At 35.6% G+C, this 86,364-nt stretch carries 77 protein-coding genes, 2 tRNA genes, 1 CRISPR repeat array and 1 riboswitch; of the genes, 41 read left to right on the top strand and 38 right to left on the bottom strand.

The annotated features are described in order from the left end of the window. Positions 1-303: 303 nt before the first annotated feature. The 14 genes from QZ136_RS11085 to QZ136_RS11020 form a co-directional block, all read right to left on the bottom strand. Positions 304-741, bottom strand: a complete 438-nt coding sequence (locus QZ136_RS11085; protein WP_291403486.1) for a cytochrome c — start codon at positions 739-741, stop codon at positions 304-306. 39 nt (positions 742-780) lie between these two features. Continuing rightward, positions 781-2,382, bottom strand: coding sequence for a PLP-dependent transferase (locus QZ136_RS11080; protein WP_291403484.1), 1,602 nt, complete (start codon positions 2,380-2,382; stop codon positions 781-783). Between the two features lie 9 nt (positions 2,383-2,391). Continuing rightward, the gene (locus QZ136_RS11075) at positions 2,392-3,666 is read right to left on the bottom strand and encodes an amidohydrolase/deacetylase family metallohydrolase (RefSeq protein WP_291403481.1); all 1,275 of its coding nucleotides are present in this window, start codon (positions 3,664-3,666) and stop codon (positions 2,392-2,394) included. 171 nt (positions 3,667-3,837) lie between these two features. Continuing rightward, a complete protein-coding gene (locus QZ136_RS11070) occupies positions 3,838-6,903 on the bottom strand; it encodes a PQQ-dependent sugar dehydrogenase (protein ID WP_291403480.1) in 3,066 nt (1,021 codons plus the stop codon). A gap of 148 nt (positions 6,904-7,051) precedes the next feature. Continuing rightward, positions 7,052-7,765 (bottom strand): DUF1080 domain-containing protein, encoded by a 714-nt coding sequence (locus QZ136_RS11065; protein ID WP_291403478.1) that lies wholly within the window; start codon positions 7,763-7,765, stop codon positions 7,052-7,054. Between the two features lie 135 nt (positions 7,766-7,900). After that, complete coding sequence (locus QZ136_RS11060) at positions 7,901-9,253, bottom strand: nucleotide pyrophosphatase/phosphodiesterase family protein (RefSeq protein WP_291403476.1); 1,353 nt, start codon at positions 9,251-9,253, stop codon at positions 7,901-7,903. Positions 9,254-9,263: 10 nt separating this feature from the next. Next, positions 9,264-10,472 (bottom strand): metabolite traffic protein EboE, encoded by a 1,209-nt coding sequence (gene eboE, locus QZ136_RS11055; protein ID WP_291403474.1) that lies wholly within the window; start codon positions 10,470-10,472, stop codon positions 9,264-9,266. Beyond that, complete coding sequence (locus tag QZ136_RS11050; protein WP_291403488.1) at positions 10,469-11,635, bottom strand: 3-dehydroquinate synthase; 1,167 nt, start codon at positions 11,633-11,635, stop codon at positions 10,469-10,471. Before QZ136_RS11050 ends, eboE begins: the two co-directional genes overlap by 4 nt. 30 nt (positions 11,636-11,665) lie before the next feature. Beyond that, positions 11,666-12,547 carry a UbiA-like protein EboC gene (eboC, locus tag QZ136_RS11045; RefSeq protein ID WP_291403472.1) on the bottom strand — a complete coding sequence of 294 codons (882 nt, stop codon included), beginning with the start codon at positions 12,545-12,547 and terminating at the stop codon, positions 11,666-11,668. 4 nt (positions 12,548-12,551) lie between these two features. After that, positions 12,552-13,535 carry a TatD family hydrolase gene (locus QZ136_RS11040; protein ID WP_291403470.1) on the bottom strand — a complete coding sequence of 328 codons (984 nt, stop codon included), beginning with the start codon at positions 13,533-13,535 and terminating at the stop codon, positions 12,552-12,554. Positions 13,536-13,552: 17 nt separating this feature from the next. Next, entirely contained in the window at positions 13,553-14,422 is an 870-nt protein-coding gene (locus QZ136_RS11035) for an EboA domain-containing protein (protein WP_291403468.1), read from the bottom strand. An 89-nt stretch (positions 14,423-14,511) separates the two neighbouring features. Continuing rightward, on the bottom strand, positions 14,512-14,886 hold the full coding sequence (locus tag QZ136_RS11030; protein ID WP_291403467.1) for a transmembrane 220 family protein: 375 nt from the start codon (positions 14,884-14,886) through the stop codon (positions 14,512-14,514). A gap of 111 nt (positions 14,887-14,997) precedes the next feature. Then, entirely contained in the window at positions 14,998-15,513 is a 516-nt protein-coding gene (locus QZ136_RS11025) for a ferritin-like domain-containing protein (protein WP_291403465.1), read from the bottom strand. 337 nt (positions 15,514-15,850) lie between these two features. Continuing rightward, on the bottom strand, positions 15,851-16,678 hold the full coding sequence (locus QZ136_RS11020; RefSeq protein ID WP_291403463.1) for an MBL fold metallo-hydrolase: 828 nt from the start codon (positions 16,676-16,678) through the stop codon (positions 15,851-15,853). Positions 16,679-16,800: 122 nt separating this feature from the next. Here QZ136_RS11020 and QZ136_RS11015 point away from each other — a divergent pair, with 122 nt between their 5' ends. From QZ136_RS11015 to QZ136_RS11005, 3 genes are all read left to right on the top strand, one after another. Then, complete coding sequence (locus QZ136_RS11015) at positions 16,801-17,343, top strand: hypothetical protein (protein ID WP_291403460.1); 543 nt, start codon at positions 16,801-16,803, stop codon at positions 17,341-17,343. A gap of 95 nt (positions 17,344-17,438) precedes the next feature. Beyond that, positions 17,439-18,326, top strand: coding sequence for a carbon-nitrogen hydrolase (locus QZ136_RS11010; protein ID WP_291403458.1), 888 nt, complete (start codon positions 17,439-17,441; stop codon positions 18,324-18,326). A gap of 1 nt (position 18,327) precedes the next feature. Then, entirely contained in the window at positions 18,328-19,365 is a 1,038-nt protein-coding gene (locus QZ136_RS11005) for an agmatine deiminase family protein (protein WP_291403456.1), read from the top strand. Between the two features lies 1 nt (position 19,366). On the opposite strand, the gene QZ136_RS11000 is transcribed toward QZ136_RS11005, so the two are convergent. Then, positions 19,367-19,858, bottom strand: a complete 492-nt coding sequence (locus QZ136_RS11000) for a polymer-forming cytoskeletal protein (protein WP_291403454.1) — start codon at positions 19,856-19,858, stop codon at positions 19,367-19,369. A 243-nt stretch (positions 19,859-20,101) separates the two neighbouring features. Between QZ136_RS11000 and QZ136_RS10995 the strand changes: the two genes are divergently transcribed. The 7 genes from QZ136_RS10995 to QZ136_RS10965 all read left to right on the top strand — a co-directional run bounded on the left by QZ136_RS10995 (position 20,102) and on the right by QZ136_RS10965 (position 26,141). Beyond that, positions 20,102-20,950, top strand: a complete 849-nt coding sequence (locus QZ136_RS10995; RefSeq protein ID WP_291403452.1) for a M23 family metallopeptidase — start codon at positions 20,102-20,104, stop codon at positions 20,948-20,950. 5 nt (positions 20,951-20,955) lie between these two features. Then, positions 20,956-21,318, top strand: a complete 363-nt coding sequence (locus QZ136_RS10990) for a polymer-forming cytoskeletal protein (protein WP_291403450.1) — start codon at positions 20,956-20,958, stop codon at positions 21,316-21,318. A 180-nt stretch (positions 21,319-21,498) separates the two neighbouring features. Then, the gene (gene pafA / locus QZ136_RS10985) at positions 21,499-23,178 is read left to right on the top strand and encodes an alkaline phosphatase PafA (RefSeq protein WP_291403448.1); all 1,680 of its coding nucleotides are present in this window, start codon (positions 21,499-21,501) and stop codon (positions 23,176-23,178) included. A 215-nt stretch (positions 23,179-23,393) separates the two neighbouring features. Further along, positions 23,394-24,215, top strand: a complete 822-nt coding sequence (locus QZ136_RS10980) for an ion transporter (RefSeq protein WP_291403446.1) — start codon at positions 23,394-23,396, stop codon at positions 24,213-24,215. Positions 24,216-24,268: 53 nt separating this feature from the next. After that, positions 24,269-25,360, top strand: a complete 1,092-nt coding sequence (locus QZ136_RS10975) for an amidohydrolase family protein (protein WP_291403444.1) — start codon at positions 24,269-24,271, stop codon at positions 25,358-25,360. A 23-nt stretch (positions 25,361-25,383) separates the two neighbouring features. After that, a complete protein-coding gene (locus tag QZ136_RS10970) occupies positions 25,384-25,782 on the top strand; it encodes a (deoxy)nucleoside triphosphate pyrophosphohydrolase (protein WP_291403442.1) in 399 nt (132 codons plus the stop codon). Between the two features lie 62 nt (positions 25,783-25,844). Beyond that, positions 25,845-26,141, top strand: a complete 297-nt coding sequence (locus tag QZ136_RS10965) for a Dabb family protein (RefSeq protein ID WP_291403440.1) — start codon at positions 25,845-25,847, stop codon at positions 26,139-26,141. A gap of 46 nt (positions 26,142-26,187) precedes the next feature. On the opposite strand, the gene QZ136_RS10960 is transcribed toward QZ136_RS10965, so the two are convergent. Beyond that, a complete protein-coding gene (locus QZ136_RS10960) occupies positions 26,188-28,635 on the bottom strand; it encodes a TonB-dependent receptor (protein WP_291403438.1) in 2,448 nt (815 codons plus the stop codon). 187 nt (positions 28,636-28,822) lie between these two features. Here QZ136_RS10960 and QZ136_RS10955 point away from each other — a divergent pair, with 187 nt between their 5' ends. From QZ136_RS10955 to QZ136_RS10940, 4 genes are all read left to right on the top strand, one after another. Continuing rightward, positions 28,823-29,740, top strand: coding sequence for a metallophosphoesterase (locus tag QZ136_RS10955; protein WP_291403436.1), 918 nt, complete (start codon positions 28,823-28,825; stop codon positions 29,738-29,740). Between the two features lie 166 nt (positions 29,741-29,906). Further along, complete coding sequence (locus QZ136_RS10950) at positions 29,907-31,241, top strand: hypothetical protein (RefSeq protein WP_291403434.1); 1,335 nt, start codon at positions 29,907-29,909, stop codon at positions 31,239-31,241. 51 nt (positions 31,242-31,292) lie between these two features. Beyond that, on the top strand, positions 31,293-32,597 hold the full coding sequence (locus QZ136_RS10945; RefSeq protein WP_291403432.1) for a VCBS repeat-containing protein: 1,305 nt from the start codon (positions 31,293-31,295) through the stop codon (positions 32,595-32,597). A gap of 228 nt (positions 32,598-32,825) precedes the next feature. Then, entirely contained in the window at positions 32,826-34,220 is a 1,395-nt protein-coding gene (locus tag QZ136_RS10940) for a serine protease (protein ID WP_291403430.1), read from the top strand. 285 nt (positions 34,221-34,505) lie between these two features. After that, positions 34,506-36,731: direct repeats of the CRISPR family, unit length 36 nt; unit sequence ATCTACAATAGTAGAAATTAAAAGGGTCTCTTAAAC. A gap of 179 nt (positions 36,732-36,910) precedes the next feature. Here QZ136_RS10940 and cas2 read toward each other — a convergent pair. From cas2 to QZ136_RS10915, 6 genes are all read right to left on the bottom strand, one after another. Continuing rightward, complete coding sequence (gene cas2, locus QZ136_RS13460) at positions 36,911-37,183, bottom strand: CRISPR-associated endonuclease Cas2 (protein ID WP_363245245.1); 273 nt, start codon at positions 37,181-37,183, stop codon at positions 36,911-36,913. A 4-nt stretch (positions 37,184-37,187) separates the two neighbouring features. After that, positions 37,188-38,162, bottom strand: coding sequence for a type V CRISPR-associated endonuclease Cas1 (gene cas1 / locus QZ136_RS10935; protein ID WP_291403428.1), 975 nt, complete (start codon positions 38,160-38,162; stop codon positions 37,188-37,190). Then, a complete protein-coding gene (gene cas4 / locus QZ136_RS10930) occupies positions 38,156-38,716 on the bottom strand; it encodes a type V CRISPR-associated protein Cas4 (RefSeq protein ID WP_291403426.1) in 561 nt (186 codons plus the stop codon). Before cas4 ends, cas1 begins: the two co-directional genes overlap by 7 nt. A 62-nt stretch (positions 38,717-38,778) precedes the next feature. After that, the gene (gene cas12a, locus QZ136_RS10925; protein ID WP_291403424.1) at positions 38,779-42,795 is read right to left on the bottom strand and encodes a type V CRISPR-associated protein Cas12a/Cpf1; all 4,017 of its coding nucleotides are present in this window, start codon (positions 42,793-42,795) and stop codon (positions 38,779-38,781) included. Positions 42,796-43,218: 423 nt separating this feature from the next. Next, positions 43,219-43,566, bottom strand: coding sequence for a hypothetical protein (locus tag QZ136_RS10920; RefSeq protein WP_291403422.1), 348 nt, complete (start codon positions 43,564-43,566; stop codon positions 43,219-43,221). Between the two features lie 26 nt (positions 43,567-43,592). Continuing rightward, a complete protein-coding gene (locus tag QZ136_RS10915) occupies positions 43,593-44,129 on the bottom strand; it encodes a hypothetical protein (RefSeq protein WP_291403420.1) in 537 nt (178 codons plus the stop codon). Positions 44,130-44,230: 101 nt separating this feature from the next. On the opposite strand from QZ136_RS10915, the gene QZ136_RS10910 reads away from it, so the two are divergent. Next, the gene (locus QZ136_RS10910) at positions 44,231-45,085 is read left to right on the top strand and encodes a WYL domain-containing protein (RefSeq protein WP_291403419.1); all 855 of its coding nucleotides are present in this window, start codon (positions 44,231-44,233) and stop codon (positions 45,083-45,085) included. A gap of 684 nt (positions 45,086-45,769) precedes the next feature. On the opposite strand, the gene QZ136_RS10905 is transcribed toward QZ136_RS10910, so the two are convergent. The 3 genes from QZ136_RS10905 to QZ136_RS10895 all read right to left on the bottom strand — a co-directional run bounded on the left by QZ136_RS10905 (position 45,770) and on the right by QZ136_RS10895 (position 47,617). Continuing rightward, on the bottom strand, positions 45,770-46,564 hold the full coding sequence (locus QZ136_RS10905) for a Fic family protein (protein WP_291403417.1): 795 nt from the start codon (positions 46,562-46,564) through the stop codon (positions 45,770-45,772). A gap of 870 nt (positions 46,565-47,434) precedes the next feature. Then, positions 47,435-47,506 (bottom strand) — tRNA-Glu (locus QZ136_RS10900). A 34-nt stretch (positions 47,507-47,540) separates the two neighbouring features. Further along, a tRNA-Met gene (locus tag QZ136_RS10895) sits at positions 47,541-47,617 on the bottom strand. A gap of 107 nt (positions 47,618-47,724) precedes the next feature. Between QZ136_RS10895 and era the strand changes: the two genes are divergently transcribed. The 10 genes from era to metF all read left to right on the top strand — a co-directional run bounded on the left by era (position 47,725) and on the right by metF (position 61,131). Next, entirely contained in the window at positions 47,725-48,603 is an 879-nt protein-coding gene (gene era / locus QZ136_RS10890) for a GTPase Era (RefSeq protein ID WP_291403415.1), read from the top strand. A 261-nt stretch (positions 48,604-48,864) separates the two neighbouring features. Next, the gene (gene der / locus QZ136_RS10885) at positions 48,865-50,166 is read left to right on the top strand and encodes a ribosome biogenesis GTPase Der (protein WP_291403413.1); all 1,302 of its coding nucleotides are present in this window, start codon (positions 48,865-48,867) and stop codon (positions 50,164-50,166) included. A gap of 14 nt (positions 50,167-50,180) precedes the next feature. Then, the gene (locus QZ136_RS10880; RefSeq protein WP_291403411.1) at positions 50,181-50,369 is read left to right on the top strand and encodes a hypothetical protein; all 189 of its coding nucleotides are present in this window, start codon (positions 50,181-50,183) and stop codon (positions 50,367-50,369) included. Positions 50,370-50,576: 207 nt separating this feature from the next. After that, positions 50,577-52,790 carry a TonB-dependent receptor gene (locus tag QZ136_RS10875; protein WP_291403408.1) on the top strand — a complete coding sequence of 738 codons (2,214 nt, stop codon included), beginning with the start codon at positions 50,577-50,579 and terminating at the stop codon, positions 52,788-52,790. A 114-nt stretch (positions 52,791-52,904) separates the two neighbouring features. Beyond that, on the top strand, positions 52,905-53,714 hold the full coding sequence (gene murQ / locus QZ136_RS10870; RefSeq protein WP_291403406.1) for an N-acetylmuramic acid 6-phosphate etherase: 810 nt from the start codon (positions 52,905-52,907) through the stop codon (positions 53,712-53,714). A 15-nt stretch (positions 53,715-53,729) separates the two neighbouring features. Beyond that, positions 53,730-54,296 (top strand): hypothetical protein, encoded by a 567-nt coding sequence (locus QZ136_RS10865; protein ID WP_291403404.1) that lies wholly within the window; start codon positions 53,730-53,732, stop codon positions 54,294-54,296. A 108-nt stretch (positions 54,297-54,404) separates the two neighbouring features. Beyond that, on the top strand, positions 54,405-55,142 hold the full coding sequence (locus QZ136_RS10860) for a Bax inhibitor-1/YccA family protein (protein WP_291403402.1): 738 nt from the start codon (positions 54,405-54,407) through the stop codon (positions 55,140-55,142). Between the two features lie 152 nt (positions 55,143-55,294). Then, positions 55,295-55,396, top strand: a riboswitch (SAM riboswitch). Between the two features lie 159 nt (positions 55,397-55,555). After that, the gene (gene metH, locus QZ136_RS10855; protein ID WP_291403400.1) at positions 55,556-59,230 is read left to right on the top strand and encodes a methionine synthase; all 3,675 of its coding nucleotides are present in this window, start codon (positions 55,556-55,558) and stop codon (positions 59,228-59,230) included. 380 nt (positions 59,231-59,610) lie between these two features. Then, entirely contained in the window at positions 59,611-60,015 is a 405-nt protein-coding gene (locus tag QZ136_RS10850) for a four helix bundle protein (RefSeq protein ID WP_291403398.1), read from the top strand. 159 nt (positions 60,016-60,174) lie between these two features. Further along, positions 60,175-61,131, top strand: a complete 957-nt coding sequence (gene metF, locus QZ136_RS10845) for a methylenetetrahydrofolate reductase [NAD(P)H] (protein ID WP_291403396.1) — start codon at positions 60,175-60,177, stop codon at positions 61,129-61,131. Between the two features lie 211 nt (positions 61,132-61,342). On the opposite strand, the gene QZ136_RS10840 is transcribed toward metF, so the two are convergent. From QZ136_RS10840 to QZ136_RS10830, 3 genes are all read right to left on the bottom strand, one after another. Further along, complete coding sequence (locus tag QZ136_RS10840) at positions 61,343-61,477, bottom strand: hypothetical protein (RefSeq protein ID WP_291403394.1); 135 nt, start codon at positions 61,475-61,477, stop codon at positions 61,343-61,345. Between the two features lie 468 nt (positions 61,478-61,945). Further along, positions 61,946-62,224, bottom strand: coding sequence for a hypothetical protein (locus tag QZ136_RS10835; protein ID WP_291403392.1), 279 nt, complete (start codon positions 62,222-62,224; stop codon positions 61,946-61,948). 924 nt (positions 62,225-63,148) lie between these two features. Continuing rightward, complete coding sequence (locus QZ136_RS10830) at positions 63,149-63,343, bottom strand: hypothetical protein (protein ID WP_291403390.1); 195 nt, start codon at positions 63,341-63,343, stop codon at positions 63,149-63,151. A 448-nt stretch (positions 63,344-63,791) separates the two neighbouring features. On the opposite strand from QZ136_RS10830, the gene rsgA reads away from it, so the two are divergent. The 4 genes from rsgA (at position 63,792) to QZ136_RS10810 (ending at position 66,796) form a co-directional block, all read left to right on the top strand. Further along, entirely contained in the window at positions 63,792-64,712 is a 921-nt protein-coding gene (gene rsgA, locus QZ136_RS10825; RefSeq protein ID WP_291403387.1) for a ribosome small subunit-dependent GTPase A, read from the top strand. Then, a complete protein-coding gene (gene dtd / locus QZ136_RS10820; protein WP_291403385.1) occupies positions 64,709-65,161 on the top strand; it encodes a D-aminoacyl-tRNA deacylase in 453 nt (150 codons plus the stop codon). Before rsgA ends, dtd begins: the two co-directional genes overlap by 4 nt. Positions 65,162-65,170: 9 nt before the next feature. Continuing rightward, entirely contained in the window at positions 65,171-65,497 is a 327-nt protein-coding gene (locus QZ136_RS10815; RefSeq protein WP_291403383.1) for a nucleotide pyrophosphohydrolase, read from the top strand. Between the two features lie 138 nt (positions 65,498-65,635). Further along, positions 65,636-66,796, top strand: coding sequence for a hypothetical protein (locus QZ136_RS10810; RefSeq protein ID WP_291403381.1), 1,161 nt, complete (start codon positions 65,636-65,638; stop codon positions 66,794-66,796). A gap of 26 nt (positions 66,797-66,822) precedes the next feature. On the opposite strand, the gene QZ136_RS10805 is transcribed toward QZ136_RS10810, so the two are convergent. The 6 genes from QZ136_RS10805 to QZ136_RS10780 form a co-directional block, all read right to left on the bottom strand. Then, a complete protein-coding gene (locus tag QZ136_RS10805; protein WP_291403379.1) occupies positions 66,823-67,536 on the bottom strand; it encodes a 2-phosphosulfolactate phosphatase in 714 nt (237 codons plus the stop codon). 15 nt (positions 67,537-67,551) lie between these two features. Beyond that, the gene (gene gcvT / locus QZ136_RS10800; RefSeq protein ID WP_291403377.1) at positions 67,552-68,628 is read right to left on the bottom strand and encodes a glycine cleavage system aminomethyltransferase GcvT; all 1,077 of its coding nucleotides are present in this window, start codon (positions 68,626-68,628) and stop codon (positions 67,552-67,554) included. Positions 68,629-68,705: 77 nt separating this feature from the next. Continuing rightward, a complete protein-coding gene (locus tag QZ136_RS10795) occupies positions 68,706-69,305 on the bottom strand; it encodes a ribonuclease HII (protein WP_291403375.1) in 600 nt (199 codons plus the stop codon). 29 nt (positions 69,306-69,334) lie between these two features. After that, positions 69,335-70,579 (bottom strand): PP2C family protein-serine/threonine phosphatase, encoded by a 1,245-nt coding sequence (locus tag QZ136_RS10790; protein WP_291403373.1) that lies wholly within the window; start codon positions 70,577-70,579, stop codon positions 69,335-69,337. Between the two features lie 69 nt (positions 70,580-70,648). Then, complete coding sequence (locus QZ136_RS10785; RefSeq protein ID WP_291403371.1) at positions 70,649-71,731, bottom strand: glycosyltransferase; 1,083 nt, start codon at positions 71,729-71,731, stop codon at positions 70,649-70,651. A 31-nt stretch (positions 71,732-71,762) separates the two neighbouring features. Beyond that, positions 71,763-72,737 (bottom strand): hypothetical protein, encoded by a 975-nt coding sequence (locus tag QZ136_RS10780; protein ID WP_291403369.1) that lies wholly within the window; start codon positions 72,735-72,737, stop codon positions 71,763-71,765. 97 nt (positions 72,738-72,834) lie between these two features. On the opposite strand from QZ136_RS10780, the gene ruvC reads away from it, so the two are divergent. Next, the gene (ruvC, locus tag QZ136_RS10775) at positions 72,835-73,404 is read left to right on the top strand and encodes a crossover junction endodeoxyribonuclease RuvC (RefSeq protein WP_291403368.1); all 570 of its coding nucleotides are present in this window, start codon (positions 72,835-72,837) and stop codon (positions 73,402-73,404) included. Between the two features lies 1 nt (position 73,405). Here ruvC and QZ136_RS10770 read toward each other — a convergent pair whose 3' ends face one another. The 4 genes from QZ136_RS10770 to rsmA form a co-directional block, all read right to left on the bottom strand. Next, positions 73,406-73,798, bottom strand: a complete 393-nt coding sequence (locus QZ136_RS10770; protein ID WP_291403366.1) for an HIT family protein — start codon at positions 73,796-73,798, stop codon at positions 73,406-73,408. Positions 73,799-73,834: 36 nt separating this feature from the next. Further along, positions 73,835-74,308 carry a transcription elongation factor GreA gene (gene greA / locus QZ136_RS10765; RefSeq protein ID WP_291403363.1) on the bottom strand — a complete coding sequence of 158 codons (474 nt, stop codon included), beginning with the start codon at positions 74,306-74,308 and terminating at the stop codon, positions 73,835-73,837. A 167-nt stretch (positions 74,309-74,475) separates the two neighbouring features. Next, positions 74,476-75,411 carry an NAD(P)-dependent oxidoreductase gene (locus QZ136_RS10760; protein ID WP_291403361.1) on the bottom strand — a complete coding sequence of 312 codons (936 nt, stop codon included), beginning with the start codon at positions 75,409-75,411 and terminating at the stop codon, positions 74,476-74,478. Between the two features lie 9 nt (positions 75,412-75,420). Continuing rightward, positions 75,421-76,200: a 16S rRNA (adenine(1518)-N(6)/adenine(1519)-N(6))-dimethyltransferase RsmA gene (gene rsmA / locus QZ136_RS10755; RefSeq protein WP_291403359.1), complete on the bottom strand. Its 780-nt coding sequence runs from the start codon at positions 76,198-76,200 to the stop codon at positions 75,421-75,423. A gap of 182 nt (positions 76,201-76,382) precedes the next feature. Here rsmA and pdxA point away from each other — a divergent pair, with 182 nt between their 5' ends. The 11 genes from pdxA to QZ136_RS10700 all read left to right on the top strand — a co-directional run bounded on the left by pdxA (position 76,383) and on the right by QZ136_RS10700 (position 85,887). After that, positions 76,383-77,438: a 4-hydroxythreonine-4-phosphate dehydrogenase PdxA gene (gene pdxA / locus QZ136_RS10750; protein WP_291403356.1), complete on the top strand. Its 1,056-nt coding sequence runs from the start codon at positions 76,383-76,385 to the stop codon at positions 77,436-77,438. A 160-nt stretch (positions 77,439-77,598) separates the two neighbouring features. Beyond that, entirely contained in the window at positions 77,599-77,976 is a 378-nt protein-coding gene (locus QZ136_RS10745) for a hypothetical protein (protein ID WP_291403354.1), read from the top strand. 134 nt (positions 77,977-78,110) lie between these two features. After that, complete coding sequence (locus QZ136_RS10740; RefSeq protein ID WP_291403351.1) at positions 78,111-78,644, top strand: DUF177 domain-containing protein; 534 nt, start codon at positions 78,111-78,113, stop codon at positions 78,642-78,644. Positions 78,645-78,662: 18 nt separating this feature from the next. After that, positions 78,663-78,854, top strand: a complete 192-nt coding sequence (rpmF, locus tag QZ136_RS10735) for a 50S ribosomal protein L32 (protein ID WP_291403349.1) — start codon at positions 78,663-78,665, stop codon at positions 78,852-78,854. 14 nt (positions 78,855-78,868) lie between these two features. Beyond that, complete coding sequence (gene plsX / locus QZ136_RS10730) at positions 78,869-79,804, top strand: phosphate acyltransferase PlsX (RefSeq protein ID WP_291403347.1); 936 nt, start codon at positions 78,869-78,871, stop codon at positions 79,802-79,804. Between the two features lie 15 nt (positions 79,805-79,819). Further along, on the top strand, positions 79,820-80,806 hold the full coding sequence (locus tag QZ136_RS10725; protein ID WP_291403345.1) for a beta-ketoacyl-ACP synthase III: 987 nt from the start codon (positions 79,820-79,822) through the stop codon (positions 80,804-80,806). A gap of 74 nt (positions 80,807-80,880) precedes the next feature. Beyond that, positions 80,881-81,360: an acetyl-CoA carboxylase biotin carboxyl carrier protein gene (gene accB, locus QZ136_RS10720; protein ID WP_291403343.1), complete on the top strand. Its 480-nt coding sequence runs from the start codon at positions 80,881-80,883 to the stop codon at positions 81,358-81,360. A gap of 94 nt (positions 81,361-81,454) precedes the next feature. Next, entirely contained in the window at positions 81,455-82,795 is a 1,341-nt protein-coding gene (gene accC / locus QZ136_RS10715) for an acetyl-CoA carboxylase biotin carboxylase subunit (RefSeq protein ID WP_291403341.1), read from the top strand. A 140-nt stretch (positions 82,796-82,935) separates the two neighbouring features. Continuing rightward, positions 82,936-83,814: a twin-arginine translocase subunit TatC gene (gene tatC / locus QZ136_RS10710; RefSeq protein WP_291403339.1), complete on the top strand. Its 879-nt coding sequence runs from the start codon at positions 82,936-82,938 to the stop codon at positions 83,812-83,814. A 10-nt stretch (positions 83,815-83,824) separates the two neighbouring features. Continuing rightward, the gene (rpiB, locus tag QZ136_RS10705) at positions 83,825-84,259 is read left to right on the top strand and encodes a ribose 5-phosphate isomerase B (protein WP_291403337.1); all 435 of its coding nucleotides are present in this window, start codon (positions 83,825-83,827) and stop codon (positions 84,257-84,259) included. Between the two features lie 26 nt (positions 84,260-84,285). After that, positions 84,286-85,887 carry a M28 family peptidase gene (locus QZ136_RS10700; RefSeq protein WP_291403335.1) on the top strand — a complete coding sequence of 534 codons (1,602 nt, stop codon included), beginning with the start codon at positions 84,286-84,288 and terminating at the stop codon, positions 85,885-85,887. The last annotated feature ends 477 nt before the right edge of the window (positions 85,888-86,364 follow it).

Genomic DNA, 86,364 nt, shown 5'->3' with positions numbered 1-86,364 from the left:
CTCCGTAATCACACCAATCAAATAAATCATGGTTCAGACAATTTAGTTGGTTAGTAGTTAGTTGGTTAGATGGTTAGAAAGAGTTATCCGTTGTCAGTTATCAGTTATCAGGCTAGCGACATCTGATACCTGTGACTTAGGGACTCATAGCCATTTCTTGAAAAATTTATGTAATCACGCATCTCCGTAATCACACCAATCAAATAAATCATGGTTCAGACAATTTAGTTGGTTAGTTGGTTAGGCTAACGACATCTGTTTACCCGGTGGCTGAGGTTCTCGAAGCCATTCCTTATTCCCGCCCTACTCCCCCACAACCTTAAAAGGATTCTTCTGCTGATCAAATGGCTTCGACAAATCACGCACATACTCCACCAATTGCCACAATTGCTCATCTGAAAGTGTTGACTTAGAGCCTGGCATCACGCCTCTACCTTCACGTATCTTCCAATATATTGCTCCATCACTTTGTGCTTTGAACCAATCTTGCTTAAAATTCGGGACTTCCTGATCTGTATGCTCTAATGGATAGCCTTGTCCCTGTGTACCATGACACTTAATGCACTTCAAATTATATATTTCCTGTGCTTGCGGAAGCGTTAATGGCTCCAAATTATAGGGATTGTAGAGGGAGTCCGTCCACCCAGGCGCTGTCCAAGGTTCTTGAACCTTTTTATTTGTGCTGCTAATTAAGCCTAAACCAAGCACAATTACCAACAACAGAGAAAAAACTCGAGCCATATCTATCTAATTATTAAAATTAAGCCCTAGGCGAAAATATTATCCCTTGGAACGAGACGATCCTGCGGGACGATAATCGTGGCGTGTAGCGCTCCATTCGGCATCTCCATACTCACTCAGACTAACTTTTCCCTGCATGCTATTACCATCTGTAGTGCCATTAAAGGTGAAATTAATACGCACTCCATCTTTGGTATATGAACTTCTAATTAAGACTTCCTTTCCATGGATCGTGCCATCTAAATCTCTAGATCCAATGCTTGCAAAATGCGTCCCAATCAATGCATTGCCCTTTTGCTCAATCATTAAGGTCTGATCAACAGTGCTTGCAGAAAACTTCATTTTTAAATCCCATTGGCCGCTAAGATTAAATTCCGCAGCTGCAAGATCCTTCTCCATTTTTGGTGGATTGATAAAAATTTCTTGTAGCCTATCTGCAATAATTTTTTCATCCCCTGCTCGCAAGGATGCCATAGCAACACTAATATTGGGCTGCAAATTAGGTGGGAATGGCAAAAAGCTTCCTGCACCACTAACTGCAATGCGAGGTGTTCCATCCCATAAAAGTTTTTCCATTTCTTCACCTGTTAATGGAATGAGGGACTGATCCCATTTGACTTGAAGTGATGGTGCCCGATTTGAGCGAGCTTTTGGCTCATTGATTTCGGTACTTAGTCCCTGAATACCTCCCAAACGCTTCTCAATATGCTGCGCCCAAGAAATCCATGTCTTCCACTCTCCTGCATGATCACGCTTAAACCACATTTCTACGGCGGCAAGCATGCCCATGATTTCTTCACGTCCGACTTTAAATCCGCGGCCAAAGCCATGATGTGGACCAGCATTTATTCTAGAAGCAATTACTAAATCCTTACGCCCTAACAATAAACCCGCACATTGTGGTCCGCGGAGGTATTTACCCCCACTGTAAGCCACTAAATCGGCACCTTGCACCACATGCGGATTAGGTAATTCTAAACCCTCAGCTGCTGCATCCACCAAAATTGGAACGCCCAAAGGCTTTGCCACTGAAGAAATTTCTTTGATAGATAAAGGGCCATTTTCAGATCGTGCACCGGCTAGGACAAGAATCATGGCGGTGCGCGGACCAATGGCCAATTTTAGATCCTCAAGGCTAGAAACCTCCACCATGCGAACACCCACAGCCTTTGCTGCAGCATCATAAGCCGAACGAGAATAGGCAGGAATAATCACCTCATCCTTCATTCCTGTCAGGTTAGGAATCATCCAAAGCTTATCAGGGTCGCCACCAGTTACACAGCCAGCAGTTCCCGCAGTTATTGCCGCCGATGCCCCAGAGCTTACAAAGCCAAATTCCGTCCCAGTTAATTGCCCTAATCGTTCTCCCACCGCATCCATCAACTCATCAATCTGAACATATTCGCGAACGGCATCATCCATGGCTTGTTGCACCTCAGGTAAAATCTGACTTGCACCCACCACCGTAACCGTTCCACGAGCATTAATCAATGGCTTTACACCAATGGCTTCATAAATGCTCTTTTTGTTTTTTTGTTTAGGATCATCACCCGCGGCAAAAGCAGAAGATACGCTAGCTCCTGAAACTACGCCAGCCAATGGCAAAACGCCCAATCCCTTAATTAATTCTCTTCTTTTCATAACAATATTTTAGAGACTTGGCAATCCACCAACAACTTTTGGCAGTGGACTCGTCAAACCATTTAAATCATAAAAAACTCGTCCGCCTTTGATAGTAGCCTCACATTCAAAGCGCTGCTTACCCTCCAAACGCTGACCTATCTGATCAAACACTCCAAATTTTCCTTTTCGGATGCGTAAAATAGTCACATCACCTTCAGAACCTACTGATAGATTACCCAATTGCTCTCTATGAATTACTTGAGCAGGCTTCCACGTGACTGAGTTGATAATGGCTGGGACTTCCATTCCCAAGGTCAGGAATTTATTCATCACATTTAAAATGTCTTTCATCGCCGAATTCATACTTCCACCGTGATGATCGGTACTAATTACATCAGGGAAAAACCCTGCTTTTGCTGCAGGAATGGCATGTTGGAAGGAGAAGCTTGCAGCACCATGACCAACATCCCAAATAACCCCTCTTTGACTCGCTTGAAAGACAAAAGGCCTCAATTTACCCGTTTTCGGGTCTGTAATTGCCTCACGATCTTTTCCACCACCACCAAAAGTATGGGTGTAAATATCTCCTGCACGGAATTTCTTCATGGTTAGCTCTTCAAGCGATAACCCACCACCACCAAAATCTACAATCACAGGTAAATTTCCAGCCAATGTTCCAGCCTCAATCGCTCGATCAATTGGAACCCAATCAGGTTTATTATAATGAGCAACCTTAAATCCTACAATGTGTTCTTTGTGCTTTAAAGCCATATCGGCACTTAATTTTGCATCCATATCGGCATTATCTTGCTCAATTGCACCTCCTGCCATTCCCTCACCCACAATATTTAAAAAAGATAGAACACGTGTCCTAGAACGGTCAATTGTTTGATCCTTAAATTTCTCAAAATTCCTCCATCCAGCACTTCCTGCATCCACCACCGTAGTTACACCCACACGAAAAGTGAAACCGTCAGGCTGATTGGCATAATAACTGTTTCTTAAATACTTGTCAGGTTCTGTACCCGCAAAATTATGGGTATGCATGTCGATGATTCCCGGAGTGACATATAAGCCTTTGGCATTCAGTACTCTAGCACCTGAATTAGGATCAATATTTTTAGAAATCGCGGCAATTTTTCCTTCCTTGTTAATCGCTACATCCATCAACTCATTGATCTTGTTTTTGGGATCAATAATATGCCCTCCCTTAATTATTATCGCATATTGTGAATCGCCCGATTGAGCATTAACAATCTGTACCAACAGGAGGAAAAAAAATAGAATCAGGGCTTTTCTCATGATTTAAAGGGTATTTTAATGGATTTTGCTTGGATATGAGGCTTCAATTAATTTTTTATTAAATATAAGGAAAAATGCCAGCGACATTTATAATATTACAATGAGATTAATCTAAAAAAAACATATAAAATATTGATTATTAGTGATTTATAAGATTTTTGTTAAAAATATTTATTTGCTCTTATTAGAAAAATAAATCCAATCTAAATGAAATAAATTCTGCTTTTTATCAGATTTACTCTTAAAAACAAAATATAAATCATGAACACCTTTTGTCTCTAAGGCATTGATATTAAGCTCTTTCCAAGGCTTTGAATCCTTTGCTATAGCTGAAGGAATCTCCATTTCACCAATCACGGTCCCATCTATTTTACCTATTCTCACTTCAATATTTCCTCCCGCCAGAGGCTCAACACGGAAAAGCATTTGCTTTACAAGATTCAAATCAATTTTATTAAAGCGAATGTAAGTCTCATGATTTATTGCTCGAGCATAGGCTAAATTTTCAGTGGGATATGTCGCAATTCGTACATTTCCTGCATCAAAATCTTCAGCTTGTACTAAAGGACTCCTCAAAGTAATATGATTACGACTTTGGAGGGATTGAATTCCATTTGCTCCCAAATCGGTATAGCTTACATTCAAAAGGTAAGAACCCTCATTCCCTTTGCCAACATGATCTTTTAGCTCTATCACATCCGAAATTGGCCGTTTAATACTCGATTTATCTGATAAAGAAAGAATATAATCGACAATTTCTGCCGCATCATCTTTACTCAAATTGGGATGCGGAATCATGGCACGTTCGCCCCATGCACCACCTCCACCTTTAATTATTTTTTCGGAAAGCATGGCCTCAACTCCCTGCTTACCAGCATAGCGTTCGGCTATGGCGAGATACGAAGGACCAACTGAAGCTTTATCCAGCGAATGGCAGGCTCTACAATCTAAATTGGCAGCTAATTGTTGTCCCTTCACATATTTTAAGCTATTTGAGGACTGATTTTGTGTTAACACTACAGCTACATCTTTGCCGCGCGCTAGATAGCCATAGGTGATATTCAACCTGTTTTCATCGATATTTTTATCTTCTAAATCAGTAATTTTCACTTCATAATCGAGCAGCACATTATCCCAGTAAAAACTTCGGTTTGCATTGGTAAATATTTGAATTTCAGGAGGGGTATTTCCAACAAAAACTTGTGAACTGGTCTCGCTCATACCTCCTTTATCGTCCTTTACAACTAATTTTACAGTATAAACTCCAGGTTTTGTAAAAGTATGATTCGCACTAATTCCTTCATAAATGGCATTTTCAACGCTCCAAGTATAATTTAGTTTATCATCTCGGTCGTGGTCGAAAGTTTTCTTGCCAGAAAACTGGACTTTAAAAGGTGCAGCTCCATATTGTTTGTCGAGTTCAATTTCAGCAATAGGATTTCTATTCCCTTCAACATATTCAATTCGAACTAACCGAGCATCCATATTTTTAGAAAACCAATTGGTGCCGTATTCCAAAACGTATAGAGCACCATCGCGACTAAACTGCATATCCACAGGAGCTGCAAAGGTATATTGCTTTAAAAATGGCTCCACACGCAAATAATTACCTTTTTCGTCAAAGCTTACAGCCATTATCCAACCGCGAATCCACTCATAAATGAATAATTTCCCATTATAATAATCATTCAATTTGTAGGGTGCATTTGGGAAAAGATCACCATAATAAACCGGTCCCGCCATTGCCGAAGCACCTCCATTCCCTAAAATCGGAAAATATTTAGAAGTTTTCTTCCCATACCAAATCATAGCAGGCTGTGCTTGAGGTAAAATACGCTCTCCAGTATTATTTGGCGAGTCATTTATGGGCTTTGAAGGATCTTTTTTAGGCCCTTCTTTCTTCGTTGCAAAATCATATTTCGGGAAAGCCTGATTATTCCCGAGAAAATATGGCCATCCATAAAAACCAGGCGCTTTTGCCTGATTTATTTCATCAAAACTCATTAATTCACCGTCTTGGCTCGGGACTTTCGTATCTGGACCCACATCACCCCAGTATAAATACTTGTTTTTTTGATCTACACTAAAGCGATAGGGATTACGGGAACCCATAATGTAAATTTCTGGCCTTGTTTTGGGATTGTCTTTAGGGAATAAATTACCCTCTGGAATAGCATAAGTCCCATTATCTAAAGGCTTAATCCTCAATATTTTACCTCTCAAATCATTGGTATTTGCAGCGGTAGCTTGATCATCGGCCAAGGCACGCCCCGGACGCTCATCTACTGGAGTGTAACCCTCAGTTTCTTCGGCATTGGTATTATCTCCGGTAGATAAATAAAGTAAACCATCTGCATCAAAGGAGATATAACCTGCTGAGTGACAGCAATATTTACGTTGAGTTGGTATTTCTAATAAAATCTGTTCGGAAGCTTTTGCTAAACTATCACCATATAATTGAATCCGTGATAGGCGATTTACAAATTTATCCCCGGCAAGGGAATAATAGAAATAAACCCAATGGTTTTCACCAAAATTAGGATCAATCGCCACTCCTAAAAGCCCGTCTTCAATGCCACTAAACACGTCAAAATTAGAAATCAACTTGATTTGCTTAGTTGCTCGATTATAGATCTTCAAGCCTCCCTTCCTTTCAGCCAATAAAACATCATTATTGGGAAGAATTGCCATCCCCAGGGGTTCATCTAAGCCTTCTACCAAAACTGTTCGAGTGTACCTAGTGCTATCGGGAACAGTTAAAGTTTTTACAGTTGAATAATCGGGATTTGAGCTTTTTGAAACATTTTGGATCAGGATTTTTGCCAATTGATCTTCACTAAAATCAGAATTTAAACGAGTAATCCAGGACTTATCTTGGGTCCATACTTCCGCATCCGACTTATCTGCCCAAGATTGTAGCCAAGGCCATTCTTTTTGCAGCAAGCTTGTATCTACCATGGTGATCACACCCCCACCAGCTTCCAAATAACGTTTTAGCTGAGGCAATTCTTGATATCCCATTTTATTGAGAGCCGAAAAAGGCAGAAAAATGACGTTTACTTTGGATAGAGAGTCTTCATGTAAATATTTTTCACTGTCGGCAGCTAATAATTCCCAGCCATTTTTCAAGGCCAAATTTTTCAATTTCTCGGCTTGCTCGCCTTTAATATCTTTAGAAAAATAAAGGATTTTGATTGATTTTTTAGTTGGAGAACAAGCCCCGATAATTAAAATCATTAAAAAGAAAAAGTAATGCCTCATGAAATTTTTGTCTATTTCAGCCTGAAATTTATTCGTATTCTAAGCCTTTAATTGCAGATGACCCAAAGAATTAGAATACGAATATATGAAATAGCCTTCTAGCTAACAATGAGCTAAAAACAGATTATTTTAATAAAGCGGCAGTCTCCTCTGCAGAAGTTACGCCCGGCGCCAACTCAATAATCTTAAAATTACGGAATTCAATTTTTGCACCTTCGGCCTCCAAGCAGATATAGCCTTTCTTTTGGGTCGATTTACTGATGCCATTCACAAATTTACCATTCACAGAAAGTTTGATTACCCCATCAACGCATACCACATCATAGGTGTTCCACTCCCCTTTACCCTTGGCGCGATTCTCAATAGATTTGCTACGCTCTCCTCTAGGATTATCAGGTGTAGTTTTAACCCCCTGAACTCCAAAAAGCTCTCCATGAACGTATGCAATAGGAGGTTTTTGTCCATCTCTAAGATTTAAATTCACCCAATCTAATTCAAGCATTTGTACCTCTACTCCGTCTGGTAAAGGATTATCCCCTTTGGGATTGGCTCCACTCCACACAAATACCCCCGAATTACCTCCCGGCTCTAAATGTTTCCATTCCACATGTAGTATAAAATTTTCATACTGCTTTTCTGATCGAGCAACACCAATCGGCATTCCCGTAGAAAATAAAGTACCATCTTTTTTTACAGTCCAGGTTTCCTTGGTAGTATTCACATCCACCCATTTTAAAGGAATTTCCTTTGCCTTAGAACCTGAAATTACCGCATCCATGGATTTGGAAGTACCAAATTCAAAAAGAACCTCTTGCGAGAAAGTGATGTTGCTAATCATTAGCAACACGAAAGAAAAAATTAGTGTTTTTTTTATCATTGTATTTATTGTCATCTGTAGTCTGCCCTCTAGTAAGTGTTCTCACCGTACTACTCAACCCACCCCCCAGTAATTCTAAATAATATAATATACGAATTATTTCCCTAAAATCCTAATAATTAGGTCAAAAACGGTATCTGCAGAGATAATTGAGCTTTCTAAAGGATCATTTGTGATTAAAACAGGCTGGTATTCTGCACTTACACCTACTGTACCATGTGAACCTTTTACTAAGGTAGCATCCAAAGGAATAACATCCATCACATACCTAAAACCAGCCTTTTTCCTTAATAATTTATATCCAGCTCTCAGTTTGGAACTCATAAACATCTCCACAGGATCGTACCCAGGCTTCTTATGAATATCTACACAACGTGCATAATCGGGAGCTTTTGCATCATCAAGCCAGAAATAGTAAGTGAACCAGCTATCTTGATCAGCCATCAGGACTAAATCGCCCGAACGTTCATGATTGATGTGAAAGTCTTTTTGCTCCTTTGAATCTAAAATACGCTCAACTCCTTGAACACCTTTTAATAATTTCATCACCTGCTCCTTTACGGCAGGATCATTAATATACACATGTGCAATTTGATGATCAGCCACCACAAATGCCTTCGAAGCTCCTGCATCCAATAATTCTAGTCCGCGCTCCTCTCTGATGGCCAATAAACCATGCTCCCTAAATATTCGGTTAAGATGGATAGGATTATTAACTGGCGAAATTCCATATTCTGAAAGGAGGATAATTTCCGCTCCTTTATTTTCATAGAAAGTGATGAGCTTTTTTAACACCTCATCAATTTCATTTAACTCTTTGTGGATTTTTGATAAATCGGGCCCGAATTTCTGCAGACAATAATCCAAATGTGGCAAGTAAATTAAGGTCAATGTGGGATCATATAGATCATCTGTAATCATGGAAGCATCAGCAATCCACTGAGTAGATTTTATATTTGCTCCTGGTCCCCAGAATTGAAATAACGGAAAGTCCCCCAACTTCTCTTGCAATACATCTCGTAAGCTTGCTGGATGGGAATAACAATCTGGCATTTTCCTGCCATCAGCCAAGTAATTTGGTCGAGGGGTAACAGAATAATCTGCCGATGAATACATATTATACCACCAAAACATTGTTGAACAGGTAAAATTGGGATCTTCCTTTTTTGCTGTCTCCCAAATTTTTTCACCCGAAACAAGTTTATTGGATTGCTTCCAAAATTTAACCTCACAATCTGTACGATCATACCAACCATTCCCAACAATTCCTGTCTCAGATGGCCATTTACCCGTAACATAAGTGCTTTGCGCTGAAGTAGTTAGAGCCGGAAAAACGGGTTCTATTCTAGATAGATGCTTTCGCTTGATATAGTCACTCAAAAAAGGTGTATGCTCTCCAATTACTGAGCTTGAAAGTGCTACCACATCAATTACAACCGTTTTTTTCATGATCTAGAATTTATATCAATTGTTCTTTAACCCAGTTCAACTCTCTAATAATGCTGCTTGATATAGGTATTTTCAAAGCTTTAGGAAGTACCTCCCAAGTATAGGTTTCTACCTCTAAATGAGTGCTTAAAGGGTTATTTTTCTGAATCTTTAAGACCTCAATAATATCATCTTGAGTTGATTGTAAGAGTCCGAGGTCTTTTGCAAAAATAGGCACATGGAAATGCGCTCTCCACTCTACAACCTCCTTATTATCAGCGTCTTGTATCGCATCTGGCAAATCCCGATAGCGTATTAATGCCTCATCAGCTTTCCTCGCTACCACTTGATGCAGATAGGTTTTCTCATTATAACTCGAGAAAGCTTCAAAAATATCAGTCTTTAAATCATGCTCTACTGCTAAATCCGCTTTTAAAGCCGCACTAATTTGAATTTTCCCTGTTTTTATTCCTTTTTCATGAAGTTCAGTCAATACATCGCCATGATTTTCATATCCAATTGCAAAATGACAAATATCATAGCATAAACAAATATGCTCTTTCATGCAATTTTCTACCCCTAAATCACTCAAATTCAAAGACTTAGCTAGAGTTGACCTAGCCATCGGTAGAAGTATATTTTCATACCAATCGATAAATTCTCCCCCCGTTTCTAGGAGTCCGTCGGGTTCTGGCTCAATATCCAAATGCATGCTTATTCCGCGCTCACTTTTAATCTTATAAAGTTCTCCAGCGACCTCAATAATGTGTTTTGTTGCCTTTTCTTTGGCTTTCTGGGTTAAATCATCTGTAGAAAACCAATGTCTATAGCTTAATGGAGAAGTAGAAATACCACCTTCCATTCCCTCAGGCAATAACTCGGCTAAAATTTGGAACAATCGCAAGGTATAATCCACGCGTTCTTTGCTTGTCCAGTCGGGAGCATGTACCTGATCTTTCACCACTACATGATGGAAATCCCCATAAGGGAAACCATTCATCGTAAAAACATAGGCTTGCTGTTGGTTCAGCCAGCTTTTAAAGCTTTTTAAGGCTTCAGAATCAAGCAAATCAATACTGGCAGAATTAGACAAGCGCAAACCAATGCCCATGGCTTGATTAGGAGAAAATTCTTTTTTTATTACCGGAAAATTTAAGTCCAAGGACTCAAAATGATCCTTCCAGCTCTCTCCAGCATGAATATTTGTACAATAACTTAAATGCGCTGAATTGAGTTTCATGAATATTTAAGAAGAGTTTGCGATGCTTTTATAAGAATTTCAGGATCTATTTCATGCACTTCTAAGCCCTCCCCAATATTTTTGAGAAGCATAATGGTTAACTCGCCTCCAAGGTGTTCTCTAAACTCTTCTAAACCTAATAAAATAGGCGAGTGAGAATCATTTACCTCCATGAGTGGATGAATGATATCAAAGCCTAATTTGATTAAAAGGTTAATAATTCGCTGGCAATCCGAATCAGATAAAGAACCTATCAAATTGGAATAAACTGAGTCTAAGGCAATTCCCATAGCTACTGCCTCTCCATGTAGGACTTGAAAGTTAGAAAGTTGCTCCAATTTATGTGCACTCCAATGTCCAAAATCTAAAGGTCGCGAAGAACCTTTTTCAAAAGGATCGCCACTGGCAATATGATTCATGTGCAATTCAGCGCATTTATAGATCAGGTAATTCATGCTTTCCTCGTCACGGGAAGTTAATTTTTCAGCATTCTCCTCAATCCAGGTGAAGAATTCGGAATCCTTGATAAGTGCTACTTTTACTGCCTCAGAAATTCCTGACCTATAATCCCTATCGGACAAGCTTTTGATGAAAAAATCATCATTAAAAACCGCTATTGGCGGAGCGAAAGTCCCAAGAAAGTTTTTCTTACCAAAATAATTAATTCCATTTTTAACACCCACGCCCGAATCATTCTGGGATAAAACGGTGGTAGGAATGCGAATATGTCGTATCCCACGATGCGCCACTGCCGAAGCATAGCCTACTAAATCGAGTACTGAACCGCCACCAATAGCCGCAACATAGGAGTGTCGATCAATTTTATATTTATTGATTAATTCTAAAATCTGATCAAAATACAGGGTATTATTTTTTAATTGCTCACCACCCGGTAGGACTAAAATTTCGGGAATTAGCTCAACAGCTTGATGAATTTTGAAATAATTTTTAATCTTCTGCTGTAACTCATCACCAATACCTCCATCCACAACAAAAAAGATTTTACGCACAATAGCATCACCCTTCAAAAAATCATTCAATAATGTATTTGATGGCTCAAAAAGTCCGGAGCTAAAAAAAACCTTATACTCAAATTTTACATGGAAAGATTGTTGTAGGTAGTTCATTTTCGCTTTGCGCTTACAAAATTTTGTTCTTAATATTTTTTAAAGGTCGTTAAAGATAATCGTCAATTAAGTAACGGCAAAACGTTTTGACAACCAAATGGAAAGTGGCAATAAAATTACGATGAAAAAGGCCAATCCTAAGGAGCCAAATACTGCCGCCCATGCGGCATCCATTAAAATCAGTGATATCACTCCAGCCTTTACTGCTAGTCCGATGTTTTTACCTATCGGCTCCTGAATTGCCCTAAAAAGGGGCCTGAATATCATCCAAGCAAAGGGTACAATAAATATCAAGGCGAGAAGTATTTGTTCTTTTTGCCATGCAAAAAAGAGCATTACCCCTATGACCAATGCATATAAAAAAGCGCCTAAAAATAGTTTGTTTTTATTGGAACCGTGCACCTCCCCCCGACTAATTATGGTAATAGAGAAAATGTAAATGAGATGCACAACAGCTATAATATACGAATTATTTAGCGAATATGCAATTATACTGACTCCAAGTAATAGGTTTAAGCCACGGCATATACCCATGTTTAACGGACCGATAAAGGGATGATGTTTCGAAAATTTATTATAAACCAGGGCGCAAACAGCGATTAAAATCGCAATTATTCCTGAAAGCATGGAATATAAAAATGCACTTGCAATACCAAAAACGAGCAAAAAGAGACCTAAAACAATGGCTTCACTCAGTTTAACTGCACCACTTGGAATTGCCCGCTCAGGACGTTCGATTTTGTCGAGTTCAAAATCAAAAACATCATTAAAAACGATTCCTCCACCGTATAATCCAATGGTTGATAAGCACAATAGGATTATGGCTAAAAAATCTATTTCGGGTCCAAAAATATACCCTGAAATGGTAATTCCCGCCAAAACATCTGCCACTGAAGTCACGATATTTGCCGGCCGCATCAGGCGAAGAAAATGAAAAATCTTTCCCAAATTTTTAGCTAATGATGATGGATGATTTATCTATGCGGGGCTGCTGACCACCACGTAAAACGGTATTCCCCTCAAATTTCTCGCTTTGGTCAATAACTTTCGGACTAGCAAAATCGCTTTCGTCAATTTGTCCGCTTTGCGCAAATGCCGCAATGGCATTAGAATAAGTGATTTTTTTAATATCCTCATCACTAATTCCCTTCAATTTCATGAGAGCAGCTGTTTTAGGCACAGCAAGAGGGTCACTAATTCCCCAATCAGCAGCAGAATTAATCATAATGCGTTCAGATCCATACATTTTTGTGACCTCCACCATGCGCTCATTTCCCATTTTAGTAAATGGATAGATGGTGAATGCTGCCCAAAAACCACGGTCTAGAACTTCCTTAACCGTTTCTTCATTATTATGATCTACAATCACCATTTTGGGGTCAATACCATGCTCAATGGCGATATCCATGCTTCGCTGCGTTCCTTTTTTCTTATCGCGATGTGGCGTATGAATTTGAATTGGCAATCCGGCTTCTTTTGCCAATTCTAACTGCATTCGGTAATATTTATCTTCAGCAGCGGTTTGATCATCAAAACCTATCTCACCAATACCCACAACCCCCTCTTTATAAATGAATAAAGGAAGTATTTCCATCACCTGCTCCGCAAGTTTTTCATTATTTGCTTCACGCGAATTTAAGCCTATGGTGCAATAATGTTTAATACCAAATTGCGAAGAACGGAAACGCTCCCAACCTACAAGGCTACTATAATAATCGCGAAAGCTATCAATACCCGTGCGAGGCTGTCCTAGCCAAAATGCAGGCTCAATTAAAGCCACAATTCCAGCATCGGCCATAGCCTGATAATCATCCGTAGTTCTAGAACTCATGTGAACATGTGGGTCGAAAAATTTCATCCCCTTAATGCTATCCAAATTCATTGGCTCTATAACACCTAGAGGCCTTTTCTCTTCAAATGAATGACTACAACACATATTTTCTTATTTTAATTTTATGCTTCAGGAGCCAAATTGCTCCAATTCAATTCTTTATTTTCTATTGCTTTTATAAGTTCGGGGAAATTGTTTAAGAGTAGTTTCGCCGGACTAAAATCAGAATGGTAAATGGTTAAAGCCGCAGCTTGTCTATCTTTTAAATTTCCATTTTCGAATAATCTCTTTAAATCTTCCAAGAAATTTACATCGAGAAATTTACTCGTTAAACGCCATAAATGAGGGTTTATACTTCGATGTGCCGCCCAACGTTCATGTGCATAATCCTGCAAAGTAGTTGCGAGTTCAGCATTGGCACCTTCATCAATACCAGCAATTTTATTCAAATCTTTATCGGTAAAAAAAGCTTTAAGCACCAGCTGATTCCAAGCCTTCTCATCAAGATATTTTGCAGGATAAGGATTATGATACATGATAGACTCCAATACCAGACCGATATTACTTCTAATACCTTCGGCACATCTCATTTTCCAATCTTCAGGCCAGGCAAATAAAGAAATGGAAGAATACAAGGCTACAAGCTCTTGAATTTCAGCCGCAAGAAATAAATTATCGATTGTCTTTAAGTATTTTTCCTTGTCGGATGGGTCGATATGTAAGATAAGGCAAGTCCGCGCTAATTTATCGGCAGTCCAAGCAGACAAGCTAAAACCAGGTTTTAATCTTTCAATTTCAGCCTCTTGTGCTGCCGAGATTATAATTGGTGATTTACCAGTCTTTCGTGGCATCATCGCAAAAGCGGAATTGATAGCCAAGGTATCTAGCGATAAGAATTTATCGCTCAGCCAGCTCCACGCTTCTTCATTAATATTAGTACGGGTCAAATCCGTTAAGAGTGACCTAAATCTTTCTGAATCGTAATCAAACATGCCCACAAAATTGAATATTGGTAGGAATTAAATATTGCGAAATCTAATAAAAATTAGCAAGAATTGCTTAAAAGAAGAGGAAAATTAGATCAAATTCCGCCCGAAACAAAATAATTTAATGCGAGTGCTGCTGAAATAATCAGCAATCCGAAAAATTCGCGTGTTTTTTCAATATATGGCTTTTTGGCTTGCATGCTTTCGGTAATACTTGGTGTACTATATTTGGTAATCCAATCGCGTACACCATCCTTTGCAAAGAACAAAATCAAGGCATAAATCAAGTAAAAAGCAATTAGAAATAGGTATCCCATGGGATAATACATACCAAATGCGGCTGCTCCGCAAAGTATAGAGGCCGCCATATAAATCGGTAGCCAAAGCCAAGAATCAGTATCGTTTATATTGAACCAAGCAAAGACAAGGAAAGAAAGGCAAAAAATGATGTTTAGGACTATCAAAACCATAATATACAAATAAATTCTGATACGAAGATAGAAAATCGGCGAAAAAGAAATTCAATAAGAACAAAGAAGGCCTTAATTCCTGTTGGAACAAGGCCTATCTCTGCAAAAAATTTAAACCATCACATTGACCTCAGCCATAGCAATTTCTGTTAATTTAACATCTGCAGCTTTCTCTTCAATAAGCGATTCATTTAATAACTCCTCTGCGCGAGTATGCTCCATGAGCTTGGCATAAGTTAATAAACAACCATAACTTGCTATTTCATAATGCTCAATTTTTTGAGCTGCTGCAATAAGTGCTGCATCCAAAACTTGTCCCGATTCAAAATTGTCAATAATCTCTTCAGATTCTTCTAACAAGCCTTGCATGGCTTTACATTTTTTTGAGCGCGGCGACAAACCGATACTTTGAAAAACTTCTGTAAGCCGCTCAACTTGATGCTCAGTTTCTGTTAAATGCTCATCAAATGCATGCTTTAAATTGGCATTTGTGGTTTTAGACGATATCTTTTTAAGACCCTTTAATAATTGCTTTTCCGCACCTAGGATATCCCTTAATTCATCCACAAATAATTCATGAAGGTGTGCATTGGGCATATCAGACGACATTTGCTTTTTGGTTTCCATTTGCTTAAATTTTAATTGATAAATTAATCGTATCAAATAATAGGCTCTTGGGATAAAAAATAACGATAATGCCAAATTGATGGCCGCTTTTTTACCGAAAGAGAAATGCAATAAATTAATTAGGCAATAATCCAAAGAATCAATATTGAACGAAAAAGATTGAATCTTAATGCCAAAAATCGAATATTGGCTATCACCAATCACAAAGGAATAACATGCTATAAATTGAAATGTTCTATTTTATTTCAATTCTTTTTCAACAAAAGCGCATTTAAATTGGGATAAGCAAAATGGAAAATGACAATAAAAATCAGGAGAATTTTAAAATTCTAAAAAATTAATCAAACAAGGAAAATTGAACAGATTTACTGTTTTTAGGCCTTGGATTAGCCGAAACAGTGGAATTATGAAGATGAAATATTTCACTTTCCTGATCTCTGGAAGCAACAATAATTTCAGTTTTCTGAGATTTACTCTTAAACAATTCCGACACTAACTCTGGCCGATTATTGTCTTTTGAAAGATGTGAAAGTAACAAATGGCTCATGTGAAGTCCGTGTGAGCAAAACAAATCAAGCGCCTGAAGATTTGAAAGGTGACCATAATCACTTCTAATTCGGGCTTTTAAATGATGTGGATATCTACCCTTATCGAGCATTTCATCATCATAATTTGCTTCCAAAAAGGCAGCATCACAGCTTGAAAAATAACGAATAAGATTTTCACAAGGCGTGCCTATATCAGTAAATACACCAAGCTTCAAGCCATTACAGGTCACAATAAAACTGTGTGGATCAGAAGCATCATGAAACTTAGTAAAAGAAGTAATTTCTAGTCCGCCAATTTGAACAACCTCATGTGCCACAAAACTTCTTACAAGATGACTTTCCAAATCAATCCCAGAGTTTTTAAGGGTTCCCTCTGTAATAAAAACTGGCAATTGGTACTTTTTGGCTAGGACTGAAATCCCACGAATATGATCAGAATGCTCATGAGAGACAAAAATTGCTCTTAATTTACTCATCGATAAACCTAAGCGTTCCATTCTTTTCTCTGTCTCACGACAGCTAAGTCCCGCATCTATAAAAATTGCATCATGCTGATTTTCAACATAATAACAATTCCCATTACTCCCCGAATTTAATGATGTAAATGATAAAGCCATTCTTAGTGGGACAATAGATCTGCATCGATCAATTTGTGCGTTAAAATTATACAAAAAGCATCAAAGACTTCCCTTTAATGTGATTATATTCGCATTGATCAATCATTTTATATTGTATTTATATGAAAATTAGTATCCGAATTTTATTCATTTTTTCCATTTCAATGCTTAGTCAGGTGGTAAATGCACAAGAAAAGCGACTGATAAATTATACAGAAATAAGTGCATTAATTCACAATAGCACTTCATTGAGTGGGAATCCCTCGTTTAGAGGCTTGAGAACACGTACAGGGATTACGAAATTATTGACTAATCATGTGGGACTTGGTTTGGCATTAGGGACAGATAATTACCGTAAGGCAAATGGTGCAAGTTATAATACATTACCCATTACAATAAACGGATCTTATTATTTAAACCCTGAGCTAATCGGCTTAAAACTAGATATTTATGGGGGATATGCTGTAAAATTATTCGATAATTTCAATAAAGGGATGACGGCTGGCGCTGGACTTTCCTACTCTTTTCCAGTCAACAGTAGATTGAATTTGGGCCTACAAACGGGATATAATTATCAAAAAATCGATTTCCCAGCAAATTATAGATTGGGCGAGAGCTTTGATTTGGGAAATATAAGATTAGGCATAGGCTTAACCTTTAAATAATATACAAACAATTTTAGCGGGGGCTTTGAAAGCGCTGAGAGGAATAAAATAAAATCACTAATTTTGCATTTTTAAAGCTCCTATACCATTTTAATATGTCAAAAAGCACTTATAAGATAGCTGTACTGCAGCTAAACCTAAACGATATTGCAGAAAACAATTTAAAAAAATGCATTTCCTGGGTGCGTGAGGCTGCAAAAAAGGGAGCAGAAGTTATTTCTCTGCCAGAATTATACAGTAGTCATTATTTCTGCCAGACAGAGGACACCGACAATTTTGCTTTAGCAGAACCACTTTATAGCACCTCATTTATCGCATTTAGCGCATTGGCTAAGGAATTGGGAGTTGTGATTATCGTTCCTTTCTTTGAAAGAAGAATGGCAGGTATTTACCATAATAGTGCCTATATTATTGATACAGATGGTACAGAAGCAGGATTATACCGAAAAATGCATATCCCAGATGACCCTCATTTTTATGAGAAATTCTATTTTACCCCTGGGGATATCGGATTTAAGACTTTCCCGACCAAAAAAGGTAAAATTGGGACTTTAATATGTTGGGATCAATGGTATCCTGAAGCAGCTAGATTAACGGCTTTGCAAGGTGCTGAGGTATTATTTTATCCTACAGCAATTGGCTGGCATCCTTTAGAAAAGGAACAATACGGCGAAAAACAACATGGCGCTTGGATGAATGTGATGAAAGGGCATGCGGTGGCTAATGGAGTTTATGTGGCAGCAGCAAACCGCATCGGATTAGAAAAATATGTACCTGGAACTGAGGGAATTCAATTTTGGGGATCTTCATTCATCGCTGGTCCGCAAGGCGAAATTCTAGCTCAAGCATCTCATGATCAAGAAGAAATACTCATTGCTGAGGTAGATTTAAACCTACAGGAGAATGTGCGCCAAAATTGGCCATTCTTTAGAGATCGTAGAATTGATGCCTTTGGCGATATTACCAAAAGAGCAATCCTTTAAAATGAGTACACAAAGAAGATTTCCCGCCGAGTGGGAAAAGCAGCAAGGAATATTATTGTGTTTCCCATACAATGGAAATGACTGGCCAGGAAAATTTGCTGCCGTGCAGTGGGCATTTGTTGAATTCATTAAAAAAGTGGCCACTTTTGAGGAAGTTTTATTAGTGGTTGCCGATAAAAAGACGAAAGAAAAAGTGCATGAAATGCTCGAAAAAGCACATGTAGCACTAGATAAAGTGTCTTTTATCCTACATAAAACCAATAGAAGCTGGATGCGTGATTCTGGTCCGATAATCGTTAAAAATGGATCAAAACGGGAAGCTTTGAATTTTAATTTTAATGGCTGGGCGAAATATAAAAACTTTAAACTAGACAGGCATGTGCCAGCTGTTGTATCCTCCTTTCTAAATATTCCATTAAGCCAAGTTATATACAAAGGCAAAGCTGTTATTTTGGAGGGTGGAGCTATTGATGTAAACGGTAAAGGCACTTTACTAACTTCTGAAGAATGCTTAATGCATCCTGATATTCAAGTTAGAAATGCAGGATTCACAAAAGAGGATTATGAGGAAATTTTCAAAGAATATCTAGGCATAAGCAATGTTATTTGGCTAGGAGATGGAATTGCTGGTGATGATACCCATGGACACATTGATGATTTAAGCAGATTTGCGGATGAAGAAACTATCATCACGGTAGTTGAAAAAGATAGTAAAGACCTCAATTACAAGGCATTACAAGAAAATTTAGAGCGACTACAAGCCTCGAAATTAGAAAATGGTAAATCTCCAAAAATTGTCGAATTGCCAATGCCTAGTCCGATTTATTTTGATGGCCTCAGATTACCAGCTAGCTATGCTAATTTCTTAATCTTAAATAAATGTGTGCTTGTGCCGGTTTTTAATGATGCGAAAGATGCAGAAGCTTTGAACATTATCGCGGGCTGTTTCCCTGGCAGGACTATTATTCCAATTAGCGCAATAGATTTTATTTGGGGATTTGGAACCCTCCATTGTTTAAGTCAGCAAATACCCGAATAGTTTATTTCTTTTTAGAATTCTGACTAGTTTTTTCTTCAATTAAAAATGGAGTAGCAGCACTGCCTACTTGCATATTTAATTTAAGGCGGTTCTCCACTTTTTCAATTAAATCGCGTTCATCTATTGCACCATCAATACGAATAGAGCCATTAATGATAGCTCCAGGCTCAATCATTATAGATTTAGCCAAAATATTGCCTGTAATTGTTGCTGTGCTCTTAACCTCTACATATTCTGTTGCACGTATATCTCCAAACACCTTACCACTAATTACACTTGTACGTGAAATAATATTACCAGAAATTTCTGAAGGAGCTGCAATATCTACCTCTTTCAAAGAGAAAATATTGCCAAATAATTTTTCATCAAGCATAATAGAACTTGACGATATAAAATTATCATCTACTTTGATGATGGTGGTATGAAAATCTGCTACGGCTTCCTTTTTTTTATCCTTTTTCCCAAACATATTCTTTATAAAATCTATTGCCATAAAGGTTAATAATTTTCTGTAGAACGCGATTAAGGCGCATTAAACATAATTTTTTGACTTATTATGTAATTTTTACTGTCAAATTTTCGGCAAAGTAATAAATTCATTTTAAAAAAGCTTATTTTTGCCAGTTCAAATAACACACACAATTTAAAAAAAACGAATTGTTTTATTTTATAAAGCAGTTCTAACATTATATAAGTAAAAGGTATTCAGAAAGAAAAATTTCAAAAATATTAACCTATGATATTTTCAAAATCAGACTTCAGTACCGTTTTAATAGTTGGATCAAATACCGGGGAAACAAAGTCTTTGCGTGTAAAAACAAAACACATTAAAAGATTTAGGCATTATGCATTTTCAATCGGTATTACAATTTTATTATTAACGGGAACAATCATCCTACTTTCATTAGAGATTGGTAGACATAAGGAAGAAAAACTTGCATACAGCAGAGAAATTGCACGTTTAAAAAGCAAATTACCTGCACCTACAGATACTACAGAAGCTAAAAATTACATCCAAAATATAGAGGATAAACTCAAAAAAATTAATGGATACCTTAAAAAAAGAGGTATAAAAGGCTTTTCCACTAATGATATAGGTGGAAATAACCAAGGTAGCGAGAGCTTAAGCATTGAAGAAACATTTGCATTTTATGATGAACGCTTAACAGATGTTTTGGTGGGTGTAGCCTTTACACCTATAGGATATCCTGGCGCCTACATTATCAACTCAAAATTTGGTTACAGGAGTCACCCAGTAAGACGAGGCAGTATTGAATTTCACTCTGGATTAGATTTCAAAGGCCGTAAAGGCGATGCTGTGAAAAGTACGGCAGATGGGAAAGTAATTTTAGCCGGTTGGTTTCAAGGCTATGGGAAATGTGTAAGAATACGTCATAAAAATAATTTAGAGACACTTTACGGACATTTATCGAAAATAAATGTGAAGGAAGGACAAATGGTTACAAGCGGACAAGTAATTGGAAAGGTGGGCTCAACGGGTCAATCAACTGGCAATCACTTACATTATGAAGTTCGTAAAAACGGTAAGCCTGTGAATCCACGTAATTACCTGAATTTAAATTAATCAAAATGGCAACAAAAAAATCTACAGCAACCCCCACTTTGATTAGTAAAGGATGCGTAATTGAAGGCAAAATTGAGTCTGATGTTTTCTTAAGAATCGACGGCAATGTAAAGGGTGAAGTTTTTATCAACGAAGGTATAATTGTTGGTGAATTAGGAACTATTGATGGCAATTTAAATGCGCGCGAAGCCGTTATTTATGGAACAATTAACGGGACCATAAAAGCAGATTCTATTCAAATAAAAAGCACTGGTAAAATACAAGGAGAGTTACACACAAATAACCTACAAGTAGAAAAAGGCGCTATTTATGTTGGGAATGTGTACATGGATAAATTCCAGTCGAAAAAGGAAATTAACAGCCTTTAATCCTCGCTTAATCAGATATTCCTTCTTAAATGTAAAAACAACAATTTCGTATTGTTTTCTTTACATAAATCCTGAATTTAAAATCGGATATTTAGGTATTATTTGAAAAGATTAATTGAGCTTTAAAACACGTTTCTAAGCTTAAATTTTCTTAGCATAAAATCTTATTTCTGAATTCACATGAAAATCAAAATTCTGTTTTCCGCATTATTTCTTCTGTCTAGCATTTCTATAAATGCTCAACAGAATAAACCAAAAAGTCAAGTAAAAAGCACTGATATTCCGCGCCCTAAGTTAGTTGTGGGTATCATGGTAGATCAAATGCGCTGGGATTATCTATACCGTTTTTATGAGCGTTACAGTAATGGTGGCTTTAAAAGAATGCTTAATGAAGGTTTTTCATGTGAAAATGCATACATAAACTACATTCCTAGTGTTACAGGCATTGGCCATACAACAGTTTATACCGGATCAGTTCCTGCAATTCATGGTATAACCGGTAATGATTGGATTATTCAAGAAACAGGAAAAACAATGTATTGTGCAGAAGATACTACGGTCTCAACTGTTGGCAGTAATTCTAAGTCTGCAGGGCAAATGTCGCCAAAAAACATGTTGGTTACTTCCATGACGGATGAGTTAAAGCTCGCAACTAATTTCAGATCAAAAGTGATATCAATCGCATCCAAAGATAGAGGAGCAATTTTACCTGGTGGACATACGGCAAATGCTGCTTATTGGTATGATGGAAGCTCAGGCAACTGGATTACCAGTACTTTTTACATGGATAAATTACCTGATTGGCTTATTAATTTTAATAATCAAAAATATCCAGAGAAATACTTAAAACAAGACTGGAACACACTATATCCTATAGAAACATATATCCAAAGCACAAAGGATGATGCTCCTTATGAAGGTAAATTTGCTGGCATGGATCGCCCAACTTTCCCTGTTAAAACCTCAGAAATGCTAAAAAATGGCCTAGGCATACTTACCAACACACCACACGGTAGCTCATTAACTCTTGATCTTGCCAAAGCAGCTATTGATAATGAAGGATTAGGCGCTGATGCAATCACTGATTTTCTTGCCATTAGCGTTTCTTCACCCGATTATATCGGTCATCAATTCGGACCAAACTCAGTTGAAGTGGAAGACACCTATTTACGACTTGACCGCGATCTTGCAACATTTTTTAATCACTTAGACAGCAAAGTTGGAAAAGGAAATTATACTGTTTTCCTCTCTGCAGATCATGCAGTACAACATAATTCGGCATATCTTGCTGATAATAAGATCAATACGGGAGTTTTTGAAAGCTCTAATGTGCTAAAACAGTTAAATATTGTTTTAGAAGAAGAATTCAAGGCAAAAAACATCGCCAAAAGCTTTAGTAATTATGCTGTAAGCCTTAATTATGAAGCTATTAAATCGAATGCTTTAAATGAAAGTGCTATTAAGAATACCTGCATAGCATTTCTTAAAAAACAGGCTGGCGTTGCCTTTGTAGTGGATATTGCGAACGTTCAAAATGCCACAATCCCCGCTGTTTATAAAGAAAAAATAATAAATGGCTACCACCCCGAGCGAAGTGGAGTTATTCAAATAGTATTGGAGCCTTCATGGTATTCAGGATCATCTCAGAGATCTACTGGAGCTACCCATGGCACTATGAACCCTGCTGATACGCATATCCCCATGGTATTTATGGGTTGGGGTATTAAACAAGGGAAAACGAATAATCCTTATAATATGACCGATATTGCTCCAACAATTACTGGACTGTTACGTATTCAGGAGCCTAATGGAAATATCGGAAGAGCTGTAAATGAGGCAATAAATAATAATTTAGATTGATAAAACAATCAAAAATTACTGATAAAAAGCAACAATTCTTAAATGATTGTTGCTTTTTGTTCTTTAGAATTACATTTTATTGAAAAAAATCAGTATATTATTTGAGTTCGATGGTTAAATGTGAAACGCTAGGATTGATAAAAATAACAATTAAGCCTTTCAAACATCAATTCCATCATACAAATTCTTGAGCTTTAAATTGTCTAGTATCAAAAATGACCATCAATAATAGGGAAGAATTAAGAAAAAAAATCTACACTATCGTATTCGAATCGGATACACGAAAAGGTAGATTGTTTGATCTGATTTTACTCTGGGTAATTCTATTAAGTATTATTTCTGTCTTTCTAGAGAGTGTCGCCAGTTTCCGTGAACGGTATTTAACAGCAATTCAAATCCTGGAGTGGCTATTTACTATTTTATTTAGCCTTGAATATGCGGTTAGGATTTATAGTAGTAAAAAACCTTGGACTTATATTTTTAGTTTTTACGGATTAATTGACTTCATTTCATTTATCCCCAATTACCTTAGTTTAATTTTTCCCGGTGCACAATATTTAATGGTAATTCGTGCACTGAGGCTGCTGAGAGTATTTCGTATTCTTAAATTAAGTAGATTTATAAATGAAGGCAATGTTTTAAAAAATGCGCTAAAGGCTAGTGTACATAAAATAACGGTATTTATTTTAAGTGTTATTACCCTCGTAACTATCATTGGTACATTAATGTATATAATTGAAGGGGAAGAAAGCGGATTTACTAATATTCCAATCGCCATTTATTGGGCTATAGTAACCATCACCACTGTTGGCTATGGCGATATTTCACCGCAAAGTCCGCTAGGGCAACTCTTAGCAAGTATTTTAATGATTGTTGGATATGGTATCATTGCTGTACCAACCGGAATTGTAACAGTGGCTATTGCAAAAGCAAGTGAAGACTCAAAGGAAAAATGCAGCTTTTGTTCAAGTATAATACAAACAGAAAAAGCAAATTACTGCGCAAACTGTGGCAAAGAATTAAATCCTAAGAAATAAAAATTAATAGCTTAAATAACATCGCTAAAAACTAAAACATGAATATCTTCAAAATGAAATCTGTATATCTGGTATTATTTGTTTTACTCAGCCAGTATAGTCTCGCACAAAATGAGAAAAAGTCAATTGATTTTGAAAGCTATAATCCCCCATCAAGCCTAGTTGTTCCTGAGCATGTTTTAGGAAGATCAAAATTCCCATTTATTGATGTTCATAACCACCAAAACAACATGTCAACTCAAAATTTGGGCAATTTATTGGCTGAAATGGATAAGCTAAACATGAAAATCATGGTTAATTTGAGCGGACGAAGTGGCGATTATTTAGCATCAGCAGTCAGGAATATCCAGCAAACTGACGCTAAACGCCTAATTGTATTTGCCAATGTATCATTTTCGGGTATTGGAGAAGCAAATTGGGCTGAAAATACGGTTAAACAGCTCGAAAGTGATGTAAAAGCAGGAGCTCAAGGATTAAAAATATTTAAAAGTTTGGGCTTTTCTGTAAAGGATAATAAGGGAAATCTGGTGGCTGTAGATGACCAAAGACTAGACCCAATTTGGGCTGCTTGTGGAAGACTCGGAATTCCAGTTCTTATTCATAGCGCAGATCCCAAACAATTCTGGGATGAACCCAATGCACAAAATGAGCGCTGGCTAGAACTATTAACCCAACCCGGAAGAAAGCGCAGTGCTTCAGATGGATTCTCGTGGGAAGAGTTAATCAAACAACAACATAATCTTATTAGAAGACATTCGAAAACCAATTTTATTATTGCTCACTTTGGCTGGTACGCTAATAATTTAGCTTACCTAGGCACTCTCCTTGATAGTTATCCAAACATGAATATTGAATTTGGAGCCATCATCGCAGAACTTGGTCGCCAGCCCCGAATGGCCAAAATATTTTTTGAAAAATATCAAGATCGGATACTCTTTGGAAAAGACAGTTGGGTACCATCAGAATATAGCACTTATTTTAGAGTGCTTGAGACTGAAGATGAATATTTCCCATACCATAAAAAGTATCATGCTTATTGGAAAATGTATGGTATCGGCTTAAGCGATGAGGTATTAAAAAAGGTGTATTATAAAAATGCAATTCGAATAATTCCGGGAATTGACAAGACACAATTTCCTGATTAACAGAATTTTATATATCAACACCAATGCTACTCGTTACCTGCGCTATCATTCTAAACAATCAAAATAAGGTGCTTGCTTGCCAAAGAAGTGCAAACATGCACCTACCATTAAAATGGGAATTTCCTGGTGGCAAAATGGAAGAGAATGAAACAGCCGAAGATTGTTTGATTAGAGAGATTAAAGAAGAACTCAATATTGAAATTCAGATTTTAGAACAGAAAATTGCAAATGATCATCATTATTCAGATAAATCTATCCGACTTATCCCATTCATTTGCAGGCACTTAAGCGGTGAGATTTCGCTAAAAGAACATAAAGATTTTAGATGGTTGGATAAAAGTAATTTGCTCGATTTAGATTGGGCAGAAGCAGATTTACCCATTCTAAATGAATATTTACAAGCAAATTGCAATCAACCTTAATAATTTAAAATATAATCTTCGTTTGGGCTAGATCACTATATTTGCGGCAAACAAATAAATATATGATCGCACACCACGTTTTATTTTGGCTTAAAGCTGATATCACTGCCGAAGAAAAAAATGCCTTCCAAAAAAGTCTGGCAACACTAGAGAAGATTGAAGTAGTTAAATTCTTTCATTTAGGAACTCCTGCACCTATTGAGCGTGCTGTAGTTGACACAAGTTATACTTTTAGTCTGTTTTTAGCTTTCGATGATATGGGAGCACATGATGTTTACCAAGTCCACCCACTTCACAAAGCATTTTTAGATGAATTTAGAGTATTCTTCGACCGAGTTGTTATTTACGACGCTCAGTAGAATTCGCAAATATTAATACGAGTAGGGGTAAAATCTCTGCTCGGAATTAAAATTCCTTCTCGCCAAATTCACTACCTGGCAACTTAATCTTATTCTTTAACTTATTTAGGTTAAAGCTCAAATTAATCATCAATACATCAACTTCATAAACATAATTAGTTGTTGTATAAAAATCAGGTGCTGAGGTACTTATGCGCTGTTCATTGCTTTTAAGCAAACCCATATCCATATTTTGCCATTGCAGCAAGGCTGTTAATCTACCGGCCATAAATGTTTTTTTAATGGAGGTATTGGGATTATAAAAACGCGAATCTTCACCCTGAACTGTAGGTCTTGCTGATAAATAATTAATATTCCCTTGAAGGCTTAAACTAGAGCTTAGCTGGAAATTAATATTTGCATTGATGGAATTCACCCAAGCAGAATTACGTTGAAAATTTGGATAATTAAGCACCAAACCACTTAAAGTGCTTTTATAAACATTGGTACCAAGGTAGAATTGAGCCCATTTCGCGGGATTATAATTTAAGCCCAATTCAATTCCTAAGCGACTAGCCTTATCGGCATTGGTATAAACACGATTCAAAATGGTATCAGCATACACACTATTTACCCTTTGGATAGGATTTTTAATATCCTGATAATAAACTGTTGAAAATATATTACCATTACTAAAGTTTTTTGAAATACCAGCTTCCGCCAAGTAAATAAATTCTGGTAGAAGGTTTGCATCTCCTCGTTCAAGTGTTTCGGAGTGCTCCCTTTCAGGGATGGGATTCAACTCAAAATTATTGGTCCGCTGCACTCTCCTACTTAAGCCAACTTTACCTTTCCAACTATTCTTGAAACTATATAATAAACTAGCAGAGGGAAATAAATTATGCAATTTCAATTTATAATCATCAGTAGATAAAGACTTTACATTTAAATCGCGCATGGAATATTCATATCTTAATCCGCCAACAAACTCCCAATTATTAGACTTTCCTGAATATTGACTGTAAAGTGAGTGAATGTGATTATTGGCCTTCACATCACCAGAAAAGGCCTGATCCTTAATAAAATTAGCCGAGCCTAAGTCTTTTACAGAATAAATAAACTGACCGTCTTGCTGATCTAAGCGATATTGATAACCGCTTTCAAGCTTGCCATTACCAAGAGTCAAATTATGGTCTGCCTTAAATCTAAAGCCTGTAAGTGGGTTTTTATAAGTACTTAATGTGTTTTGAACCGTATCTTGAAGCTCGATATTTCTGTTTTTTGTAGATCCCTCTAATCCCGCATGCTCCACCAAAGCAGAAACATTTACAAGCGAATTTTTATTAAATTTATGCGAATAATCCAAATTACCTAAAATGAAATTACCTTGCTTATTTTGTGTATTGGCATTAAAATAATTACTGCGTCCGATAATTTGGCCATTTGCCAATACAGTATTTAGATTGTTATAGTAAATATCGGCTACACGATCTTGATACTTATGTCCGGCGAAAAATCCCACAGAAAATTGATCTTTTAACGATGGAGTAAAGCTTAGGTTAAACCTTCCACCATAATTATATTTATCAAAACTACGCTCCCCTTGAGATGGGAAAAGAGTTTTCTTAGTTCCAATAATGGTAAATACATCGCCATCTCTAAAGCCGGCATTATCGTTTCTTAAATAGTTGGCCCCGGCAGACAAATCCCATTTACCTTTTTTATAGTTATAGCTTAAATCCGCACCATAGCGTTGTTGCTTTTCCGGGTTCCCGTAATCTTGAACTGAGGGTAATCCACCTTGAATATTAGCTACAAAAGCGCTACTATCATCTGCCCCTTTTTTTGTAGTGATATTAATGATACCACCCTTCCCATCTGGATCATATTTAGCAGATGGTGCAGTAATTAATTCAATATTCTCAATTGAATTGGCTGGCAGCTGACTTAAAATTGTAGCGGCATCGGTTAGTATGGGCTTACCATTTACTAAAACTAAAAAGCCTTTTGATCCTCGAAGCGAAATTTCCCCCTGACCATCAACAGTAATTGAAGGCATATTTTTAATCACATCAATGGCTGTACCGCCCTTTGCGGATTCAAATTGTTCAGCTTTATAAACCTGTTTATCAATTTTATTAAGGCTCTGTAATTGCTGACCAGTAACTTTAATTTCTGCTAAAAACTTCTGATTGACAGATAATTCTATTTTTCCAATATTCAATTTTTGACCTGCTAATAAGGATAGACTTGCCGATTTATAAGTGTTATAACCAACAAACTGTGCTTTAATAAAATAAACCCCAGCCGGCAAATTTGAAAACTTAAATTTCCCTTTTAAATCTGCAACTTGCCCGCTAACCAGGCTAGAATCCGGTAATTTAAACAAAGACACGCTAGCAAATTCTAAGGGAGCATTAACAGATTTATCAAAAGTAAATCCTTCAAGAGAAGAATTTTGAGCAAATAAGTCGGTAGAAACAAAAACGAACAAGAAAAAAAATATTTTTTTCATATAAAATATAAAGAATGGCACAATGAAAATATTCTGCAAGAATAGGCTATTCAAATGAATTAGGGATTATAATCAGGCAAGAAAAGATGTAATATTTATGTGTTTATTTATAAATAATAGGTTGGATTATTAGCTAATTTTGCAAAGCGCAAAAGACTAATTACATTAGCTTTAAACCAACAACATTATGAGAGTCCTATTTTTAAGTCTGATTTGCCTACTTTTTGTAAGCATAAGTTTTGCACAAAATAAAAAATTTGAATTCATCGCTTTTGGCGATATGCCCTATCGAATTCCGAATGATTACCCTCGTTTTGAAAATTTAATAAAGCAAATAAATAGTGAGAAACCAGCATTTAGCGTGCATGTTGGCGATTTTAAATCGGGCTCTACACCCTGTTCTGATGAATATTTCAAAAGAATATACGATTATTTTGGGACATTTACAAATCCACTAGTTTACACGCCTGGTGATAATGAATGGACCGATTGTAACCGTAAAGCGGCAGGCGAATATAATCCCATAGAACGCTTAGCATTCTTGAGAAAAATGTTTTTTAGTTCTAAGGAGAGCTTTGGACACAAGAAATTAGCCTTAAATAGTCAGGCAGAAAACCCTCAATTTTCTAGCTACGCTGAAAATGTATCTTGGGAATATGGCGGTGTTCAATTTGCTACGGTACATTTGGTTGGGACGAACAATAATTTTAAGGAAAGCGGAGACAATACTGAATTTATTGAGCGTGAGAAGGCTAATTTAGCTTGGCTTGAAGAATTATATGCGAAGGCGGCAGATAAAAAAGGACTTGTTATGTTTACTCAGGCAGACATGTTTTACATGGGGACTGGCTCTTCAGGTTTTGAAAATATTAGATTAAAATTAGCTGAGCTCAGCAAAAAATATGAAAAACCAGTGCTTTTAGTCAACGGCGATTCACACCGATTTATCGTTGATAAACCATTATTAAACGAAGACAAAAGATCGACGATTTTGAACTTTACCAGATTACAGGTATTTGGTGATGCCGACATGGCTTCCGTAAAAATAATGGTTGACACTAACTTAAAAGAGCTTTTTACCTTCCAAGAATTATTAATGAATTAACTAGATTGAAAAAAGCAAAACAAAAAAATTGCTTAAAAAGCATCAATCTTGCCAAAAAGCATTAAAAAAATTAAAAAATACGTTACTTACGTTACAATCACGCATTATCACATAATATTTTATTAAATATTCATTTTTTTTTTATTATTTGTGGTAAACCTATTTAATGTCGACCGCAATTAAATTAAAATTCTTATTTATTTTATTGATTCTTTCTCAACAAGTTTTTGGGATAGAAGGGTATTTTACGTGGGTTAATCCGCAAACAAAACTACGTGTTCGAATTAGTCCCGACACCTATGAGCTTTTTAGTGAACAGGAAAATGGGCCTTGGAAAAATGAAGGAAAAATAAAGTTAGATCCTAAAATTTTCAATCATCTCCCTAAGCAAATAATGAATAATTTTTTCAGTATTGATGATGGAAAGAAAATAAAATTAACACTACTAGGAACAGGGCAAGTTTATGAATACACACCTACAAAAAAAGAATTAATCAGATTAGACAATACCTTTCATAGTGGTTATAATTTTAATGCAACACAATTTATTAGAAAAGGTTTGCTCTATAGCATTGGTGGTGAAGGCTTCTGGAGTTTTAATTCCACAATAAGCTATTTTGATGAAAAAATCAAAGAATGGGAAATACTTAGACCCAAGAATAAGGGCCCAGTAATTATAGCAGATGGTTATCAAGGTTATAGCACTAGGCAAGATGCGTTTTATTCGGGTGCTTCTTTACAGAGAAACTACCTAGAAACTGAAGAAATTAAGTATCAAAATGATTTATATTTATTCGATTTCAAAGAAAATAAATGGCAAATCTTAGGTAAGATAAATGAGGATTTACCCTATAAAAAAACAGGTGAGGTATTTTGGACTGGGGAATTATTTTTACACTTCGCAAACCAGAATATCTATATTATCGATCCCCTAAAAAATCAGGTTTACCTCCATCAAGACAATAAGAAAAATCTAATCTTAGGATATAATCCAACTTTAGATCAGGATACATTAATCCTTTTTAAAAGCCATAATGAAGGACCCGTTTTAAAATTATCTATCTCTGAAATAAAAAAGAACTCGACTTATTTAGGCAAATTTTATACAAATGGCATTTCATGGTATTGGTATTATATCGGACTATTACTGATAATTATCATCATGACAATTTTGAAATGGAAGCGTAAAGAATCAATTGAGGGCGATGAACTCATATTTACAGAACTGGAGAAGAGATTCTTAAATAAATTATTAGATCTTAAGCCTAATGAATACTTAAACACCTTTGAAATTAATGATATTCTTGATGCAAGCGATAAAAGCCAAGAAAATCAGCGCAAAATCAGGTTTAATGTAATTGGACAAATAAATAAAAAACTTAAGTCAAGATACAATTGGGATAATGCCATCGAAAGAAAACCTTTACCAGAAGATAAAAGACTGACAGTATATATGTTAGATCCCTTGGTATTGGCTGAACTGAAAAGGTTGATGAGGTAAGGTTCTTGCTTAGCCAATTTAAAATCCCTTAAAAAATCTAAATTTGTAATCATGAAAAAACTTAAATATCTACTCTTAATTACATTAGCATTTCAAACAATAAGCTCATGTAAAAAGACAAGTGAAAAAGAAATTGTTAAAGCCCCCCTTGTAATTACACCTCCTGAAACACTTAAAACTGTTTACCCTCTTAAAACATTAGACTCATTATCTAGCATTAACAAAACCACATCTTGGTATAACACGAATAAATCTTTTGACCAATTGTTTAATGTACATCAATCATTATATTGGGGCTTCGAAGCAACGGCAAATGGTTTAATACCTTATAATACAAGAACTACAAGCACGTGGTCTGCTAACAAAAGCTATTATTGGAATGATTTAGGAGCATATTTATACACTGATTTAACAGGTGATGGAAAAAAGGATTTATGGGCTTATTATTGGAAAAACCCATGGCCAACCAATGCACCTGGCTTACATCTATTTTCAGAATATGAATCCTCTTCAAGTAGTTATGATCTTCAACCTGGATTAGTGCAGGTTCGAAAAAATGTACTTGCCGACTTAAATAATGATAAGAAAAATGAAATTGTATTATTTTCATCTGGTTATGATGCCATGCCCTTTCCAGGTGATGTAATAGGTATTTTTCATGTTGACCAAAAGCAATACCAATATTTAACAAATGATATTGGCTATTTTCATGGTGGCGCAACAGGAGACATCAATAATGATGGCTTAGTAGATATTGTGGCTTATTCTGGAGGCAGTGCTGTAATTCCTGTACATCCAACAGCATATATCAATAAAGGGAATGGGAATTTTGAACTATCAAACCACCTGTTCAAAGGATTTAATACATCAGACGACAATTATTATACAGTAGAATTATTTGATATCAATAAAGATGGCCTCTTAGATTTATTTTTGGGAGGATCTGGCAAATTAAATATCATTATTCAAAAAAATAAAGAATTTGTCCGTCAAGAATTTATAGCTATTCCATTAGCAAAAGACTTAGAAGTAATAGATATTGCCTTTTTAGATTTTAATTGGGATGGTAATATGGATGTATTAACAATGAGTAATAAAAATGGCTACCAAGGATATGAATTAAATTTATTCCAAAATACAGGAACAGCGTTTATTGACGCAACAAGCAAGTATTTTACTTCCAATTCTGGGCTGGGTAAAAACTCTTGGATCAAGTGGATTCATCTATTCGATTACGATAAAGATGGAGATATTGATGTTGTTGGAGATGGTTTATTTGGAGATTTAATGGGCACAAAGGGCAGGAAAATTTGGTGGAAAAATAATAGCGGAAAATTTGTTCAAGTGATGGAATAAAACCAAAATAAAGAATAAATTATCACACACCAGTGAATTAAATAATTCCCAGTCTTAGCAATTTTTCTTCATAAGCTGGGATAATATAGCCAACACAATAATAACATTATATAAACTTGCGTTTAATTTATTTACGTAAATGATAAAGAAACATAATTTAATGATTCGAAATTCGATTTGATTAAATTTGTCTCTTCTTAATTTATTTATTTATATTAAATGTATAACATGTTTAAACCCTCTTTTCTCTTTTTATTCATTTTAATTTTATTCAATTCTTGTAAAAAGACAAGCGTACCTGAAGTAGTAAGTGCAACAAACGAATTATATGCAATTGGCCAGTTTGAAGGCCCTATGACCTGTACCGCTACTTTTGTTGAGATCCCCAATAGTAGTCCCGATGCTCCAGCCATAGTCATTACCAACGGACACTGTACCAATGAAGTGTTCCAGGACAATGAAATTCAAGTAAATAAGGCGATGAATGCCAGTATTGTTTTCAAAAAACTAAACGATATTCCTGAAAGTCAGTATGTTAGAGTCAATACCAAAAGCATTTTATATGGAACTATGAAAGGCACAGATTTGGCAATAGTAGAATTAAATATTAGCAATAAAGATTTAATTGCAAAGGGAATAAAGCCTTTAAAAATTGCAGATGCTTATCCAGCAATTGGTGCTAAAATTGAAGCCTATGGATACCCGCTTTCATTAACACCTGTTTATTTAAGAAAAAGCGAGGATGTTCTTGGTCCCTCATCTAATATTTCTGAGTTTATTTGGATGTGGAGGGGCTTATTTTCAAGCAATTTCAAGGATATTTATCCTGGAAGTTCAGGCTCGCCTGTTTTTGCAAATGGAGGAAAATCTATCTTTGGTATGATTAATACCACTACTATTGGCGCTACCGGCGAATGTGAATTAGGTGCTCCTTGTGAACTTGGTATCGGGAAAACGCCAACTGTAAAAGAAAATACTACCTACATTATTGATGCAACTAAAATCAAGAATTGCTTTAATAGTCAGGGTGTATTTGATATCAATTCGGCTTCATTTCCTTTTGAAAAACCAAGTAATTTCAGAGTAAACATGAAATTCTTCTTTAGAAATTTTAGTTCAAATAGTGTAGGTAAAGATTTTGAAATTGAAGTTGAAAATCCATCGAATACAGCATATAAATTAGAATCATTCCTGCAATTTGATGCAAATAATAAATCTGGATTCATCAGCAATAATAGCTCAATTATTAGTGGAAAAATACCTAGTACAGAAGGCTATTATGTTGTTTCGGTGATGAAAGACAACCGCTTCGACCAAATCAAATACCTTACGTTCAAGGTTGATTTAACTGGTCCATCAACTAGCTTAATTGAAATTGAAAGAGTTAAATTAGAATCGGGAGGTTTTAACGTAAGACCAATCTTCAAATACCCTGAATTAACCCAATTTGACTGGAAATACGGTCCCGAAAACTCATGCAACTGCAATGAGCTTAGTAGCTACACTTCTTTTAATAGAATTCCTACTCAAGTTAATGCCAATGAGCTTCCATTTAAGTTCTGCATTATTGGATTTGATTTGGCGGGGAATAAAAGTGGGATTAAGGAGTTTGTGCTGAGGTAAATGAGCATATAGCTCCATCTTCTAGTATTTTGATATGAACCCAAATCAATAATTAATGTTATTGGTTTGGGTTTGTTTCATTTTAGAAAAATTGGACTGGGTTGTGGAATGGGATTTATATTAGCATGGATATGCTATTTACCACTAGTGCATCTAAAATAGTGGGAATTAAATTGGGGTCGAAAATAGTATCTTAAACCAACGCACCGCTACCTATCTACGATAGTAGAAATTAAAAGGGGGGGGGCTCTTAAACCACCTTCCCAAGGATAGACAGGACTCCGAATCTACAATAGTAGAAATTAAAAGGAGCTCTTAAACAGCTTATGCGTGCCGAGAACTATTAGTAATCTACAATAGTAGAAATTAAAAGGAGCTCTTAAACAAATTGCAAGAGAAAAGACTTGTAATTATCTACAATAGTAGAAATTAAAAGGGTCTCTTAAACAATAACAGGAGGCACGCTCTTTGGTGTAGTATCTACAATAGTAGAAATTAAAAGGGTCTCTTAAACGTTTCCATGTGTGTAAAGTTTAAAAGATTATCTACAATAGTAGAAATTAAAAGGGTCTCTTAAACATTGAAAAAGGAACGCACGAAGCTATTTATCTACAATAGTAGAAATTAAAAGGGTCTCTTAAACCTTCAAGAAAAAGCGAAGGTAGCAAACATCTACAATAGTAGAAATTAAAAGGGTCTCTTAAACGCATTATAATTTATATTTTAGCAGGTATATCTACAATAGTAGAAATTAAAAGGGTCTCTTAAACTTGCTTTTAGCTTGTTGGCTTCATCTTTATCTACAATAGTAGAAATTAAAAGGGTCTCTTAAACGGGTTTGGTTCTGTTTTTCCCCTATCGTATCTACAATAGTAGAAATTAAAAGGGTCTCTTAAACTGTATCTCGTGTAATCAGCTTGTGTTGCCATCTACAATAGTAGAAATTAAAAGGGTCTCTTAAACGGTTTGTAGAATTATAAGGAGTAAAACCATCTACAATAGTAGAAATTAAAAGGGTCTCTTAAACACCAAAGCGAAATTGAAACACATTTATATCTACAATAGTAGAAATTAAAAGGGTCTCTTAAACCTGGATCAATGCCATGATAAGCCTTCAATCTACAATAGTAGAAATTAAAAGGGTCTCTTAAACAACATTAACGTGAAATGGATGAATGGATTATCTACAATAGTAGAAATTAAAAGGGTCTCTTAAACGAGGAATGTAGGTGGTACATTTACCTTCTATCTACAATAGTAGAAATTAAAAGGGTCTCTTAAACTTTACTGTTTCTTTTGCCATAACTTGTATCTACAATAGTAGAAATTAAAAGGGTCTCTTAAACATCAGCTCTTATTGCAGTAAATGAGATATATCTACAATAGTAGAAATTAAAAGGGTCTCTTAAACGGTACAGATGGTACTGTATTGACATCCAATCTACAATAGTAGAAATTAAAAGGGTCTCTTAAACTATTTGAGATACCGCTGGAGTATTGCTCTATCTACAATAGTAGAAATTAAAAGGGTCTCTTAAACAACCAAAAGTCACCGTTAGGGTTAGGGATCTACAATAGTAGAAATTAAAAGGGTCTCTTAAACATTAAGCAAATCACTCTCACGTTTTGAATCTACAATAGTAGAAATTAAAAGGGTCTCTTAAACCATTGTCTCTTTCTCCCGAACCTAAGTTATCTACAATAGTAGAAATTAAAAGGGTCTCTTAAACCATGGCTTGGAGTAGTTTAGCATCTAATATCTACAATAGTAGAAATTAAAAGGGTCTCTTAAACCCGCTTTTAGAATTGCTTTTTAGCTCATTATCTACAATAGTAGAAATTAAAAGGGTCTCTTAAACCTAAATATTCTGCCGTACGTAGTGCCAATAATCTACAATAGTAGAAATTAAAAGGGTCTCTTAAACCTGTTAACAATTAATTCCGTAATTACTGATCTACAATAGTAGAAATTAAAAGGGTCTCTTAAACCTTGACAAAATATGGGATTTAGGATTACGATCTACAATAGTAGAAATTAAAAGGGTCTCTTAAACCAATTAAATCGGGTTGAAATGACCAGTGCATCTACAATAGTAGAAATTAAAAGGGTCTCTTAAACCTAGTAATTATCTACTATCGCCTTGTAATCATCTACAATAGTAGAAATTAAAAGGGTCTCTTAAACCTCTTTGAATAACTAAAGTGCCATTTACAATCTACAATAGTAGAAATTAAAAGGGTCTCTTAAACCTCATTAGGATAAAACTGGTTAGAATAAGTATCTACAATAGTAGAAATTAAAAGGGTCTCTTAAACCTCTCTGTATAAGCAAATAAGCACCGCAGGATCTACAATAGTAGAAATTAAAAGGGTCTCTTAAACCAACAATTAATAATACTAACCTACCTGCATCTACAATAGTAGAAATTAAAAGGGTCTCTTAAACCGTTTGATGTCCTGGTGTGATCATTCGGATCTACAATAGTAGAAATTAAAAGGGTCTCTTAAACCTCTAAGACTGACAAAAAGTCTTAAAAATCGATAGTTTTAATACAAAAACAACAGGTTTGAATAAAATATTCATTCGATTTAAAAGAAATTTTACATTTTGTCAGAAATAAAAAAATTAAGACTGAGGTTTGCATATCTACAAAAGTAAAAATCACAAACAGCTCAAAAGTATATTAAAACTAGAACAAAACCAAATTTTCATCTTGATGTTTAGCGTAACCATATTTTGTAATAGTACAATTAGCACTCATTTGGAATATCATGATGCTATCGGTTTCAGTAAATTTTTTTGAATAGTTATTCTTAATTTCAATTTGTATTAAATTGAGAATTCTACTGCTGTTTTTAATTTCAAACAGAGAATATTGCAATCTATGTCCAAATTTCCCTAAGTATTTAGAAAAACTGCTTCTTGTTTTATTACTGCTTATGTCATAAGATATTAAAAGCATTATTTTAATTTTTATTATCTATTATATCAAAAAAAGGATAATCTGTTATGGGTTTCTCTCTAATAAAAGCTCTGTAATAATCTCTACAATAATAAAAGATAGCGTCTTTATGTTCAAGAATTGACAGTAACAACCAGCGAGTGTATTCTTTCGCTTTATCTGGCTTTAACATATACTGGTTGCGCACTATATCAAAATCGTCATCCTTGATTTGTCCCAAATTATAAGAATTTCTTAATTGCCTATCAATTATACATCTAAAAGGTTCAATAATGTCACAAACTAAACTTTTCCGTTGATAAAAATTTTGATGATAAACTCCCTTATATAAATCAAAACCGTAAAGTGTAAGCATATTTTCTATCCAATAAAACAAAAATGTATAACCGATATCCATTAAAACATTCATTGCATTTATTTTTGATCGGGGTCTTCTTCCCTCCCAATTGGTATTCTTGAAGTACGCTGAAAAAAACACTTTACTTGCCACACCTTCAGTACCTAAAATTTCTTTCCATTCATGCGTACTTTGTATCTTTTCTTTATATGTTTCAAGTTGAACAATTGCCTCTTTTTCACTTAAACCTTTAATCCTAATATTTTTTAAAAGCTTAAGCTGATTTGATATTTTATTGACAACCAATAACTTAGCAATATCTTTGTTGCTATACAGGTATTGTCTATAACGTAATAAAAAATTTCCTTCGGTAGCTGAATTCCAGTAACCAATCATTCTGAAATTTCCGCCCAAGTGGAAAATAGGAAAGCCATGCTTTTTACTTTTTTTTAGCAAAACACTCGTAATTGAGCAGTTTCCAACAATCCAGAGTGACAAAATACGATAACATGTATCTTGTAAAATCACCTTATCCTCCGAATCTTTTACTATCAAATTGTCATTTTGAATGGCAAATTTTTGGCTTTCAATTGCAAAAACTACAACTATTCTTTTCTTATCAAAATCAGGAAAACTTAGCATAATGATGCATCGCACAAAAGGTTATAAATACATTTTACGCATTTAAATTTGTTGGCACTAAACCCCTTTCGCAACAAGGAAAATTCATTGATTTCTTCTAATGTATTTTCAAATTTTTGTTTCATTATTCTGTTATTTTCAGGCAGTTGAATAGGATACATTCTATTTTTAGAAAAATCATACAAGGCCATTTCTTTCACTTGATAACCCATTTCAGCGAGCCCAAAATATTGGGCATATAATTGAAAAATAAAGCCATCATAAATAGTTTTGATGTTGTTTTTACGCTCGGTAAGTAGCCCCTTTTCAATATCAAAAACATCTATTTTGCCAAATAATTGATATTTTACAGAATAAACTTCAAAATTTTGGAGCACATTTTTTTTATCAGAATATCTTTTGTTATCAATATTTATATGTGCCGCCTTTCCTTTTGTTTGCACTTCTCCTTGATACACTAATTCATCCCTATTTTGATACATTTGATGATTGTAAATAGAGCGTGGACAAAAAATAAAATCGTTGATGTAGGAAATGGGTATGTAATTTTCCATGAAAGATTTAATAAAACCGTGCAGAGGCAACCAAGCACGGTTTTATTGAAAATAACGTAAATTTATTGCTGCGTATACTGCAACCATTCTTTGTTAGAAATTGCAAGATTTAGCTTCTTTAATTCTTCTGCAGATTGGGTTTTATTAACTTGTTCTAAAATCCATAATCCCTTCTTAGCAATATGATATGCACCGTTGGCATCAGCATCTTTAGGCAAATTATCATCCGCTTTACGGCTATCATAGAATATTCCCTGAGCGTTCTTAACAGGCGAAATCAAATAATCCTCATCAGTACCCGTTACGCTATTTCGCATTTGTAGAGTCAACTTAAATAAGTTTAATAATTCTTCAAAAAATAATTTGTCATTTTTTGAATCCAGTTGAGTTTTAATACATTCTCCATTACCATAAATGATTTGATGTTTGCCCATAAAATCTTCAAATAATTCAGTTAGCAGAACTGTTTTACTATCCCAATTACTGTTTTTCTCAGTATTTCTGAAAGTGATGATCCTTTCGCCATGTGTACAAATTGTCCAATTCTGTTGTGTACCCTCAGCTTTGGGATTAAAATTAGAATAGTTTTTAACTTCAAACTCAAAATAAGTCCCGTTAAAACGGATAGAATCAAACTTTTCAAAAAACGATTTGGCTTTTTCTACATTTTCATATTTAGTGAAAAAATAATTCACAAAGCCAGTAGTCGGGTCAATTTTGGAGGTGTTCCAAGCTGGCACATAAAATATAAAACCTGATTGTTTACCCATTTTTTGAAAACTCTCAAATTTATTGGTCAATTGTAAAGCACTGTACAAACCACCAAGCTCTTGGGCTTGTTTGTTTTTCAAAACCAAATAATTTAACTTATCAATCAACATTTTTTCTAATTTCTGATAGATTTGTTTTTCAACTTTAAACCGACCTCGTTTAAATCCAAAGTTCAAATCCTCCATTACCACTATAGCATTTTCCACAACCATCATTGTTGCAATTTTATGCACAACCTGACTAATGTAACCTTCTTTTAGATCTTTAATATTTTCGATGGTACCCCAATTTTTACGAGCTTTATCTCGCTCCAATTCTTTATTATGCAATAAGGTATGGTAATGAGTTTCATGTTTATCAACCTTTATGACATTTAAGCTTTCTTGTTTCAAAATATTACCCTTTTGATCTATTAGCGTTAAATAAACCAAGTGTCGCTCGCCTCTATCTAACCCAATAATTTTAACTTCAGGATTATTTTTCAAATATTCCAAAACCGTTTGATTGATATCTTTATTAGGTTTTTTGGGTTCTTTATAATTCTGAATTATAGATAAATGAAACTGAAATTTATCTTCCGTAAAACGTTTGTCTTTAATTAAATCATATTCATACGTGTTTTTCGCTTCGGGGGTTAATGGGTTTTTGGCATTAATCGGTCGGTTAACTTTGTGTGTAATTATATTTTTAGGGCTAATTGACGCTTTTCTATAAAATATTTCAGCTGTTCCGATATCATAAATGTTTTGATTTCCCTGCATTAATGCTTTAAAATATAAAGTATGCAAATTGTCTTTTCCTCTTTTTTGTAATTTCCTTAATCCATTATCTAAAGAGTCTGAGAATGATAAATCTTTATTTGATATTTTAAACAAAAATAACGGGTTATTGGATCTATTTGTAACATCCTCAAATTCAATTTTACTTATTGGAAAATATGAAAACGATTTTTCATTTGTCAAATCTTCTATTACTTTGATTGGTTCTGTAAAAATTTTGAAATTTATATCCTTATAAGTTTGAGATTTGGGAACTCTATGTAAGGAAAGAATTGTTTGTTTTAAGTTATTTATAATTAAATTGTTTGCGTTATTAAAATCTTCAAAATTTAACAGCTCATTAACAAAAAATGAAAATTTTTCATTGACTATTTTAAATAAGCCCGATGGTGTTGGTTTAATATCACCATTTTGTTTGTTAATATAAATATCAAATTCATTTAAAATATTTTTATTTTTTTCTTTTGCAAAGTTATAAATAACTTCAAATAGATTATTTTTATCGTCTTCATAATTCCCGACATAACTATTCCCAAATACTGAAGCAGATTTTAATTGGTAATAATCCATTCTTTCAAATTCACTTAAATCATTTTCTGTAATTTCAGATTTTAAATGACTTCTAAATAATTTAACATCATTTGAGATCCCTAAAAAAAAATCGTATTCACCGATTTTATTTTTCTTTCTAAACAAATACCCTCCTCCCTGTGTTGCATTATCTGAATTTTCTGTTTTACTATCTACCCAACCACCCAAAAAATTATTTTTATTCTCGAAGTTTAATTTAATTTTTTCGGTGCTATATGGCTTTTGAGTTACATAATTTCGCACCATATTATACAGTGGTATTAGTAAATTTAACGTCTCATAATAGTTGTCAAACACATCATAAAAGGCTGTGTCTTTTTCAGTGATACTTTCTGATTTTAATTGCAGAGGTTTTATAAAATGCACTAATTCCATAATAGAATCCAAAAAGAACTTAAGATTATCTATCAGAATTTGGTCTTGTTTCAACTCATCTTCATATTCAGAAGCATTTTCCAAAATACCTTGAATACATTGGTATTTTGCACTTATGTTTGCTAATAAATCAAACGTTTTATCACTATCCTCTTCATTTTTGGCAATAAAATAATTTGTGAAATAATCTGCAATACAATTTGGAGTGAACTTTTTCGATAAGTCAGAATTATCATCCAAAGAATTCATGTAGTCAGATACTACTTCTTGTAAAAAAGCAATAGAAAAATAATCCTGCTTTGTATAAATAGCCTTGGCTTTGTCTAAGCTTTCTCGTTTCTTTTCATTTGCTTTTAGGTATTCAAGTTCAAATTTAGGATTGATTAAAGTTTCATATCTATAATTCAATGCACTTGTAAAAACAGAAAAATCACCAAATAGCTGTTGCGAGATAGCAGTTAGATTATTGTCGTTTTTAAGATAAATTTTATCAATATCAAAGCTAGAAAGGTTTTGTAATAATTGCTTGATGAGTTGCAATAAATTCTGACTAGTATCTTGACCCTCAATGGTATAACTTAGTAAGTTAACTTTATAAAAATCAAAGACTGCTTGTAATACTTGTTTTCCATCTTTAAAGGCATCTGGCAAAAAAGAAAGTGAAATTCTATCACTTAATATTTGTTTATATAATTGCTTTAATTTGGGAAGACGATCTTTTTTATCTTTATTTTGATTGTACAAATTAACAATTTCGTTCAATCCTTGCACTTTAGATTTCCCTTCTTCAGCTGTTCTGCCACCAATAATATTATTGTAAACAGTAATGCCTTTTTGGGATAAAACTTCATTAAAATAATCCAATTCAAACATTTCATCAATAGACTTTACGTTTAAATACTTTTCGAATTCTTTATAAACATTAGAAATTTGAGGATGTAATTCAAGCACTTGATTAATTTTCGCAAATGATTTAGCATTTTCTAAAAATTTGGGCAAGTTTTCATGTATCAATCGATAAGCTATTGCAGTAGAATTAGCTTCAGTAGAATACATGTTTTTCCTGTTTTGATGAAAACCTGTAAAGTAAGTGGTGAAAGTTTTGAATTTGTCGTCAAAATAAATTTCTTTTTTATCTTGATTTGCAAACCACTGTTCAAGTTCAACAGTAATCAATTCTTTTTTATCAAGAATTGCAAAAATGCCTTTAGCATCGCCCTCTGAAAAAGATTTAACAATTTCTTTTCGCAATGCATCTTGTACTTTTTTTAGTTCATCCTTAAATTTTGGATCTTTCTTGCTTTCTACGCTTTGATTATACAAACAATCATAATCACTCAAAAAAGATAATTTAACCTTGCTTAAAGCTAGATCAATAAAATATTTATGAAACTCATCAATCGTACCCTTCATTTCTTTATAACTCTGAGCTCTTTGTTCGTCTTGAGATAACAAGCCTTTTTCCTTAATAAAATCAAGTGTTTTTCCTTGAGGTATAAGTTCAAAGCGTAATGTCTTAGATAATTGATATTGATTTGTAAATCTTTTTAATAACTGATTCATATAATTTATGATTGATTTTATTTGTTTATTGACTTGTTTTTTGGATAAAAACCTGATGCTGAGTACTTATTGTATTGACTCATACTTTAAGCGAGGTATTGCAGTTTACACTCATTAACACCTCTAAATATAGAAATTTAATTATTTTTTAATTAAAAAATTAGCTTTAATTAAGTTTATTAATCCTTTTCGTTAAATTCTAAACACATGAGCACGAAGCACATCAATATGCCATTGTAAAGTTCGCTCACTTAAAATTTAATTTTGATTTGATCTTGAAGGCTCCTACTCATAAAATTTTTGAAATCCGAGAAATTTTCAGTATATTGAATTGTTGCCTTATCAAAATACATTAGAAACAACAGTAGCAAATAAGGAACAAAAGCTATTTCTAAATTGATTGTTAATAAGGCACACTGAGTATTAATTTCTACAATCAATCATAATGGTCCCTACCGTATTCATATAAACATCATTTACCCTCTTATCATTCTTATAATGATGCTTTAAATCTTCTTGTAATTCCTTGTAGGCTTCCTCATCTACGGGATTTAAGATTTTAACATTTATTAGTCGGCCTAGCGGCATAACTTGATACAAACCATCATTAGTCAACTTTGAATGATCCTTAGCATCTAAAATTCCATAGCTATCATAATCAGTTTGTAATGATTCAACAAAAGAATCGGTTAAATTGTATAGCTCTTTTTTACTTTGTGAACAACTTAAAAGTGAGCCTATTAAAAGGGCAAAAAGAATCTGTTTTTTCATGTTTTTTTTAAAAATTTTACTAAGAATTAAAAATTATATCCTAAACCAATTTTAACACCACTAAAATTATCGACACCGAAATATGGCGACCATCTATCCGCATTAATTTGAGCAAAGGCACCGATTAATGCTTTACTATCAAGCTTCTGTGCAGTGTACCAATAGCCATCTGGAGCCAAAATTTGTTGCCTGTCATAGCCATTGTAGTATTTCATTCTAGTTGCAAAACCAAGCTTTGCCGCTATTGTGAAATATTTGGATATGCGACTACCTATTAGTGCGTAAACACCCAAATTATCGGCTTCAATAATTTCATAAATATCCTCTCTATAGGTATTTGGACCGATCGTTTCGCTGTAATCTTTACCAACAGCGCCCTTGCCGATATAACCAACAAAACCAGCACCATAGACTAATTTTTCGCCCGTCATAAAATCGAAACCTACTTTTTTCTTAGTTCCATAATACATGGTCACATTGCTCGTGTAGATTTGCTGAGCATCAATTGGCTCCACCATCACCATAACAGACAGAATTATTAAAATTGTTGCTTTCTTCATCATTTATTTTTATTTGATGCAATGAAACATCAAAATATTGACAATTTGGGTCAATCGTTTTAACCTAAAAGAAAATTGACCTAAATTGTCAGAAAATTAGAGCCATGTACAACCAACATAAAATTCTACGCGTTTTTCAATTAATTAACCTCTTAAAATCCAAGCCACTAAAATCAATTCGAACGCTTGCCAAAACACTTGAAATTGATAGCAGAAGCGTATATCGTTATTTTGATTTATTACGTGAATTAGGTTTTCAATTAGAAAAAGATAGTTTTAATCGCTTTTGTATTCTTTCTGATGAAATAGAGGAAGGCTTTACATTTACCGCCGAAGAATCTATTTGGCTTAATGAACTGATTTCAACTTCGGGGAATGGCCATGCTCTTAAAGACGGACTTCTCAAAAAGTTATATGTTAACTCCGAAATAAAAATTCAAGGAAAACAACTTTTCAAAGCACATTTGTCAAAATTAGTAGAACAAGCAAACCTTGCCATTCAAACAAAGCATCAAATTTTACTCCAGAAGTATCATTCAGCTAACTCGCAAAACATTGAGGATCGATTAGTGGAACCCATTCATTTTACAGACAACTATCAACACATAGTGGCATACGAGGTGGAATCCAATACCATCAAGCACTTTCATATTGAACGAATTACAGGGATTGAAATTTTAGAGAAGTCCTTTCAATTTGAAAGCCAACATCGAATAAGCGAGACAGATGTATTTGGTTTTGGGGAAAGTGGAAAGACATATGAAATACATTTATCTCTTAGCTTAAGAGCTTATTTGTTTCTAAAGGAGGAGTTTCCACTAACAATTCCATTTATAAAATATGATAAAAAAACAGATAATTATACGCTAAAAGTCAGTGTTAATAACCTATTACCTGTTAAAAGATTTGTAGAAGGTTTAAAAGAGGATATTACAGTTATAAGTCCAATATTTAATTAATTGCAATGATTTTGGCTTGGGTAAAATTAAAAGGACATGAGTTTGTTATATAAATGGTCTAACAAAATGCGCCACTGTCCACTATCCCTAGAGTTCAGCGAAACGGTCTCTAAGGATTAGCAAATATTGAGAGTCTTCAGACTCGATCCTATTTATAAATTCAGGATTAATTTTAATAAAAAAAATGCCCATTTTAACCTTTTAAAGAGCTTTTTTTACAAAGAACAAATCGTTTTTCTATTCTATATTTCCGAAGTTCATTGCGAAAATTCGAGTAAATCTAGGGGGCGACAAAAAATAGCTCCCGCAGATTTAGCAGATGAGCGCAGATAAGCATTTATTGGCCTAAAAGCATGATTTAGGAGAAAGAATATACCAAAAATTTCCCACATTTCCAAATCAAAGCACTAAATGCGTTCTCCTTAATCTTTAAATTGTAGATCATAGGAGTCTGGAGTACCTTCTCATTTGCCAAGCCGGATATTGCTTTGGGTTTGAATCATGAATTAATAAAATTGATCTGAGTCCAAACCGTTTTTTACATTAAATGATTTCATCTGAAACCAATTTCAAGAGTCAAATAGCTTAAATGAAGTGATAAAATATATTAATTATGTTTAGGGTAAAATAATAAAGAATATAGATTCTTTAAATAATTGTCACATCAAAAATCAATAACAAAGCCTAAAACATAAAATTAAAGCCACTTCCCTTATTAAAATTAGTATCCGACTGATATTTTTCAATTTCAGAATTTAAGTGTTTTTCATATTGAGATTTCATGAAATTTCTAAAATAGGAAATATCGTTTTTTTCTCTCGTATCAATTAAAGATTGGTAATACTGATTTTTATCTTCGCTATAGATAAGCGCCAAAGGCAATTGATAAAAGGCTTGTATGTAGTTCATAAGTAGCCTAGACGTTCGTCCATTCCCATCATAAAATGGATGAATACTTACTAAATTAAAATGCGCGTCAAAAGAAAGATTAATCTTCTCCTCCATTGAAAGATTTTCCTTCATTTTTGAATTAATCATTTCCACCATTTGATGGGTTAATTTTTCAACTTTATCAAAATTGGGGAAATAAGAACCCACCCCTGCAGTCACATTACCCTTCCTAAACATTCCCTTAGAATTGTCAACTTCACCTAAAATAGTCTTGTAAATTGTACCCGTATTTGCCATCACTAAAGCATGTATTTGCTGAATCAAAGAAACTGAAACAGCTACTTGAGTTTTTGCTGTACTCACAACAAATTGAATAGCTTTAAAATGATCCTGAACCATGAGCGAATCATTTAGTGGTTTACCTTGGGGAGTTAAACCATGATCTAATAATATTTGGGATTCTAGTTCTGTTAAAGTTGATCCTTCAATTTTAGTAGAGTGATGACTAATAGCTATCAAGCTAAATTTCTCGAAATTTAAAATCCCACTCAAATCCAAGCTTTGATATTTTTTTATGAGTGAGTCCATGTTAGCATCAATTAATTTATAAATATCAGCTTTTCAGAGAATTAAACCAAATCGCAGGCCAAACCAGAAAAACATATTCTCATTTTAAACCCCACAAAAGCAAAAAACCCGCTCTAATCTCGTAAAGCGGGTTTTATATTCCTTAGGAGGCCCTAAAAGCAATAGCTAGGATCTAAGACCATTGGCTTGGGTCTGAGATTGAATCTTATTATACAAATACAAGAGATACAGTCCCTTTAACTTAGAAACAACTGCTGATAACATCAAGAACTCTCCGATTTTTCGCTCATGATGAATAACCAATACTAAGCCAAAAACAAAAGCTACAATAGCGAATAAAAAATTGATAAACATTTTAATTTTGATACGTTTAAGACTCATAAATTTGTATATTTTGTTTTTTACGATTGGGCTAGGCGACATCTAAATAAATTGTGACGGCACAAGGTATGTCAAAACTAACTATCCTCAGGCAATCAGCCGACTCTCAGAAATCTCGGAAGCATTAATAATAGCAAAAGATCATTCTGATGTATTTTGTTTCTTAAAATTATTAAAAATTTCTTAAAAAATAAAAATATAACTAAGATTAAATTTTAGAATAATTTATGTTCTGGAAAATATTAAACGGATTAAAAAACACGATGTAGAGACACACGGCCGTGTGTCTCTTATAAATTTTACTGTTTCGAAAATATTAGACATGCGATTGTGTGTATTTATTGTTATAAATATTAGACACACGACCGTGTGTATCAACGAAATTTTATTTATAATAAATATGAGACACACGGCCGTGTGTCTCTACGACGCCATTCCCAAACCCCACAAACGCAAAAAACCCGCTCTACTCTCGTAAAGCGGGTTTCGTAGCCCGTAGGGGAATCGAACCCCTGTTTCCAGAATGAAAATCTGGCGTCCTCACCCCTAGACGAACGGGCCATTAAAGATTGAAGCGTCTTTCAGCTTCTCAACCTGGGTAGCGGGAGCCAGACTCGAACTGACGACCTTCGGGTTATGAGCCCGACGAGCTACCAACTGCTCCATCCCGCACTCTGACAATTTATTGCTTCAATCGTTAAACCGTTGCTTTTAAATTGGACTGCAAAGATATATTTCGTTTCTTTGCATTGCAAATATATTTTAAAATAATTTTTTTCATGTCGCATAAAGCCGGATTTATTAGTTTGATTGGGAAACCAAATGTTGGTAAATCAACCCTAATGAACGCCTTAGTAGGAGAAAAACTGTCTATAGTCACTCCAAAGGCACAAACTACTCGTCACAGAATTTTAGGCATTGTTAATGAACCCGACTCACAATTAGTCTTTTCGGATACCCCCGGAGTGATAAAACCGGTGTATGGAATGCAAGAATCGATGATGAGTTTCGTAAATGGCTCCTTAGTCGACGCAGATATCATCTTATTTGTGACCGACATTAACGAAAAGTACGACGAAAATGATGTGCTTGAGAAATTAGCAAAAACTAGCTCCCCTATCGCAGTGATTATCAATAAAATAGATAAGTCAAACGAGGATGTGGTGAAAGAAAAAATACTTTATTGGGAAGAAAAACTTAAACCTAAAGCCATTTTTGCTGTTTCGGCCCTCCATGACCATAATGTACCTGCAGTCATGCAATTCATCATGGATAATCTGCCAGAACATCCACCCTATTATGATAAAGACACGCTAACCGATAGAAATGAACGCTTCTTCGTCTCAGAAATAATCCGCGAAAAAGTGTTTAAACTCTACGATAAAGAAATTCCATACAGTACTGAAGTCATTATTACTTCGTTTAAAGATGAAGCAAAGATTATTCGTATAAGCTCCGAAATTATTGTTGAACGCGATTCACAAAAAAATATCATTATCGGTAAAGCCGGCGAAATGCTGAAAAAAGTAGGTACATACGCCCGTAAAGACATGGAAGAGTTCCTTCAGAAAAAAGTGTTTTTAGAAATGTTTGTCAAGGTGATCCCCGATTGGAGAAATAGAAAGAACTATTTGAAGAGTTTTGGGTATGATGATTAGAGGGGAGATGGGAGATGTGAGATGTGAGATATGAGATGTGAGATGTGAGATGTGAGATATGAGATGTGAGATATGAGATATGAGATATGAGATGTGAGATGTGAGATGTGAAATATGAGATGGGAGATGTGAGAGTGAAGTTAATGGAGATTAAACCATCAAAAAAATCTTTTAAAAAAATAAGAAATAATTTAAAAATTAGAGTAACCAGTACTGAGTACTAAATACTTTGTACTAATTACTTTGTACTAAATAAAAAAAATGAGCAATATCGTAGCAATAGTAGGTCGCCCGAATGTGGGAAAATCGACTTTATACAACAGATTAACCGAAACCCGCAAAGCGATAGTTGACGACTTCAGTGGTGTGACCCGTGATAGGCATTATGGGGTTGCTGAGTGGACCGACAAGCATTTTACAGTAATTGACACTGGTGGCTATGTTGCTAACTCAGACGATGTATTTGAGGCCGCTATACGTGAGCAAGTAGTGATAGCCATTGAGGAAGCTACCGTAATTCTTTTTATGGTGGATGTGGTAACAGGTATCACCGACCTAGATGATGATATCGCTAAATTATTACGCCGCAGCAAGAAGCCTGTTTTTGTAGTGGTCAATAAAGTGGATAATAACCAAAGAATTACGGATGCAAGTGTATTTTACGGTCTTGGACTAGGCGAAATTTATCCCCTTTCATCCATGTCGGGTTCAGGCACAGGCGAACTGCTAGATGAAGTTATTAAACACTTCGAACCAGAAGATGAAAATGAAAATCAATTGCCTAAATATGCAATTGTTGGTCGCCCAAATGTGGGTAAATCATCCCTAATAAATGCTTTAATCGGCCGCGATAGAAATATTGTAACTCCGATTGCTGGGACTACCCGCGACTCAATACACATTCATTACAATCAATTTGGGCATGAATTTATGCTTATTGATACCGCTGGTCTCCGTAAAAAAACTAAAGTCAAAGAAAATATTGAGTTTTATTCGGTGATGCGTACCATCAAAGCATTGGAAGAAGCAGATGTTGTGATTTTAATGATTGATGCTGTAGAAGGCATTGAATCACAGGATATTAACATCTTTCACTTAGCTGAGAAAAACAAAAAAGGAATTGTTATCCTCGTAAATAAATGGGACCTTATCGAAAAAAACACTAAAACAACTGGTGTTTTTGAAGAACAGATCTATCAAAAAATCGCTCCATTTACTGATGTGCCCATCGTATTTACGTCCGTTGTTGAGAAGCAAAGAATCTACAAATCATTAGAGGCCGCATCAAAAGTCTATGAAAATAAACTTAAAAAGATCCCAACCTCCAAATTGAACGATGTGATGCTTCCAATCATCGAAAATTACCCTCCACCGGCAGTGAAAGGAAAATACGTGAAAATCAAATATGTGACTCAAATTAATGGCTCATCACCTATGTTTGCCTTTTTCTGTAATCTCCCACAATACATTAAAGAACCTTATAAGCGCTTTGTGGAGAATAAATTACGTGAACATTTCGACTTCAGTGGAGTGCCAATTCAAATATTCTTTAGACAGAAATAAAAGCAAATTAAAACATGAAAAAAATCTTATTTCTAATTACTGCAATAGCCTTGTTTTCTTACGCTTGTAATAATACAGATCAACAAACAATTGACAAGCAAGATTCACTTCAGGAGGCTGCTGCCGCCGATTCAATGCTTAATTCAGCAATAATGGCTGATTCTTTGATGCAAGACAGTCTTAAAAAAGACTCTATCAAATAATACAATCCTAAACCATTCATTTTTAGGCGATAAATCTAACTTAAGGTCTATCGCCTATCTACAAATTGCTTGAAATTATCATCCAAAAGCAATATTTGAACCTAAAAACAAGATTTAGAAATTATTATTAATAATCATTCTAAATAATTTGATTTTTTCAAATTCTCGTCGTATCATTGCGGACTATTTAAAATTAGTCTAAATAAAATGATACGAATATCTACGGTACTTTTAACCAGTTTACTTATAAGCGTTAGTCTTTTTGGTCAAGACAAAAAATCTACTGAAGCCCCTAAACTTTCAGACAGCACCATCATTGAGATGCCACAGATCATGATAATTGGTAAACGCGATGGTTTAATCAGTAAAACTCCAGGTTCAGCAATCATTTTAGGTTCACGAGACATCAAGCAATTTGCTCCACTTACATCCAATGAGCTACTTCGTAAAGTGACAGGAATTAATGTGGTGGATGAAGAAGGTGCGGGACTTAGATTAAATATTAGTATTCGCGGATTAGACCCTGACAGAAGTCGCAATATACTTATGCTTGAAGATGGTGTTCCCATTGCATTAGGCCCATATGGCGAACCTGAGATGTATTTTACTCCCTCGATCGATAAAATGTCGGGAATAGAAATATTAAAAGGCAGCGGACAAATTCTGTTCGGTCCGCAAACCATAGGCGGTGTAGTAAACTTTTTCACAGCAGACCCTCCATCATCCGAAGCAACTAGAATTAAATTATCAGGCGCAAAAGACGGTTATTTTTCAGGCTTTGCATCTTATGGAAATACCATTGGAAAAACCGGATTTTTAGTTTCTTACCTTCATAAGAGAGCCGATGAACTTGGAATGACGAATTTCAGACTTAACGACCTATCAGCGAAAATAAAAATCGAACTCAATGAAAAATCAAATCTTGGAATCAAATTAGGATTTTATGATGAGCAATCAAATTCAACATACATCGGTTTAACCCAAACCATGTTCGATCAAGGTGAGCAAGACTTTGTGAGAATGGCGGGCTTTGATAATTTACCCATCAAGCGACTTTCTGCAAGCACTACCCACCAATTCCAATTCAATGAAAATATAAGTCTCAAAACTACTGCATACGCCTATACAACAAGCCGCAACTGGCAAAGACAGGATTTTTCATTCAATTCATCCGCTTCCAATAAAACAGGTGTTATTTGGGGAAATTCTAGCATAGCAAATGGCGCTGTTTACATGCTCAACTCTACGGGAAACCGTAACCGCCAATTTGAAGTCGCGGGTATTGAACCCCGCCTAAGCATCAATCATAATTTCCTCAATATTAAAAATGAGCTGGAAACAGGGATTCGCTATCTCTACGAAAAAGCAGATGAACAATTTGTAGTGGGCTCAAATGCTAATACTTCCGATGGACTTTTACGAGATAAAGAAGTTAGAACAGGAAACTCATTCAGTGCTTATGCACAAAACACCTTCAATATCACAAAAAAACTATCCCTAAATGCAGGTTTACGCTTAGAAAACTTTGATTATGAGCGTCAAATTTTACGTGGAAGATATCGCATCAATAATGTAAATAATGTGATTAGAGATACGAATATTGTTTCGAGCGACAATACTTTTGCGCTTATTCCGGGTGCTGGATTTAACTATGCAATAAACGATGAAATAAATTTATTTGCGGGCGTGCATAAAGGTTTTGCCCCTCCACGCATCAAAGACGCCATTACTGCCGAAGGTGTGCCATACAATTTAGATGCTGAACTAAGCACCAATTATGAGCTTGGTACACGTATAGCTATCGGCAATGTGCTTAGTGCCGAGTTTACGGCCTTCATTCTTGATTTTCAAAATCAAATCATTCCCGTGTCTAACTCCTCCGGAAATTTAAATGCAACTGGAGTTATCAATGGCGGACAAACCATGCATAAGGGTATAGAAGCAGGATTTAAGTTTGATTTTGGCAAAATTATTGGCTCTAGAAGTTCTTACACTTTAGAATCAAGCTTCACTCTCCAAAACTCAATTTACAGCAGTGATCGATTTATTGCGACAGGTGGGAAGGCCGTGAATGTTAAAAACAATACCCTACCCTACTCAGCCAATGTGATGATATGGAATGCTGTGGGAATGAACCTTTTGAATGGCTTTGGCTTCAGGCTCTCTGGAAATTATATCGGCGAGCAGTTCACAGACGAATTAAACACTGTTGGAGCTTCTGCAAATGGTAGAACAGGGCAATTAAAAAGCAGATATATTATTGATGCAAATGCTTTTTATCGCATCCCAAAGACCAATGCGAGCTTAAACCTTGCTGTAAAAAACCTGAGCAATGAACGATACATAAGCACAAGAAGACCTGAGGGAATTCGAGTGGGCTTACCTAGATTAGTGACTGCGGGATTTGAAATTAGTTTTTAATCCGATCAAAATCGACTATAAACCCGTTTCGAAATTTCGGAACGGGTTTTTTATTTTCAAATAATTATCAGCTACAAGATAATATTCCGATTTTAGTCCCAGAAAATATTAACAATGAAAAGAACTACAGAACAAGATTCAAATTACACAGACTTAGATAAAATGTCGGTAGCCGAGCTTCTAGCAGGCATAAACAATGAAGATAAATCGGTTCCATTAGCTGTTGAAAAGGTTATTCCAGCCATTGAGAGCTTAGTAAATGTAATTGTAGAAAAGATTAGTAATGGGGGTCGCCTATTTTATATTGGTGCAGGCACTAGCGGCCGTCTTGGAATTTTGGATGCTTCTGAATGCCCTCCAACCTATGGTGTTCCATTTGATATGGTGGTAGGTATCATCGCTGGTGGCGATAAGGCCATCCGTAAAGCAGTGGAGAATGCAGAAGACAATGCAGAACAAGCATGGAAAGACCTTCAAGAATTTAATATTTCTGATAAAGATGTGCTCGTTGGAATTGCGGCTTCAGGAACTACGCCCTACGTAATTGGCGGATTAAAAAAGGCGAATGAAAATGGATTAGAAACGGGTTGTATTGTTTGTAATGCTGGTAGTCCCGTAGCTGAAGCCTCAAAACACCCTATTGAAGTGGTTGTAGGCCCCGAATTTGTAACAGGATCAACACGCATGAAATCAGGAACTGCCCAAAAGTTAGTCCTAAATATGATTAGTACAACAACTATGATCCGTTTAGGCAAGGTAAAAGGCAATAAAATGGTTGATATGCAGTTAAGCAATATAAAATTAGTTGGCCGCGCAGTTAACATGATCATGCAGGCTACTAATCTGGATGAAAAAACCGCACAATCGCTTCTAGATCAATATGGTAGCGTGCGTAAGGCGGTAGAAAATGCGCCAACAAAATAATCTGATAAGGTTTAAATGCACGAAATAGAACCATATTACCGCTGGAGAGACGATTACATCGCTTCTGAAGATCCACTTTCGCCATTTTATGATACAAAATATAGCGAATTTGAATTTGATAAGCAAATCTATAACTACCTGATACATCCCCAATGGGATTTCTTCGGCTCTCAAACATTATATTTAAAAGTATTGTTTGCCGATTATGAAACTGGTTTTGCCATTATTGAATTTATAGGCGAGTGGAATGATGCCCTACACAATGATATAATGACCCTCAAACGTGAAATAATCGAGCTAATGGTTGATGAGGGCATCAATAAATTCATCCTCATCGGAGAAAATGTACTCAACTATCACTCATCAGACGATTGTTACTATGAAGAGTGGTTTCAAGATGTGGAAGATGGCTGGATTGCCGGAATAAACTTTAGGGAACATGTAATTAGTGAGTTTAAACGGAATAATATCGATTATTACCTCAACTTTGGCGGCAATTTAGATGATATGGCCTGGCGAAATCTTAAGCCTAGCCAGTTGTATAAAAATGTTGAGATGGAATTAACCAAAAGACTGAATTAGTGATTTTCAGCAATTGCAGAATGTTTTTAATTAATCCCAAAACATTAAATAATTATCTCCCACATAAAATATTATTCATTTTTAGTAAATTCGATAAAAATTAAAAAGATGTCACAGAAAGAAACCGTTTATCAATACAATCAAGAACCAATTGTTCAGCGTGAAGGTGGAATTACTTCAAGAAATTTCCTTCCCAATGTATTTTTATGGATGTTTATTGCACTTGCACTCTCTGCAGGCTTTGCATGGCAATTCTCTAGCGATCAGGGGCTTTTAAGTATGCTCATTGATTTACAAACTGGAGGAAGAACAACTTTAGGAACTATCGCCATGTTTGCTCCATTAGCATTTGTTATGGTGATGTCATTCGGTATGAACAGATTATCCTTCCCTGTTCTAGCCCTCATTTTTGTTTTATACTCTGCCGCAACAGGAATTAGTTTGAGCTATATTTTATTAGTTTATACCTCATCTTCTGTTTTAGGATGTTTTATTTCAGCATCCTTATTATTCGCAGTAATGGCCATTGCCGGATACAGAACACAAACAGATTTAACCAAATTTGGTTCAATTTTAATGATGGCTCTTGTAGGAATTGTGATTGCAAGCATCGTTAATTTCTTCTTAGGAAGCAGTCAACTAGATTATATCATCAGCTTCATTGGTGTAGCCCTCTTCGTGGGATTAACTGCCTATGATATGCAAAGATTAAAGCGTATCGCTGCCGGAATTGAGTATGGCGATGCATCCGCAAATAAAATGGTAATTATGGGTGCATTGACCCTCTACCTAGATTTTATCAACCTATTTTTAATGCTTCTTCGTCTATTTGGCGGAAGAAAATAACATTATTCAGGGCTATATTTTGTTGTGATAGGATAGGTAATCACATTCCAAAATATAGCCCTTTTTTATTTGCCCCAAATTAATCTAAATGTCATAAATGGCATTTCTCCTTACAAATTTGCTTTTCAGCGAATTATCTTGCACTTTTGCACTGCTTATTCAGAAAGACGGAGGGATTAGACCCTACGAAGTCTTAGCAACCTGTGCTTACAAGGTGCTACATTCTATCTCGCATGTTCGGGAAAAGATAAGTTAAAGTCATTGATTACCGACTTTTTGATTAAAGCCCTTTAGATTTGAAAATTTGATTTGAATAAAGAAAGGTGATTATGCATATCTATATGCCTATATCACTATTCTCATATCTCAAATCTCATCTCTCACATCTAAATGCTTATATCTTAAATAGAATAATGAGTATTAGAGAAGAATTAAAGAAGAGAATATTAGTGATTGATGGCGCGATGGGCACCATGATTCAGCGCTACCAATTAACGGAAGAGGATTTTAGAGGCGAACGCTTTAAAGATCATCCATGTGATGTAAGAGGCAATAATGACCTTTTAAATATTACCCGTCCAGATATTATCAAAGCAATACATGCCGAATATTTGGAGGCTGGTGCCGACATTATCGAGACCAATACTTTCAGTACCCAGCGTATTTCTATGGCTGATTATCAAATGGAAGATCTCTCTTATGAGATGAGCTTTGAAGGTGCTCGTATTGCCAAAGAAATAGCACAAGAATATACGCTTAAAAACCCAAATAAACCTCGTTTTGTGGCCGGTGCCTTAGGTCCAACTACAAAAATGGCATCTATGTCGCCAGATGTAAACGACCCAGGATACCGTGCCGTAACATTCGATGAGCTTGTTGAAGCCTATTACGAACAAGTAAAAGGTCTGGTTGAAGGTGGTGCAGATATGCTCCTATTTGAAACAATCACCGATACATTGATTACTAAGGCAGCCCTTTTCGCAGCAAAAAATTACGAAAATGAAAGCGGCAGAAAGATCGAAATCATGATTTCGGGGACGATTACTGATGCGAGTGGCAGGACTTTATCCGGTCAAACCGTTGAAGCTTTTTTAAATTCTTTGAGCCATGCCAATCTATTGAGCATCGGTTTGAACTGTGCTTTAGGTGCAAAAGATATGCGCCCCCACATTGAAGAACTTTCTCAAAAAGCAGGCTGTTTTATCTCCGCATACCCAAATGCAGGTTTACCGAATGAATTTGGTGCTTACGATGAACTTCCACATGAAACGGCACACCTTGTGGAAGATTTTATGGCCAGTGGATTTGTGAATATTGTGGGTGGATGCTGTGGTACAACCCCAGAACATATCAAGTGTATTGCTGAGAAAGCCGCCAAATTTACACCCCGTGTACCTTCCGTTCCGGAGCCATTTATGCGTCTGAGTGGATTGGAACCAGTTACTTTGACTCCTGAGACAAATTTTGTGAATGTTGGGGAGCGGACAAACATCACGGGATCTCCAAAATTTTCAAAGCTTATTTTAAGTGGGAATTATGATGAAGCCTTATCTGTAGCTCGTCAGCAAGTAGAGGGTGGAGCACAAATAATTGATGTAAATATGGATGAAGGCATGCTTGATTCGGAAGCAGCCATGGTCAAATTCCTTAATCTAATTGCTTCAGAACCAGATATTTCTAAGTTGCCAATCATGGTCGACTCCTCCAAATGGTCGGTTATTGAAGCAGGTTTAAAATGCCTACAAGGTAAAGGTATTGTCAATTCTATTTCGCTCAAAGAAGGCGAAGAGGCCTTTATAAAATATGCCTCTAAAATTCGTCAGTATGGTGCTGCCGTAGTGGTTATGGCATTTGATGAATCAGGACAAGCAGACTCGCTCGAAAGACGTATTGAAATTTGCAAAAGATCCTACGATATTTTGGTGAATGAGGTTAATTTTCCAGCTCAAGACATCATCTTCGACCCGAATATTCTAACCGTTGCAACGGGATTAGAGGAGCATAATAATTATGCGGTAGATTTTATTGAAGCTACACGCTGGATTAAGCAAAATCTTCCTTTAGCAAAAGTTAGTGGAGGGGTTAGTAATATTTCCTTCTCATTTAGAGGCAATAATACCGTGCGTGAGGCGATGCATTCGGCATTTTTATACCATGCTATTAAAGCTGGCCTCGACATGGGAATTGTGAATGCAGGGATGCTAGAGGTCTATGAGGAAATTCCAAAAGATCTACTTGAATTGGTGGAGGATGTTTTACTAAATCGCAGACCTGATGCAACAGAGCGCTTAGTTGAATTTGCCGAAACCATCAAAACGAAGGGTAAAGTAATCGTTAAAGATGAAGAATGGCGTAAAGAAAGTGTTGAGTCAAGGCTTTCTCATTCATTGATCAAAGGAATCATTGATTATTTGGATGAAGATGTTGAGGAAGCAAGACAGAAATACTCCAAGCCACTAGAAGTGATTGAAGGCCCGCTAATGGACGGAATGGGCATTGTGGGTGACCTGTTCGGTCAAGGCAAGATGTTCCTTCCACAGGTAGTAAAATCGGCTAGGGTGATGAAAAAAGCAGTGGCCTATCTCCTGCCCTTCATTGAAGAAGAAAAAAGAACGAATGCCGATAGCAATCAACGCAAAAATGCTGGAAAAGTATTGCTAGCCACTGTAAAAGGTGATGTGCATGATATCGGTAAAAATATTGTTGGTGTGGTTCTCGCTTGTAATAATTTCGAGGTAATCGACCTGGGTGTGATGGTGCCAGCGCAAAAAATCATTGAAGTTGCTAAGGCAGAGCAGGTGGATATTATCGGACTAAGCGGATTAATCACCCCTTCTTTAGATGAAATGGTGCATTTCGCCAAAGAAATGGAGCGTGAAGGCTTTAGCATTCCCTTGATTCTGGGTGGAGCAACAACCTCTAGAATTCACGCTGCCGTTAAAGTGGCGCCTAATTATTCTGGTCCTGCGGTACACGTACTCGATGCTTCACGCAGCGTAACCGTATGCAGCACCTTAATGAGCGATGAAAACCGTGAAGCATATATCTCTGGCATACGTGAGGAATATGACAAAGCACGTGAATCGCATTTAAGCAAGAAATCCGATAAACAATTTAAAACTATAGAAGAGGCTAGAGCCGCTAAATTCAATATTGATTTTAGCAGTGCAGAAGTTAAAAAACCAGCATTCTTGGGGACAAAAACCTTTGTCGATTTTTCATTGGAAGAATTAGTGCCTTACATCGACTGGACTCCATTTTTCCATACTTGGGAACTCCGTGGAAGCTTCCCGCGCATTTTTGAGGATGAATATGTAGGATTAGAAGCCAAAAAATTATACGATGAAGCTCGCATTTTATTGAACAAAATTATTGCTGATAAATCGCTTCAAGCGAAGGGAGTAATTGGCTTTTGGCCAGCAAATTCTGTCGGTGATGATATTGAACTTTATACTGATGAAAATAGAACTCAGGTATATAAAACGATTCATACCCTTCGTCAGCAATCAGAAAAACCTAAAGATGAAGCCTATTATGCTTTATCCGATTTTGTAGCACCCAAAGAATCTGGCATTGCCGACTATTGGGGTGGATTTGCGGTAACAACGGGTATAGGTTGCGATGAATTGGTTGCTGCCTTTGAAAAGAATTTTGACGATTATAACAGCATCATGGTCAAGGCTTTAGCCGACCGACTAGCAGAAGCTTTTGCGGAGAGAATGCATGAATTAGTCCGTAAAGAATTCTGGGCCTACGCCAATAACGAATCGCTTTCAAATGAAGAGTTAATCAAAGAAAAATATGTTGGTATTCGTCCCGCACCAGGCTACCCTGCATGCCCAGACCATACCGAAAAAGCAACATTATTTGAAATTTTGGATGCAGAAAATACAACTGGAATTCATTTGACGGAGAGTTTTGCGATGTATCCAACAGCAGCTGTTAGTGGTTTTTATTTTGCTCATCCCCAATCCCGTTATTTCGGTTTAGGAAAAATCAATAAAGACCAAGTTATAGATTATGCAAAACGCAAAAATATGCCGTTGGAGGATGTGGAGAGGTGGTTGAGTCCGAATTTGGGGTATTAAAGAGGGGTTGGCAGTTAGCAGTTGTCAGTTAGCAGGCAAGCGACAACAAGAGTTGACAGTTATCCGTTGTCAGTTAGCAGTAAAAGAGAGTTATCAATTGACAGTTAACAGACAAGCGAAAACAAGAGTTGACAGTTATCAGTTATCAGGAAAAGAGAGTTATAAGTTGGCAGGCAAACGAAGAAAGGAGTTGTTATTTAGCGTTGTCAGTTATCAGGGAACTGTCAACCGACAACTGACAACCAACAACTGTCAACTGACAACTGTTAACTGTCAACTGATAACCGACAACTGATAACCGGTATAAATAAATGATTAAAAGGTAAAAATTTTTATAAACTATTTTTTCAAAGTAATTTATCTCGAAATAATTCAAAGAGATGAATGATTCAGAGAAAAGATACACAGAATTAAAAGTATGGCAAGAAGCTAGGAAATTATCGAAAGAAGTTTATTCAATTACAGCAGAGTTTCCTAAAGAAGAACAATATGGTTTAATAAATCAAATGAGAAGATGTGCAATATCAGTACCATCAAATATTGCGGAAGGATGTGGAAGAAATCATTCGAAAGATAGCATTCGATTCTTTCATATCGCAAGAGGATCTCTCTATGAACTAGAAACTCAATTGTATCTTTGCTTTGATTTAAATTATTTAGATGAACCTAAACTTAAAGAATTTCTACTATCGACAGAACTAAGTAGAAAATTATTAAGTGGCTTTATTAAATATTTTCAAAATCTAAAACCAAAGAATATAAAGACAACTGACAAAGATAATTAACAAAGTCAACTGATAACCGACAACTAATAACCGACAACTGATAACTGACAACTAATAACCGACAACTAATAACCGACAACTGATAACCGTCAACTGATAACCGACAACTGTCAACTGACAACTGATAACTGACAAAGATAACCGACAACTGATCAAAAAATGAAAATAACAGAACATATTTCCTCCGCAAAAGGAAAAACACTTTTCTCATTTGAGCTTCTTCCGCCTGTTAAGGGTCAGAGTATTCAAGGAATTTACGATGCTATTGATCCGCTAATGGATTTTAATCCGCCTTTCATTGATGTAACCTACCACAGGGAAGATTATATTTATAAGCAGCATGATAGCGGATTGCTTGAGAAGGTTTCTTATCGTAAACGGCCCGGAACTGTAGCTATTTGTGCCGCAATTATGAATAGGTATAAGGTGGATGCTGTGCCACATCTTATTTGTGGTGGTTTTACAAGAGAAGAGACAGAAAATGCACTCATCGATCTTCAATTTTTAGGTATCGATAATGTATTGGTTTTGCGTGGTGATGCTCGCCATGCAGATTCTGGATTTATTCCTACTCCTGGTGGGCATGCCTACGCTACCGACCTACTGCAGCAGGTGGTAAATATGAATAATGGTGTATATCTTCATGAAGATCACGATACAGCCTATAAAACACAGTTTTGCATCGGTGTGGCCGGATATCCTGAGAAGCATTTTGAAGCTCCAAACTTGAAAACGGACTTCAAATACTTGAAGATGAAGGTGGATATGGGTGCCGAATTTATTGTGACTCAGATGTTTTTCGACAATTCAAAATATGTAGAATTTGTTGATTTATGCCGAAAAAATGGCATCAATGTGCCTATTATTCCGGGATTAAAGCCAATCACCTCTTCGAAGCAGATGATTAGTCTGCCAAAAATATTCCACATTGATCTTCCAGAAGAATTAAGTGAAGCGGTAGCTAAATGTAAATCTGAAAAAGAGGTTAGAGAAGTGGGAATCGAGCACATGATTGCTCAATGTAAAGATCTTATCAAAATTGGCGCTCCTGTTTTACATTTTTATACGATGAGTAATCCGGGCCCGACGAAAAGAATTGCGGAGGCGATATTTTAAAAAATTAGGTTAGACTAAGAATAAATTAGATAAACATTAAGAAATTAAGAAGGATTAAGAAACATCTTTCAATTGGCTCCCTGATAGAAATAAATCTTAATCCTTCTTAATCCCTTAATGGTTCATTTTAAAAAACATTAAGAAATTAAGGTTCATGAAGGACTTGCCTTCTCTGATTTTTTTAAAAACTCATTTCCTAATTAACTCATTTCTAACTACTCTCTACTAAATACTCTGTACTAACTTTCAATCCTCTAGTACGTGTTATCACCGTACCAGCCACCCTAACCGCCGATTTCACTTTTATTAACCCATTCCTTTGCGCCTTTGCATCTCTGCGAGACACACAAATTAAATTCTCGCAAAGACGCAGAACTTTCTTGGTAAAAGCGTTTATAATTTAAAAAAATAGGGACAGGTCGCGACCTGTCCCTATTTAGTGCTCGTCTCGAAAATATCATTAAAAATATCAGACTTTAAAAAATAAATTACTGGTAAAATAGTAAAATCCTTTTTAATCGATGAAAATTTTCAAGACGGTTCTAGTTAAAAAATACCATTGTACCGACTGACAATAATGGTAACTATGATTGTAATCAGCGTTACAATTGCAAATGTTTTGTTAGATGAATTAGTAACATTATTTGCTGAATTGAATTCAAACGTTTTATACCACAAAAAAAGCATTATTAAACCGGCAGGTACTGCAAAATAAATTACATACTCTCTGTTTATCGTGTTTACGATAATTACATTTAAAAAAGCTATCGCAACAAGTAGTTTTTGGGGATTAAATGATTTAGTCATAGTACTCTTAGTTATAATTAGGTGGGTTGATACAATCTTGATAAGCGTAAGTACAATCATTAATCATGGTATTATAATGAACCAGAGCTGCTCCAGCACATAAAGTATAAACGGCAACACCTCCTAGACCCAAAGTCCCAACGCCAACGCCTGCAGCAACGGAACCACATCCAATTATCTCCAATGTGTAAACTGCAAGAGCCGAATATTGACAATTAGATCGTCTACCTGAACAATTAGGTCTACCTGGCTCTATACCCCCCATATCATCAGGAACATGAGCCAAATATTTAAAGTATGGACATTTATATCACTGACGTTATAATTAGTTCGAATTAGAGATGAAATATCATCTTTTAAACTTTCACTCTCCTGCGCACTCAACTTCTGAAAGTCAAATTTATTAATAACTTTATTTTTAAGAGTTTGTTGAAGATCTAAAAAATTTTGATATTCCTCATAATTTTGAAATCCTAAATATTTAAAAAGCGTTTCTTCTTTCAAATCATCTTTTGACTCAGAATTAATAATCTCAGCTGCTAACTCGAGATTAGAAATTTTGTTTAAAAATTCATCATTAAGCTTTACGAGTTTGATAAAATTGGGATCTTTGGATAGATTTTCAAAATTTGCTAATTGTTTAGCTTCGACATCTTCTTTCTTACACGCATAAAACCCCGTAACACTAACCAGTAACAGTAAAATTCCAGCTATTAGCTTTTGAATTGTTTTGAATTGTTCATAAAAAAAATATTTAATTGTTAAATTTATTAATCGAATTTAATTTTTTAATTTAAAAATTAAAAAATATATTTAAAATTAAAAAAAATGCTTTATTAAAATAATTGTTAGGTTAAGATAATATTAAATAAGTAAAACATTAAGAAATTAAGGTTCATGAAGAGCTTACCTTCTCTGAATTTTTTAAAAACTCATTTCTAACTACTCTGTACTAAATACTCTGTACTAAAATCGCTCCTCTGGTCGGTGTTGTCACCGTACCAGCCAATCTATCCATTCCTTTGCGTCTCTGCGAGACACACAAATTAAATTCTCGCAAAGACGCAGAGACGCAGAATATTTATCATGATATATTAAACATTAATTATGAAACATTAAATAATTAAGGTTCATGAAGATAAAGATGGCAATGGTTTTTTATTGAAGAGCGAGGACAGGTCGCGACCTGTCCCTACGTATAAACAATCTATCAAGCCACTTTTGGCTTAACCTCCGCAAAATAGAAAACAATTAAAGCCACAAAAGGCATTAAAGCCATAAAAATGTACCAAAATGTTTTTGTGGATGGTTTTATATCGGTTTGTTTTTTAATAATAGAAAAGCCGAAAGTTAATAATACAATATAGATTATAACCGGAATAATTAGAGGTAAAAGATAGTCCATAATGAATAATTTTAATGCAAGAAAATAATTGAAATTTAGGAATAGCTTAAAATTATCCTAAATATAAAATTGAAATAAAAACACCATCAAAGAAACACTCATAGCAAGCAAAAGCTGTAAATTTTTTCTATTTCTTTCTTCCTTTGATTTTTGATTATTTAAATAAATGCTGATGATTAAGGAATTACAGATTATAATACCCAAAATGACCATTTTAAGAGTGAAACCCAAGTCAAACATTGGTATTGCCATCATGTAAATCACAATTGGCACAAAGGCTAATAAGCTCAAATTTTTAGTGTTCATCATTCCCATTATTTGAATTGAAACAAATTTCTTAATAGTATTCCCTAATATACGAATTTTATTTAAATAATAAAAATTAATAATCTACAGTTAAATAAATATCTCTTAAATTTTTGAAATAGACCTTATCTTTGCATTATAAATGAAGGGATTAGTAATCAAATCAACCGGAAGCTGGTATGGTGTTTTAACCGATGAGGATAAGACCATCAATTGCCGCATCAAAGGTAAGTTCAGAACGCTGGATATCAAGACTACCAACCCTATTGCAGTAGGCGACCATGTTGATATTGAGCTGGAACCCGACCAAGAAACAGGATTAATTACTTTCCTTCATCCCAGAAAAAATTACATCATCCGTAAATCAATAAACCTTTCTAAGCAAGCACAAATTATTGCAGCTAATTTAGATCAGGCATTTTTGATTGTTACTTTGGCTTCGCCGCGGACTTCCCTAGGCTTTATCGACAGGTTTTTAGTCACCGCCGAAGCCTACGACATTCCCGCCAAACTCATCTTTAATAAATTAGATTTATTTAGTGATGAAGGACTAGAAATATTAGAAGAATACCAATCCATTTATGAAAAAGCGGGTTATCCTTGCTATAGTGTTTCGGCAATTCAAGAGACTAACCTAGATCAAATTCGAGATTTGCTAAAGGACAAAGTTACTTTGGTAAGTGGTCATTCTGGTGTGGGCAAATCGACCCTAATTAATGCTCTATTGCCCGGTAAAGAACTAAAAACAGGCGAAATTTCCGACTGGAGCGATAAAGGTAAGCATACCACCACCTTCGCGGAGATGTTTCAATTGCCCTTCGGAGGATACTTAATTGATACCCCCGGAATACGTGAATTAGGTGTTTTCGACATTGAAAAGCAAGAGCTTGGAAGATTATTCCCAGAAATTAGGAAATTGATGAGCAATTGCCGTTTCCATAATTGCCGACATATCAATGAACCGGGATGCGCTGTGTTAAATGCCTTGGAAAATGAAGAATTAGAACCTTCACGCTACGATAGTTACCTAAGTATCTATAATGATAATAATACTAGAGGATGAGAGCAGTCATACAAAGAGTCAGCCATGCCTCCTGCACCGTAAATGGTGAAATAACAGGACAAATTAAACAAGGATTTATGGTTCTATTGGGCATTGAAGATAGCGATACCGATGAAGACCTCACCTGGTTAGCTCAAAAGATTGCCAATATGCGTATCTTCTCAGATGAGAATGGTTTAATGAATAAATCTTTAGAAGATATTGATGGTAATATCTTGTTAATCAGTCAGTTTACACTCTTTGCTGCGACAAAAAAAGGCAATAGACCAGGATTTACACGTTCTGCAAAGCCTGATTTTGCTATCCCTCTTTACGAGAAGATGATAAAAGAGTTAAATAATTTAACTGGAAAGAAAACAGAGTGTGGGATTTTTGGTGCAGATATGAAAATCAATCTTTTGAATGACGGTCCCGTTACCATTACCATCGACACTAAAGCTAAAGAATAAAAAATCGCCATGACCTTAGAAGAAGCACAAAAAACTGTAGATCAGTGGATTAACACTACCGGTGTTCGTTATTTTAATGAACTAACTAATACCGCAATCCTCATGGAGGAAGTAGGTGAAGTGGCTCGAATCATGGCTAGAAAATATGGTGAACAATCCTTCAAAAAATCTGATGAAGGCCATGATCTTGGCGATGAACTTGCTGATGTACTTTTTGTATTAATCTGCCTTGCAAATCAAACCGGCACCAACCTGACTGAAGCCCTCCAAAAAAACCTCGAAAAGAAAAATATTCGTGATGCCGAAAGGCATAAGAATAATGAGAAGTTGAAGTAAAAATAATCTTCTCTAGCAATTTGATAGCTATTGCAATTTATTTTTTCTTTTCAAGAAAATTTCGTATATTATTGTAAGAATTAATTCTGATAAGATTAATTTTAATAACTCTGGATCAATAAAATACAAATTAAATATATGAAGTTTTATCTCTCCCTATTCTTTACTGTTCTGTCTCTTATTGTTAATGCTCAGGTAAAAGAATTCATTATTGTAGACTCATTAAGCAATAAACCCATAAACGCTGTTAGTGCGTATTTTACTGCAAAAAATGAAGGGACAGTTAGCAACGAAGACGGAAAGGTGAAGATATATTTTTCCAATCCGAATGATAAATTAAGGCTTAGTCACGTAGCATATAATCCCACAGAAATAGTATTAAAAGATTATTTTAAGCTTGATACGATACGCTTGAGTAGATCATCTATTTTACTAATGGAAGTTGCCGTTTATGATTTTGATTTGAAAAAGAAATTGGCTGAATTACTTAAAAAATATGAGCAATTATATCTAAATCAGCCTGTTATATATGACTGCACTTACAAAGAAAGTGTAAAAGTTAATGATAGTTTAGCTAGGTTATCTCAAGTGCAATTAAAATGGTATGACAAGAACTATAGGCTAGATTTTAGGAAACCTTTTGATAAACAAAACCAAATCAGTCTTATCAATATTGACTATTCTAAATTAATTGAGAATGCAGCTGAAGCACATAAAGGCTATGTCGAAAATGAATACCTATTTAAGCTTTTACACCTCAATTTCTACACCTTGGTAGTAAATCGTGGTACAGATATAACTATTCAATCAATCAACAAAACCGCCAACTATACAAAAGTTACTTTTACTACCCCCATAATGGAAGACGGAGAAATAGTCATGTATTTAAATGATGGAATAATTTATTTTGATAATGCAACTGGAGCCATAAGTGAACTAGACTTTACTTATGATTATAATAATCATAAAGAAAATTTAACATCTAAAGCTGGGACGCCATACATTACAGAAACAAAAAAACATCATGTTAACCTTTCATTTAAAAAGGTTGAAGATAAATGGGTAATCAATACATTAAAATCAGCTTTAGATGGAGAGTTTACAAGCAATAATAAAAAAGAAGATATTAAAATCACCCAAGAATTTTTAATCACAAAAACACAAAAAGGAGTTGAAATTCCCAAAAAGGAACAAATTGATTTAAAAAAGCCATTTTATGAAAATCTAGCTCAGACGACTAATTTAGATCCTAAAATCCCATTGACAAAAGAAGAAGAGGCATTTATGAAGAAAAAATAAAGAGCAAAGCTTATTTAAAGCAAATTTTATTGCATCCTCACCAATCGCTCTCCTTCCAAAACTGGAATGCTACTAGTAATATTTTGGTTCAGGCAAAAAGCGATATCCTCTTCAATACCAAGCTTTTTTAAACGCTCGCTATGAGAAGTTTTCTTGAGGTAAAGACTAAGGTCTTCTTTAGCTAAATTATAAAGATCTTCTGAAGCGATACCCGCATCATCCAAAACATAATCCTCATTTTTAAGGTAATGAACTACACCACCTGCAAAAAGAGTGTCTTCCAAATTGACTTTATCTTTCCAGCCTGAACAAAGCAATAAAACATCATTCGATTGTGTTTTAAGCCAATTGCACAAAGCAGCAATATTTAAAAAAGAGCCAATAACAATTTTGCTAGCACTGCGCGACATGTTGATGGCATGCGTCCCATTGGTGGTAGTTAAAACAATTGTCTTCCCATTTACCTTTTCAGAAGTATATGAAAAAGGCGAATTTCCGAAGTCAAAGCCATTAACAACCTCCCCATTACGCTCTGCAGCCAATAAAAAATCAGATTCACGATAAGATTCACAAGCTTCAATACTCGCAACAGGAATAATTGACGTAGCGCCATTTTCAATTCCATAACAAATGGAAGAAGTGGCTCTAAAAATATCAATTACAACAACTATGCTATTTGAAATATCGTGTAAATGTAATAGTGCTGGGGTAAGACAAACCTCAAGGTTACGTTTTTGCATTCTCTTGATAATGAATTATTTAAATGGGAATTTAACAACCTGAGCCTTAACTTTATTTTCACGGATTCCGATAAAAATTTCGCTTCCTTCCTTTGAAAATTCGGTTTTCACATAAGCCAATCCGATAGCTTTTTGAAGCGTAGGCGATTGCGTACCCGAAGTTACTTTTCCAATAATATTTCCAGAGGCATCAAAAACTTCATAATCATGACGTGGAATACCACGCTCAATCATCTCAAAACCAATAAGTTTGCGAGTAACACCGCTTTCTTTTTGTGCCGCTAAATTTTCAGAATTCACAAAGCTCTTGCTAAACTTGGTAATCCATCCTAAACCAGCTTCAAGCGGAGAAGTAGTATCATCAATATCATTTCCATAAAGGCAGAAGCCCATTTCTAAACGCAAAGTATCACGAGCTGCCAATCCGATAGGTTTTATCCCAAAATCAGCACCCGATTTAAATACAGCATTCCAGATATGCTCAGAATGCTCTTCATCAAAATATAATTCAAAACCTCCAGCTCCGGTATAGCCTGTTGCTGAGATTAAAACATTCTCCACACCAGCAAAAACACCTTTTTTGAAAGTATAATATTCCATAGCCGATAAATCTACCTCGGTTAAACTTTGAAGCGCCTCCGCAGCTTTCGGTCCCTGAACCGCCAATAATGAGGTACGATCAGAAATATTGATCATCTCAACACCACCAGTATTATATTTTGAAATCCAGTCCCAATCTTTATCAATATTGGAAGCATTTACCACCAACATATAGGTTTTTTCATCAATTCTATAAACCAATAAATCATCTACAATCCCGCCATTTTCATTTGGCAAGCAAGAATATTGAATTTTACCATCAAATAACTTCGACGCATCATTTGAAGTAACACGCTGAATTAAATCGAGCGCACCTTCACCTTTCAGAATAAATTCACCCATGTGACTCACATCAAAAACGCCTACCGCCTTACGAACGGTTTCATGTTCGATATTAATTCCACTGTATTGAACAGGCATATTAAATCCCGCAAAAGGAACCATTTTAGCCCCTAGGGCAATGTGCGTATCGTTTAAAGCAACATTCTTCATTTTGAAATTTTTTATTGGTTGCCGCAAAAGTAGTCAAAAACGATTAAAAGGAAGCCTCAATTTTTGCTTCTTTTCATTTAAAGAGAAAGCTTCAATTGTGGGTCGCTCACTCTAAAACTTTTACGATGATAGGGCGTCAATCCATGTTCGATTACCGCATTGCAGTGTTTTATGGTAGGATAACCCTTATTATTTTCCCAATCGTATTTCGGATAATCAGATGCTAAATTTAGCATAAATTCATCTCGGTAAGTCTTAGCCAAAATAGATGCTGCTGCTATAGAGAAATATTTACCATCACCCTTAATTACACACTGATGTGGGATATCTTGATAAGGTTTAAAGCGATTTCCATCGATAATTATAAAACCAGGACGCACACTTAACTTATTGATAGACAAATGCATAGCCCTAATGGATGCATTTAAAATATTAATTTTATCAATTTCCTCATGATCTACCATCGCTACTCCAAATGCCAATGCTTCTTGTTCAATTATTTGTCTTAATTCGAAACGATCAGACTCTTTTAGCTGTTTAGAATCATTCAAAAGATTATGCTCAAAATTTTTAGGAAGTATCACTGCAGCCGCAAAAACTGGTCCCGCGAGGCAACCCCTACCCGCCTCATCACAACCCGCCTCAATAAATTCATCCTGCAAATAAGGTAAAAGCATGTTTATTAATTAGAATTTATTTAGAACGTTTAAAGCACGCGAATGGTTAAAATGGTGATATCATCCGAGTTCATCACTGCATTATTTGCTGTTTGAATATCTCTCAGCATATTTTCATTTAAGCTATCAACAGGAAGGTTTTTATTCTTTTGCAAATGCGTAAATAATTCATTATCAGATATATAAACATCCTCATTCGGACTCTCGACTAGTCCGTCGGTATAGTTAAAAATAATGCTTCCGGGACTTAAAATCTCTTTTCCTACACTGATTGAAGGCAGCGTTTCAAAGGCGCCGATGATGGTTGTACCTTCTTTTAAAAATTTAACTTCATCGTTACGTAATAAAATTGGAGGATTATGACCAGCATTAACATAGCTCAGCTCCCTAGTTTTTTCGTTGTAGAGACCTAAAAATAAAGTGATAAATCGATCACCATTAGTGTTAGAAACTACAATTTCGTTCAATCGCTCAATAATTTTCACTAAGTCATTTTCAACCGAAGCCCAGGCTCTTAAACTAGCTTGTAAATTGGCCATTAATAAAGCTGCAGACACTCCCTTTCCTGATGCATCGGCAATACACCATAAAAATTCATCGGTACCCGTTTTTATGAAATCGAAGTAATCGCCGCCAATATTTTCATTTGGGAGATAGGTAGCCCCCACCTCAACAGCCCCAGTTTTAGGTAAGCTCCTAGGAATCAGCATACCCTGCACCTCTACGGCAAGCTCCATATCTCGTTGTAGCCTTTCCCTTTCCACACGCTCCTTGAAGAGTTTTTTATTCTCTAAAGCCACTATAATCATATTGATTAGGGTCTGAATAAAATTCAAATCGTTCGCAATCAGCTTCTGATCTTTATCCAAATCGCCAATTAAAACAAAGGCAAGGAACTCATCTTGATGAAAAACAGGAACGAAATAGTCGTATGTATTTAAAAGCGAATCTATATGAGATTTAAGAGAGCTAATTTCTTTTATGTTGCTTAGCGCCTGACAGGTTTGTTGTAAAACTTTGGCATTTTCAAATTCGCCACCAAAGCGTGTTGCACAATAAAAATGTTCACCTTCACGGATTAAAAGTCGGATTTTACCAATTTTTAAATGCTCATTCAAAATAAGAACGAGGATCTCAAATAACACCGATGATGCACTATTTTTGTTAATGGCTTGTGTGATTTCAAGTAAAGAGTTCAATTCTGCCTGGCGCTTCAGGAGAAGTTGAATCAAGTCACTTTCGTCATTTTTAAATGGCTGTGATGTATCCGACAATGTTATGCTTTAAAAGAATGAATGCCTTTAATTATTACAAAAATACATAAAATAATATTTTAGAAATAATTACCTCACCAATCTCCCTTTCCACATATATTTTCCAGAATTACCTGCAATTCCGATATAAATGAGATAAAAAATATGAATTAGAGATAAAAATGGCTGATACCACAATAATCGGGGTCTCCCCTCAAATTGGCAGACTGGAATCATAAATAAAAGCTCAGCAATTGCTTTAAAAGCAAAACTAATGGCAGCAAGCATCCAGAAGATAGGGTTAATAAATCCAGCAATAGCGTTTAACAAGATACTGAGATTAAAAAACCAAAGTACAATCCCCAAAGCTACAAGCCATTTATTTTTATAGCTCGTACTCTTTGATGCCCAACGCTTACGCTGCTGAATAAATTCGCCAAGATTTGGCTTAGCATGCGTATTCACAATTGCGTCTCTCGATTTACAAAAGGCAATGCCATTGGGATAGGCTGCTGCCACTTTATGCATGAAAAGTTCATCATCTCCCGAGGCTAAATTGTCAATTCCTTGAAAGCCATTCAAAGCTAAAAAGACATCCCTACGATAAGCCAAATTTGCACCATTGCAGGTTGTTGGCATGCCATTCCCTATTCCAGAAGCGCCCAAACTGATCAAGAATAAAAATTCGAGACTCTGCAATTTTTCGAATAAATTTTTCTCTTCAAAATAAATAACGGGCGAAGAAACAAGCTTATAATCCCCTGATTCAAAGTATGATACAATAGTTTTTAACCATTTTGAACCCATCCTACAGTCAGCGTCTGTAGTCACAATTAACTCGGCATCCGACTGCTTAATTGCTTCTGAAATGGCCTTTTTCTTATAGGAATTAAGGGCTTCCTTTTCATTCAGAACGATCAATTTTACCCCTTGAGCGGCAAAAGACCTTACAATTTCGGAGGTACGATCCGTTGAATGATCATCTACAATAATTAATTCCAATAAATCCGAAGGGTAGTCCTGCGCCAATACATCCTCAATCGTTTTTTTGATGTTTTCTTCCTCATTCCTAGCAGCAATTAAAACGCTTACTGTTGTTTTGCAAGGCTCTTCTTTTGCTTGAAAAGATTTAATTTTCGACCAGCCATTTTTCAAATAAAGTAAGATTCCCACATAAATTAATGTGAAAATAGATGTGAAGATATTAGCGATTAGAACGACCAAAGAAATTAAGTTTAAACACGAAAACTGAACCAAAAATAGCTGGAATAATTAAATTTATTAACCAAACACAAGCAATTGCCGCCATAATTGCTATTTCTTGATTGGTGATAAAAGCAAAAAAATAGGTGGCAACACTGGCTCTAACACCAATATCCAGAAGGTCGAGGGAAGGAAGTGCAGATTGTATGAAATAGAAAATAAATAATACCATAGTCATATCAAACCATTGAATATCAGGGACTAACAAATGTATAACTAAAAAATATTGAATCGTAAAAATCAGATATCGGGAGGAAGAATAGAGCAAAATCTGAACTATATCTGCATGTTTATACTTTGAGAAAATGATTAGAAACCTCCTATAGGGCTTCAAAAAATTAATTTTCATCAAGAGTCCATAAAGCCATTGAATATTAAAATAAAACAGAAGCATGAAGCTGCAAAAAAGAACAACCAGCAAACTCAATGAAAAAATTAAGATGGAATTTAGCTCAATAAAATTTATAAAAAACCATAGGAGAGCCAAAGAACCCAATACATTGGTTATAACCATCTGACCAATTGCGCCTACCCCCATGGCTACTAACCCCATGATACGCCTCCTTGGGGATAGAAAAAACACCCTTCCGCCATACTCCCCAATTCGGTTGGGAGTAAATACTGCCCATGTTAAGCCACAAAAAACAGACTCAATAGCCTTCCATGTATCTATTTTTTCAATATCTCTAATTAAAAATTTCCATTTCAGGGATTCTAAAAACCAGTTTAATAACATCAGCAAAAAGACACTAATCATCACCAAAATGACGTCAGGAAGCGAAATTGAAGCCATCAGCGAATGAAAATTGCTTATATTCTGGTTATCATTTAATTTCTTAAGAATGAACCAGAAAGCTAAAACAAGAACGCTTAACTTTATTCCTACACTTAAAATCTTTTTTGTTTGTGATTTCATGCTGATGCAATGTTAAGAAAAAGCTAGGCAATTTTTATTTTCAAAATGCTTTCAGCAAAATCACAAAAAAGAAGCTAATTGCTTAATATTGCGGTGCATGTTAAAAGAAAAATCAAAAGAACGGATTATCCTTGGAATTGACCCTGGGACAAGCGTGATGGGCTATGGAATAGTTAAAGAGGTTAAAAACACCGTCGATTTAGTCTGCATGGGCGTAGTAAAAATGGATCACCTTGATGATCACCCATTAAAATTAAAGCAAATTTTTGAGAAAACGGTCCTACTAATCGACCAATACCAACCTGATTGCCTTTCCATTGAGGCGCCATTTTATGGAAAAAATATTCAAGTAATGCTCAAACTTGGTCGCGCGCAAGGCGTTGCCATGGCAGCAGCATTATCAAGAAACTTGCCCATTTTTGAATATTCACCACGAAAAATCAAGCAATCAATTACTGGAAATGGTAATTCATCAAAAGAACAGGTTGCAGCGATGCTAAAAACCTTGTTAAAATTTACAGAAACACCCGAATTTTTAGATGCTACAGATGGACTGGCCGTTGCAGTTTGCCATTCCTTCCAAAAAATTACTAGTGCTGGAAATAATAAAAGTTATACGGGTTGGGATGCCTTTGCTAAGGACAATGTAAAAAGAATCAAAAAATAGCTTAAAGATGTACGCGAATAGCGTTTGCAATTTCAGTTAATCTTTCTTCGCTTAGTTTAAGCTTCGGGCGACTAAAATTCATGTCGTCCATAGTTTTAATTGGGATGAGATGAATATGAGCATGCGGGACTTCCAATCCAATCACGGTCATACCCACACGCTCACATGGAATTGCTTTCTTCAAGCCATCGGCAACAATTTGCGCAAACATCATTAATCCAACATAGGTTTCACTATCCAAGTCAAAAATATAATCAACCTCCTTTTTGGGAATCACCAAAAGATGCCCTTCAGTTAAAGGATTGATATCTAAAAAAGCCAAATAATCAATAGTTTCGGCAACTTTATGTGCGGGAATATCTCCAGCAACAATTTTTGAGAAAATGGATTCCATAATAAATTCCTATGTTATTGGATGAAAAAAATGCTTTTAACGCGTAATTTCAATAATCTCAAACTCAATCTTTCCTGCTGGAACAACAATCTCAACCTTATCGCCTACACTTTTGCCTAAAAGTCCCTGAGAAATTGGCGATTTAACAGATATTTTACCAGATTTCAAATCAGCTTCCGATTCAGAAACGAGCTGATAAGTCATTGTAGCTCCGTTATTTACATTTTTTATCTTAACGATCGACAAAGCAAGAACCTTTGTTGAATCCAGTTTAGATTCATCAATTAAACGTGCATTTGCCAAAACATTGGTCAATTTAGATATTTTAGACTCATGGTGACCTTGAGCTTCCTTTGCGGCATCATACTCGGCATTTTCAGATAAATCACCCTTGTCTCTAGCCTCAGCAATAGCCTTAGATATTTGCGAACGGCCCTCTGTTTTCAAATAATGAAGCTCCTCTTTCAGCTTTTCTAATCCTTCACGGGTATAATAAGTTACTTCCGACATATCTCACAATTTTTTTGGTTAGACTATAAAAACAAACAAGACTATGTTGGCTTAGGCCAATATAGTCTTGCTCGCATTAATACGAAGATAATATTTTTGACTCAAGATTTCCAAATTTCTAGATTGAAAATTCCCAATATCTTGGAAATCATCAAGAAAAAGAAATCCTAAAATTCGCTTAGAAGCACCTGCAATTTTTGCGCCAGCACTTCCGAAATTTTTCGATAAGACTCATGAGTCCAGCCAGCAATATGCGGACTCAACAAGACTTTCTTGCTTTCTGCAAGCTCTTTAAACCATTCTTGTTCAGCCAAGGCAGGAAATTTCTCCACTTCTAAAACATCTAATCCCGCAGCAGCTATTTTCCCACTTTCAAGACCTTTTAAAACGGTTTTTGTATTCACTATCTCACCCCTTGAGGCATTGAGCAGTACAATCGGCTTTTTAAAATGAAAGAGATATTCATCATTAAAAAGCTGGCGTGTTTCTCTGCTTAATGGGATATGAAAACTCAAAATATCGGCCTCCTTAACCACTTGCTCCATACTTACTTCCTGAGCAAAAGCATCCGAAAAACCAGTTTTATATTTGTCGTAAGCAATAATTTTTAGCTCAAAGCCCGATAATTTACGAGCTAACATCATGCCATTATTGCCATAACCGATAATCGCTAAGGTTTTGCCTTTGAGCTCCCATCCACGGTTCCCCTCTCGATCCCAAATACCTTGGCGGACTTCTAAATCTGCAGTTCTTAGGTTATTTAATAATGAGAGCAGCATCCCAATAACATGCTCTGCAACGGCATCGCGATTACCTTCGGGAGCATTAATACATTTTATACCCTTAGAATGAGCATATTCCTCATCCACATTGTCCATTCCGGCACCTGCACGAGCAATAATCTTTAATTTTTTTCCCGCATCAATCAGCTCCGCATCAATTTGAAATTTGGTGCGAATGGCAATGATGTCATATTCATGAATTGTGGCAAGACATTCCTCGCGACTAATCAAAGCATTATCATGGCATTCAAAGCCCATTTTTTCGGCCTCTTCCTTAAAAATAGGATGCAAATGATCTGCTATGAGTATCTTTTTGTTCATGGGCTAGAATTACCTTTTTTGGCTGATTAAATTGGTCAAATTTACGAAATCAGCAACACTAAGTCGCTCAGCTCTTAATTCAAACAAAGGATCATCGCCCATATTATCTTTGTTTATAACAGATGAAAGTGCATTTCTAAGCGTTTTCCTACGCTGATTGAAGCCTGCTTTTACCACCTGCCAGAATAATTTTTCATCACAATCAAGCTTCTCGATTTCATTTCTCGTTAAACGAATAACTGCCGAATTTACTTTGGGTGGTGGATTAAAAACTCCCGGTTTAACGGTGAAAAGATACTCAACCTTATAAAAAGCTTGTAAAAAAACACTCAAAATTCCGTATTCCTTGCTCCCCGGCTTTTCGGCACATCGCTGCGCCACCTCCTTTTGAAACATTCCAACCACCTCTAAAACCTGATCACGATTGTCTAATATCTTAAACAAAATTTGGGAAGAAATGTTGTATGGAAAATTGCCAATAACAGCCAATTTACCTGGAAAGATTTCCTTGAAGTTCATTTGCAGAAAATCTGCATTAATGAGTCTGCCACCTAATTCTGGATATTTTTTATGGAGATAATCGAAAGACTCCGTGTCAATATCCACTAAAAAAGTTTCCAAATTTTTATTGCTCAAAAGAAAATCGGAGAGTATTCCCATTCCGGGACCAACCTCAAGCACTTGATGGTACTTATCAGTCTGCTGGAGGCTATTAACAATCTTTTCAGCGATATTTTTATCGGTTAAAAAGTGTTGTCCGAGATGCTTTTTGGCTTTAACTAAACTCATTTGTGGCTTATTTGGCGCAATTTACAGAAAAATCCTTATCCCTAAATTATTAAGCTTGATGGTAGCAGCTAAAATGAATCTCACACGCACAAATAATTTTATTTCGAGATTAATTCTTTATTTTGCACTAATTATTGATTCCTTAATAAAAAGGCTTCATCAATAAATGATTTTCAGCAGGAATGAGCGATAAAATTAAAATTGGAATATCCATTGGCGATGTAAACGGCATCGGTTTAGAGGTAATTATCAAGACTCTAATAGATACCCGAATTATGAATTATTGTACTCCCATTGTTTATGGGCATACAAAAGTTGCGTCTTTCCATCGTAAAACCATGGATATCAATGAGTTTCAATTCCATGTTATCAATGATGCTAATCAGGCACATGATAAGCGTCCAAATATGATTAACTGCTGGGAAGATGATGTAAAAATTGAACTAGGCCAAGCAACAGAAATTGGCGGTAAATATGCTTTTATCTCACTTGAAAGAGCCTTAGATGATTTAATTGCTGGCAAAACAGATGCTTTAGTCACAGCGCCAATCAATAAACATAATATTCAGAGCGAAAGCTTTCAATTTGCCGGTCATACCGAATATATTCAGTCGAAGGTAAATGCGCCCGACTCACTTATGTTTTTAGTAAGTGAAGATATTCGTGTTGGGGTAGTTACGGGGCATATCCCTGTGAGTGAGGTTCCAGAGAAAATCACCAAAGAAAAAATCCTTTCTAAATTGGAATTAATGAATCAGAGTCTTAAAAAAGATTTCTGGGTTCAAAAACCAAAAATTGCGGTTTTAGGCTTAAACCCACATGCTGGCGATAATGGATTAATTGGAAATGAAGAGCTTGAAACAATTATCCCAGCGATAAATGAGGCCAATGCAAAAGGTATTTTCGCTTTCGGGCCTTATGCCGCAGATGGTTTTTTTGCTGCTCATACCTATACTAAATTTGATGCGGTTTTGGCAATGTATCACGATCAGGGATTAATACCATTTAAGCAATTAGCATTCGAAAATGGGGTAAATTATACCGCTGGACTTCCAGTGGTGAGAACATCTCCAGATCACGGCACAGGATACGATATCGCAGGAAAAAATATGGCTTCTGCCAATTCATTTAGAGAAGCACTATTTACTGCCATCAATATTGTTCAAAGACGAAAGGAAAGTGCAGAGCTGATCTCCAACCCATTAAAACTAAGTAAATTCTCTAAAGACAGAGATTAACTTTCAAAAGATCTAATTTTCGATTTGGTATAAAATAAATATATTCTATATTAGATTAATTTATTTAATCTAATCGATATTATTTTAATTAAATCATACAAATATTAAGATGGGGATAAATAGCGCGAAAATTATTGTAAGGGTTTCAAAGAGCGGAAAAATGTGGAATAAAGGATTGAAATACTTTGTTATGTGGGATGGAGATAATTTACAAGAGATCGACAATCTAAACGACAGAATTGAATATCTAGTCCCTAGTGGCCAACATCTAATAACGGTTGCTAATAAAAACATGCTCCACAAACAGGAATTTGCCTTAAAGGAAGGAGAAGTAAAGACTATCACGATTAATCCGAGTGTAAGCTTCAAACTTGCTTTAGGCATTTTGTTAGGAATTGCCTCAGCAGGATCACTCATTTCTATCATTATTATGGAGAAAATGAGTCCCGCACCACTAATTCCCTTAATTCCATTATTATTTGTTAAGAAAAGAAATTTCCATGATAATTTTGTTTTAAGCACATTAGATAAGGCTTAAAGCATTTAGAAATTAAAATCGACGACATTTCAAAAGGAAATTTCAATGAATTACAAGCTTCATTGGCATTCATTTTAAAAAAAAGTGAGCAACTAAATAATTTTTTCTAAATTTGCAGGCTCAATTGGCGTGCTTTGAAATTATTAAACGAATATAGCATTCCGTTTACCGGACTAAAGCTTGGGGTTCATCAATTTGAATTCGAGGTAAATGATTCTTTTTTCGAGGAGTTTGAATATTCTTTGGTAAAGAGCGGTAAACTGGATATTGCGCTTGATTTAGAGAAGCAGGAGACGATGATGATTCTGCATTTCCACATCAAGGGCTCAATCAAATTGGGTTGTGATGTTTGTTTAGCAGATTATCCTTATCCAGTAGATTTTAAGGAGAGGCAAATAGTTAAATTGAGTGGCGACGAAAACTTGGAGGATGATACCGAAGAGATTGTTGTTTTAAAGAGAAGCGAGACTGAGATTAACATAGCAACGTTAATTTATGAGTTTATCAATCTTGCAGCACCTTATATTAGTCGCTGTGAAGATGAAGGAAATACAGAATGGTGTGATTCTGAGATGATTGAAAAATTAAAGCAGTTAGCACCGGGACCAAAAGAAGAAATTGAAGATGTTGACCCAAGATGGGAAGCATTAAAGAACATAAAAAAGTAAATTAATACATAGGAACAAATGGCACATCCAAAACGGAAAATATCAAAATCAAGAAGAGATAAGAGAAGAACGCATTATAAGGCAGAAGCTCCAGGATTAACTACTTGTCAGACTACTGGTGCTGTTCATTTACCTCACCGTGCATACACAGTTGATGGCAACTTGTACTACAACGGAAAAATGGTGATTGAGAACACATCTGTTGCTTAATCTTTCTTTCTAAAATGAAGATTGGCTTAGATATAATGGGTGGAGATTTTGCTCCCAAAGCGGCAGTTTTGGGTGCAATTGAGGCTCAAAAAGCCCTTTCAGCTGAAGAGAGAATTGTTCTCTTCGGTGATAAAGATCAAGCTCTCCCCTTTCTTGAAGAAGCAGGTGTAAGTCAGGATGCTTTTGATTTCGTACATACCACCGAAGTAATCGGTATGGGCGAGCATGGCACTAAATCTGTTTTACAAAAACCAAACTCAAGTATTAGTCTAGGTTTTCAATACCTTAAAGACGGCAAAATAGATTCTTTTGCCTCTGCTGGTAATACAGGCGCTATGCTTGTTGGTGCGGTCTTCAGTGTAAAACCTGTTCCCGGAGTAATTCGTCCCGCAGTTGCTACAAACGTTCCAAAGTTAAAATCCGGTTTCGGAATCATGTTGGATGTTGGTGCAAATGCCGATTGTAAGCCTGAAGTTTTGGCTCAATTCGGTCTATTGGGAAGTTTGTATGCGGAACATGTTTATCATATTCAAAATCCAAAAGTTGGATTAATGAATTTAGGTGAAGAGGAGGAAAAAGGTAATGTTTTAACGCAATCTACTTTCCCTCTTTTACAAAAATCTGAAATAAATTTTATCGGCAATATTGAAGGTAGAGACTTGTTTAACGACAAAGCAGACGTAATAGTTTGCGATGGTTTTACAGGTAATGTCATGTTAAAATTGGCCGAAACATTCTATATACTCACGCTCAAAAAGGGATTTAAAGATGAATTCTTTGACCGTTTCAATTATGAGCAATATGGAGGCAGCCCTATTTTAGGGGTTAATGCACCTGTTCTTATTGGCCACGGTATCTCTAGTCCCGAAGCAATTAAAAATATGGTTCTTTTATCGCGAACAATGGTTGAGACTAAGTTCGTAGATAAGATCAGAGAAGCTTTTAAATAATATACCCTATTTATCATGTCTAAAATTCACGCTGCAATAACAGCCGTAAATGCCTATGTCCCTGAATATATTCTTACGAATCAGGAGCTAGAAAAAATGGTTGATACCAACGATGAGTGGATAGTAACCCGCACAGGTATTAAAGAACGCCGTATTCTTAAAGGCAATTTAGGTACATCTGATATGGGTGCCAAAGCTGTAGAAGGCTTACTCAAAAAACGCGGCATTGGTGCTGAAGAAATCGACATGATTATCTTCTGTACAACAACTCCTGATATGGTTTTCCCAGCTTCAGCAAATATTCTTGCTCATAAAGTTGGGGCAATAAATGCCTGGGGATATGATTTAAATGCCGCATGTTCAGGCTTTTTATTCGGATTAGCCACAGGATCTCAATTTATTGAATCAGGAAAACATAAAAAAGTATTAGTAGTAGGTGGCGATAAAATGTCGTCAATCATTAATTATAAGGACCGTACCAGCTGCATTATTTTCGGTGATGGTTGCGGGGCTGTATTACTTGAGCCAAATACTGAAGGGTACGGAGTTATTGATTCTATCCTTAAAAGTGATGGTTCAGGCGGACCCTATCTTTGTCAGAAGGCGGGCGGATCGCTTAGACCTGCTAGCCATGAAACAGTAGATAATGATGAACATTTCTTGCATCAAGAAGGACAAGCAGTGTTTAAATTTGCTGTAACCAATATGGCGGATGTGGCTGCAGAGATCATGGAAAAAAATAATCTGACTTCAGAAAATGTAGATTGGCTCGTTCCGCATCAAGCAAATAAGCGTATTATTGATGCTACAAGCAATCGTTGTGGCATTGATTCAGAAAAAGTGATGATAAATATCGAAAAGTATGGGAATACAACGAATGGAACCATACCTTTGTGTTTATGGGAGTGGGAAAGCAAGCTAAAGAAAGGTGACAATCTTATCTTAGCTGCATTTGGAGGTGGCTTTACTTGGGGATCTTTATATCTGAAGTGGGCTTACTAAAAAATCAGAACTTTTTTTAATATTTTTATTATAATTATAAAATAAAATAAAATCCAAAACCTAAACTAAACAAAATGGATATTAAACAAATTCAGGAACTTATAAAATTTGTTTCCAAATCTGGAGTAAATGAAGTTTCACTTGAACAGAAAGAGTTTAAAATTACCATAAAAACCAATCAGCCACCAACTTTTGTAGCGAGCGCACCTGTACAAGCAGCTCCACAATTACCGGTTGCTGCTGCTACTGTGGCTACTGTAACAACTATTGCAGAGCCAAAGGCTGCAACACCAGCAAAAGAAGATAATTCAGCTTACCTGACTATCAAATCACCAATGATTGGTACATTCTACCGCTCATCTAGTCCTGATAAGCCATTATTCGTAAATGTTGGCGATGAAGTTAAAGCAGGACAAGTGGTTTGTATCATTGAGGCAATGAAGCTTTTCAACGAAATCGAATCTGAAATCTCAGGTCGTATCGTAAAAGTATTAGTCGACAATGCTAGTCCGGTAGAATACGATCAACCTTTATTTTTGGTTGAGCCTATCTAATTTGAAGAAATAATTTGAGAATTATAGACTAGGTAATAAATCCCTAATCAATAGTTCATCATTTTTACATCCTCAAATTTTCAAAAGAAAAATTATGTTCAAAAAAATACTAATTGCAAATCGCGGTGAAATAGCTCTTCGAATCATTCGTACTTGTAAGGAGATGGGAATTAAAACCGTTGCTGTTTATTCAACAGCGGATCGCCATAGCCTACACGTTCGTTTTGCCGATGAAGCCGTTTGTATCGGTCCGCCAGCAAGTAAAGACTCTTACCTCAGCATTCCTAATATCATTTCGGCAGCAGAGTTAACCAATGCAGATGCCATCCATCCGGGATACGGATTTTTATCAGAAAATGCTAAATTTTCGGCTATCTGTAATGAGTATGGTATCAAATTTATTGGTGCTACCGCTGATCAGATTAATGGCATGGGTGATAAAGCATCCGCAAAGGAAACGATGAAGAAGGCAGGAGTGCCAACTATTCCGGGTTCTGAGGGACTATTAACTGATGTTAAGGAAGGTATTAAAATCGCTAATGAGATTAAATATCCAGTCATTTTAAAAGCTACAGCAGGTGGTGGCGGTCGCGGAATGCGTATCGTTTGGAATGATGAGGAGTTTGAACCAGCATGGGATTCAGCTCGTCAAGAATCTGCCGCAGCATTTGGAAACGATGGCTTATACCTCGAAAAATATGTGGAAGATCCACGACATATTGAAATTCAAGTCATTGGTGATCAATTTGGTAAGGTTTGTCACTTATCTGAACGCGATTGCTCTATTCAAAGACGTCATCAAAAATTAGTTGAAGAATCACCATCCCCTTTCATGACTCCTGAGCTCAGAGAAAAAATGGGTGAAGCTGCAATTAAAGGAGCAATGGCTGTAAACTACGAAGGCGCAGGAACGGTTGAATTCTTAGTCGATAAGCACCGCAACTTCTACTTCATGGAAATGAACACTCGTATACAGGTAGAACACCCTGTTACTGAGGAAGTTATAAACTTCGACTTAATTAAGGAGCAGATTAAAGTTGCTGCTGGTATTCCAATTTCAGGAAAGAATTATATTCCAGAAATGCACGCAATTGAATGTCGTATCAATGCAGAAGATCCATTTAACAATTTCAGACCTTCACCAGGATTAATCACTAATTTCCACTCCCCAGGGGGACATGGAGTACGTGTAGATACGCATGTGTATGCAGGCTATCAAATCCCACCAAATTACGATTCAATGATTGCAAAGCTTATTTGTGTGGCACAAACGCGTGAAGAAGCGATTTGCACTATGGAACGTTCATTAAGTGAATTTGTAATTGAAGGCATAAAAACAACAATTCCTTTCCATTTACGATTGATGAAGGATCCTAATTTTAGAGCGGGGAATTTCACAACTAAGTTTATGGAAACATTCGATCTAAAAGAATAGGAAATTCGAATTTTTTCGCTGCTATTTGTCGACAAATAGTTCAATTTTAGCGCTAATTGTCACAATTAACGTGATGCTTATTAAATTTCTTTTAAATACCATTCTAAAATCAAATAGAATGGTATTTTTGTTTATAAATTATGAGTAAGGAACGTACCGACTTAGTTAAGGCAATCAAAGAAAAAGGTAAAACTATTGAGGCCGAAATGTCTTTTTTTGATCATTTGGATGTGCTTCGTGGACATCTTGTGCGTGCATCAATAGCCATTGTAGCATTTACAATTTTAGCATTCAGCTTTTATGATTTCATTTTTGATAAGATTATCATGGGGCCTGGTAAAACAGACTTCTGGACTTACAGAATGATGTGTTTAGCGACAGAGAAATTTAATTTGGGTGCAGATTTTTGTGTTAAAAAATTAAGTTTTAACATTATTAATACTGAATTAGGTGGACAATTTACCCTTCAATTAAACTCCTCATTAATGATCGGTATTGTACTTGGTGTACCATATCTTCTTTTTGAAATCTGGCGATTTGTAAAGCCTGCATTACATGAAAATGAGCGTAAATCAGCCACAGGATTCGTTTTTTGGGCATCACTCCTATTTATTGTTGGATTACTTTTTGGATATTATATTATTGCTCCCCTTTCTATTAACTTCTTATCTAATTATGAGGTAAGTTCAATAATTAATAACCAAATTACCATAGCCTCCTACTTTTCGGTAGTAGCCACTTTAACCATTGGTGCGGCAATAACATTCGAACTACCAATAGTTATTTACATACTTTCCAAACTTGGAATCATGACCCCAGAATTCATGAGGTCGTCGAGACGATATGCCACAGTAATTATTTTAATTATTGCAGCGATTGTAACCCCTACTCCAGATTTGGTAACGATGCTAACCGTTAGTTTCCCACTATTTTTACTTTATGAAATAAGTATCTATGTTTCTGCACGGGTTGCAGCAAATAAGAAGAAAGCGGAAATTGCCTTTTACAAGAACGATTAATTAATACAAAATGAGTAAAAATATCAGTATCGCCATTGGAGCAGATCATGCGGGCTTTGAGTACAAAAGCATGCTTATTGACTTTCTAAAGGACTATTCAGTAAAAGACTTCGGTGCTTATAGTGCAGATTCAGTAGATTATCCCGATTTTGCACATCCAGTTGCTAGTGCTGTTGAAAATGAGGAGTTTACAATTGGTATCCTAATTTGTGGAAGTGCAAATGGAGTAGCTATGACTGCCAATAAGCATCAGGGAATTCGTGCAGCAATATGCTGGAATGAAGAGTTAGCTGAGCTTGCTAGAACTCATAATAATGCGAATATACTTTGTATACCTGCTAGATTTACAAGTAAAGAAGAAGCTAAAAATATCTGTATGAAATTTATTCAATCTTCATTTGAAGGTGGACGACATGCAAATAGAGTAGACAAAATTTCCTGTTAATTAAATAAAAACTAACCCTAAAAAAAATGAAATTTAAACAAACACTTTGGGTACTACTTGTTGCGGGTATTTCCGCTCAGGGCTATGCTCAGGACCCAAATGCGCAAAAATTTGCAGCAGAAATCACCGCTAAATATGCTAAAAAACATTTGAGCGTATTAGCCTCAGACAAGTTTGAAGGCCGTGAAACAGGTAAGCGAGGAGCCGAATTGGCTGCAGCCCACCTTGCAAAGGAATTAAAAAAATTAAAATTAGTAGCTCCAGTTAATGGGTCTTACTTTCAAGATGTAGCATTAACTGAAACTACTTTTGAAGTAAGTAGTTTTACTGCAAACAACGCCACGCTTACAGTAGGTAAGGATTTTCTTTTCACTGGTAGTGGTGAAGCTAAAAAAATATCATCGAATGAAATTGTATTTATTGGTTATGGTATTGGAACCGATAATTACGATGATTTAAAAAGTATGGATATCTCTGGAAAGGTTGTTTTATTAATCAACAAAGGAGAGCCAATGACTAATGGTGTTTCGGTAATTAGTAAGACTGCAACCGCTTCCGACTGGTCAACAAGCCGTACAAAAAGAATGCAGTACGTAATGGGTAAAAAACCAGTTTTAATTTTAGCAGTTAGTCCGGATGTTGCCGCTTCCATTCAATCATACAAGCCTAGAGCGGGTCGTTTAAGTGTTAAGAAAGAAAGTACTCCAAGCAATCGCCCAAGCGCGGCTGGTGTTTTGAGCATCACACCTGAAACAGCTAACCAAATCTTGAAAAACAGCGGTAAGACTTACGAGGCATTAAAAGCATCAATTGATAATAGTGGAACAGCGCAAACACAAGTTTTAAAGGCTGATATTGCCATCAATTATGGCCCCGTAAACAAAGATGTTAAATCTGTTAACGTTTTGGGATACCTTGAAGGAACAGACTTAAAGGATGAATTAGTAGTTTATTCTGCGCATTATGACCATATCGGATTAACAACTGATGGCGGTGCAGATAAAGTAAATAACGGTGCAGATGATGATGGATCTGGAACTACAGGAGTTTTAGCAATTGCTAGAGCTTATGCAAAGGCGAAAAAAGCCGGTCACGGTCCGAGAAGAAGTGTTTTATTCTTATTTGTTACAGGTGAAGAAAAAGGATTATTGGGCTCTGAATACTATTCATTAAACCCGGTTTTCCCAATGGCTAATACCATCACCAATTTAAACATCGACATGATTGGAAGAACAGGTGAGGAGTACAAAACTTCCGCTGATTCAACAAATTACTGTTATTTAATCGGTTCAGATAAATTGAGTACAGATCTTCATAAAATCAGTGAAAATGCGAATGCAGTTTACACAAAGATGAAGATTGATTATAAATACAATGATCCAAAAGATCCAGAAAGAATTTACTACCGTTCAGATCACTATAATTTCGCTAAGAATGGTGTGCCAATCGTATTTTACTTCAATGGAGTACATGAAGATTACCACAAAGCGAGTGATGAGGTTAGTAAAATCAATTTCGAACTACTAGCAAAGCGTGCTCAGCTCGTTTATTATACTGGTTGGGATCTTCTTAATCGCGATAAGCGCCCAGTGGTAGATGTAAAAAATGATATGCCAGCAACTCGCTAATAATACTTTAAACTATTAAAAATGCCTCCGAAACTCGGGGGCATTTTTTGTTTAATAAAGGTCAGAAATGAAAAAATTAAACATTAAGAAATTAAGGTGATTAAGGGTAATGCCTAAAAAAAGCATCATTCTCTAAATAACTGTACATTTTATACCTTAATATTTCTTAATGCCTTAATGTTTACCTTTTGTGTTATTTTATAAGGATAGGTCGCGACCTGTTCCTACGCACATATCTCAAAAATCTGTGCTAATCACTTTCTATCTAATTACTAAATACTATGTACTAACTACTCAGAGGACAAGTCGCGACCTGTCCCTACGCTCATAATCTCAAAAATCTGTGCTTATCACTTTCTATCTAATTACTAAATACTATGTACTAACTACTCAGAGGACAGGTCGCGACCTGTCCCTACGCTCATAATCTCAAAAATCTGTGCTTATCACTTTCTATCTAATTACTAAATACTATGT

The organism is Daejeonella sp. (genome assembly GCF_017495225.1).
Classification (GTDB): domain Bacteria; phylum Bacteroidota; class Bacteroidia; order Sphingobacteriales; family Sphingobacteriaceae; genus Daejeonella.
The sequence above is the reverse complement of the archived record's forward strand: the minus strand, read 5'-3'. Positions and strand labels throughout refer to the sequence as shown.

Coding starts and splice junctions, on each gene's coding strand:
- QZ136_RS11085 (WP_291403486.1), bottom strand. CDS start 741: ATGGCTCGAGTTTTTTCTCTGTTGTTGGTAATTGTGCTTGGTTTAGGC.
- QZ136_RS11080 (WP_291403484.1), bottom strand. CDS start 2,382: ATGAAAAGAAGAGAATTAATTAAGGGATTGGGCGTTTTGCCATTGGCT.
- QZ136_RS11075 (WP_291403481.1), bottom strand. CDS start 3,666: ATGAGAAAAGCCCTGATTCTATTTTTTTTCCTCCTGTTGGTACAGATT.
- QZ136_RS11070 (WP_291403480.1), bottom strand. CDS start 6,903: ATGATTTTAATTATCGGGGCTTGTTCTCCAACTAAAAAATCAATCAAA.
- QZ136_RS11065 (WP_291403478.1), bottom strand. CDS start 7,765: ATGATTAGCAACATCACTTTCTCGCAAGAGGTTCTTTTTGAATTTGGT.
- QZ136_RS11060 (WP_291403476.1), bottom strand. CDS start 9,253: ATGAAAAAAACGGTTGTAATTGATGTGGTAGCACTTTCAAGCTCAGTA.
- eboE (WP_291403474.1), bottom strand. CDS start 10,472: ATGAAACTCAATTCAGCGCATTTAAGTTATTGTACAAATATTCATGCT.
- QZ136_RS11040 (WP_291403470.1), bottom strand. CDS start 13,535: ATGTGTTGTAGTCATTCATTTGAAGAGAAAAGGCCTCTAGGTGTTATA.
- QZ136_RS11035 (WP_291403468.1), bottom strand. CDS start 14,422: ATGTTTGATTACGATTCAGAAAGATTTAGGTCACTCTTAACGGATTTG.
- QZ136_RS11030 (WP_291403467.1), bottom strand. CDS start 14,886: ATGGTTTTGATAGTCCTAAACATCATTTTTTGCCTTTCTTTCCTTGTC.
- QZ136_RS11025 (WP_291403465.1), bottom strand. CDS start 15,513: ATGGAAACCAAAAAGCAAATGTCGTCTGATATGCCCAATGCACACCTT.
- QZ136_RS11020 (WP_291403463.1), bottom strand. CDS start 16,678: ATGGCTTTATCATTTACATCATTAAATTCGGGGAGTAATGGGAATTGT.
- QZ136_RS11015 (WP_291403460.1), top strand. CDS start 16,801: ATGAAAATTAGTATCCGAATTTTATTCATTTTTTCCATTTCAATGCTT.
- QZ136_RS11010 (WP_291403458.1), top strand. CDS start 17,439: ATGTCAAAAAGCACTTATAAGATAGCTGTACTGCAGCTAAACCTAAAC.
- QZ136_RS11005 (WP_291403456.1), top strand. CDS start 18,328: ATGAGTACACAAAGAAGATTTCCCGCCGAGTGGGAAAAGCAGCAAGGA.
- QZ136_RS11000 (WP_291403454.1), bottom strand. CDS start 19,858: ATGGCAATAGATTTTATAAAGAATATGTTTGGGAAAAAGGATAAAAAA.
- QZ136_RS10995 (WP_291403452.1), top strand. CDS start 20,102: ATGATATTTTCAAAATCAGACTTCAGTACCGTTTTAATAGTTGGATCA.
- QZ136_RS10990 (WP_291403450.1), top strand. CDS start 20,956: ATGGCAACAAAAAAATCTACAGCAACCCCCACTTTGATTAGTAAAGGA.
- pafA (WP_291403448.1), top strand. CDS start 21,499: ATGAAAATCAAAATTCTGTTTTCCGCATTATTTCTTCTGTCTAGCATT.
- QZ136_RS10980 (WP_291403446.1), top strand. CDS start 23,394: ATGACCATCAATAATAGGGAAGAATTAAGAAAAAAAATCTACACTATC.
- QZ136_RS10975 (WP_291403444.1), top strand. CDS start 24,269: ATGAAATCTGTATATCTGGTATTATTTGTTTTACTCAGCCAGTATAGT.
- QZ136_RS10970 (WP_291403442.1), top strand. CDS start 25,384: ATGCTACTCGTTACCTGCGCTATCATTCTAAACAATCAAAATAAGGTG.
- QZ136_RS10965 (WP_291403440.1), top strand. CDS start 25,845: ATGATCGCACACCACGTTTTATTTTGGCTTAAAGCTGATATCACTGCC.
- QZ136_RS10960 (WP_291403438.1), bottom strand. CDS start 28,635: ATGAAAAAAATATTTTTTTTCTTGTTCGTTTTTGTTTCTACCGACTTA.
- QZ136_RS10955 (WP_291403436.1), top strand. CDS start 28,823: ATGAGAGTCCTATTTTTAAGTCTGATTTGCCTACTTTTTGTAAGCATA.
- QZ136_RS10950 (WP_291403434.1), top strand. CDS start 29,907: ATGTCGACCGCAATTAAATTAAAATTCTTATTTATTTTATTGATTCTT.
- QZ136_RS10945 (WP_291403432.1), top strand. CDS start 31,293: ATGAAAAAACTTAAATATCTACTCTTAATTACATTAGCATTTCAAACA.
- QZ136_RS10940 (WP_291403430.1), top strand. CDS start 32,826: ATGTTTAAACCCTCTTTTCTCTTTTTATTCATTTTAATTTTATTCAAT.
- cas2 (WP_363245245.1), bottom strand. CDS start 37,183: ATGCTTTTAATATCTTATGACATAAGCAGTAATAAAACAAGAAGCAGT.
- cas1 (WP_291403428.1), bottom strand. CDS start 38,162: ATGCTAAGTTTTCCTGATTTTGATAAGAAAAGAATAGTTGTAGTTTTT.
- cas4 (WP_291403426.1), bottom strand. CDS start 38,716: ATGGAAAATTACATACCCATTTCCTACATCAACGATTTTATTTTTTGT.
- cas12a (WP_291403424.1), bottom strand. CDS start 42,795: ATGAATCAGTTATTAAAAAGATTTACAAATCAATATCAATTATCTAAG.
- QZ136_RS10920 (WP_291403422.1), bottom strand. CDS start 43,566: ATGAAAAAACAGATTCTTTTTGCCCTTTTAATAGGCTCACTTTTAAGT.
- QZ136_RS10915 (WP_291403420.1), bottom strand. CDS start 44,129: ATGATGAAGAAAGCAACAATTTTAATAATTCTGTCTGTTATGGTGATG.
- QZ136_RS10910 (WP_291403419.1), top strand. CDS start 44,231: ATGTACAACCAACATAAAATTCTACGCGTTTTTCAATTAATTAACCTC.
- QZ136_RS10905 (WP_291403417.1), bottom strand. CDS start 46,564: ATGGACTCACTCATAAAAAAATATCAAAGCTTGGATTTGAGTGGGATT.
- era (WP_291403415.1), top strand. CDS start 47,725: ATGTCGCATAAAGCCGGATTTATTAGTTTGATTGGGAAACCAAATGTT.
- der (WP_291403413.1), top strand. CDS start 48,865: ATGAGCAATATCGTAGCAATAGTAGGTCGCCCGAATGTGGGAAAATCG.
- QZ136_RS10880 (WP_291403411.1), top strand. CDS start 50,181: ATGAAAAAAATCTTATTTCTAATTACTGCAATAGCCTTGTTTTCTTAC.
- QZ136_RS10875 (WP_291403408.1), top strand. CDS start 50,577: ATGATACGAATATCTACGGTACTTTTAACCAGTTTACTTATAAGCGTT.
- murQ (WP_291403406.1), top strand. CDS start 52,905: ATGAAAAGAACTACAGAACAAGATTCAAATTACACAGACTTAGATAAA.
- QZ136_RS10865 (WP_291403404.1), top strand. CDS start 53,730: ATGCACGAAATAGAACCATATTACCGCTGGAGAGACGATTACATCGCT.
- QZ136_RS10860 (WP_291403402.1), top strand. CDS start 54,405: ATGTCACAGAAAGAAACCGTTTATCAATACAATCAAGAACCAATTGTT.
- metH (WP_291403400.1), top strand. CDS start 55,556: ATGAGTATTAGAGAAGAATTAAAGAAGAGAATATTAGTGATTGATGGC.
- QZ136_RS10850 (WP_291403398.1), top strand. CDS start 59,611: ATGAATGATTCAGAGAAAAGATACACAGAATTAAAAGTATGGCAAGAA.
- metF (WP_291403396.1), top strand. CDS start 60,175: ATGAAAATAACAGAACATATTTCCTCCGCAAAAGGAAAAACACTTTTC.
- QZ136_RS10830 (WP_291403390.1), bottom strand. CDS start 63,343: ATGGACTATCTTTTACCTCTAATTATTCCGGTTATAATCTATATTGTA.
- rsgA (WP_291403387.1), top strand. CDS start 63,792: ATGAAGGGATTAGTAATCAAATCAACCGGAAGCTGGTATGGTGTTTTA.
- dtd (WP_291403385.1), top strand. CDS start 64,709: ATGAGAGCAGTCATACAAAGAGTCAGCCATGCCTCCTGCACCGTAAAT.
- QZ136_RS10815 (WP_291403383.1), top strand. CDS start 65,171: ATGACCTTAGAAGAAGCACAAAAAACTGTAGATCAGTGGATTAACACT.
- QZ136_RS10810 (WP_291403381.1), top strand. CDS start 65,636: ATGAAGTTTTATCTCTCCCTATTCTTTACTGTTCTGTCTCTTATTGTT.
- QZ136_RS10805 (WP_291403379.1), bottom strand. CDS start 67,536: ATGCAAAAACGTAACCTTGAGGTTTGTCTTACCCCAGCACTATTACAT.
- gcvT (WP_291403377.1), bottom strand. CDS start 68,628: ATGAAGAATGTTGCTTTAAACGATACGCACATTGCCCTAGGGGCTAAA.
- QZ136_RS10795 (WP_291403375.1), bottom strand. CDS start 69,305: ATGCTTTTACCTTATTTGCAGGATGAATTTATTGAGGCGGGTTGTGAT.
- QZ136_RS10780 (WP_291403369.1), bottom strand. CDS start 72,737: ATGAAATCACAAACAAAAAAGATTTTAAGTGTAGGAATAAAGTTAAGC.
- ruvC (WP_291403368.1), top strand. CDS start 72,835: ATGTTAAAAGAAAAATCAAAAGAACGGATTATCCTTGGAATTGACCCT.
- QZ136_RS10770 (WP_291403366.1), bottom strand. CDS start 73,798: ATGGAATCCATTTTCTCAAAAATTGTTGCTGGAGATATTCCCGCACAT.
- greA (WP_291403363.1), bottom strand. CDS start 74,308: ATGTCGGAAGTAACTTATTATACCCGTGAAGGATTAGAAAAGCTGAAA.
- QZ136_RS10760 (WP_291403361.1), bottom strand. CDS start 75,411: ATGAACAAAAAGATACTCATAGCAGATCATTTGCATCCTATTTTTAAG.
- rsmA (WP_291403359.1), bottom strand. CDS start 76,200: ATGAGTTTAGTTAAAGCCAAAAAGCATCTCGGACAACACTTTTTAACC.
- pdxA (WP_291403356.1), top strand. CDS start 76,383: ATGAGCGATAAAATTAAAATTGGAATATCCATTGGCGATGTAAACGGC.
- QZ136_RS10745 (WP_291403354.1), top strand. CDS start 77,599: ATGTGGAATAAAGGATTGAAATACTTTGTTATGTGGGATGGAGATAAT.
- rpmF (WP_291403349.1), top strand. CDS start 78,663: ATGGCACATCCAAAACGGAAAATATCAAAATCAAGAAGAGATAAGAGA.
- plsX (WP_291403347.1), top strand. CDS start 78,869: ATGAAGATTGGCTTAGATATAATGGGTGGAGATTTTGCTCCCAAAGCG.
- QZ136_RS10725 (WP_291403345.1), top strand. CDS start 79,820: ATGTCTAAAATTCACGCTGCAATAACAGCCGTAAATGCCTATGTCCCT.
- accB (WP_291403343.1), top strand. CDS start 80,881: ATGGATATTAAACAAATTCAGGAACTTATAAAATTTGTTTCCAAATCT.
- accC (WP_291403341.1), top strand. CDS start 81,455: ATGTTCAAAAAAATACTAATTGCAAATCGCGGTGAAATAGCTCTTCGA.
- tatC (WP_291403339.1), top strand. CDS start 82,936: ATGAGTAAGGAACGTACCGACTTAGTTAAGGCAATCAAAGAAAAAGGT.
- rpiB (WP_291403337.1), top strand. CDS start 83,825: ATGAGTAAAAATATCAGTATCGCCATTGGAGCAGATCATGCGGGCTTT.
- QZ136_RS10700 (WP_291403335.1), top strand. CDS start 84,286: ATGAAATTTAAACAAACACTTTGGGTACTACTTGTTGCGGGTATTTCC.